The 115,343-nt window shown below is 39.4% G+C and carries 111 protein-coding genes, 2 tRNA genes, 1 pseudogene, 1 riboswitch and 3 other annotated features; of the genes and pseudogenes, 91 read left to right on the plus strand and 23 right to left on the minus strand.

Translation table 11 applies throughout. The features are described from left to right. The first annotated feature begins 176 nt into the window (after nucleotides 1-176). Nucleotides 177-281, plus strand: a riboswitch (TPP riboswitch). Nucleotides 282-423: 142 nt separating this feature from the next. From thiT to ACFO3P_RS18610, 7 genes are all read left to right on the plus strand, one after another. Continuing rightward, nucleotides 424-990, plus strand: coding sequence for an energy-coupled thiamine transporter ThiT (gene thiT / locus ACFO3P_RS18580; protein ID WP_374705718.1), 567 nt, complete (start codon nucleotides 424-426; stop codon nucleotides 988-990). A gap of 263 nt (nucleotides 991-1,253) precedes the next feature. Beyond that, nucleotides 1,254-1,946, plus strand: coding sequence for a response regulator transcription factor (locus ACFO3P_RS18585; protein WP_042534520.1), 693 nt, complete (start codon nucleotides 1,254-1,256; stop codon nucleotides 1,944-1,946). Beyond that, nucleotides 1,947-3,311 carry a two-component system histidine kinase PnpS gene (pnpS, locus tag ACFO3P_RS18590; RefSeq protein WP_042534518.1) on the plus strand — a complete coding sequence of 455 codons (1,365 nt, stop codon included), beginning with the start codon at nucleotides 1,947-1,949 and terminating at the stop codon, nucleotides 3,309-3,311. It begins immediately after the preceding gene. 421 nt (nucleotides 3,312-3,732) lie between these two features. Further along, a complete protein-coding gene (gene polA / locus ACFO3P_RS18595) occupies nucleotides 3,733-6,369 on the plus strand; it encodes a DNA polymerase I (protein ID WP_042534516.1) in 2,637 nt (878 codons plus the stop codon). Nucleotides 6,370-6,381: 12 nt separating this feature from the next. Next, entirely contained in the window at nucleotides 6,382-7,227 is an 846-nt protein-coding gene (gene mutM, locus ACFO3P_RS18600) for a DNA-formamidopyrimidine glycosylase (RefSeq protein ID WP_042534514.1), read from the plus strand. Next, a complete protein-coding gene (coaE, locus tag ACFO3P_RS18605; RefSeq protein WP_193064822.1) occupies nucleotides 7,224-7,826 on the plus strand; it encodes a dephospho-CoA kinase in 603 nt (200 codons plus the stop codon). The genes mutM and coaE overlap by 4 nt, the downstream gene beginning before the upstream one ends. A gap of 292 nt (nucleotides 7,827-8,118) precedes the next feature. Next, a complete protein-coding gene (locus ACFO3P_RS18610; protein ID WP_193064821.1) occupies nucleotides 8,119-9,150 on the plus strand; it encodes a glyceraldehyde-3-phosphate dehydrogenase in 1,032 nt (343 codons plus the stop codon). 112 nt (nucleotides 9,151-9,262) lie between these two features. On the opposite strand, the gene ACFO3P_RS18615 is transcribed toward ACFO3P_RS18610, so the two are convergent. Then, a complete protein-coding gene (locus tag ACFO3P_RS18615) occupies nucleotides 9,263-10,951 on the minus strand; it encodes a methyl-accepting chemotaxis protein (protein WP_193064820.1) in 1,689 nt (562 codons plus the stop codon). Between the two features lie 379 nt (nucleotides 10,952-11,330). Between ACFO3P_RS18615 and ACFO3P_RS18620 the strand changes: the two genes are divergently transcribed. From ACFO3P_RS18620 to ACFO3P_RS18675, 12 genes are all read left to right on the plus strand, one after another. Then, the gene (locus ACFO3P_RS18620; RefSeq protein ID WP_193064819.1) at nucleotides 11,331-11,714 is read left to right on the plus strand and encodes a cytosolic protein; all 384 of its coding nucleotides are present in this window, start codon (nucleotides 11,331-11,333) and stop codon (nucleotides 11,712-11,714) included. A 20-nt stretch (nucleotides 11,715-11,734) separates the two neighbouring features. Beyond that, nucleotides 11,735-12,208, plus strand: coding sequence for a transcriptional regulator NrdR (gene nrdR, locus ACFO3P_RS18625; protein ID WP_042534507.1), 474 nt, complete (start codon nucleotides 11,735-11,737; stop codon nucleotides 12,206-12,208). Nucleotides 12,209-12,226: 18 nt separating this feature from the next. Beyond that, a complete protein-coding gene (locus ACFO3P_RS18630) occupies nucleotides 12,227-13,558 on the plus strand; it encodes a replication initiation and membrane attachment family protein (RefSeq protein WP_193064818.1) in 1,332 nt (443 codons plus the stop codon). Nucleotides 13,559-13,579: 21 nt separating this feature from the next. Then, the gene (gene dnaI, locus ACFO3P_RS18635; protein WP_042534503.1) at nucleotides 13,580-14,509 is read left to right on the plus strand and encodes a primosomal protein DnaI; all 930 of its coding nucleotides are present in this window, start codon (nucleotides 13,580-13,582) and stop codon (nucleotides 14,507-14,509) included. Between the two features lie 486 nt (nucleotides 14,510-14,995). Further along, on the plus strand, nucleotides 14,996-15,835 hold the full coding sequence (gene ytxC, locus ACFO3P_RS18640; RefSeq protein ID WP_193064817.1) for a sporulation protein YtxC: 840 nt from the start codon (nucleotides 14,996-14,998) through the stop codon (nucleotides 15,833-15,835). 352 nt (nucleotides 15,836-16,187) lie between these two features. Continuing rightward, the gene (thrS, locus tag ACFO3P_RS18645) at nucleotides 16,188-18,122 is read left to right on the plus strand and encodes a threonine--tRNA ligase (RefSeq protein ID WP_042534500.1); all 1,935 of its coding nucleotides are present in this window, start codon (nucleotides 16,188-16,190) and stop codon (nucleotides 18,120-18,122) included. A gap of 311 nt (nucleotides 18,123-18,433) precedes the next feature. After that, nucleotides 18,434-18,565: a sequence feature (ribosomal protein L20 leader region), on the plus strand. 65 nt (nucleotides 18,566-18,630) lie between these two features. Next, complete coding sequence (gene infC / locus ACFO3P_RS18650; RefSeq protein ID WP_042534499.1) at nucleotides 18,631-19,137, plus strand: translation initiation factor IF-3; 507 nt, start codon at nucleotides 18,631-18,633, stop codon at nucleotides 19,135-19,137. Nucleotides 19,138-19,169: 32 nt separating this feature from the next. Then, entirely contained in the window at nucleotides 19,170-19,364 is a 195-nt protein-coding gene (gene rpmI, locus ACFO3P_RS18655; protein WP_042534497.1) for a 50S ribosomal protein L35, read from the plus strand. A 39-nt stretch (nucleotides 19,365-19,403) separates the two neighbouring features. Next, complete coding sequence (gene rplT / locus ACFO3P_RS18660) at nucleotides 19,404-19,760, plus strand: 50S ribosomal protein L20 (protein WP_042534495.1); 357 nt, start codon at nucleotides 19,404-19,406, stop codon at nucleotides 19,758-19,760. A gap of 135 nt (nucleotides 19,761-19,895) precedes the next feature. Next, nucleotides 19,896-20,171: a DUF1294 domain-containing protein gene (locus ACFO3P_RS18665; protein ID WP_042534493.1), complete on the plus strand. Its 276-nt coding sequence runs from the start codon at nucleotides 19,896-19,898 to the stop codon at nucleotides 20,169-20,171. Nucleotides 20,172-20,305: 134 nt separating this feature from the next. After that, a complete protein-coding gene (locus tag ACFO3P_RS18670; RefSeq protein ID WP_042534491.1) occupies nucleotides 20,306-20,944 on the plus strand; it encodes a TVP38/TMEM64 family protein in 639 nt (212 codons plus the stop codon). A 55-nt stretch (nucleotides 20,945-20,999) separates the two neighbouring features. Continuing rightward, nucleotides 21,000-21,299 carry a TIGR04104 family putative zinc finger protein gene (locus ACFO3P_RS18675; protein ID WP_052485083.1) on the plus strand — a complete coding sequence of 100 codons (300 nt, stop codon included), beginning with the start codon at nucleotides 21,000-21,002 and terminating at the stop codon, nucleotides 21,297-21,299. 27 nt (nucleotides 21,300-21,326) lie between these two features. Here ACFO3P_RS18675 and ACFO3P_RS18680 read toward each other — a convergent pair whose 3' ends face one another. Next, nucleotides 21,327-21,725 (minus strand): sigma-w pathway protein ysdB, encoded by a 399-nt coding sequence (locus ACFO3P_RS18680; protein WP_193064816.1) that lies wholly within the window; start codon nucleotides 21,723-21,725, stop codon nucleotides 21,327-21,329. Between the two features lie 224 nt (nucleotides 21,726-21,949). Here ACFO3P_RS18680 and ACFO3P_RS18685 point away from each other — a divergent pair, with 224 nt between their 5' ends. The 5 genes from ACFO3P_RS18685 to ACFO3P_RS18705 all read left to right on the plus strand — a co-directional run bounded on the left by ACFO3P_RS18685 (nucleotide 21,950) and on the right by ACFO3P_RS18705 (nucleotide 26,170). Beyond that, complete coding sequence (locus ACFO3P_RS18685; RefSeq protein ID WP_193064815.1) at nucleotides 21,950-22,657, plus strand: MBL fold metallo-hydrolase; 708 nt, start codon at nucleotides 21,950-21,952, stop codon at nucleotides 22,655-22,657. After that, nucleotides 22,654-23,235, plus strand: a complete 582-nt coding sequence (locus ACFO3P_RS18690) for a TetR/AcrR family transcriptional regulator (protein WP_193064814.1) — start codon at nucleotides 22,654-22,656, stop codon at nucleotides 23,233-23,235. Before ACFO3P_RS18685 ends, ACFO3P_RS18690 begins: the two co-directional genes overlap by 4 nt. A gap of 60 nt (nucleotides 23,236-23,295) precedes the next feature. Beyond that, nucleotides 23,296-23,787, plus strand: a complete 492-nt coding sequence (locus tag ACFO3P_RS18695; protein WP_042534483.1) for a dUTP diphosphatase — start codon at nucleotides 23,296-23,298, stop codon at nucleotides 23,785-23,787. Between the two features lie 157 nt (nucleotides 23,788-23,944). Next, nucleotides 23,945-25,030 carry a M42 family metallopeptidase gene (locus ACFO3P_RS18700; RefSeq protein WP_193064813.1) on the plus strand — a complete coding sequence of 362 codons (1,086 nt, stop codon included), beginning with the start codon at nucleotides 23,945-23,947 and terminating at the stop codon, nucleotides 25,028-25,030. Between the two features lie 156 nt (nucleotides 25,031-25,186). Next, nucleotides 25,187-26,170 (plus strand): ring-cleaving dioxygenase, encoded by a 984-nt coding sequence (locus ACFO3P_RS18705; protein ID WP_289584823.1) that lies wholly within the window; start codon nucleotides 25,187-25,189, stop codon nucleotides 26,168-26,170. 91 nt (nucleotides 26,171-26,261) lie between these two features. On the opposite strand, the gene ACFO3P_RS18710 is transcribed toward ACFO3P_RS18705, so the two are convergent. The 6 genes from ACFO3P_RS18710 to sspI all read right to left on the minus strand — a co-directional run bounded on the left by ACFO3P_RS18710 (nucleotide 26,262) and on the right by sspI (nucleotide 33,044). Then, entirely contained in the window at nucleotides 26,262-26,897 is a 636-nt protein-coding gene (locus ACFO3P_RS18710; protein WP_226895115.1) for a lytic transglycosylase domain-containing protein, read from the minus strand. A 146-nt stretch (nucleotides 26,898-27,043) separates the two neighbouring features. After that, on the minus strand, nucleotides 27,044-27,718 hold the full coding sequence (locus ACFO3P_RS18715; RefSeq protein WP_193064810.1) for an ABC transporter ATP-binding protein: 675 nt from the start codon (nucleotides 27,716-27,718) through the stop codon (nucleotides 27,044-27,046). Then, nucleotides 27,702-28,847, minus strand: coding sequence for an ABC transporter permease (locus ACFO3P_RS18720; RefSeq protein WP_042534476.1), 1,146 nt, complete (start codon nucleotides 28,845-28,847; stop codon nucleotides 27,702-27,704). Before ACFO3P_RS18720 ends, ACFO3P_RS18715 begins: the two co-directional genes overlap by 17 nt. Beyond that, the gene (locus ACFO3P_RS18725) at nucleotides 28,844-30,073 is read right to left on the minus strand and encodes an ABC transporter permease (protein WP_306432727.1); all 1,230 of its coding nucleotides are present in this window, start codon (nucleotides 30,071-30,073) and stop codon (nucleotides 28,844-28,846) included. The genes ACFO3P_RS18720 and ACFO3P_RS18725 overlap by 4 nt, the downstream gene beginning before the upstream one ends. Nucleotides 30,074-30,114: 41 nt before the next feature. After that, the gene (locus tag ACFO3P_RS18730) at nucleotides 30,115-31,713 is read right to left on the minus strand and encodes a DUF6583 family protein (protein ID WP_193064809.1); all 1,599 of its coding nucleotides are present in this window, start codon (nucleotides 31,711-31,713) and stop codon (nucleotides 30,115-30,117) included. Nucleotides 31,714-32,825: 1,112 nt separating this feature from the next. Next, nucleotides 32,826-33,044: a small acid-soluble spore protein SspI gene (sspI, locus tag ACFO3P_RS18735; RefSeq protein WP_042534468.1), complete on the minus strand. Its 219-nt coding sequence runs from the start codon at nucleotides 33,042-33,044 to the stop codon at nucleotides 32,826-32,828. A 93-nt stretch (nucleotides 33,045-33,137) separates the two neighbouring features. On the opposite strand from sspI, the gene ACFO3P_RS18740 reads away from it, so the two are divergent. The 3 genes from ACFO3P_RS18740 (at nucleotide 33,138) to pheT (ending at nucleotide 37,769) form a co-directional block, all read left to right on the plus strand. Beyond that, on the plus strand, nucleotides 33,138-33,884 hold the full coding sequence (locus tag ACFO3P_RS18740) for a TrmH family RNA methyltransferase (RefSeq protein ID WP_306432728.1): 747 nt from the start codon (nucleotides 33,138-33,140) through the stop codon (nucleotides 33,882-33,884). Between the two features lie 400 nt (nucleotides 33,885-34,284). Continuing rightward, on the plus strand, nucleotides 34,285-35,319 hold the full coding sequence (gene pheS, locus ACFO3P_RS18745; RefSeq protein ID WP_379542577.1) for a phenylalanine--tRNA ligase subunit alpha: 1,035 nt from the start codon (nucleotides 34,285-34,287) through the stop codon (nucleotides 35,317-35,319). A gap of 20 nt (nucleotides 35,320-35,339) precedes the next feature. Further along, nucleotides 35,340-37,769 (plus strand): phenylalanine--tRNA ligase subunit beta, encoded by a 2,430-nt coding sequence (gene pheT, locus ACFO3P_RS18750; protein WP_379542578.1) that lies wholly within the window; start codon nucleotides 35,340-35,342, stop codon nucleotides 37,767-37,769. Nucleotides 37,770-37,840: 71 nt separating this feature from the next. On the opposite strand, the gene ung is transcribed toward pheT, so the two are convergent. Both ung and rnhC read right to left on the minus strand, forming a co-directional pair. Further along, complete coding sequence (gene ung, locus ACFO3P_RS18755) at nucleotides 37,841-38,533, minus strand: uracil-DNA glycosylase (RefSeq protein ID WP_379542579.1); 693 nt, start codon at nucleotides 38,531-38,533, stop codon at nucleotides 37,841-37,843. Nucleotides 38,534-38,546: 13 nt separating this feature from the next. Beyond that, nucleotides 38,547-39,467 (minus strand): ribonuclease HIII, encoded by a 921-nt coding sequence (rnhC, locus tag ACFO3P_RS18760; RefSeq protein ID WP_379542580.1) that lies wholly within the window; start codon nucleotides 39,465-39,467, stop codon nucleotides 38,547-38,549. A gap of 128 nt (nucleotides 39,468-39,595) precedes the next feature. Here rnhC and zapA point away from each other — a divergent pair, with 128 nt between their 5' ends. The 12 genes from zapA to uvrC all read left to right on the plus strand — a co-directional run bounded on the left by zapA (nucleotide 39,596) and on the right by uvrC (nucleotide 52,996). After that, nucleotides 39,596-39,856: a cell division protein ZapA gene (zapA, locus tag ACFO3P_RS18765; protein WP_379542581.1), complete on the plus strand. Its 261-nt coding sequence runs from the start codon at nucleotides 39,596-39,598 to the stop codon at nucleotides 39,854-39,856. A gap of 5 nt (nucleotides 39,857-39,861) precedes the next feature. Then, nucleotides 39,862-40,413, plus strand: a complete 552-nt coding sequence (locus ACFO3P_RS18770; protein ID WP_379542582.1) for a CvpA family protein — start codon at nucleotides 39,862-39,864, stop codon at nucleotides 40,411-40,413. Between the two features lie 253 nt (nucleotides 40,414-40,666). Continuing rightward, nucleotides 40,667-42,379 (plus strand): DNA polymerase/3'-5' exonuclease PolX, encoded by a 1,713-nt coding sequence (gene polX, locus ACFO3P_RS18775; RefSeq protein WP_379542583.1) that lies wholly within the window; start codon nucleotides 40,667-40,669, stop codon nucleotides 42,377-42,379. A gap of 71 nt (nucleotides 42,380-42,450) precedes the next feature. Then, nucleotides 42,451-44,796, plus strand: coding sequence for an endonuclease MutS2 (locus tag ACFO3P_RS18780; RefSeq protein WP_379542585.1), 2,346 nt, complete (start codon nucleotides 42,451-42,453; stop codon nucleotides 44,794-44,796). Nucleotides 44,797-44,887: 91 nt separating this feature from the next. Then, nucleotides 44,888-45,298 carry a DUF350 domain-containing protein gene (locus ACFO3P_RS18785; RefSeq protein WP_042534446.1) on the plus strand — a complete coding sequence of 137 codons (411 nt, stop codon included), beginning with the start codon at nucleotides 44,888-44,890 and terminating at the stop codon, nucleotides 45,296-45,298. A 170-nt stretch (nucleotides 45,299-45,468) separates the two neighbouring features. After that, nucleotides 45,469-47,172 carry a long-chain-fatty-acid--CoA ligase gene (locus tag ACFO3P_RS18790; protein WP_379542586.1) on the plus strand — a complete coding sequence of 568 codons (1,704 nt, stop codon included), beginning with the start codon at nucleotides 45,469-45,471 and terminating at the stop codon, nucleotides 47,170-47,172. Nucleotides 47,173-47,294: 122 nt separating this feature from the next. Continuing rightward, the gene (locus ACFO3P_RS18795; protein ID WP_339177552.1) at nucleotides 47,295-47,879 is read left to right on the plus strand and encodes a TetR/AcrR family transcriptional regulator; all 585 of its coding nucleotides are present in this window, start codon (nucleotides 47,295-47,297) and stop codon (nucleotides 47,877-47,879) included. A 34-nt stretch (nucleotides 47,880-47,913) separates the two neighbouring features. Beyond that, a complete protein-coding gene (locus tag ACFO3P_RS18800; protein WP_379542587.1) occupies nucleotides 47,914-48,687 on the plus strand; it encodes an enoyl-CoA hydratase in 774 nt (257 codons plus the stop codon). 102 nt (nucleotides 48,688-48,789) lie between these two features. Further along, nucleotides 48,790-49,563 carry an electron transfer flavoprotein subunit beta/FixA family protein gene (locus ACFO3P_RS18805; RefSeq protein ID WP_193062345.1) on the plus strand — a complete coding sequence of 258 codons (774 nt, stop codon included), beginning with the start codon at nucleotides 48,790-48,792 and terminating at the stop codon, nucleotides 49,561-49,563. Nucleotides 49,564-49,612: 49 nt separating this feature from the next. Further along, entirely contained in the window at nucleotides 49,613-50,587 is a 975-nt protein-coding gene (locus ACFO3P_RS18810; protein ID WP_289584819.1) for an electron transfer flavoprotein subunit alpha/FixB family protein, read from the plus strand. Nucleotides 50,588-50,741: 154 nt separating this feature from the next. Further along, the gene (gene trxA, locus ACFO3P_RS18815) at nucleotides 50,742-51,056 is read left to right on the plus strand and encodes a thioredoxin (protein ID WP_042534434.1); all 315 of its coding nucleotides are present in this window, start codon (nucleotides 50,742-50,744) and stop codon (nucleotides 51,054-51,056) included. A gap of 134 nt (nucleotides 51,057-51,190) precedes the next feature. Beyond that, complete coding sequence (uvrC, locus tag ACFO3P_RS18820; RefSeq protein WP_193062343.1) at nucleotides 51,191-52,996, plus strand: excinuclease ABC subunit UvrC; 1,806 nt, start codon at nucleotides 51,191-51,193, stop codon at nucleotides 52,994-52,996. Nucleotides 52,997-53,030: 34 nt separating this feature from the next. On the opposite strand, the gene ACFO3P_RS18825 is transcribed toward uvrC, so the two are convergent. Next, nucleotides 53,031-53,474 carry a DUF2507 domain-containing protein gene (locus ACFO3P_RS18825; protein ID WP_244882405.1) on the minus strand — a complete coding sequence of 148 codons (444 nt, stop codon included), beginning with the start codon at nucleotides 53,472-53,474 and terminating at the stop codon, nucleotides 53,031-53,033. An 887-nt stretch (nucleotides 53,475-54,361) separates the two neighbouring features. Between ACFO3P_RS18825 and ACFO3P_RS18830 the strand changes: the two genes are divergently transcribed. From ACFO3P_RS18830 to ACFO3P_RS18845, 4 genes are all read left to right on the plus strand, one after another. Then, the gene (locus ACFO3P_RS18830; RefSeq protein WP_042534431.1) at nucleotides 54,362-54,982 is read left to right on the plus strand and encodes a succinate dehydrogenase cytochrome b558 subunit; all 621 of its coding nucleotides are present in this window, start codon (nucleotides 54,362-54,364) and stop codon (nucleotides 54,980-54,982) included. Nucleotides 54,983-55,017: 35 nt separating this feature from the next. Further along, nucleotides 55,018-56,766: a succinate dehydrogenase flavoprotein subunit gene (gene sdhA / locus ACFO3P_RS18835; protein WP_042534430.1), complete on the plus strand. Its 1,749-nt coding sequence runs from the start codon at nucleotides 55,018-55,020 to the stop codon at nucleotides 56,764-56,766. A gap of 15 nt (nucleotides 56,767-56,781) precedes the next feature. After that, on the plus strand, nucleotides 56,782-57,546 hold the full coding sequence (gene sdhB, locus ACFO3P_RS18840; RefSeq protein ID WP_042534429.1) for a succinate dehydrogenase iron-sulfur subunit: 765 nt from the start codon (nucleotides 56,782-56,784) through the stop codon (nucleotides 57,544-57,546). 132 nt (nucleotides 57,547-57,678) lie between these two features. After that, a complete protein-coding gene (locus ACFO3P_RS18845; protein ID WP_042534428.1) occupies nucleotides 57,679-58,119 on the plus strand; it encodes an acyl-CoA thioesterase in 441 nt (146 codons plus the stop codon). Nucleotides 58,120-58,329: 210 nt separating this feature from the next. Here the strand turns inward: ACFO3P_RS18845 and ACFO3P_RS18850 are convergent, their stop codons facing one another. Both ACFO3P_RS18850 and ACFO3P_RS18855 read right to left on the minus strand, forming a co-directional pair. After that, entirely contained in the window at nucleotides 58,330-58,707 is a 378-nt protein-coding gene (locus ACFO3P_RS18850) for a PH domain-containing protein (RefSeq protein WP_193062402.1), read from the minus strand. A gap of 24 nt (nucleotides 58,708-58,731) precedes the next feature. Further along, nucleotides 58,732-59,121 (minus strand): helix-turn-helix domain-containing protein, encoded by a 390-nt coding sequence (locus ACFO3P_RS18855; RefSeq protein ID WP_193062341.1) that lies wholly within the window; start codon nucleotides 59,119-59,121, stop codon nucleotides 58,732-58,734. 429 nt (nucleotides 59,122-59,550) lie between these two features. On the opposite strand from ACFO3P_RS18855, the gene ACFO3P_RS18860 reads away from it, so the two are divergent. Continuing rightward, nucleotides 59,551-60,375, plus strand: a complete 825-nt coding sequence (locus ACFO3P_RS18860; protein ID WP_052485081.1) for an Ltp family lipoprotein — start codon at nucleotides 59,551-59,553, stop codon at nucleotides 60,373-60,375. A gap of 361 nt (nucleotides 60,376-60,736) precedes the next feature. On the opposite strand, the gene ACFO3P_RS18865 is transcribed toward ACFO3P_RS18860, so the two are convergent. After that, nucleotides 60,737-60,961 (minus strand): helix-turn-helix domain-containing protein, encoded by a 225-nt coding sequence (locus ACFO3P_RS18865; RefSeq protein ID WP_040981732.1) that lies wholly within the window; start codon nucleotides 60,959-60,961, stop codon nucleotides 60,737-60,739. A 308-nt stretch (nucleotides 60,962-61,269) separates the two neighbouring features. On the opposite strand from ACFO3P_RS18865, the gene ACFO3P_RS18870 reads away from it, so the two are divergent. The 14 genes and pseudogenes from ACFO3P_RS18870 to yihA all read left to right on the plus strand — a co-directional run bounded on the left by ACFO3P_RS18870 (nucleotide 61,270) and on the right by yihA (nucleotide 74,130). Then, on the plus strand, nucleotides 61,270-61,686 hold the full coding sequence (locus ACFO3P_RS18870) for a MarR family winged helix-turn-helix transcriptional regulator (RefSeq protein WP_175297093.1): 417 nt from the start codon (nucleotides 61,270-61,272) through the stop codon (nucleotides 61,684-61,686). A 25-nt stretch (nucleotides 61,687-61,711) separates the two neighbouring features. Then, the gene (gene racE / locus ACFO3P_RS18875) at nucleotides 61,712-62,527 is read left to right on the plus strand and encodes a glutamate racemase (RefSeq protein WP_042534426.1); all 816 of its coding nucleotides are present in this window, start codon (nucleotides 61,712-61,714) and stop codon (nucleotides 62,525-62,527) included. 272 nt (nucleotides 62,528-62,799) lie between these two features. After that, a complete protein-coding gene (locus tag ACFO3P_RS18880; RefSeq protein WP_042534425.1) occupies nucleotides 62,800-63,873 on the plus strand; it encodes a GerMN domain-containing protein in 1,074 nt (357 codons plus the stop codon). 169 nt (nucleotides 63,874-64,042) lie between these two features. Further along, a complete protein-coding gene (rph, locus tag ACFO3P_RS18885) occupies nucleotides 64,043-64,789 on the plus strand; it encodes a ribonuclease PH (protein WP_042534424.1) in 747 nt (248 codons plus the stop codon). Between the two features lie 19 nt (nucleotides 64,790-64,808). Then, a complete protein-coding gene (locus tag ACFO3P_RS18890) occupies nucleotides 64,809-65,402 on the plus strand; it encodes an XTP/dITP diphosphatase (RefSeq protein WP_042534423.1) in 594 nt (197 codons plus the stop codon). Nucleotides 65,403-65,423: 21 nt separating this feature from the next. After that, entirely contained in the window at nucleotides 65,424-65,933 is a 510-nt protein-coding gene (locus ACFO3P_RS18895; protein ID WP_042534422.1) for a metallophosphoesterase, read from the plus strand. A gap of 280 nt (nucleotides 65,934-66,213) precedes the next feature. Next, nucleotides 66,214-66,287: transfer RNA gene (locus ACFO3P_RS18900), tRNA-Gly, on the plus strand. Nucleotides 66,288-66,291: 4 nt separating this feature from the next. Beyond that, nucleotides 66,292-66,365 (plus strand) — tRNA-Arg (locus ACFO3P_RS18905). Between the two features lie 401 nt (nucleotides 66,366-66,766). Further along, nucleotides 66,767-67,741 carry a tetratricopeptide repeat protein gene (locus ACFO3P_RS18910; protein WP_193062339.1) on the plus strand — a complete coding sequence of 325 codons (975 nt, stop codon included), beginning with the start codon at nucleotides 66,767-66,769 and terminating at the stop codon, nucleotides 67,739-67,741. 122 nt (nucleotides 67,742-67,863) lie between these two features. Continuing rightward, entirely contained in the window at nucleotides 67,864-69,150 is a 1,287-nt protein-coding gene (tig, locus tag ACFO3P_RS18915; protein WP_042534420.1) for a trigger factor, read from the plus strand. Nucleotides 69,151-69,479: 329 nt separating this feature from the next. Next, nucleotides 69,480-69,638: a ClpX C4-type zinc finger protein gene (locus tag ACFO3P_RS18920; RefSeq protein ID WP_139089140.1), complete on the plus strand. Its 159-nt coding sequence runs from the start codon at nucleotides 69,480-69,482 to the stop codon at nucleotides 69,636-69,638. Further along, nucleotides 69,638-70,915 (plus strand): ATP-dependent protease ATP-binding subunit ClpX, encoded by a 1,278-nt coding sequence (gene clpX / locus ACFO3P_RS18925; RefSeq protein ID WP_042534419.1) that lies wholly within the window; start codon nucleotides 69,638-69,640, stop codon nucleotides 70,913-70,915. The genes ACFO3P_RS18920 and clpX overlap by 1 nt, the downstream gene beginning before the upstream one ends. Before the next feature lie 292 nt (nucleotides 70,916-71,207). Beyond that, nucleotides 71,208-73,544 (plus strand): annotated as a pseudogene (lon, locus tag ACFO3P_RS18930) (endopeptidase La). Further along, nucleotides 73,534-74,130, plus strand: coding sequence for a ribosome biogenesis GTP-binding protein YihA/YsxC (gene yihA, locus ACFO3P_RS18935; RefSeq protein ID WP_042534417.1), 597 nt, complete (start codon nucleotides 73,534-73,536; stop codon nucleotides 74,128-74,130). The pseudogene lon and the gene yihA overlap by 11 nt, the downstream one beginning before the upstream one ends. Before the next feature lie 81 nt (nucleotides 74,131-74,211). Here the strand turns inward: yihA and ACFO3P_RS18940 are convergent, their stop codons facing one another. Next, nucleotides 74,212-74,691, minus strand: coding sequence for a LiaF transmembrane domain-containing protein (locus tag ACFO3P_RS18940; RefSeq protein WP_193062335.1), 480 nt, complete (start codon nucleotides 74,689-74,691; stop codon nucleotides 74,212-74,214). 337 nt (nucleotides 74,692-75,028) lie between these two features. On the opposite strand from ACFO3P_RS18940, the gene hemA reads away from it, so the two are divergent. From hemA to ysxE, 9 genes are all read left to right on the plus strand, one after another. Then, entirely contained in the window at nucleotides 75,029-76,402 is a 1,374-nt protein-coding gene (gene hemA / locus ACFO3P_RS18945; RefSeq protein ID WP_193062333.1) for a glutamyl-tRNA reductase, read from the plus strand. Between the two features lie 474 nt (nucleotides 76,403-76,876). After that, nucleotides 76,877-77,803: a hydroxymethylbilane synthase gene (gene hemC / locus ACFO3P_RS18950; RefSeq protein WP_193062331.1), complete on the plus strand. Its 927-nt coding sequence runs from the start codon at nucleotides 76,877-76,879 to the stop codon at nucleotides 77,801-77,803. Nucleotides 77,804-77,805: 2 nt separating this feature from the next. Further along, nucleotides 77,806-78,573, plus strand: a complete 768-nt coding sequence (locus ACFO3P_RS18955) for a uroporphyrinogen-III synthase (protein ID WP_193062329.1) — start codon at nucleotides 77,806-77,808, stop codon at nucleotides 78,571-78,573. Further along, entirely contained in the window at nucleotides 78,566-79,549 is a 984-nt protein-coding gene (gene hemB, locus ACFO3P_RS18960) for a porphobilinogen synthase (RefSeq protein ID WP_042534412.1), read from the plus strand. Before ACFO3P_RS18955 ends, hemB begins: the two co-directional genes overlap by 8 nt. Before the next feature lie 12 nt (nucleotides 79,550-79,561). Then, entirely contained in the window at nucleotides 79,562-80,848 is a 1,287-nt protein-coding gene (hemL, locus tag ACFO3P_RS18965) for a glutamate-1-semialdehyde 2,1-aminomutase (protein ID WP_193062327.1), read from the plus strand. 307 nt (nucleotides 80,849-81,155) lie between these two features. Beyond that, complete coding sequence (locus tag ACFO3P_RS18970) at nucleotides 81,156-81,464, plus strand: hypothetical protein (protein ID WP_354005214.1); 309 nt, start codon at nucleotides 81,156-81,158, stop codon at nucleotides 81,462-81,464. After that, on the plus strand, nucleotides 81,427-81,681 hold the full coding sequence (locus ACFO3P_RS18975) for a GNAT family N-acetyltransferase (RefSeq protein WP_354005213.1): 255 nt from the start codon (nucleotides 81,427-81,429) through the stop codon (nucleotides 81,679-81,681). The genes ACFO3P_RS18970 and ACFO3P_RS18975 overlap by 38 nt, the downstream gene beginning before the upstream one ends. 149 nt (nucleotides 81,682-81,830) lie before the next feature. Next, nucleotides 81,831-83,078: a stage VI sporulation protein D gene (gene spoVID / locus ACFO3P_RS18980; RefSeq protein WP_289584818.1), complete on the plus strand. Its 1,248-nt coding sequence runs from the start codon at nucleotides 81,831-81,833 to the stop codon at nucleotides 83,076-83,078. 154 nt (nucleotides 83,079-83,232) lie between these two features. Continuing rightward, nucleotides 83,233-84,231: a spore coat protein YsxE gene (ysxE, locus tag ACFO3P_RS18985; RefSeq protein ID WP_193062323.1), complete on the plus strand. Its 999-nt coding sequence runs from the start codon at nucleotides 83,233-83,235 to the stop codon at nucleotides 84,229-84,231. Here the strand turns inward: ysxE and ACFO3P_RS18990 are convergent. Next, the gene (locus tag ACFO3P_RS18990) at nucleotides 84,228-84,416 is read right to left on the minus strand and encodes a hypothetical protein (protein ID WP_193062321.1); all 189 of its coding nucleotides are present in this window, start codon (nucleotides 84,414-84,416) and stop codon (nucleotides 84,228-84,230) included. The two genes, ysxE and ACFO3P_RS18990, sit on opposite strands and share 4 nt — an antisense overlap. A 206-nt stretch (nucleotides 84,417-84,622) precedes the next feature. Beyond that, nucleotides 84,623-84,868, plus strand: a binding site (T-box leader). A gap of 53 nt (nucleotides 84,869-84,921) precedes the next feature. Between ACFO3P_RS18990 and ACFO3P_RS18995 the strand changes: the two genes are divergently transcribed. Beyond that, nucleotides 84,922-87,567 (plus strand): valine--tRNA ligase, encoded by a 2,646-nt coding sequence (locus tag ACFO3P_RS18995; protein ID WP_193062319.1) that lies wholly within the window; start codon nucleotides 84,922-84,924, stop codon nucleotides 87,565-87,567. 24 nt (nucleotides 87,568-87,591) lie between these two features. Here the strand turns inward: ACFO3P_RS18995 and ACFO3P_RS19000 are convergent, their stop codons facing one another. Beyond that, on the minus strand, nucleotides 87,592-88,440 hold the full coding sequence (locus ACFO3P_RS19000; protein WP_256704754.1) for an ATP-grasp domain-containing protein: 849 nt from the start codon (nucleotides 88,438-88,440) through the stop codon (nucleotides 87,592-87,594). Then, on the minus strand, nucleotides 88,437-89,333 hold the full coding sequence (locus ACFO3P_RS19005; RefSeq protein ID WP_042534400.1) for a RimK family alpha-L-glutamate ligase: 897 nt from the start codon (nucleotides 89,331-89,333) through the stop codon (nucleotides 88,437-88,439). The genes ACFO3P_RS19000 and ACFO3P_RS19005 overlap by 4 nt, the downstream gene beginning before the upstream one ends. Before the next feature lie 205 nt (nucleotides 89,334-89,538). On the opposite strand from ACFO3P_RS19005, the gene ACFO3P_RS19010 reads away from it, so the two are divergent. The 8 genes from ACFO3P_RS19010 to minD all read left to right on the plus strand — a co-directional run bounded on the left by ACFO3P_RS19010 (nucleotide 89,539) and on the right by minD (nucleotide 97,147). Next, nucleotides 89,539-90,795, plus strand: coding sequence for a bifunctional folylpolyglutamate synthase/dihydrofolate synthase (locus ACFO3P_RS19010; RefSeq protein ID WP_289584817.1), 1,257 nt, complete (start codon nucleotides 89,539-89,541; stop codon nucleotides 90,793-90,795). 117 nt (nucleotides 90,796-90,912) lie between these two features. Further along, on the plus strand, nucleotides 90,913-91,773 hold the full coding sequence (locus ACFO3P_RS19015) for an SPOR domain-containing protein (protein WP_042534396.1): 861 nt from the start codon (nucleotides 90,913-90,915) through the stop codon (nucleotides 91,771-91,773). A gap of 352 nt (nucleotides 91,774-92,125) precedes the next feature. Next, nucleotides 92,126-92,812, plus strand: coding sequence for a RadC family protein (radC, locus tag ACFO3P_RS19020; protein WP_084612981.1), 687 nt, complete (start codon nucleotides 92,126-92,128; stop codon nucleotides 92,810-92,812). A gap of 292 nt (nucleotides 92,813-93,104) precedes the next feature. Then, nucleotides 93,105-94,142, plus strand: coding sequence for a rod shape-determining protein (locus tag ACFO3P_RS19025; protein ID WP_289584816.1), 1,038 nt, complete (start codon nucleotides 93,105-93,107; stop codon nucleotides 94,140-94,142). A 15-nt stretch (nucleotides 94,143-94,157) separates the two neighbouring features. Next, on the plus strand, nucleotides 94,158-95,039 hold the full coding sequence (mreC, locus tag ACFO3P_RS19030) for a rod shape-determining protein MreC (protein ID WP_042534393.1): 882 nt from the start codon (nucleotides 94,158-94,160) through the stop codon (nucleotides 95,037-95,039). Beyond that, complete coding sequence (gene mreD, locus ACFO3P_RS19035) at nucleotides 95,036-95,560, plus strand: rod shape-determining protein MreD (protein ID WP_042534391.1); 525 nt, start codon at nucleotides 95,036-95,038, stop codon at nucleotides 95,558-95,560. Before mreC ends, mreD begins: the two co-directional genes overlap by 4 nt. A 113-nt stretch (nucleotides 95,561-95,673) precedes the next feature. Then, complete coding sequence (gene minC / locus ACFO3P_RS19040; protein ID WP_042536291.1) at nucleotides 95,674-96,360, plus strand: septum site-determining protein MinC; 687 nt, start codon at nucleotides 95,674-95,676, stop codon at nucleotides 96,358-96,360. Beyond that, nucleotides 96,353-97,147, plus strand: a complete 795-nt coding sequence (minD, locus tag ACFO3P_RS19045) for a septum site-determining protein MinD (protein WP_042534389.1) — start codon at nucleotides 96,353-96,355, stop codon at nucleotides 97,145-97,147. Before minC ends, minD begins: the two co-directional genes overlap by 8 nt. A 56-nt stretch (nucleotides 97,148-97,203) precedes the next feature. On the opposite strand, the gene ACFO3P_RS19050 is transcribed toward minD, so the two are convergent. Further along, nucleotides 97,204-98,070, minus strand: coding sequence for a M50 family metallopeptidase (locus ACFO3P_RS19050; RefSeq protein WP_052485080.1), 867 nt, complete (start codon nucleotides 98,068-98,070; stop codon nucleotides 97,204-97,206). Continuing rightward, on the minus strand, nucleotides 98,054-98,842 hold the full coding sequence (locus tag ACFO3P_RS19055; protein ID WP_042534387.1) for a M23 family metallopeptidase: 789 nt from the start codon (nucleotides 98,840-98,842) through the stop codon (nucleotides 98,054-98,056). Before ACFO3P_RS19055 ends, ACFO3P_RS19050 begins: the two co-directional genes overlap by 17 nt. 299 nt (nucleotides 98,843-99,141) lie before the next feature. Continuing rightward, nucleotides 99,142-99,216 (plus strand) — a sequence feature (ribosomal protein L21 leader region). A gap of 15 nt (nucleotides 99,217-99,231) precedes the next feature. Between ACFO3P_RS19055 and rplU the strand changes: the two genes are divergently transcribed. The 6 genes from rplU (at nucleotide 99,232) to pheA (ending at nucleotide 103,203) form a co-directional block, all read left to right on the plus strand. Continuing rightward, nucleotides 99,232-99,540, plus strand: a complete 309-nt coding sequence (gene rplU / locus ACFO3P_RS19060) for a 50S ribosomal protein L21 (RefSeq protein WP_042534385.1) — start codon at nucleotides 99,232-99,234, stop codon at nucleotides 99,538-99,540. Nucleotides 99,541-99,556: 16 nt separating this feature from the next. After that, nucleotides 99,557-99,886 carry a ribosomal-processing cysteine protease Prp gene (locus tag ACFO3P_RS19065; RefSeq protein ID WP_289584815.1) on the plus strand — a complete coding sequence of 110 codons (330 nt, stop codon included), beginning with the start codon at nucleotides 99,557-99,559 and terminating at the stop codon, nucleotides 99,884-99,886. A 14-nt stretch (nucleotides 99,887-99,900) separates the two neighbouring features. Then, nucleotides 99,901-100,191, plus strand: coding sequence for a 50S ribosomal protein L27 (rpmA, locus tag ACFO3P_RS19070; RefSeq protein ID WP_042534381.1), 291 nt, complete (start codon nucleotides 99,901-99,903; stop codon nucleotides 100,189-100,191). Between the two features lie 158 nt (nucleotides 100,192-100,349). Continuing rightward, the gene (locus ACFO3P_RS19075; protein ID WP_289584814.1) at nucleotides 100,350-100,883 is read left to right on the plus strand and encodes a Spo0B domain-containing protein; all 534 of its coding nucleotides are present in this window, start codon (nucleotides 100,350-100,352) and stop codon (nucleotides 100,881-100,883) included. Nucleotides 100,884-100,885: 2 nt separating this feature from the next. Further along, entirely contained in the window at nucleotides 100,886-102,166 is a 1,281-nt protein-coding gene (obgE, locus tag ACFO3P_RS19080; protein ID WP_256704753.1) for a GTPase ObgE, read from the plus strand. A gap of 182 nt (nucleotides 102,167-102,348) precedes the next feature. Further along, nucleotides 102,349-103,203 carry a prephenate dehydratase gene (gene pheA / locus ACFO3P_RS19085; RefSeq protein ID WP_042534376.1) on the plus strand — a complete coding sequence of 285 codons (855 nt, stop codon included), beginning with the start codon at nucleotides 102,349-102,351 and terminating at the stop codon, nucleotides 103,201-103,203. Nucleotides 103,204-103,354: 151 nt separating this feature from the next. On the opposite strand, the gene ACFO3P_RS19090 is transcribed toward pheA, so the two are convergent. After that, nucleotides 103,355-104,977, minus strand: coding sequence for a BCCT family transporter (locus ACFO3P_RS19090; protein WP_042534374.1), 1,623 nt, complete (start codon nucleotides 104,975-104,977; stop codon nucleotides 103,355-103,357). A gap of 572 nt (nucleotides 104,978-105,549) precedes the next feature. Continuing rightward, nucleotides 105,550-107,172, minus strand: a complete 1,623-nt coding sequence (locus ACFO3P_RS19095) for a BCCT family transporter (protein WP_256704752.1) — start codon at nucleotides 107,170-107,172, stop codon at nucleotides 105,550-105,552. A 481-nt stretch (nucleotides 107,173-107,653) separates the two neighbouring features. Here ACFO3P_RS19095 and safA point away from each other — a divergent pair, with 481 nt between their 5' ends. The 9 genes from safA (at nucleotide 107,654) to yajC (ending at nucleotide 114,843) form a co-directional block, all read left to right on the plus strand. After that, nucleotides 107,654-108,895 carry a SafA/ExsA family spore coat assembly protein gene (gene safA / locus ACFO3P_RS19100; protein ID WP_256704751.1) on the plus strand — a complete coding sequence of 414 codons (1,242 nt, stop codon included), beginning with the start codon at nucleotides 107,654-107,656 and terminating at the stop codon, nucleotides 108,893-108,895. Between the two features lie 69 nt (nucleotides 108,896-108,964). Beyond that, nucleotides 108,965-109,465 carry a YhcN/YlaJ family sporulation lipoprotein gene (locus ACFO3P_RS19105; RefSeq protein ID WP_256704750.1) on the plus strand — a complete coding sequence of 167 codons (501 nt, stop codon included), beginning with the start codon at nucleotides 108,965-108,967 and terminating at the stop codon, nucleotides 109,463-109,465. Between the two features lie 84 nt (nucleotides 109,466-109,549). Then, entirely contained in the window at nucleotides 109,550-110,281 is a 732-nt protein-coding gene (locus ACFO3P_RS19110) for a YebC/PmpR family DNA-binding transcriptional regulator (RefSeq protein WP_042534369.1), read from the plus strand. A gap of 192 nt (nucleotides 110,282-110,473) precedes the next feature. Then, nucleotides 110,474-111,085 (plus strand): Holliday junction branch migration protein RuvA, encoded by a 612-nt coding sequence (gene ruvA, locus ACFO3P_RS19115; protein ID WP_042534367.1) that lies wholly within the window; start codon nucleotides 110,474-110,476, stop codon nucleotides 111,083-111,085. An 18-nt stretch (nucleotides 111,086-111,103) separates the two neighbouring features. Next, nucleotides 111,104-112,111 (plus strand): Holliday junction branch migration DNA helicase RuvB, encoded by a 1,008-nt coding sequence (ruvB, locus tag ACFO3P_RS19120; protein ID WP_042534365.1) that lies wholly within the window; start codon nucleotides 111,104-111,106, stop codon nucleotides 112,109-112,111. After that, nucleotides 112,111-112,302, plus strand: coding sequence for a DUF2905 domain-containing protein (locus ACFO3P_RS19125; RefSeq protein WP_042534363.1), 192 nt, complete (start codon nucleotides 112,111-112,113; stop codon nucleotides 112,300-112,302). Before ruvB ends, ACFO3P_RS19125 begins: the two co-directional genes overlap by 1 nt. 33 nt (nucleotides 112,303-112,335) lie before the next feature. Then, complete coding sequence (gene queA / locus ACFO3P_RS19130) at nucleotides 112,336-113,364, plus strand: tRNA preQ1(34) S-adenosylmethionine ribosyltransferase-isomerase QueA (RefSeq protein WP_379542597.1); 1,029 nt, start codon at nucleotides 112,336-112,338, stop codon at nucleotides 113,362-113,364. Between the two features lie 59 nt (nucleotides 113,365-113,423). Then, a complete protein-coding gene (gene tgt / locus ACFO3P_RS19135) occupies nucleotides 113,424-114,563 on the plus strand; it encodes a tRNA guanosine(34) transglycosylase Tgt (RefSeq protein ID WP_042534359.1) in 1,140 nt (379 codons plus the stop codon). Nucleotides 114,564-114,579: 16 nt separating this feature from the next. Continuing rightward, nucleotides 114,580-114,843 carry a preprotein translocase subunit YajC gene (yajC, locus tag ACFO3P_RS19140; protein ID WP_042534357.1) on the plus strand — a complete coding sequence of 88 codons (264 nt, stop codon included), beginning with the start codon at nucleotides 114,580-114,582 and terminating at the stop codon, nucleotides 114,841-114,843. 65 nt (nucleotides 114,844-114,908) lie between these two features. Here the strand turns inward: yajC and ACFO3P_RS19145 are convergent, their stop codons facing one another. Then, entirely contained in the window at nucleotides 114,909-115,292 is a 384-nt protein-coding gene (locus ACFO3P_RS19145) for a TIGR04086 family membrane protein (RefSeq protein WP_042534355.1), read from the minus strand. Between the last annotated feature and the right edge of the window lie 51 nt (nucleotides 115,293-115,343).

Here is a 115,343-nt window from a genome sequence, read left to right on the forward strand (position 1 = left end):
CACCAAGGGGAACAAGCGATAGCGCGTTAGTCTAGGCAAGTGTACATTTTGATAAGACCTGAAATATTGGTGGGAAAACTATGTCGAGAAAAACTTGACACATACAAAATAACAGGGGCTATTGCGGTTTTTTAGAAAGTGATTTATACTAAGCCTATACAAAAAAGTGAATATAAAAAGCCTGCAAGGGGAGCCTTTGGCTGAGAGTGGACATTTTCTATGTTCTGACCCTTTGAACCTGTCAGTTAGCGCTGGCGTAGGGATTGTGGACTTTTTGATGGATATAAAAGCAATGTGTGAGTGGAGTTTAAGGTATTCTCTTAAAATGTATTTTTAAAGAATACCGCCATCAAGAAGACTCCCTTGGCATTGCTTTTTTGTTGTCTAAAAAAAGATTGTTCGATGTAAATGGGGGAGAGACGATTGAAGAATAAAACATTATTTTTAGTAGAAGTAGCTATTTTTACGGCACTTGCATTACTGCTGGACATTTTACCGTTAGGATTTAAGCTTTGGCCGCAAGGAGGCTCCGTTTCTTTTGCAATGATTCCTGTCTTCATTGTAGCCTTTCGCTGGGGTCTGAAAGGAGGTTTGTTGTCCGGTTTCCTTTGGGGAATATTACAGGTGGCAACTGGTACAGCTTATATCCTGCATCCCGTACAGGGAATCATTGAGTATGGATTAGCTTTTACGGTAGTAGGGCTTGCCGGAGTGTTTTCGAAGCAGGTTATCGAAAGCATGAAAAACAAGCGGGTAAAGAAATCCTTTGTCTATATATCCGTAGGTGTATTTCTGGGATCAGCTGCTCGTTTTATTTGTCATTATATTGCCGGAATGGTTTTCTTTGGTTCAGCCGTCGAAGGACAGCCGGCGTGGCTTTATTCATTAATATATAATTCATCCTATATGGTTCCATCCTTTATTTTAAGTCTTGTTATTGTGTTCCTCCTGTTTTATAAACAGCCGAGAACATTAGTTGGAAAAGTATAACAAAAGAAAACTCCCTCACACAAAAACCTGTAGCACATCTTGCTTCAGGTTTTTCTTAAACCATTATTTTTATTTGGATAGTTTTGTTAAGTTTTATTAACATTTACTTATGGAATAGGCGTTGAACGTGAATAATGGTAGAATAAAGAAAATAAAATATATAAAGATACATTCTCACATCTTCATTTAACAAAAAAAGGGAGCTTTAAAAGAAGGAATTTTTGTCTAAGAGAACGTATATATGAATAAGGGGGATTTTCTAAGTGGGAAAACAGATTCTAATTGTGGATGACGAGCAATCGATTGTTACTTTATTAAAATATAATATGGAAAATGCCGGATTCACAACAGAGGTAGCATACGATGGAGAAGAAGCCTATCAAAAAGCTGCTGCAGATAACTATGAGTTAATTATCTTAGATGTAATGCTTCCAAAACTGGATGGAATAGAAGTATGCCGGAAGTTAAGAAAGAATGATATTGATACACCGATATTAATGCTCACCGCAAAAGATGAAGAAATAGACAAAATCCTCGGTCTGGAGCTTGGCGCAGATGACTATCTGACAAAGCCGTTCAGCCCGAAAGAAGTCATTGCCCGCGTGAAAGCAATTATCAGAAGAACACAGCGTCCGCTCGAGAATCATTATCAAGCGCTACGGATAAAGGATTTAACGATTTACCCGGAACGTTATGAAGCAGAAATGAAAGAAGAATTGATTACTTTCACACGAAAAGAGTTTGAACTGTTGTACTATTTGGCTAAACATAAGGGAAAGGTCATCTCCAGAGATCAATTACTCAGCAGTGTGTGGGATTATGATTTTGTTGGAGATACGAGAATTGTAGATGTTCATGTGAGTCATCTGCGGGACAAAATTGAACCTGATTCCAAAAAGCCTGTTTATATTAAAACAGTCCGCGGATTAGGTTATAAATTGGAGGAGCCGGTTTAAATGCAAATATTATTTTCGAAACCCTTGTTTCCTAATATACTAGGTATCACGATTGTCCTGGTTTTATCGGGCTGGTTAATGGTACAAGCTCAAGGAAACTGGATATTTATCGCAGCAATTATTTTAGTGGAATTTTTAGTGATTTCCATTATATTTATGCAATTCTACAATAAATACACAAGACCGCTTAATAAAGCTTCAAAAACAGTAAATGAAATGATTAAAGGAAATTATTCTGCCCGTTTTAATAACAGTAATAGTGAAGAAATGGAGCAGTTAAGCAAAAATATCAATAAATTAGCACGAAATATGAATGAAATTACGATTCAGGAACAAATGCATGCCGAGCAATTAACTTCTATTATTGATAATATGAAAAACGGGCTTGCGCTGATTGATGAAAAAGGATACGTTCATCTGGTGAATCGAGGGTTTACGGAAATGTTTCAAGGAAAAGAGAAACAATACCGCGGTCATCTATATTATGAAGTATTTGAAAACGAGGCAATGCACGACGTTGTCCAAAAAACATTTCTGTATGAAGAGCCTGTCAAAGAACAATTTAAAAATAAGCGCGGTCTGACTAAAAACTATATGGAAGTGATTGCAGCTCCTATTTTTAATGAGCATAATATGATTAAGGGTGCTGTCCTGGTTATATATGATATTACGGAATTAAAGCGTTTAGAAAAAATGCGCAAAGATTTTGTTGCCAATGTTTCTCACGAGCTGCGTACACCAATAACTTCTATCCGGGGATTTGCGGAAACGCTAAAGGAAAAACAGCATGATGAAAAAGCAGCAGAAGAATTTATTGATATTATTTTTAAGGAAAGCCATCGATTACAGTTGCTTATAGAGGATCTGCTCGAGCTTTCCCGTTTAGAAAGAGAAGATTTTCAACTTCAAAAAGCAGATTTTAATGTCAAACAGATGATTGATGCGGTTTTGCCGTCTTTAGAACAAAAAGCAGAGAAAAAAGAGTTGCATTTTACGACATCTATTCCAGCTGATATTCATATGTATGCAGATGCAGAAAAATTGAAACAGGTTATTATCAACCTTGCAGACAATGCAATTAATTATACGTCATCAGACGGAAGCGTTAGTCTAAACGTCTCTGAAAAGAATAATCGAGTGTTGTTTTCAATCGAAGATACAGGAATCGGGATTGAAAAAAAGGCTATCCCAAGAGTATTTGAACGATTTTACAGAATGGATAAGGACAGAAGCCGGAATACTGGAGGAACAGGACTTGGACTTGCAATTGTGAAGCATATTGTAGAGGTTCATCAAGGGGAGATTGTTGTAGAAAGCGAAGTGAATAAAGGAACTGCTATTCACGTTTATATTCCGAAAGATTAAGTCATCACTAGCGTTATAGTGATGGCTTTTTTTCTGCGGGGGGCTTCCCTCCGTGCTTTCCCACGATGGACAGGGCGTCCTAGAGTCGGCCGTTGGTCAAAGGACGTGACCGTTCTTAGCTGGCCAGGAGTCTCCATGATTCTCCTTCGCTGATTAGTCTTATTGCTATCTACTAGTATTAAATATAATTTTTATAAAATTCATTAACCTGACCACATTGCTGCTCTTTATCTTCCCACCGAAGACCATTGCGCTTTTGGTTCTGAAAGATATCGATGTCATATAGAGACGAGTTTAACTGGTTATGCGATGTGTACAGATTGGAAAAACTATGTAATAAGAACGTGTGCATTATGAAGTTTTCCCCAAACATGATAAAATGAAGTTACTTAAACAGTTGATAGATAAAGGAGACGGAATTATGACCAAAAAGCTAATTCTAATGGATGGCAACAGTATTATTTATCGTGCTTTTTTTGCTCTGCCATTATTGAATAACGAAAAAGGCGTCTATACGAATGCCGTTTACGGATTTACTACGATGCTGCTCCGTATTTTAGAGGAAGAGAAGCCAACGCATATGCTCGTGGCCTTCGATGCAGGGAAAACAACATTTCGCCATCAAACCTATAAAGAGTATAAAGGAGGACGCCAAAAAACACCTTCAGAGCTTTCTGAACAATTTCCAGTCTTAAAAGAGCTGCTGGATGCTTTTGACATCAGGCATTACCAGTTAGATCAGTATGAAGCAGATGATATCATTGGCACATTATCAAAACAGGCAGATGATAAAGACTGGGAAGTAACCGTTATTTCTGGCGACAAGGATTTACTGCAGCTTGTTTCGGATCACGTGACGGTCAGTGTAACCAAAAAAGGAATCAGTGAAATTGAAAAATATACACCGTCTTATCTTCTTGAGAAAATGCAGGTAACGCCTGAACAGATTACTGATTTAAAAGGACTGATGGGAGACAGTTCAGACAATATCCCGGGAGTGCCGGGTGTCGGTGAAAAAACAGCAACGAAGCTGTTAACACAATTTCATACGTTAGAGAAGGTTTACGAGAATCTGGACGATGTAAGCGGGAAAAAGCTTAAAGAAAATTTAACAAACCACCAAGATGATGCGCTAATGAGTAAAGATTTAGCAACAATCAATCGGGACTCGCCCATCGAGGTTAGTCTGGATGATGTTATTTATGAAGGCTACTCTGCCGCTTCCGTCCGTCAAATGTTTATGGATTTAGGCTTCCAATCTCTGTTGACGCGTCTTGCCGGCTCCGACGAAACGGAAGAAGAGGCGATAGAGCATAAAGAGATTCAATATGACATAGTGGAAGAAATAACGGAAGATCTATTTTCAGAGGAAGATGTACTCGTAATAGAGATGTTGGGTGAAAATTATCATACAGCTCAAATAGAAGGTATTGGCATTGTCAACGCCGATAAAAAAAGCTTCATACCTACTTCGGTTGCGATGGACTCGCCTATTTTCAAAAAATGGGCAGAGGACCCTCAGAAAAAGAAAATTGTATTTGATGCTAAGCGGACAAAAGTTGCCTTATTACGGAACGATATACAAATAGAAGGCATAGTGTTTGATGCGCTGCTTGCTTCTTATTTAATCAATCCTGCTGAAAACAGTCATGATATACCTGCTATTGCAAGCAGAAAAGGAAAATATGACGTATCCTTTGATGAAGAGGTTTATGGAAAAGGCGCAAAACAAAAGGTTCCGGAAGAAGCAATTCTCAGTGAGCATGTGATCCGGAAAACCAATGTACTGCTTGAATTATATCCGGCGATGGAGAAGGAATTAGAGGATAATGAACAGGCGAAATTATTAAAGGAATTAGAAATGCCGCTTGCTTTGATTCTTGCTGAGATGGAGCATCAGGGTGTTTTAGTAGATGTGGACCGGCTGAAAGAAATGGGAGACGATTTAAAAGAAAGGCTCAGCAATTTAGAAAAAGAAGTATATGAATTAGCTGGCAAGGAATTTAATCTGAACTCACCGAAGCAGCTCGGGCCGGTGTTATTTGAAGATTTAGGGCTTCCTGTAATCAAGAAGACGAAGACTGGTTACTCTACGGCAGCAGATGTTTTGGAACAGCTGGCAGATCAGCACGAAATAATTCCTAAATTACTTTTGTACCGTCAGTTAGGGAAGCTGCAATCAACCTATATTGAAGGCTTGCAAAAGGTGGTCCGTAAAGATACGCATAAGATTCATACACGCTTTAATCAGGCTTTAACACAGACAGGCAGATTGAGCTCAGTTGATCCCAATTTGCAAAATATCCCTATCCGTCTGGAGGAAGGCAGAAAGATACGGCAGGCGTTCGTCCCATCTCGAGAAGGCTGGAAAATGTTTGCTGCTGATTATTCGCAAATCGAATTACGGGTACTTGCCCATATTGCAGGGGATGAGAAATTGATTGCTGCCTTTAAAAATGATTTAGATATTCATACACAGACAGCAATGGATGTATTTCATGTCGAGAGAGACGAAGTCACCTCGGGTATGCGCCGGCAGGCAAAGGCTGTCAACTTTGGGATTGTATATGGAATCAGTGATTATGGACTATCCCAGAACTTAGGGATTACTCGGAAAGAAGCGAAACAATTCATCGAACGGTATTTTAAGAGCTATCCAAGCGTTAAAGAATATATGGATGACATTGTTGTTGAAGCAAAGCAAAAAGGCTATGTATCCACACTGATGAACCGTCGCCGTTACTTGCCTGATATTACGAGCAGGAACTTTAATGTACGCAGTTTTGCGGAAAGAACAGCGATGAATACACCTATTCAGGGAAGTGCAGCGGATGTAATCAAAAAAGCAATGATTGATTTAGACCATCGAATGAAACAAGAAAAACTGCAGGCCAAGCTTTTATTACAGGTCCATGATGAATTGATATTAGAAGCACCGGAAGACGAGATTGAAATCTTAAAGGAAATCGTTCCAGAAATGATGGAAAAAACGGTTGACATTTCTGTTCCGCTCAAGGTCGATTATTCTTATGGAGAAAGCTGGTTTGACGCGAAGTAAGGGGAAGGGAAAATGCCGGAATTACCAGAAGTAGAAACCATTAAAGAGACGTTAAAATTGCTTGTTCAAGGAAAGACGATTGAAAAAGCAGATGTTCTTTGGGCAAATATAATAAAACAGCCGGATGATGCGGAGATATTCAAGCATCTGCTGGAAGGACAAACCTTTCAACAAATAAAAAGAAAAGGGAAGTTTCTGCTTTTTTATCTAGATGAATATGTGCTTGTATCCCATTTACGAATGGAAGGAAAATATCGGTTGCATCAGCCGGGAGAAGAGATAGAAAAGCATACGCATGTTGTCTTCCATTTAAAGAATGGAGAGACATTGCGTTATAACGATGTTCGTAAGTTTGGAACCATGCATTTATTGGCCAAAGGGAGTGAATTCACGCAGGCTCCTTTAGCTGCGCTTGGCCCCGAGCCGTTTGAAGAAGCATTTACGACGGATTATTTTTACGAAAAGCTGAAAAAATCCTCCCGGTTTATTAAAACGGCGCTTTTGGACCAAAATCTGGTCACGGGGCTTGGAAATATTTATGTTGACGAGACGTTATTCCGTTCCGGGATCCACCCGTTAACAAAATGCAATGAACTGACAAAAAAAGAAGCGTCTGTTATTCGTTCTGCAGCCATTGAAACTCTTCAAGAAGCTGTGAAAGCTGGTGGTACGACCATCCGAAGCTACGTAGACAGCCAAGGGAATATGGGAATGTTTCAACAGGTTTTATATGTTTACGGTCAAGATAAGAAGCCATGTAAAACCTGTGGGGAAGAAATTATAAAAATGAAGGTTGGCGGACGGGGAACGCACCTATGTCTTCATTGCCAGCCGCAAAAAAAGGTGAATGTTTTATGAGTTTAGTGATTGGATTGACCGGAGGCATTGCCAGCGGGAAAAGCACGGTAGCGAAAATGTTTACAGCATTAGATATCCCGGTAATCGATGCGGATGTGATAGCGAGAGAAGTCGTGGAGCCTGGAGAAGCATCTTATAAAAAGATTATCGAGGTATTTGGCAAAGACATAGTAGGCGCAGATGGGTCGATTGATCGCCCGAAGCTGGGATCTATTATTTTTTCAAATGAAGAAAAAAGAGAACAATTAAACCAAATTGTTCACCCGGCTGTCCGCCAACGGATGCTGGCGAAAAAAGAAACGTACACAGAGCAGGGAGAAAAATGCATTGTGCTGGATATGCCGCTGCTGTTTGAAGGCAAGCTGGCTTCTTTAGCGGATAAAACAGTCGTCGTGTTTGTAGATGAAGCAACACAGTTAGAGCGTTTAATGGAAAGAAATCAGCTTCGTGAACAGGAAGCAATGGACCGGATTAAATCACAGATGCCATTAGCAGAAAAGGCAAAGCTTGCTGATGAAGTAATTGATAATAATCATTCCGTGGAAGAAAGCAAGAAGCAATTATTTGATTTGCTGAAAAAATGGGAAGTAATGGAATAGGTGAGTGAAAAGACACTATCTGAACGGTAATTTACACCGTTCAGATAGTGTTTTTTTATATCAGAAAAAGAAATGCTGAAAATGGTTCTGGAAAAAAGAAGAAAAAAAATCTTTGTCATGGTCAAAATATGTATCCCCCTGTTTAAATGGACATCCATCTGTTCCTTACAAAGGATATTCAAAAAATGTGTGAAACATTTTAATATTTAATGACACACTTTCTCTTATATGTGTTATACTAATTACAACAAAAGATAAAAAGTATAACATTTTCGGGAGGAAGATAGTGCTTATGGAAAAAACGCGTATTGCAATTACAGGTTTTGGTCGAATTGGTAGAATGGTTTTTCGTCAAGCAATGGAAGAGGAGCATTTAGAAGTTGTTGCCATTAATGCGAGCTATCCTTCAGAAACGCTTGCTCACTTAATTAAATATGATAGTGTCCATGGTCCTTTTAATGGAGAAGTGCAAGCGCTGCCGAATAAATTGATTGTTAACCGGAAGGAAGTTCTTTTGGTGAATTTCAGAGAACCGGAAAAATTACCATGGGAAGACCTTGAAATTGACGTTGTTATCGAAGCAACTGGCAAATTTAACACAAAAGAGGCAGCTGGGCGTCATCTGCAGGCTGGAGCAAAAAAAGTAGTCATCACCGCTCCTGGAAAAGAAGTGGATAAGACAATTGTTATTGGTGTAAATGAAAATGATTACAATCCAGAATTAGATGATGTTATCTCGAATGCATCTTGTACAACCAATTGTTTAGCTCCTGTGGTTAAAGTAATTGATGACCACTTTACGATAAAGAACGGATTAATGACGACTGTTCATGCATATACAAATGATCAAAAGAATATTGATAATCCGCATAAAGATTTACGCCGGGCAAGAAGCTGCACGCAGTCTATCATTCCGACAACGACCGGGGCTGCTAAAGCGCTTGCAGAAGTGCTGCCTCAGACGAAAGGTAAATTACATGGAATGGCATTGCGTGTACCAACACCTAATGTATCATTGGTAGATTTAGTAATTGATATTGAAGAAGATGTTACGATAGAAGAAGTGAATGCTTTATTCAAACAAGCATCAGAAGGAAGTATGCGTGGGATTATTCAATATTCGGATGAACCTCTGGTTTCTATTGATTATACTACAAGCACTTATTCTGCAACCATTGATGGGCTCTCCACGATGGTGATGGATAATAATAAATTAAAGATTATTGCTTGGTATGATAATGAATGGGGCTACTCTAAACGTGTTGTCGATTTAGTCAGCTATGTAGGTTATAGACTGGAACAGAAAGTGCGTTTAACATCATAGAACGATATAAAAGGGAAGCGGGTTTCTATATCAGCTTCCTTTTTCCCGAAAAGAGATTCTTATAACAGCAGAAAAACATCCGCTTGAGCGTTTATGCGGATGTTTTTCTGTCTTATACTTTAAATTTCTGTGTCTCCTCCTGCAATCCTTGAGCAGTTTCACTTAAGGAGGTGGCGACATGGGCAACTTCATTCATCGTTGCAGATTGTTCTTCCATTGAAGCGGCAATCGTGTCAATATTGCCAGACATGACCTGTGATCCGGTTGAAATTTCTGTAACGGAGGCAGAAACTTGTTCTGCGCTTGCTGAAAGCTCCTGTGAGGTTGCTGAAACCTCCTGGATTTCGTGTGTCATTCCTTGGACAGCAGTCACAATCGCTTCAAAAGATGTTCCGGCCTCAGTAATAACCTCTACTCCTTTTTGAACAGCAGGTAAAGCAGTTTGCATGGCTTTCTCCACATTTTCTGTATCATTTTTGATTTCTGTGGTTAACAGACTAATAGAGCTGGCTGATTTTTTGGATTGCTCAGCTAGCTTGCGTACTTCATCTGCTACAACTGAAAAACCTTTTCCTTGTTCACCTGCACGGGCTGCCTCAATCGCTGCATTTAATGCTAATAGATTGGTTTGATCTGTGATATCAGTAATGACCTTCGTAATATTTTCAATTTCTTCGGTTTGTTTTGCCAGTTTCAGCACAAGATCATTGACAGAAGAAGCAGATTCATTTATGTGATTCATTTGCTGCTGAGCGTCCCCGATAACCAATGTTCCATTTTGTGCGGCTTCACTTGTTTCGCTGGAAGAAGCATGAAGTGACTGCGCAGCTTCAGCAATTCGCTGAACACCCTGAGCGGTTTCTCCCATTGCAATGGAGCTTTCATTTGCGGCGTGTGCTGCAGTTTGAGAAGTTTCCGCAGTCTCCGCAGCCTGCTTCGTCACTTCTTCCGTTGTTGCAGATGCTTCTTCAGCGCTTGCTGAAAGCTCTTCGGATGATGCACCCAGCTGTTCCGCATTGTGTTGAATACGCATAATTAAGTCCCGGGTATTATTTTTAGAAGCATTGAAAATTGCAGCCAGCTGACCTAGTTCATCTTTAGATTTAACAGCTATATCCTCTGCAGATAGATCACCATCACCAAATTTCCTTGCAACATCCATGACACTTACTAATGGGGCTGTGATAGAACGGCGAACATAGAACATTAAACCAATACCAATGAGTATACTTGCACCCAGAACAACGAATGAAATAACCTGGGCAGTAACAATGGCAGAGCTTATTTCGCTATCGATATTATCCATTTGTCCAGTTTGATAGATTTCCATTTCTTCAGCTGCATCAAGCATAGCAGTGTTGATATCCTGTACAGTTGTATTGACGATTTCTGTCGCCTCTTCGATATTCCCATTTTCCACATCAGCTATAATATCTGGCATTGCCTCATTGAAATCATTATTCGGGGCATTAGCCTGATCCCAATATGATCTCATTTCCTCAGATGCTAAATAGCCTTGTAATTCATCTAAATTGCCGTCAAGGTCTGCAGCGACAGCTATAAGATTCTCTCTATGGATATCTTCCTCCGGTTCTAAAATCATTGAACGGGTATGGAGCGCCTGCATCGCAACATCATAGCGGATATTTTCAATTAACATAAGCTGCTCCAGGCGTGAATCCATTGCCTCCCCTACATCATTTTCAATGTTTTTCAAATTCATGATGCTGCTTCCAACAGAAACAGCCAATAAAACAATTAATACAGTAAAAGATAAATTCAATTTCTTTCCTACACTCATTAAAACATACTCCTTCTTTTTTAAAATGACATCTTTATGGATAATGGCTTTCTTAATTACTTTATCGGTTGTTGTTGAACAATATGTAATAAGTCTTTATGACTATTTCATGAGAATAATACCAAGAAATTTAAACGGGTTTATGTTCTATAAATGTCTTTTTAATGTGCTTATATTAAATCCGCAGTTTACTCTATTTTGGGAAAGTAGTTTAAATGTACAAATCATGTTAAAATAATATATACGTATATGTATGTATTTATATGTTTAAAAGAATTGGAAGATACGGTAGAATAAATACGCTGCAATGCTGTTTACAGAGAAAAGAGATGCTTGTAGAATAGTTTTTTATAGCGATGAATATAGGATGTGTATGTTTATGTCAATAGGGTATAAAATGAAACGTTTTTTTAGTAATCATGCAGAAACAAGTGATCATCATATAGATGCAAGCTTAAAAACCAGATATTATAAAGCGAGTAAGAATACTGTTATTCAGGAACTAGAGACGTATTTTAATGGAAGCTCTGACTTTTCGATTCATGCCAGCTCGGAGCAGCATGGGGAGATTAGTGCTGTCAGTAAACGAGGTAAAAAAGTTTTCATTATTGCTACAGTCATTATGGTCCGGCCGTATTATACAGCGCTTGACTTTTCAGTGACTACAGAAACACCTCTCCAGATAGATTTAGGTTACAGTAATAAAATCATAAAAAGAATGTATCAGCATGTGAATGAACAATTACCATTAATAGAAGGGTAAATGAAGAAGGAGTGAACGAAATGCGTTGTTCTAACTGCAATAATAAAAATACGAAAGTGTTAGATTCTCGTCCAATTGAAGAGGGAGCAGCTATACGCAGACGCCGGGAATGTGAGAAGTGCGGATTTCGTTTTACCACTTTTGAACGGATTGAAGAAGTACCACTCATTGTTGTGAAAAAAGATGGCATGCGTCAGGAGTTTTCAAGGGAAAAACTTACCAGAGGGATTATCAGAGCTTGTGAGAAACGCCCTGTGGCGATAGATACGATAGAAAATATTGCTTTAGATGTAGAAAAGAAATTACGGAATGAAGGGAACTCAGAGGTTTCCAGTCATAATGTAGGCGAAATGGTGATGGAAAGACTTGCTGAGGTGGATGAAGTATCTTATGTCAGGTTTGCTTCTGTCTATCGTCAATTTAAGGATATAACTGTTTTCTTGGATGAGTTGAAAGAAATTATCAAGACAGATAAACAAACACAGGAAGAATAAAATAAAGGATGGGTTGAAATGAATGTAATCGGAAAAATCCTTCCTATTGATGGGTACCATGTTGTTATGGATGAACAGCCTTTCATTGATTTTAATGCATCATTGACGCATTTTTATCAGCCGTTGATTGGGATTCAGGCAATTTCGTTATACTATACATTATTTTATGAGGTAGATTATGCGCAAAAAGTGCAGACACATCATACATTAATGACATATTTGAATTTAACGCTGGATAATATTTACCGTGCACGTATAAAATTGGAAGCTATCGGGTTATTAAAGACCTATAAACGAAGAGAGGACAACAGAGATTATTATACTTATAGTGTGCAGCGTCCTTATTCCCCCAATCAATTTTTGGGAGAACCTATGCTGTCCCAGCTATTATTACATCATATAGGAGAACAGAAATATAATGAGCTTTATGCTCGTTATGTAAAGGACAGCATCGCTTATGGGGAAGAGGTAACAGCTGATTTTAATGAAGTGTTTGATACGATTACACCTTCTTCGTCTGCTGTTCTGAATATGGAAAATGAAAAAGAAAATAGAGAAACGGATTTAATGGATTTTTCATGGATAGAACAGTCGCTTCGTCAGCGGTTTATTCCGGCTGAAAAAGTTTTACATTCTGTAAATAAAAAACTCATTTATCAGATGAAGGTATTATATGATGCAGAAAGTATAGAAATAGAAAAAGCACTTTTATGGGCACTTGATGAAGATAACCAATTGAATCAGGAAGAATTTAAATCTGCTTGCCATGATATGTTTATCTCCCGTAATAATGGACAGGCTATCCGTTTAAACGAAAAAATGGCAGCTGTTGATACGCAAGTTTCTATGAAGCAGCCTGCGACAAAAGAAGAGCAGCTGATTCACGAGCTGGAGAACATATCACCAAAGCAGTTATTGGAGGATTTATCTGACGGAAACCATGCTTCGGAGCAGGATATTAAAGTAGTCCGGGAAGTGATGACTAAACAGGGGCTGCCAGCTCCTGTCATGAATGTACTGATTCATTATGTTCTGCTGCAATCCAATATGAAGCTGTCTAAAGCGTATATGGAAACCATTGCTGGCCATTGGTCAAGAGTTGGATTGAAAACAGCAAAAGATGCCATGAACTTTGCTAAACAAGAACAGGAAAAATATAAATCATCCAAAAGTAAACCAAGGAAAAGTAATAATTATAATTATAATAACAACTATAAAAAAGAAGTTGTTCCGGACTGGTTTAATAACCGGAAAAAGACACCATCAAAAAATACAACAGACAGCAATATAAGCGAACAAGAGCAGCAGGAAATTGAAGCTAAGCTGCAAAAATATTTAAATGAAAGCTGAGATGAAAAGGAGGGATAATAGGTGAAACCGATACAATCCGAATTAAAAGCATGGATGGACAAAAATGAGAACTTCAAAACCAATTACACTAGAATAAAAAATGAAATTCTAAGTGATCCCTCTGTTAAAGCATTTTTGCGTGACCATCCGGAACTGACTGACCACGATATTGAAAAGAATTTAATGCGGCTCTATGAATATAAATCACAATCGAAACAATGTGACCGTTGTGCATCTTTCGGAGAGTGCCAGAATTTGATGCAGGGTTACTCTCCGGTATTAAGTATGGATAAAAATGAAATTAGACTGAGCTATGAAAAATGTCATTCACGTATTCAGGTTGAGGAACAGGAAGCACAACAGAAGCTTTTTCAGAGCCTTTATATGCCGAAGGAGATTTTAGAAGCAAAAATGTCAGAAGTGATCCAAGATAAGTCAAGAATTTCAGCTATTGGTGAGATTATCAGCTTTTTAGAAGAAGCAAAAAGCGGGCTGCCGAAAAAAGGATTGTATCTTCATGGATCATTTGGAATTGGAAAAACCTATTTGCTCGGCGCGATAGCAAATGAGCTGAAAAAGAGAAATTACTCTACTACCTTGATTTACATGCCAGAGTTTGTCCGGGAAATAAAAGGTTCCTTTAAAGATGATTCATTTAACGAAAAGATAGATTTCTTTAAGAAAGCGGATGTGTTAATGTTAGATGATATTGGAGCGGAATTGCAATCTGCCTGGTTTCGGGATGAAGTGTTGGGCTCCGTACTGCAATACCGGATGATGGAAGGCTTGCCTGTCTTTTTCTCCTCCAATTTTGATTTGAATGAACTGGAGAAAGAATTGGCAAGCACCAGAAACGGTGTGGAAGAAGTGAAAGCCGGCCGGATTATTGAGCGGATTAAGCAGGTTAGCAGCGTGGTAAAAATGTCCGGTAAAAATAGAAGAGACGAATAACGATTTGAACACACATGATTCACAATCTGCCTTCATAAAAAAAGATTTCCGCTCAGATACGGAAATCTTTTTTTATGAACAGGAAACGTAGGTAAAAAGCTAGAGGGTTTCATGGGGGAGTAAACCTAACAATATTGTCAGGTTAATGAATTTTATTAAATTTGATATAGATAGTAATAAAACCTGTCTAGCGGAGGAAAAACACGTAGACTCCTATGGGAAAGCGTAGTGTTTTTCCGTAGCGGCCGCACTAACCTGACAACATTGGTAATCCTGAACCCCAGAAATATACACCGTTTTCCGCAGCCCCCAAGCTCATTTCCTTTAAAGAAAACTTGCTGACTGGCAGGGTTATCAAACATGGTTTGGTTTCAACTTTTCTTATACTACATGACTTTCATTTGCTAGTCTGACTAGTTTACGCATTTTTATATAACCTTGTCCATATAATTGTAACAGTTTGTAAGTGGATGAGGGTGATATGTATTGTTGGAACTGTATTTTGAATCGGATAAAGAAGTAACGGTTTTTCGTAATCAGTTGACTCCATATAAAAAGCAGATCAGAGTACATCAACAAACAAATGCCTGGAGCAGCAGATTAAGGCTGGAAGGTGATTTAACAGAGAAGGAGTTCATCCATGTGATAAGCTCCGTGATGGCAGAGGTTTTTATAGAAGAGCATCTTTCTGACATCATTATTGGTAAGATTACCGATAATTATTATTTTTCAGATCCGGATGAAATCAACCGTATTTATGATTTTTCTATGTGGATTTTGTTTGAAACAGATTCAGACAATCAGTATTTGCGAGAACATGTGAATACTATAAAGCTTTTGCAGGATATTTTTTTTCGTCATTTAAAAGAACATAAAAGCATTCATTTTAGTGCAATATTGCATTTTCGGCTTGCTTCCTTTTTAGAATTTGTCCACGAATGTGTCGGGAAAGCAATTGAAGAATTTAAACGGGAAGAGGATCATCAGGCATTTATAGATATGCTCCGTCATTATATCGAGAAAAAAGATCCCTGTGTTGATTTGGTTTATATCGAACAGGGAGAGAATTTTATTTTTTATAATGATAAAGGAGAAGTAATTTCTAAAGATATGCTGCGTATGTGGATGTTTCAAGCACCGTTATATGCATTGGGCCTGCATGAAAATGAATTTAATTTAAGTCCGCTTATTGCCATGTCGCCAGCAAAAATAAAAGTGTATGGAAATGATCCGGACGATCCGAAAATCATGACAATAACAAATATCTTTCAAGAAAGGGTGGAATTTGAAACGGAAGGAACTTCTATCCTGTCTCGCGGAGAATAATCCATTGGACTTGCTTTTCAAACCTGAAAGGAATATAATACGAATAGAGTTTGAAAATAAGCTGCTGAGATGAGGACAACATTATTTCCTGATTACGTACTCAGAGAGGGAAGTCATTTGGCTGCAAGCTTCCTTTCGTGAAGAAATAATTACCGCCTCGGAGCATTGCTGCTGAAACGATTGAAAGTAGGCAGTAACGTCCTATCTGCGTTAAAGATCAATGAAGCTGAGGATAAGAGGATTCGTTTATCTTCAGGAATTTGGGTGGAACCACGGCATAAAACGCTCGTCCCTTTGCATAGCGCAAAGAGATAGAGCGTTTTTTTACATTTGATAAAGGAGTTCGATGAACATGGCTGATTTAACAATTATTTTTCCAGATGGAGCTGAAAAAGCCTTTCCGGAGGGAACAACAGGAGAAGATATTGCTGCTTCTATTTCTTCAGGTTTAAAAAAGCAGGCACTTGCAGTTAAATTGGATGGAGAGCCTGTAGATTTACGCCGTCCTCTTCCAAAGGGCGGAAAAATTGAAATTATTACGTATCGTGACCAAGAAGGCTTGGAAATAGCACGTCACTCTACAGCCCATTTATTAGCGCAAGCTGTAAAACGCTTGTACCCTAATGTGCAATTAGGTGTCGGTCCAGTGATTGAGGAAGGCTTCTACTATGATATTGATATGGAGCATACCTTAACTCCGGAGGACCTTCCGAAAATAGAAAAAGAAATGAAACGGATCGTGGACGAGAACTTAGAAATAACTCGTGTAGAAGTATCTCGTGATGAAGCAAAAGCCCGCTTTGCAGAAATTGGTGATGACTTAAAATTAGAATTGCTGGATGCAATCCCTGAAGATGAAACAGTAACCATATACGAACAAGGGGAGTTCTTTGATTTATGCAGAGGAGTGCATGTTCCTTCTACCAGTAAAATCAAAGCATTTAAATTATTAAGTATTTCTGGCGCTTATTGGCGTGGAGACAGTAATAATAAACAGCTGCAGCGTATTTATGGAACCGAATTTGAGAAAAAATCACAATTAGAGGAATATCTGCAAATTTTGGAAGAGCGTAAAGAAAGAGATCATCGGAAGCTTGGGAAAGAGCTTGGTATTTTCACCGTGTCGCAAAAAGTAGGACAGGGTCTGCCATTATGGCTGCCAAAAGGAGCAACTATTCGTCGTAACGTGGAGCGTTATATCGTTGATTTAGAAGAACGCTTAGGTTATGACCATGTGTATACACCTGTTCTTGGTAATGTAGAGTTGTATAAAACAAGCGGACATTGGGACCATTATCAGGAGGATATGTTCCCGACTATGGAAATGGATAATGAAGAGCTTGTATTGCGTCCAATGAACTGTCCGCATCATATGATGGTTTTCAAAAATCAACTATGGAGCTACCGTAACCTGCCTGTCCGTATAGCAGAGTTAGGAACCATGCATCGTCATGAGATGAGCGGGGCGCTTGCCGGTCTGCAGCGTGTCCGGGCAATGACATTAAATGATGCGCATATTTTTGCTCGCCCGGATCAGTTAAAAGAAGAATTTATCCGCGTGGTAGAACTGGTTCAGCGTGTTTACAAAGACTTTGGAATCGATGACTATTATTTCCGTCTTTCCTATCGTGACCCAGAAGATAAGGAAAAATATGTAGATAATGATGCCATGTGGGATAAAGCGCAGGCAATGCTGAAGGAAACCATGGAAGATATGAACTTGGAATATGTAGAAGCAGAAGGAGAAGCTGCTTTCTATGGTCCGAAGCTGGATGTGCAGGTGAAAACAGCATTAGGAAAAGATGAAACATTATCTACAGTGCAATTGGACTTTCACTTGCCAGAACGTTTTGACTTAACGTATATCGGAGAAGACGGAAAAGAACATCGTCCCGTTGTTATTCACCGTGGTGTTGTTTCTACGATGGAACGCTTTGTTGCATTTCTTATTGAAGAGTACAAAGGGGCTTTTCCTACTTGGCTTGCTCCCGTACAAGCAAAAATCATTCCGGTATCTTTGCAGGCGCATCTTGATTTCGCTAAAGAGGTGGAGGATAAATTACGCCAGGAAGGTGTCCGTGTTGAATTAGACAGCCGTGATGAGAAGCTGGGCTATAAAATACGTGAAGCACAGACACAAAAAGTTCCATTTGCCCTTGTTCTGGGAGATAAGGAATTGGAAGCAAACAGTGTGAACTATCGCCGTTACGGTGAACAAGATACAGAAACACTTCCGTTTGATCAATTTGTTGATTTTATCAAGGAAGAAATTAATCAGAAGAAATAAGCAGTAATCATGATTTTTAAAAGGGAAAAGCTATTTTCATATTAAATATGAAAATAGCTTTTTTGTGGAATAAGAAAGTATAAGCGGAGATCGCTTCGGCGAGGACAACGATGTTTTAAAGACCAAGCGGTATTCTTGGTTTTTCTTGTGAGAGAGCATTTCCACGTTAACCGTCTTACTTCTATTTTGCTAAAAACATTGACACTTCAAAATAACCGTGCTATGATTCAATAGTTGTTTAAAACAAAAGGATACAGTCCTTGACAAAAAAACGATAAAATGCTATATTATAAAAGTTAATGATATGATCTAACGACAAGCAGAAGCACCCGCTTCTCACCTGTTTGACGTCCCTGGAGGATAGTTGACTGGTTCATCACGATTCATGTTTACGAATGAGGAGATGTGTGGGTGCAAGTATGTACCGACACTTTTTTTATGTATTGAAATGACTTGTCCAGATAGATCAGTAACAAAATTTCGGAGGTGGCTGGCTATTAGCAAGGATATGAATGTTAACGAAAAAATTCGTGCAAGAGAAGTTCGTCTCATTGATTCAAATGGGGATCAGCTTGGAGTAAAATCTCGTAACGAAGCATTAGATATTGCTCAGAAACGAAACCTTGATCTAGTATTAGTTGCTCCAAACGCAAAACCACCGGTATGTCGTATTATGGATTTCGGGAAGTATCGTTTTGAGCAGCAGAAGAAAGAGAAGGAAGCTCGCAAGAAGCAAAAGGTTATTAATGTGAAGGAAGTGCGTTTTACTCCTGGAATTGGTGACCATGACTTTGAAACGAAGCTTAAAAATGCACGTAAGTTCTTGGAAAAAGGGGATAAAGTTAAAGCTGCGGTTCGTTTCCGCGGTCGTGCGATTACCCATAAAGAACTAGGGAAAGAAGTACTGGACCGTTTCGCTGAAGAAGTGAAGGATCTCGGAACAGTAGAAACAAAACCGAAAATGGAAGGCCGTAATATGTTTATGATGGTCGCTCCATTGAATGAAAAAAAATAAGCTTTTTATTGCAATGACTGGAGGAAAAAATCATGCCTAAAATGAAAACTCATAAAGGTTCAGCAAAACGTTTCAAAAAAACTGGATCTGGAAAAGTAAAAAGATCTCATGCATACACTAGCCATATGTTTGCACACAAATCTCAGAAGCAAAAACGTAAATTACGTAAGAGTACTTTAGTTTCTTCTGGGGACTATCAACGCATTAAACAAATGCTGCCAAAATAATAAATTTAGATATGTAATTGAATACAGGAGGGATTTCTTATGCCACGTGTTAAAGGTGGAACAGTTACGCGTCGTCGTCGTAAACGCGTCTTAAAATTAGCAAAAGGTTATTACGGTTCGAAACGAACTCTATTTAAAACAGCAAAACAACAGGTTATCAAATCAGGTCAATATGCTTATCGTGACCGCAGACAGAAAAAACGTGATTTCCGTAAACTTTGGATTTCTCGTATTAACGCTGCTGCTCGTTTAAACGATATGAGCTACAGCAAATTAATGCACGGTTTGAAGCTTGCTGGTATCGATATTAATCGTAAAATGCTATCTGATTTAGCTATTAATGACGAACAAGCATTTTCTCAATTAGTATCTCAAGCAAAAGAAGCTTTAAAATAATAGGAAGAATGAGAGATCGCATCCAAATTGGATAGCGATCTTTTTTTATCTTTCGAACCAAGGCGCTCAGTGTTGCAGGAAACAGAGACTTTCTTTATGATGAAAAGGTATCATTCATGAAAACAGGAGGAAGAAATGGAAAACATATCATCATGGCTTCTATATATACTTATTGCGAATACGATTGGGTTTTATTTGATGTTTAAAGATAAACAAAAGGCAAAGCAGCGAGCATATCGAATTCCTGAACGGACCTTTTGGCTGCTGGCTATTTTAGGAGGAAGTGCCGGTGTATATATTGGCATGCAGACTTTCCGGCATAAAACAAAGCATAAGAGCTTTACTATTGGTATTCCGGTATTAATCGCGATTAATATAATCAGCTTTATTAGCCTGACTGTCTATTTCTAGGGGGGGGAGTGTTTCATTTTAATGGAGCATTTTTTTAATAGAAAAACCAGCGTAATTCTTTTATCATACACAGCTCGTCTTGAAACATATATATAAATAGAAATTAAACCAGCTTCCTCAGAGGAGGGGTAGCCATGGAATACGTTGGGAATTATTTGCTGGTGATTGTTGAGATGGGAGGCGTGCTTTCTCCGCTGCTGTTTATTATTCTTCATCTCATTCGGCCCATGTTATTCTTACCAGTTGTGTTTATTTGTATTTCTGGCGGTATCTTATTTGGTCCAATTGCAGGAAGTGTTTATTCTATTATCGGGATAACAATGGCGAGTTTGCTTTTTTATATCATGGCAGGCTGGATGCCGAAATCTATTGATAAACTCATTATTTTGAAGCAGCGGTTACTTGGCAAGCATACAGAAATGACAACCGCTCAGATTACGCTGTTACGCCTTGTTCCATTTATTCATTTTCACTTATTATCTTTATGCTTGATTGAAACGAATCAAACCTTTAAAGGATATATAAAATCTTCCTTTATCTCAAACATACCTCTGGCAATTGTCTACACAAGCATCGGCGGTTGGATCTCTCAGCTTTCTCCGGTATATATCGCTGCATTTATCATCGCCTTACTCCCATCCCTGTACCTGTTAAGGAGAAAAGAGATTATTATTAAATGGCAGGAGTTTTTTGCTTCGCCAACGTCGGGTACGGAGCATCGGCATCATGGATTATCAAAACCTCTTACACCAAGTAAAACAACCAGTTCTTGAGCATAAGAGCTGGTTGTTTTAAAATAAAAGTAAGAAAAAGGGGTTAATAGAGGTGATGTATGATATAGAACTCCCGTCGTGCTGGAATTGTGAGCATGAATTTAAACTTCGTGAGCTTGTCTGGAGCTGGAGAATGCGCTGTCCAAGCTGTAAAAAGAAGCAATTTTTAACAAAAGAAAGCCGGTTTAATACATTACTTTTCAGTCCGATTCTAATGATTGTTATTTTCATCATGAATGTATGGAACTTTTCTTGGGTGATTATTATTCCAGTAAGCTTTTGTTTATTCCTTATTTTTATGTTAATTATCCCTTATTTTTACCGTTTTACCGACAAAGAAGCTCCTTTTGTATAGAAAAATAACCAGTCCTGTCCGGGCTGGTTAGTCTTTTGTAATCTCCGTTATAATCAACTCATTAATCGGATGCTTCCACGTAATGGAAGCGTGCGGATAGTGAATTAATATTTCCTGCTCCAGAAAATACAAATCCTCTCTCGTCAATCCCCGAAGCTCTAATGGATTTTTAACGGTAACATGAATATCCACGACTTCAAAAGCATCTTCGGTGGTCCCTAAGTATTTTTCACCGATAAAAAGGCAGCCTTTATAAGTTAATTGGAAATTTTTCTTATTGTTATTTTGTTCATCTAATAAATAAAAACCCTGATTTTCCCGAGAAAGACGCAGCTTTCGCTCAGGATTTTTTAAGTATTGAATCCATGTATAAATTAATAGTGCAATTGCAATCACTAATAATATTCGAAAGAGAATGATGGCCATAATTATCTACTCCTTAGAACGTCCTGTTACCCCTTCATACGGATGAGATTCAAAAAAGTTTCAGAGAAATATTATTTTATTAAAAAAATGTTGAAATTTAATATTTCCTGCCTTTCCTGATTGTCATACTGGGATCTTCTCTGATTTTAAATCCTTATATTATTTTATTGACTTAAACTAATTCGATTAGTTATAATGTTAATAACATTAGTTGAGGTGATTAAATGATAATTAAACGATATCATAATTTATATCAAATTACTTTTCTGCCGTATCTTTTTCCAATTAACTGCTTTGTTGTAGAGCAGGAAGCAGATTTAATCTGTATCGATATGGGAGTGGGGAAGTTTGCTGATACGGTAAAAGAAATGGTTCATCAAACTGGAAAGCCATTGAATACATTAATTTTGACCCATGCACACGGAGATCATGTAAACGGGATACCCTATTTTAAAAAAGTCTTTCCTGAAGTACTGGTGGGAATTTCAAAAAGAGACAGTTATTTATTAAAAAAAGATTTTCGCTTGCAGGAAGACGAGCCGGATAAACCTGTAAAGGGAGGCTTTCCTAAAAACATTATCCCGATTGATTTTACTTTTGAAAGCGGAGAATTCATTGATTCTTTGGAGGTAATTTCGAGTCCGGGGCACACTCCGGGAGCTGTATCTTTTTTTGAACCGCAGCATCGAATGCTTATTGCCGGAGATGCATTCCAAACAAGGGGAGGCCTTGCTGTTTCCGGGGTCTTAAAGTGGCAGTTTCCTTTTCCTAAAATAGCAACTTGGGACAGGAAAATGGCTGTAGAGAGTGCAAAAAAATTACTGGATTTAAATCCCGAATTACTTGCAGTAGGACATGGTAATATGCTCGTCTATCCAAAGGAGCAGATGAAAAAAGCGATAAAAGTTGCAGAAAGAGGCATGGAAAAATGAGAAAAAAGATAACCCAGGAAAGAATCATTGATGCAACGCTAGAAATTGTGGAAGAGAAGGGAATAGCCGGTGTAACCATAAAAAATACAGCCATACAATTAGGCATCAAGCCGCCATCCCTATATAATCATGTGGAAAATTTAGAAGACCTATTAGATATAGCAGCTAATAAGAGTATGCGGAATTTGTATGAGAAACTACTCACAGCCAGTATTGGATTGGAAAAGAAAGAAGCGCTGTGGGCGATTGCGCAGGAGTATCGAAATTTTGCAAAAAACAATCCGGGGCAATATGAATTAGCGCAAAAAGTGAATGTTTGGAATAGCGAGGAAACGAAACAAATATCTGAGCAGATTGTAGCTATCTTTCTAAAAATACTGCAAAAATATACGTTATCCGAAGAGGAAGCGATTCATTTTATTCGGGTATTACGAAGCTATCTGCATGGGTTTACGCTGTTAGAGATAAATGAAGGATTTGGGCTTCCGCAGGAGCTGGAAAAAAGCTTTACAATCGGATTGGAACTGGTTTTGACAAATTTGGAAAGCCGTTCAAATCAAGATGGTCAATGGGAATAAAAAGATTTTCTAAAAGGTCTGTGATAAAATGGAAGAGAACATGGAAGAGGAGGCGTTACGTTGGATTGGAATCAGCTATTTGATATGCAGAAGCAACTAGATACATATATTGAAAATAATCATGATTTGTCAAATGTAAATTTATTTCGTGAAAAGCATCTTGCCTTGCTGGTAGAGCTTGGAGAGCTTGCAAATGAGACAAGATGCTTTAAATTTTGGAGTACCAAACCAAGAAATAGCGGGCAGGTTATTTTAGAAGAATACGTAGATGTTCTGCATTTTTTAATGTCCATTGGTATAGAAAAGGATCTTATTTATCAACCAGCGGATAAAACACAATTGGAAGAGGACATTACCGAATCAGAATGTTTTTATCACGTATATGAGAAGGCGATTACCTACCGGGAAAACCCGGTAAATGAAAATTATCAGCAGCTGTTCAGCTGGAGTCTGCGATTAGGAAATCAGCTTGGGTTTACGGATGAGGATATCCAGCAGGCTTATTGGGAGAAAAATAAAATTAATTATGAGCGTCAGGATCAAGGTTATTAAATCTTTTCCATACGTTGGGGAAGAGTAAGCTTATAGCAAATGATTGAAAGCGGCGAGTCCTCGTGTTGTATTTGTTGTTGATGAATGCAAAACAAAGGAAATTTGAAGCTTTATTACACCAGGCAAGCCAATTTTCTTTAAAGGAGAGATTTTGAATATGGCAAAATTAGACAACACCTTAACAATGCTTAAAGATTTAACGGACGCAAAGGGAATACCAGGAAATGAAAAAGAAGTGCGTGACGTATTTGAAAGCTATATCAAGCCCTTTGCGGATGAGCTGACAACAGACAATTTAGGCAGTGCCATCGCAGTGAAAACCGGAGATGAAAATGGACCGAAAATTATGGTTGCAGGGCATTTGGACGAAATTGGCCTGATGGTTACACGCATTGATGAAAATGGCTTTTTATATTTCCAGACAGCTGGCGGCTGGTGGAATCAGGTTATGCTGGCACAGCGCGTAACGATTATGGGTTCGGATGGAGATGTGACAGGGGTTATCGGTTCCAAGCCTCCGCATGTACTTAGTCCGGAAGCCAGAAAGAAACCATATGAAATAAAAGATATGTTTATCGACATTGGTGCTACTAGTAAAGAAGAAGCAGAATCGTTCGGTGTAAAACCTGGAGATTCGATTGTTCCTTATTTTGAATTTACCCAATTAAAAAATGAAAAATTATTGATGGCAAAAGCTTGGGACAACCGTATCGGTTTAGCAATTGCCATTGATGTATTAAGGGCATTAAAAGATGAAGCACATCCTAATACCGTCTATGGAGTCGGTACGATTCAAGAAGAGGTCGGTCTGCGCGGGGCAAAAACATCCGCCCATCTGATCCAGCCGGATATTGGTTTCGGTGTCGACGTCGGCATTGCAGGAGACACACCGGGGATTGCGAAACAAGAAGCGGACAGCAAGCTTGGCGAAGGACCGCAAATTGTGCTGTATGATGCTTCCATGATTTCACATAAAGGACTTCGTGATTTGGTTGTGGATACAGCAGAGGAGAATAATATTCCTTACCAATTTACCTCGATGTCTGGCGGAGGTACAGATTCAGGCTCCATCCACTTAACGGGCAATGGTGTTCCATCTCTGTCTGTTACAGTAGCAACCCGCTATATTCATTCCCATGCAGGGATTCTTCATCGGGATGACTATGAAAATGCGGTGAAATTGCTGACAGCTGTCATAAAGAAATTAGACCGGGAAACGGTAGATGCTTTAATTAAAGCTTAATAATGATAAAAAAATCGTGCCTTTAATCAATTTAAAAGGTACGATTTTTTATCAAAGAGGGTGCTATAAGATGCCCATTATTGACAGATAGAAAAAGCTATGGTAAATTATATTTAATTAAAAAATATTTAATTAAATATAAAAGGAGTTTTTCCAATGAATCCAATCCGTGGAATGCACCACGTTACAGCAATTACAAGCAGCGCAGAAAAAAACTATGAGTTTTTCACTTATGTACTCGGTATGCGATTAGTAAAGAAAACAGTCAATCAAGACGATATCCAAACGTATCACTTATTCTTTGCGGACGATGAAGGCAGCGCCGGAACAGATATGACATTTTTTGACTTTTCAGGTATCCCGAAAGGTTCTCATGGAACAAATGAAATCTATAAAACATCTTTACGTGTTCCAAGTGATGCGGCGCTCGAATACTGGGTGAAACGTTTTGATCGCCTGGGAATTGCACATACAGGAATCAAACAGCAATTTGATGTAAAAACATTATCCTTCGCTGATTTTGATGATCAACAATATCAGCTCGTTTCAGATGAGAATAATAATGGAAGAGCATCCGGTACACCATGGAAAAATGGCCCAATACCAATAGAATTTGGAATTACTGGACTTGGCCCTGTTGTGGTACGTGTGGCAGATTTCAACTTTTTCAAGCAAGTGCTGGAAAAAGTATTTATGTACAAGGAGATTGCAGACGAGGGAGCATTCCATCTATTTGAAGTGGACGAAGGAGGAAACGGCGCCCGAATCATTGTAGAGCATAATGAAGAATTGCCTCCTGCAAGACAGGGCTATGGTACCGTGCATCACGCCGCATTATGTGTGGACGAACGGGAAGATTTAGATACATGGCAGCAAAGAATAGAGCAATTTGGTTTTAATACTTCGGGATTTGTGGAACGCTTCTATTTTGGTTCCCTATATACGCCAGTTGCGCCGCAGGTATTATTTGAAATAGCCACAGCCGGTCCTGGTTTTATGGAGGATGAGCCGTATGAAACAGTGGGAGAGAAATTAGCCTTGCCGCCATTTCTTGAGCCGCAGCGTGAACAGATTGAAAGTCAGGTAAGAGAAATCGATACGGTCCGCAGTACAAAAACCATTGAAAAAGAATATGAATAAAATAAAAAGATTCGTTTATCTATCCATTGATAAACGAATCTTTTTTTGTACAATTTAAGAAATATATCTTAAATTAACGTTAAATCTATTTTTAAGAACGGTATGTACCCATTACTTTAGATACATAAGCTGTTGTTTCCTTAAACGGCGGAATACCCTGATGTTTATCTACGTTGCCCGGTCCGGCGTTATACGCAGCCAAAGCTAATTCTATATTTCCGTTATACCGGTTAAGCATCTGACTTAAGTATTTTGTGCCGCCTTCAATATTTTGGCGGGGATCATACGAATTCGTAACACCTAAACCTGAAGCTGTTCCCGGCATTAATTGCATTAAACCTTGCGCGCCGGCATGGCTTCTGGCGTTCGGATTAAAATTAGATTCCTGCTGAATAACAGCATTGATTAATCGTTCACTTACATTATATTTGTTTGCCATTTCCTGAACGATACCTTGATAATTTGATGCCTTCCCACTGACAGGCTGACTTGCAGCTGGCTGTGCAGAAGAAGCCATTTGTGCCATAGGAGAAGAAACAACTTCAGGATTTTGAATATTCGATCCAAAATCCTGTGCTGTTCGTTCTTCTGCCTCCCGGATTCGTTCTAAAAGCAGCTGCTGAAAAGACTTTCCGCCGAAGCCTGTATTTTCTTCCACATTTCCTGCTTCTGGAGCAGAACCTAGCATGCCTAAAGGGTTTGTAAGTTGATTCGTATTGATTTCCATTCGCATTCACCGTCCGTATTTTACTGAAAAATAGATTCTTTATCCTGCGTAATCACGATATAAAATGAATAATTATTACTAAAAATTTTTAGTTTCACGCACATTAACTAATTCTATTTTATCTGTTTTACAATTTTTAAGCAATATTATATAGAAATTATTTTCATGTTTGTTTCTCGCAATAAATTTTCGTAGAATGGATCATTTCCAATACACACGACAGCGTCACAGATACTTTGAATTTCATCCATATCATGAGAGGTATACATAATCATTTTATGGTCAACCGTCGCTCTTTGTTTCAGATAACCAGCTATTTCTTTTTTGGACCGTAAATCAATACCCACGGTCGGCTCATCCAGCAGCAGCAATTCCGGATTATGGATCAGACTGATAGCCATGTTTAATTTACGTTTCATTCCGCCGGATAATGTATGAACAGGTTCATTCCATTTAAATAGCTCCATATCCTCGCAAAGCTTTTTTAATTCTTCTTTTGAGCGATGGACCCATGAAAGTTTTTCGAAAAACATCATGTTTTCCTTCACAGTCATGTCTTCCCACAAAGCAATATCTTGAGGGACAAATCCTACAATTCTGCGAAGCTGTTTTCGATTTTTTCCGTATGTCCATTCACCTAAACGTATACTGCCTGAATTTGCTTTTGAAATTGTTGCTAAAATACGGAGCAGAGAGGACTTTCCCGCGCCATTTTCTCCAACCAAACCGATGATTTCGCCGGATTCTACCTGGAAGGATACATTTTCAAGCACCTTCTTTTTTCCGAATGATTTAGATACTTTTTCAATTTCCAGCTGCATTGCCAAAAACTCCTTTCACATACCAGACGATGAGACAAATTGGTGCAATAAATGTCCAGCCGCTCCATATCTCTTCATAAACAATCTGTCTTAACGGGTTTGCATATGCAACCCAAGGGAAATGTTTATAAACCCCATCCATGGGTAATATAATTCCGCTGATGATTATCGTTACTAAAATAATCAAAACAGCAGTTATATAATAGGGGAGCAGCTTTTTAAAAGCTAATCCTGTCAAAAAAACAAGCATACAAACCGTTACACGAAAACTGACTAGATAAACTAATTGCGATATACTAAAGCCTTCGTCATATAAAATATGGAAAATGCCCCATGTCAGCATATCTAATACAAATAACCCCATACTGTAAAGAAGGAGGTTGGACAGCAAATAGGTTGGAAAAGAAAAACGATTAAATATGAAACGGATGCGGGTTGTTGCATTTTTTTCTTTTATCAGCCAATCAAATAAAAAGAAGGTAGATAAAAGTGAAAAAACGGACCATAAGCCCCATGGGTTTTGGAATAAAGAAAACCCTTCATCGGTTTCAGTGTCTTCTCCAAGCAAAGTGAAATTAGTGAAAATCAGATTCTCACTTTCTTCAATAGAATAAATTTCATTCATTATTTCATCAAAAGAGAGAATGGATGAACTGTTTAAAGCCTCCCCTAAATCCATAATGGTATATGCTGTTTTGGCTTTTCCGCTATCCTCTTGAACAAAGGAAGCAATCATTTCTACAACCGGTGTATAACCCATAGATAAATCTGTCTGGTAACTTGTAATCAGCCGGTTGCGCTGACCAGCCTGAATAGCATCTTCATATCCTTCTTCAATAATAAATGCACTATCCAGCTCATGCGTCGCTACCATTTGTCTTGCTTCTGTTTCATTCTCTATGTCTACTACACGAATGAGATCGGAGGAATCGAGCTTTTCTCTTAACTGCATTGCCATCTCTGTTTCTTCCTCCAGTATAACTCCAACTGGAATCGAGCTTTGGTTTTGAATAAGCTCTGTACCAGAAAGAAGCAGCCAGGTGAAAAGGATAGGTGAGATTGCCCAAAATAATATAGATACAAGCTGCTTTTTCAAATGCAGCCAACGTGTCGTCAGAATATCCATCATATGCTTCTGCGCTCCTTCCAGCTTAAAAGTCCCAGCAGTATAAATAACAAAACTCCAATTAGCAGAAGGCTGGAAGTATATTCGGCATAATGTCTCCCGTTAAGTACAATTTCCTGAAGCCAGTAAAGACTGTTATAAGCATAAGAGTAGGGAAGATAATCCTGAACTCCTAATGGAAAGTATAGCGTCGGAATCAGTGCGCCGCTAAATATTATCAAAATGGATGTAAATAATATCTGTGTGAGCAGTCTTAATTTTAAAGAAGAAATAAGCACTTCAAAAATGGCCAAACAGATAATAAACCCAACTTGATACAAAATAATAAGTATGAAAGAGCGAACAATATTTTCTTGATTCAGCTCTATATTTAAAAAAGAAAGTAATGCCCAAAAGGACAGACAGGCTAACATAAGGGAGAGTACGAGCGTAACCATTATCTTAGCGAGCATTTGCCTGAGCTGTGTAGCTCCATACAAACGAATACGCTGACTAATCAATGCCGGATTTTCTTTTGTGAAAAAATAATATAACGAAAAGAGCCAGAGACTGCTGATAATAAACCAGCCTCCCAAGCTAAAATAAGCAACAGGGGAGGAACTTGCCTGATTGGACAAGGTTCGTTCCCTTATGACCTGGTCTCTGCCGACAGTATACATTAAAAACTCTTGGAACTGCTCGAAAACAAAGTCATTTCTTTCTTCATCGTCCATTTCAAATTGTTTTGCATAATAATTGATTGCCAGAATATTAGCTTGCGAGGAACGAATGTGACGGACAACGCTCTGCAGCGTTTCATTCATCATGTAGCTTTCCAGCAGCTGTTTTTTATTGCCGACGATGGGAACTTCCACAGAGTATCCTTGATATAAATCCTGAATAAAGCCTTCCGGAAAAGCGATATATGTACTTAAATTGTTTAATTCAATCTGTTCAATAGCTTCTTCCTCGGATAATTGATTGACTTCTAAAAAATCAATAAAGCCTGAGGACTGTTCTAATAATTGCACCATCATTTCTGTTTCTGTTGAATTATCTAAATCAACTAAACCTAATTGGATGGCTTCATTTTCATCCTGGGAAAAAAAACTGACAACAATCACCATCATAAGCCCCGCCAACGCAAGCGGAAATATGAAAAGAAGAGGAAGTGAATACCACTTCCTCTTAAGCTGCCGTATATGATTTTTGATAAAAAGCCCAGTTTGCTTTAGAAAAATCATGATCATGCACACTCTTTTCTTTCTAATTCAGTCTTTCAAATGCTGGCTTAGAGGCCAAACTGCATTAACCATTGTTCAAGCTGACTGCTGAAGTCACCTTCGAAGTATTGCTGCAGTTCTTCGGCAGACATGGCGCCGAGGTCAACGACATTTGATGTATCAACACCTTCTACCGCATCGATAACTGCACCTTCAGAATTAATGTCCATGGAAACATTTTCAACATATCCAGGGAAATCTAATGCAATATTATTGTTTGAGCTCATTTGGTCGCCATCGTAGGTAGAGTCACCAGTCCAGCCAAGATTTATTGTTTCATTTTCTACTGTGAATTGCAGTTGACGGTCAAAATCACGAGTAGACCCATCTAACGATTCATCGCCAGTATACGTACCAGCGAATTCAACTGGCATGTAGCCATCGTCAAATGAAAAGCTAAAGTTAGCATTATCTGTTACAGAGTCTCCAGTTCCTTGGAAATCTCCATTGAACGCCATCGTTACATCTTCAGATCCATCGCCCATTGTTAATGTATGGTCAAAATAAATCTGATCATCATTAAATAATTGGCCGCCGGATAAATTGAAAGTAACAGGATCTTCGTTTTCAGGTGCTAGACTGATAGAGAAGTCGCGTTGGACAACTTTATCATCAGATACCCAAAGTGTAGATTGGACGCCATCAGGGAATTGGAAGTTTTCTACTGCTTCAATGCCTTGATCCATGGCGCTGTCAAATTCTCCTAATACTTCATCAATCTGCTGTTGGAAGACTTCGGGGTCTTCTAATGGAGTGCTTCCAGCTCTTTCAAGCTGATTGCTTAAAATTTCCTGAAACTGTTCGTCACCTTTCATTTTTTCTAAAACAGAAGTGATTAGAGATTTAAATTGATCTTCAGAAAGATTCATCGTGATTTTCTCAGCGCTGATTGAATCACCATTTACTTCTACGTCTTCATTTTCACTTTCAAATGCATCGTCTGGAAGCTCATCATAAATGAACATGACATATTCATCCTGAAGGTATTCTTTCTCTTCATCTGTTAATAGCTGACCATCATTTTCAAACATCAGCTCTTCAATTCCTAGTTGCTCATTGCCTGTGAATGTGTAAGGATCTATTTCAGCCAATACACTGCCGATATCCTCATCAGAAATCTTAAGTACTTCTTCCAGGAAAGGAAGTTCTGCATACACATCAGAGCCTTCTACATAACCTGCCAGCCCATCGAAGTTCATGCCAGCAACATTTACGGATAATTCCGTAGAAGCCTGATTGTTTTCCATATCTGTCTCTGAATGGAATGCAAGCTCAGCGTTTGAAAGCATCGCTGCAATTTGCGGGTCTATATAGCCTTGATTTTCAAGTCCTTCCAGGTTTAAACCGAGGCTCACGTTTTGGGAAACAGGATTTTCCATGGATTGTTCATACCAATTATATTCATCCTCATATCGTGTTTCCATAAAATCTTGCAGTTGTTCAATTGAATTTTTCTCAGCTTGGAAATAGGTTGCTTTAGGTGTAGATGTTGTTAGGAAAAATGCAGCTGCACCACCGCCGGCGAGGACGATTACAGCAATAATAATAGCAATAATTCCTTTTGAAATTCCTTTTTTCTTTGGTTGTTCCTCATTATTTTCTACCAAAGTTCATGCTCCTTTCTTGAAACTATATTTGCGCAATTTGCACAATTTAGAATGGTCAATAAAAGCTCGGCGTATGTAGTTTAGCCAGGCTGCTGTATCTTTTTCATACTATAAATTATATTCATCAGCTGAGAATTAGAATCAAAAATTTATACGATGAAAAATGACCCTAACCTGTTATAACATTAAAGAAATAAGTAGTCAATCGGTTTCAAGCCTTGGTTCTTAAGACTAAATATCGACTGAGCTTGATTTCCTATTCCCTAAATAGGATAAAAATAAACAGGCTGGAAGCAGTTTTTGTCAAAACATGCTGTCTTTTATTCTACTATTTTCTACGGAACGAAACAGGAAAAGGTTTCAAAGTTTGCTAAATTTGTCGAATTATATGTTTTAAAAATCAAGTGGTGTTCTTGTTTTTTCTCGAAAAAACAAGAAAGTATATAAAAAATGCTGAATATATCCGCTCCAATGGGTTTCATTGAGGGAGTAATCTTCAATGTTGTCAGGTTCATGCGACCGCTACGACGGGTTATGGTGGGGTGAATAATCGCAACCCCAGAAAAACACTACGCTTTCCATAGGCCCCGAGCTCATCTCCTTTAAAGAAGACTTGCTGATTGGCAAGCCGTCAGGCGCAGACAGAAGCATAGTCGCACTTATGCCCTGCGGGTAGAAAAAAAGAAGTACGCTTTTTTTCTGCGGTGTCTTCCCACTGGGACTGCGATTACTCGTCCCACCGAAAACCATTGCGATTACTCGCCCCATCAAAACCGTCACTAGAATTTGCGTTATTTCCTTGTAAAATAGCAAATAAAACATAATTCCACTTAGATGGGAGCGGATGTTGTCGACTCCTGCGTGAAAAGCAACAGGTAGACCTGAGCAGGAAGCGGTTTTCTTACCGTGCGGCTGAACGTTGCTCGCGGAAATCGACTTCCCACAGCGGACATCTCTTTGGCAAGAACACCGATATTTTAAAGACCAAGCGGTATTATTGGTTTTTCTTAATGGATTAAAATTTTTGAAACATCCTAAAAAGCATGCCGGCTTCTCATTCAGAGAGCGGCATGCTTTTTAGGATGACATAATAAAGATATAACTGATGTCAATTAGGATAAATCGCTTTGAATTCCATCCTCTAAGGAAGATATCATTTCCTGTTTTTTACTTTCATCTGAATGATTCCAAATCAATTCAAAAAGAACCCCGAGACCAGGAAGCATTTTTTCTTCTCCATTATTAATGGCATCCACAATGGTTGCTTCTAATTGTTCTTGATTATTATTTGATATGTTAGCGTAAATTGCTTTACGGATATTTAAATCCATTCCTGTTCACTCCTTTAATTGTGATATTAAAAGTAGTTTGACCATAAGTTGTGAATTTATGTATGATGTAGTTAGAATTTAAAATTGGATAGGATGAATAAAGTGATTACATCTGTGAAGAATGAGAAAATAAAGGGTTTAAAAAAGCTGCACCAAAGAAAATATAGAAAGCAAATGAATGCATTCTTGGTTGAAGGGGAGCATTTAATAGAAGAAGCGCTGACGAGCGATTGGGAAGTAAAGGAGCTTATTGTTTCCGAAGAGGTTGCTGTGCCGGATATGGCAAAGCATCTTCCTGTTACTGAGGTCACCAAACAGGTGTTTAAAGAACTTTCTTTTACTGCTTCGCCTCAAGGGATGATGGCTGTCGTTGAAATAAAGAAAGAAGAAGCAGTGAACGGAGAGGTAGTTGTTTTATTGGATGCAGTCCAAGACCCGGGGAATGCAGGGACAATCATACGTACTGCGGACGCTGCGGGTGCAGATGGAATTATCCTTGGCAGCGGTTGTGTCGATTTGTATAATGATAAAGTGATTCGTGCCACACAAGGGTCCATTTTCCATTTACCAATTATACATGCTGATCTGGAAGAGAAGCTGTTGCGGCTGAAAGAAGCTGATTACCGTGTTTGGGCTACAGCATTAGAAAAAGCGGAGAATTACAAAGATCTCCCAATCCCGCAAAAAACAGCGCTTATTTTTGGGAATGAAGGAGCCGGCGTAAAGGAATCCTTGTTGGAAAAAGCGGATGAACGGGTAACCATTCCCATCCTCGGAAAGGCAGAATCATTAAATGTCAGCATCGCAGCAGGCGTGTTGCTATATTATTTAAAGAATTAACCTTGCAATGCAGCGATAATTTTTCTATAATAACTGTAATACATCATAAAGTAAATGATACGTTCTTTTGTTATGAAAAGAACAAACAACTAAACGCAATGAAAGAGCAAGTAACTGCCTGTATAAATGATTTAGGGAGGAGATGCCTTGACTGGAAGCATTTCTATCATGTCGGCAATTACGTTTCACTCTGGAGCGGACACTTGGACCATATCAAAATGTAAAGGTGATTCGGACGCCATCCGTTATGAGGCAAGAGTTGGATTGGATAGGTTTATCCAGTCAACAAGGGTGGTACCGCGACCATATAGCTTCGTCCCTTTTTTGGGAGACGGGGCTTTTTTATGTTTAAAAAAGTCCATCAAACACAGGAAATGATTAAAAGGAGGTATTTCGGACGATGAAAGAAGAATTGCAGGCGATAGAGCAGGAGGCTCTCGCAGCTATTGAAAAGGCAGAAAACAGCCAGGCTGTACAGGAGATGAAAGTGAAATACTTAGGGAAAAAAGGTTCTCTGACGACCGTTCTTCGCGGTATGGGAAAGTTATCGAAGGAAGAACGTCCGGTTATCGGCGAGCTTGCTAATAATGTTCGGGAATCCATTACAGAGGCATTGGATGCTAAAACAGAAAAATTAGAAAGAGAAGCTTTAAATGAGCAGCTGGAAACAGAAACCATCGATGTGACACTGCCTGGAAATCCGGTTCATGTCGGCGGCAGACATTTATTAACGAGCATTATGGAAGAAATTGAGGATTTGTTTATCGGCATGGGCTATGAAGTAAAAGAAGGACCCGAGGTAGAAACAGATTACTACAATTTTGAGAAATTAAATTTACCGAAAAACCATCCGGCGCGAGATATGCAGGACACCTTCTTTATAACAAATGAATTGCTTTTGCGTACACAGACCTCACCTGTGCAGGCACGTACGATGGAAGCATGTCAAGGAAAGCGCCCAATCAAGATGATTTGCCCGGGCAAGGTGTATCGCCGGGATACGGATGATGCGACACATTCTCATCAATTCAGACAAATCGAAGGGTTAGTAGTAGATAAAAATATTACCCTGAGTGATTTAAAAGGTACATTAGATGTGTTTGCGAAAAAAATGTTCGGGAACGACCGCGAAATCCGCTTGCGTCCATCTTTCTTCCCGTTTACAGAACCATCTGTCGAAATGGATGTATCCTGTAAGGTTTGTAATGGAAAAGGATGCTCGGTTTGTAAGCATACCGGCTGGATTGAAATCCTGGGCGGCGGAATGGTCCATCCGCGTGTATTAGAAATGAGCGGTTATGATTCCGCTGTTTACAGCGGGTTTGCATTCGGAATGGGACAGGAGCGCATTGCGATGCTGAAATACGGTGTGAACGATATTCGTCATTTCTACACCAATGATGTCCGTTTCTTATCACAATATCATCAAGCGTAAGAGAAGAAGGAGGAGAGTACATGCTTGTTTCTTATAATTGGTTACGAAACTATGTCAATTTAGATCATGTAACACCAGAAGAATTAGCGGAAAAAATAACACGATCCGGGATTGAAGTAGAGGGAGTGGAATATCTGGCTCCTGCTGTCGAAAATATTGTCGTGGGATATGTGAAATCCTGTGAGAAGCATCCGGATGCAGATAAATTAAATCTTTGTCAAGTAGACGTCGGGGAAGAATCCCTGCAAATCGTCTGCGGGGCGCCGAATGTTGGAGAGGGTCAGAAGGTTGCTGTTGCAAAACCTGGGGCCAAGCTTCCAAATGGGATGAAAATCAAAAAAGTTAAGCTGCGCGGAGTGGAATCAAATGGGATGATTTGTTCCCTGCAGGAGCTCGGATTGGATGAAAAATACATTCCTTCCGACGTCGCAGAAGGAATTTTTGTTTTTCCAGAAGATGCAGAGGTTGGCACACCTGTACAGGAGCTGTTAAATCTAGATGATGCGGTGTTAGATTTAGATGTTTTAGCGAACCGTCCGGATGCATTAAGCATGCTTGGTGTAGCGTATGATGTAGCAGCTGTTTTAGATCAGCCAATCCATTTACCAGATGAAAACCTGAATGCAGATGAATCTATCCAAGCTAAGGATTATATTGATGTGAAAATTGATTCCATTGAAAATAACCCATATTACGGAGCATTTGTTATAAGAGATGTGGAAATTAAGCCGGCGCCACTATGGATGCGGAATTATTTAATGGCATCTGGTATCCGTCCGATTAACAATGTTGTAGATATTACCAACTTTGTATTATTAGAGTACGGACAGCCGTTACACGCGTTTGACTATGACCGGTTTGGCTCCAAAGAGGTCGTTATCCGGCAAGGAAAAGAAAACGAGACCATGGTTACCTTAGATGATCAGGAACGTCAATTAAATGAGAAGAATCTTGTTATTACGAATGGCAAAGAACCGGTTGCTTTAGCTGGTGTCATGGGAGGCGCTGATTCTGAGGTGACGGATGAAACCACGAATATCCTGCTGGAGGCTGCTTATTTTGATGCTGCTTCTGTTCGCCATACGGTTAAGCAAACAGGCCTGCGCAGTGAATCCAGCACGCGTTTTGAAAAAGGGGTTGACCCAAATCGTGTGAAACGCGCCGGTATCCGGGCATGCAGTCTGCTTCAAAAATATGCTGGCGGAAAAGTAGCAGCTGGTGTTGTAGAAGTAGATGAATTGGATAAATCGGAGAAGTCTGTGACCATTACAACTTCGAAAGTGAACCAGCGATTAGGAATGGAGTTAGATGAAAAAGACGTGACCTCTGTCCTTGCACGGCTGCAATTTGAATTCAGCAAAAATGGAGAAGAAATTGTTGTTCAAGTTCCAACGCGCCGTCTGGATATATCTATTTTTGAAGATATTTTAGAAGAAGTTATTCGTATTTATGGTTATGATCATCTGCCATATACGATTCCGCAAGGCTGGGTACAGGCAGGAGGATTAACAGATGTCCAATTGCTGCAGCGGGAAATCAAAAATTACTTATCCAGCGCCGGATTGATGGAAACATTAACCTACTCCTTAACAAATAAACAGGATGCATCGCGATTCCTGACACCTGATATGGAGGAAGGGACTGCTAATACAGTCGGTTTAGCAATGCCGATGAGTGAGGAGCACAGCCATCTCCGCTTAAGTCTTATTCCAGAAATGCTTCGCGTACTCCGGCATAATGTAGCGAGAACACAAACAGATTTAGCGTATTACGAGATTGGAAAAGTTTTTATTTCTGAAGAAGAGCAGATAACCAAACAGCCAATTGAGAATTTGCATGTTGCAGGCGCGTTGACTGGTTTATGGCATAATCACCCCTGGCAGCAAGAGAAGAAACCGGTTGATTTTTATGTAGCAAAAGGAATCGTGGAAGGCTTATTCGCACATTTAGAATTAGATGTTACCTTTGCGCAGACTAAAATGGAAGACATGCATCCGGGACGTTGTGCAGAAATCAGATTAAATGGTACAGGTATCGGCTATGTCGGCCAAGTTCATCCGCTTGTTGCCAAAGATTTTGATGTGAAGGAAACCTATGTTTTTGAAATAAATCTGGAATCTGTATTTTCTGTACATCAAGCAACACCTTCCTTTACGGATATTCCGCGTTATCCATCTGTAACAAGAGATATCGCCTTTATTCTGGATAATGATGTTCCTGCTGGAGAGGTTCAGGCAGTGATTAAGGAATCAGGAGCTCCGTTAGTAAAAGAAGTCTCTATATTTGATGTATATCAGGGAGAGCATATGGAAGAAGGCAAAAAATCTGTAGCCTATCGTCTTCTGTATCAGGACCCAAGCCGTACGTTGAAAGATGATGAAGTGGAGACATCTTACCAAGCGGTTGTTGAAAAAGTAAATAATCAATTTGGATCGTATGTCCGTTCCTGATCAAGATATGAAAAGCCGCTGGCACAGATTTTGAAGCTGTGCCAGCGGCTTTTAGCATAAATAGACTTGATTCATTTAACGGGGTTCACCGTCAAAGAAAGCTGCCAATTAATAGGAGTCAGATTTTCCTGTTTTAAAATAGTGTTTGTTTTTGAAAAGTGACGGCATCCAAAAAAACCGCGGTGGGCAGATAATGGACTGGGATGCGGCGCTTTTAAAATGTAATGCTTATCGGTATCAATCAATTCTATCTTCTTTTGTGCTGCTGCGCCCCATAATAAGAAGACAACCGGATGATCCTTCTGATTTAAAGCAGCAATTACTTGATTCGTGAATCGCTCCCAGCCTTGATTTTTATGAGAATGTGCTTGATGTGCCCGAACGGTTAGGACATTGTTAAGAAGGAGCACCCCTTGATCAGCCCATTCTTTCAGATAACCATGGGAGGGAATCTTAAAATCAACATCAGCTGCGAGCTCCTGATACATATTTTTTAAGGAAGGGGGCACTGGCACGCCAGGCTGTACGGAAAAGCTGAGGCCATGTGCCTGGTTAGGACCGTGATAAGGGTCCTGACCTAAAATAACAACCTTCACTTCCTGGAAATCTGTGAAATGCAGCGCATTAAAAATATCGTACATATCCGGATAAATCGAGTTAGAATCGTATTCTGTTTTTAGAAATTTCCGCAAGTGCTTATAATAGTCTTTTTGAAATTCTTGCTCTAAAACTTGTCCCCAATCGTTTTTTAAAGGTATATTCATTGTAGCACCTCATTTAGTGTAAATATTTCTTTGCTTTATTTGTATTGGCAAAATGAAGCTTAGCAACATGTCCCAGCTGCTGTTCGCCATGAGCTTTTATATAATTGGCTGCTGCCTTATCCACTTTACCGGACGCGCCTTTTGGTAAGGTAATGCCTGCTTCTTGGGATAATTTATCCATTGCTGTTACGAACCGGGCTCTGGCTAAAATAGAAGCAGCAGCAACATTAATTGAATGGCTTTCTGCTTTTGTAATAAAAGTAGTTTTCTCATGAAGCTTTAATGCTTCTGATTGCAGATAGCGTTTGTAAACGGCAGGCTCACAAAATTGATCAATGACGATTCCATCATAATCTGTACCATCTAATTTTTTAATTAATTTGTCAATGGCATGATGATGCAGCATTGCTTTCATCTTCCCCTGCGACCAGCCTTTAAACTGCAGGCGATTGTATTTCTCATTCTCCAGTTTAAGGATGGTATATGAAATAGGAAGCTGTATGATCTCTTGTGCAATACGGTGGATGGCGTCATCTTTTAAGTGTTTGGAGTCTTCCACACCCAGCTGCTTTAATTGAACTTGCTGCGCTTTGTCTGCAAAAACCGCAGCAACGGTTATCGGTCCAAAATAGTCGCCGGTTCCTGACTCATCGGATCCTATATGACTTTTTTGAAAAATAGTTGTGTCCATACTTGAAGAGGGCTTCGCTTTAGCTGCTTGTGTCGAAGCAGATGAATCCTTCCATTGGGTGCTTTCCTCTTCTGGCTGGCTGCCCTGAAAGAGGACTTTCCCAGAATGATATGCTGTGATGACAGCATAAGGTGTTTTTGCCCGGAAAACAGCGCCCTGCGGTGTTTTTTGTAAGTAAGTATGATAATGCTTTTTCATTTGTTTGATTTTATCAGCAGATGTTGTTAATACTTCTTGGCCCAAAGCTTCATTCCTCCAATCATCGGATACCTAAGACTATAGCAAATATAACGGGATTTTGAAATACTTCTTTTTACGCAAAGTTCATGTTAATATATACTAGAATCAACGTTACACAGGAGGAAGCCAAAATGACAGATAATGAAAAACAACGCGTAACAGTTGAAATATACAATCGGACATACCATGTTATCGGAACGGAAACAGAACGCCATGTTCAATTAGTGGCCAATTTAGTTGATCAAAAAATGAATGAAATCCATGATGCAAATAAACAATTAGATACAGCCAGCTTAGCAGTATTAACAGCTGTGAATACAATGAACGATTATTTAAAACTAAAAGAGGATTATGCAACACTTTTAGGTTCATTACGAAAGAAAGAGGACTAACAAACATGATTAACTTAATTATAATTATTCTTCTATTATTTGGGATTATGATGGGATTAAAAAGAGGATTTGTCCTTCAGCTATTTCATTTAACAGGGTTTATTGTTGCTTTTATTGTAGCAGTAATGTACTATAATCCGGTTGCAGAAAGACTCTCCTTGTATATTCCTTATCCAGACCTCTCAGGTGATGGAGCCTGGTCAGCGTTTTTAGAAAACCTGCCAGTGGAATCAGCATTTTATAATGCGATTTCCTTTGCGCTTATCTTTTTTGCAGTGAAATTTATTCTGCAGATTATTGCTTCTATGCTGGATTTTGTGGCGGCAATTCCCATCATCAGCTTTATCAATAAAATTTTAGGAGCCGCGCTGGGGTTTGTTGAGATTTATCTCATCAGCTTCATTATTTTATATATCCTGGCGTTAACGCCTGTTGGCGGGGTGCAGGAAGCAATCCAAGGATCCTCTCTGGCAATGCGGATTATTGAACAGACACCATATTTCTCAGATCGTATTTTTGAATTATGGTTTAACTTGACAGAATCTCTGGCCAAATAATATAACAGGTCATTATCAGGTATAGAAAGCAAAACTGACTCAAACTAACATGGATAGCTTGAGTCAGTTTTATCACGGCATGAGTGTCCGTAATTCGCCCTAACTATATATGGAACAATTATTTTAATATGTATGGGCGAAAACGGTCACTTCATCTCCTGATTAACTTAACTAACCTTCCGTGGAAAAGGAAAAATCTCCACGGAAGGAAGTTTCGTTTTATGTAAATAGTGACAGAATAGGGTGAAAGAAAATGAATAAGAAAGATATCATTCGTTTGCTGGAGAATATAGCTGTTTATATGGAGCTGAAGGGAGAAAATCCATTTAAAATAAGCGCTTATCGAAAGGCTGCGCAAGCGATTGAAACGGATGACCGCAGCTTAAATGAGATAGATGACTTTACAAAGATGAAAGGGATTGGAAAAGGAACTGCAGCAGTAATTACCGAGTTTATGGAAGCTGGACATTCAGAAACCCTAGCGGAATTGGAGAAAGAAGTACCGGCCGGGCTTGTACCGTTATTAGATTTGCCAGGTTTAGGCGGGAAAAAATTATCCAAGCTCTATCAGGAGCTGGGCGTCATAGATGCGGAAACGTTAAAAGAAGCTTGTCTGTCTGGAAAGGTAGAAGAGTTACCTGGATTTGGAAAAAAATCTGTAGAGAAAATCGTTGCAGCAATCGAGGATGCGGGGAAGAGACCGGAACGGCTTCCGGTAGCAATGATGCTTCCTATTGCTGAGAAGATAGAAGCTTACCTGGAGGATATTCCGGGTATTATCCGTTATTCTCAGGCAGGGAGCATCCGGCGTATGCGTGAAACCGTAAAGGATCTTGATTTTATCATTGCTACAGATGAAGCAGGTGAGGTAAAAGAAGCTTTAGTCGCGCTGCCTTCTGTCAAAAATGTTATTGCGAGCGGAGATACAAAGGTTTCTATTACTTTAGAGGAAGCATATGATATCAATGTTGATTTTCGTATGGTTTCTGACGGGGAATTTGCTTCTACTTTACATCACTTTACCGGTTCAAAGGATCATAATGTAGCTATGCGGCAATTGGCAAAGTCGCGCGGTGAAAAAATCAGTGAATACGGTGTAGAGGTGGAAGAAACAGGAGAGACGCTCCAGTTTGAAACGGAAGAAGCCTTTTTTAATCATTTTGGTCTGCATTTTATTCCTCCGGAGGTTCGTGAAAATACAGGAGAAGTAGACATGTTTACAGAGGAACAGAAATTAATCCAGCTATCCGATATTCGCGGAGATTTGCATATGCATACCACCTGGAGTGATGGAGCACAGTCTTTAGACGAAATGGCTGAAAAGGTAAAAAGTATGGGATATTCCTATATGGCGATTACAGACCACTCTAAATACTTGCGCGTAGCAAATGGATTAAATGAAGAACGCCTTCGTAAGCAGCGTCAGGAAATTAATGCATTAAATGAAAGGTACGCTGATTTCCATATCTTTTCGGGTGTGGAAATGGATATCCTGCCAGATGGCAGCTTAGATTTTGAGGACGACTTTCTTAAGGAAATGGACTTTGTTATCGGTGCGATACATTCCAGTTTTCAACAATCGGAAGAGGAAATCATGCACAGGCTGACTAACGCCTTAGAAAATCCATATGTTTCGATTATTGCTCACCCGACAGGAAGACTAATCGGAAGAAGAGATGGATATAAAGTGAATCTGGAAAAATTGATTGAAAAAGCAAAAGAAACAAATACCGCATTAGAAATCAATGCTAATCCCAATCGCTTAGATTTATCCCATGAATGGGCTAAAAAAGCGCAGGAAGCAGGCGTAAATCTTGTCATTGATACGGATGCGCACAACTATCAGATGCTTGAGCATATGCAATATGGCGTAGCTACAGCCCGAAAAGGATGGGTTAAACCGTCCACGGTAATTAACACATGGACAAAAGAAGAATTAGCCGCATTCTTTAACCAGGGAAAATAAGTGCGTCATTGTTTTTATGCAGAAACTGGCACAAAGCATAGATTTTAATTTTTAATAAAAGAGGGGTTAAAATGAACGAACGTGTATTAAAAACGCTTGAATTTCACCGCCTTGTTGAAAAGGTTCGTGATCAAGCAGAAACCTCTATAGGAAAGGATTTAGCATCTAAATTACGACCAAAGTCGACGCTTGATGAAGTAGAGGAGTTACAAGCGCAGACTGATGAAGCTGTTCAAATTTTCCGGCTGAATAAAGTGATTCCTTTAGGAGGTATATCTGATATACGACCGAGTGTGAAACGCAGTGCAATAGGGAGCATTCTTTCGGCAGATGAGGTTTTATGCATTGGGGATACGTTATATGGAGGCAGACAGGCCAAAAGTTTTTTAGAACAGGTCGAGGATGTAGAAATACCAATTCTTCAATCTGCCGCAGCAAATATTATCGCTATCCGGGATTTGGAACAGCATATTAACAGCTGTATTGATGATCATGGTCAAATAATGGATGGTGCTTCATCAGCTTTACGTTCTATACGCAGTTCTATCCGCACGTATGAAAGCAGTGTCCGCAGCAAGTTAGAAAGCTATACACGCTCTAACAGTAAAATGCTTTCTGATGCGATTATCACGATTCGGAATGATCGTTATGTTTTGCCGGTAAGACAGGAATACCGGGCTGCCATTGGCGGAATTGTCCATGATCAGTCATCATCCGGTCAGACATTATTTATGGAGCCAAAAGCGGTAGTGGATATGAATAATAAATTACAGGATTTATTTTCTAAAGAAAAACAAGAAATAGAACGGATTTTAAAGGAACTCAGCGGGCACATCGCTTCCTATGAACAAGAGCTTTTAAATAATGTCTATTGGCTTTCGGAAATTGATTTTATCAGCGCCCGGGGAAAACTTGCTCAAAAAATGCATGCGGTAAGACCTAAAATGAATATACATGGTTATATAAAGATGCAGCAGGCAAGACACCCATATATTCCAGATGATCAAGTTGTTCCAAATGATGTGGAAATGGGCCAGGACTATCAGGCAATAGTTATTACAGGACCAAATACAGGCGGAAAGACGGTTACCTTGAAAATGGTTGGGCTTTGTACATTGATGGCTCAATCGGGTTTACAGGTACCCGCACTCGATGGCTGTGAAATGCCGATATTTGATGAGGTTTTCGCTGATATTGGTGATGAACAGTCGATTGAACAAAACTTGAGTACCTTTTCCTCGCATATGACAAACATTGTAGAAATTATGAAGCATGTCACGGATCAGTCGCTGGTCTTATTTGATGAATTAGGCTCAGGTACAGATCCGCAAGAAGGCGCTGCTTTAGCAATGTCCATTCTCGATGAGGTGCTTTCCAAAAATGCAAGTGTCATTGCGACAACGCATTACCCGGAACTAAAAGCTTATGGATATAATCGCACGCAGGTAGTCAATGCTTCTGTGGAGTTTAATGTAGAAACCTTGCGTCCGACCTACCGGTTATTAATTGGCGTTCCAGGCCGAAGTAATGCATTTGACATTTCGAAGCGGTTAGGACTTGACGGAAATATCATTCATCAAGCGAAGCAGCTGATTGGTATGGATTCTCATCAAGTAGAAAATATGATTGCTTCCTTAGAACAATCCCATACAGAGGCAGAGCGAGATTATGAAAAAGCGCATCAGGTACTGGAAGAGAGTGAAAAACTGCATCAAGAATTAACAAAAGCAATGAACCGATGGGAAGATAAGAAGCAAAAGATTTATGAAAAAACGGAAGAGAAGGCTGAAAAAGCGTTGCTGAAAGCGCGTCAGGAAGCAGAAGAAATTGTGCAGATGATGCGCAATATGAAAGACCAGTCTGGCATGAAGGAACATGAATGGATCGAAGCCAGAAAGATGCTTGACGAGGCAATGCCGAATCTAAGCAGGGATAAATCAGCAGTCCAGCCTGAGAAGAAAAAAGAGCAGAGTGAATTGAAGCCGGGAGACGAGATTAAGCTGCTCACCGTAAATCAGCTTGGCGAGGTTGTTGAAAAGGTTAATGACAGGGAATATATGGTGCAGGTCGGGATTATGAAAGTAAAAGTAAAACGGTCTGATTTAGAGCTTGTCAAGAAGAAGAAAAAGAAGCAGGCTGAGCCAGTGGCCACAGTTAGAGGCAATAACCAGCATGTGAAAACAGAGTTAGATTTACGTGGCGAACGTTATGAGGACGCGATGCACAAGCTGGAGAAGTATGTGGATGATGTATTGCTGGCCGGCTACGCACAAGCATCTATTATTCATGGGAAAGGGACTGGCGCCTTGCGAAAGGGTGTTCAGGAATTTGTGAAGCGGCATCCGCATATCAAAGGCTCAAGGTCAGGTGAAGCAGGTGAAGGCGGAAGCGGCGTTACAGTTATTCGCTTTGAATAAGTAATCGAATTAAATGTTTTGTAAGATCGGAAAAAGGGATGGATTTAATATTGGCAACAAATCCCTTTTTCCAAATGAAGGAGCGAGAAAAATGGAAGGCTTTTGGGAAAATATTTTAGTAATCACTGCAGCGAGGTATAGTGTATTTATTTTATCCACTCTGCTCTTTTTAGCAATTGCTGAACTGGTAACCTCCTATAAAAACTGGGAGGAAATAAAAAAAGGGAATCTGGCCGTTGCGATGGCTACCGGAGGAAAGCTATTCGGCATAGCCATGATTTTCAGATTCTCTATTGAGCATAACGATAGTTTAATGGTATCGATGGGGTGGGGGATTTTTGGTTTTGTATTATTAATAGCAGGATATTTATTTTTTGAATTTTTAACTCCATTTATGAAAGTGGATGAAGAAATCGGCAACGGCAATAAGGCTGTCGGCTTTATCTCGATGGTCATCTCTGTCGGGTTAGCCTATGTTATCGGAGCAAGCATCGTTGGTTAGGAGGGCAATGAGTGATATTTGAACGTTTAGCAAAAATATTAATGGCAGTTGGAATTATTTTTTTCATCGTAGGATTGGTTTATTTATTTCTCTAAATATTAGATAATATTTTCAAAGTTAGCAATTAACCGTTATAATAGGTATAGACTAAATTGAAGGAGGAATGATTTATGTTGGAAAAAAGGGCTTGGCATGATCGCTACCCTGAGGATTTACCTAAAACACTGGAATATGATAAGTGCGCTCTGTATCAATATTTAATTGATGCGGCGAAGCAACACGGAGAAAAGAAAGCGCTTTATTTTATGGGTAAGGAGATGACATATAAAGAGTTGTATAAAGAGGCGAAAAAAACAGCGAATTATTTGCAATCTATCGGAATCAGAAAAGGAGACAGGGTTGCTATTTTTTTGCCAAATACTCCTCAATCGGTCATTAGCTACTATGGTATCCTGATGGCAGGAGCAATAGCTGTTCCAACAAATCCGCTTTATACAGAAAGAGAATTGATTTTTCAAATGAATGATGCGCAGGCTAGAGCAATTATTTGTTTAGATATTTTACTTCCGCGTGTAAACAGCGCCCGTTCACATACGACATTAGAGCATGTTATTGTAACCGGCATCAAGGATTATCTTCCTTTCCCTAAAAATATGATTTATCCATTTATACAGAAGCGAGAATACAATTTGGTGGTGAAGGTAGAGCCCAGCAATGATACCCATGTATGGAAAAAGATGATGGAGCACTCGGTTGCTGATTATTTAGAATCCCCGATTAATCCGGAAGAAGACCTTGCACTTTTACAATATACCGGCGGGACAACAGGCAGTCCTAAAGGAGTAATGCTGACGCATTATAATTTAAGTGCCAATGTGCAAATGTGTGAAACATGGCTTTCGCGCAGCGAAGAACAAAAAGGTCAGGATGTGGTTCTAGGTATTCTTCCATTCTTCCATGTATACGGTATGACAGCTGTGATGAACTTTGCGATAAAAAAAGCCTCCAAGATTATTCTGATACCAAAATTTGATGCGGGTGACTTATTAAAAGTAATAGATAAACAGAAACCTAATCTTTTTCCAGGCGCCCCAACAATTTATATCGGTCTGTTAAACCATCCGGAATTAGAGAAATATGATTTATCCTCTATAGATGCGTGTATTAGCGGGTCAGCCCCATTGCCAGTTGAGATTCAGGAGCGCTTTGAAAGAATTACCGGTGGAAAGCTGGTTGAAGGATATGGATTAACAGAAACTTCCCCTGTAACACATGCAAATTTTGTATATGCTGAACGTATTAACGGCAGTATCGGCGTCCCTTGGCCGGATACAGATGCTAAAATTGTTCAAATGGGTGAAACGGGATTAGAAGAAGTTCCGGTTGGAGAAATCGGCGAAATCGCTGTAAAAGGACCGCAAGTAATGAAAGGGTATTGGAATAATGAAGAAGAGACGGCGAGTACCCTGAAAGATGGCTGGCTGTTGACCGGCGATTTAGGATATGTTGATGAATCCGGGTTTTTCTATGTCGTGGACAGAAAGAAGGATATGATTATTGCAGGCGGTTTTAACATTTATCCAAGAGAAATCGAAGAGGTTTTGTATGAGCATGAAGCTATCCAGGAAGCGGTAGCAGCAGGTATACCGGATCCATACAGAGGAGAGACTGTAAAGGCTTATATTGTGTTGAAAGAGGGAGCGGCTCTTACGGAAGAAGAGTTAAATGAATATGCAAGAAAACATCTCGCAAGCTACAAAGTCCCGAGAATTTATGAATTCCGTGATGAATTGCCAAAAACAGCAGTCGGGAAAATCTTAAGAAGAAAACTGATTGACGAAGAGAAACAGAAACAAGAAGCAGCATCTGTTTGAGCCTCGTGCTCTTTTTTTCTTTTCCAAAGCAGCTTTTCATTGACATTAAACTTCAAGAATTGTATATTAAAAATATGAATGACCATTCACTCATTTTTAATTATGTAATCAAGGAGTAAATCATGAATAATCAAAAACCAAAATATCATCAAATTATTGAAGCTGCTGTAAAAGTAATTGCCGAAAATGGATACCATGGGTCACAGGTCTCCAAAATAGCAAAGGAAGCGAATGTTGCTGACGGTACCATTTATTTATACTTTAAGAACAAAGAACATATTCTTGTTTCTTTATTCGAAGTGAAAATGGGAGAATTTATCGATCAAATAGCAAAAGCAATCGAAGAAAATGATTCTGCTTCTAATCAGCTGTATACCTTAATAAAAATGCATTTCACGCAGCTGTCTTCAGATTATTATTTAGCTATTGTGACCCAGCTGGAGTTAAGACAATCAAATATTTCTTTAAGACTGCAGATTAATCAAGTTTTGAAGCCTTACTTAACCGTGATTGACGGTATTATTCAAAAAGGAATGGAGCAGCAGCATTTTAGAGAGGATTTGAATATTCCTCTAGTCAGGCAAATGATTTTCGGTACACTTGATGAGATTGTTACGAATTGGGTGATGAAGGAACAGAAATATCATCTTGTTGACATGGCGCCTGAGATTCATAGAATGCTCGTCAGTGCTTTAGCTTCTAAATAAGCAGATAATGAAATATAAAAAAGAGGTGATTGATTTGTCCGTTTTGGAATTAAAAGTAGAGGAGAAGGTTGCTTATTTAACAATCAAAAGCCCTCCTGCTAATGCATTATCTTCTAAGCTGATCGCAAAATTAGATGAACTGTTAACACAGATTGAACAAGAAGGGGAAGCCAAAGTGGTTGTCCTGCAGGGAGAAGGCAAGTTTTTCTCAGCTGGGGCAGATATTAAAGAATTTACCGCTCTTCAAGAGGCATCAGAGTATGAAACTTTAGCTAAGAATGGCCAGAACATTTTTAACAGGATAGAGCATTTTCCGCTTCCTGTTATTGCATCCATGCATGGCGCTGCATTAGGCGGAGGATTAGAGCTCGCAATGGCTTGTCATATAAGGTATGCAACGGCTGATGCCAGAATAGGGCTTCCAGAGATGAATTTAGGCATTATTCCTGGTTTTGCCGGTACACAGCGTTTGCCGCGATATATAGGTAATGCCAGAGCATATGAGATGATTTTAACCGGAGAACCGATTTCCGGAAGGCAGGCGGAAGAATGGGGGCTTGTTAACCGGATTGTGGAAGAAGATGAACTGGAAAATGAAGTTCGTCAATTAGCCGGAAAAATTGCTGCTAAAAGCAAGCCTGGAATCAACCGGATTATGCAATTGATTCCTTATGCAAATACAAGCCAATTTGCAGATGGAGCTGACAGGGAAGCGAGCTTGTTTGGTGAAATTTTCGGGTCATATGATGCGAAAGAAGGTGTGAGCGCTTTTAAAGAAAAAAGAGCAGCAAACTTTCAGGATAAATAGATTTTCTGGCGGTTCCCAAATTACTCGAATGATAAGAGGATGAAGTATTATTGACTGCTTTTTAAACATACATTCTAGTTTGTGACAAGGAGGAAAAAGAATATGAATATTTATGTATTATTGAAAAAAACGTTTGATACAGAGGAAAAAATTGCTGTTCAAAATGGGAAAATTGAAGATGATGGTGCAGAATTCATCATTAATCCTTATGATGAATATGCAGTAGAGGAAGCGATTGTACAAAGAGATAAGCATGGCGGAGAGGTCACAGTGGTTACCATTGGTGACGAAGACTCTGAGAAGCAGCTTCGGACAGCTCTTGCTATGGGAGCGGACAAAGCAGTTCTAATTAATACAGAAGAAGATTTGGAAGAAGGCGACCAGTTTACAACTGCCAAAATTTTAGAAGCATTTTTTGAAGACAAGGAAGCTGATTTGATTTTGGCAGGGAATGTTGCTATTGATGAAGCAAGCGGTCAGGTCGGTCCGAGACTTGCCGAGCTTTTGGGAATATCCTGCGTTACAACGATAATGAGCCTGTCTATCGATGGGGATACTGCTTCGATAGAAAAAGACGTTGAAGGAGATGTTGAAATCATCGAAACCAGCCTTCCTGTACTAGTTACTTGTCAACAAGGCTTAAATGACCCGCGTTACCCTTCACTGCCGGGAATTATGAAAGCGAAGAAAAAACCGCTTGAAGAATTAGAAATCGATGATCTGGACCTAGATGAGGATGACGTAGAAGCAAAAACGAAAACAATCGATATTTATCTTCCGCCTGAAAAAGAAGCAGGTAAAGTGTTAGAGGGAGAGGTAGCGGATCAGGTGAAGGAATTGGTATCTTTATTGAAAAATGACAAAAAGGTACTTTAAGAGAAAGTTTGTATGATAATGCAGCTGATAGTGAAAGGGGATAATAATAATGAGCGATAAATTACTAGTGATTGGTGAAGTAAGAGATAATGATATAAGAAATGTTTCCTTTGAGGCAATTGCAGCGGCGAAGCAAATTGATGCGGATGCTGAAATTGTGGGTGTTTTATTCAGTGATAGTGATTTAACCAGTGCAGGTGAAGAACTAATTGCTTATGGGGCGGATAGTGTTGTTACAGTCACGCACGACAATTTGAAAACGTATACATCAGAAGGGTATGGACAGGCGGTTTTAGAAATTATCGATGAATTATCTCCAAAAGGAATTGTCATGGGGCATACCTCTATTGGAAAAGACCTGACACCAAAGGTTGCAAGCAGGCTGTCAGCAGGACTTATCTCTGACGTAGTAGACATTGAAAAAAATGGCGATGACAATGTATTTATTCGTCCTATCTATTCTGGAAAAGCATTTGAAAAGAAGACATTTGCAGATGATTTTATATTTGTAACGATTCGCCCGAATAATATAGCTGCTCTTGAAAAAGATGCTTCAAGATCTGGCGAAGTAAATACCAAGGATATAGATATTAAAGATTTACGTACCATTGTGAAGGATGTTGTCCGAAAAACCTCGGAGGGGGTTGACCTCTCAGAAGCAAATGTTATTGTAGCAGGCGGAAGAGGAGTGAAAAGTGCAGAGGGATTTAAATCGCTTTACGAGCTTGCAGATGTACTGGGAGGTGCTGTAGGTGCATCCAGAGGTGCCTGTGATGCTGACTATTGTGATTATGCGCTGCAAATTGGGCAGACCGGAAAAGTGGTAACTCCTGATTTATATATTGCGGTAGGTATTTCCGGTGCAATTCAGCATTTAGCCGGAATGTCTAATTCCAAAGTAATTGTTGCTATAAATAAAGATGCTGAATCAAATATCTTTAATATTGCTGACTATGGAATTGTTGGTGATTTATTTGAAGTCATCCCGCTGCTTATTGAAGAAATTAAAAAAGTAAAGGCATAAAGGAAATAAAAGGTCTGTGAGAAATGCTGAGACACAGGCCTTTTGAAAGTAATTTTAATCAATTCAAGCAAACTATTAGGAAGTATACTTATACGATGATATACTCATACTAAGCTTATGATAAGCTGCATGATGTTTTAAGGAGGTAAAAATAATGGCAATTAAACATGTAACGGATCAAAACTTTACAGACGAGACATCAAAAGGTCTTGTACTTGCAGACTTTTGGGCTCCATGGTGTGGACCTTGTAAAATGATTGCTCCTGTTTTAGAAGAAATTGATGGAGAAATGGAAGAAAAAGTACAGATCGTCAAATTAGATGTGGATGAAAACCAGGAAACAGCTGGGAAATTTGGTGTAATGAGTATACCGACACTTCTTTTATTCAAAGATGGAGAAGTGGTAGACCAGGTTATTGGTTTCCAACCTAAAGAGGCATTAACAGATTTAATTAATAAACATGCCTGATAAAGTCACGTTTTCGTTCTGTGGTGATACCTTATCACAGAACGGATTCTTTGATTTCTATTAGAAAAAAGAGAATCCCTTTGTCATCAAGCAGATGAAAAGGGATTTTCTGATGTATAAAGGGCTGGTTATAGATGAAAGAAGCAATTGAAAAAAAGTTGGCTATTCTTCCAATGCAGCCTGGCTGTTATTTAATGAAGGATAAGCATGGGACAATTATTTATGTAGGAAAATCTAAAAAGTTAAGAAATCGCGTTCGTTCTTATTTTCGCGGGGCGAATGACAGGAAAACGCAGCGTTTAGTCCAGGATATTGCAGATTTTGAATATATGGTTACGTCATCAGAGATTGAAGCACTTATTTTAGAAATGAATTTAATAAAAAAATATGATCCTAAATATAATGTAATGCTGAAGGATGATAAATCGTATCCTTATTTGAAGATTACATCTGAGCGGCACCCGAGGTTAATTGTCACAAGACAGTTAAAAAAAGATAAAGGAAAATATTTTGGTCCTTATCCTAACGTGATTGCGGCAAGGGAAACCAAAAAGCTTTTAGACCGAATCTATCCGCTCAGGAAATGTAATAATCCTCCCGGCAGACCGTGTCTTTATTATCATATGGGGCAATGCTTAGCCTGTGGTAAAAATCCGCCTTCTAAAGAAACGTATCAGCAAATTGTTCAAGAGATAACCTCCTTTTTACATGGTGGGTTTAAGGATATTCGCAACCGTTTGACAAGAGAAATGACAGAAGCAAGTGAAGTGCTGAATTTTGAAAGAGCAAAAGAACTTCGAGACACTATCCAATACATCGATGCAACGATGGAACAGCAAAAAATGGCTGCTAATGATTTAGTGAACAGGGATGTTTTTGGTTACAGCTATGATAAAGGCTGGATGTGTGTACAGGTTTTCTTTATCCGGCAAGGAAAGCTGATAGAACGCGATGTCAGTATATTCCCATTTTATGATAATGCGGAAGAAGCAATCGTCAGTTTTATTGCACGATTTTATTTGCAGGAAAACCATCTGAAGCCAAAGCAGGTATTAGTTCCGATAGGCATTGATGATGAGATATTGGAAAAATTACTTGAAGTCAATGTCCATACACCGCTTCGTGGCAGAAAAAAAGAAATGGTAGAATTAGCTGAAAAAAATGCAAAAATCGCTTTGAACGAGAAATTTCAATTAATTGAGCAGGATGAGGAAAGAACCTACCAAGCAATGGAGGATTTAGGAGATTACTTAAATATAGAGACACCTCGCCGGATTGAAGCGTTTGATAATTCGAATATTCAAGGAACAGATCCTGTATCGGCAATGATTGTTTTTGAGGATGGAAAACCGAATAAAAAAGAATATCGCAAATATAAAATCAAAGATGTCAAGGGACCAGATGATTATGAAACCATGCGGGAAGTAATACGCAGACGTTATACAAGAGTACTTCGCGAGGAGCTTCCTTTACCTGATTTAATTATTGTTGACGGGGGAAAAGGCCAGATGACATCAGCATCAGATGTGCTGGAAAATGAACTTGGTTTAAGTATTCCGCTTGCTGGACTTGCTAAGGATGACCGGCATAAAACCAGCGAATTATTATATGGGGAACCTCCAGAGGTCATTCCGTTAAAACGCCAATCGCAGGCCTTTTATTTAGTGCAGCGGATACAGGATGAGGTGCACCGCTTTGCCATTACCTTCCACAGGCAATTAAGAGGAAAAGGATTGTTTCAATCCGAGCTTGACCGTATCCCGGGGGTTGGAGAGAAGCGGCGCAAGCTTTTATTGACGCATTTTAAATCAGTAGAAGAAATTAAAAATGCCTCTTTAGAAGATATGCGTAAAATTGGCATACCCAAAAATATAGCTACAGAGGTTATCGGACATTTAAAGAAGCAGGAAGCAGAACAAAACGATCGTGAAATCGAATAAGTTTCGCGATCGTTTTGTTCAGTTTTAAAGATTATTAATCCTGTATATAAACCGTAAATTCAACTTGTTTCAGGCGACGGTGAACAGATTCAAGGCATTCACAATCTACGTCTTCCAGCTGCTGCAGCGCCTCTGCTATTATTCCGGCTTCTAAACGGAAATCGGTCTCCATATTTGATTTTAATTTCGCAACAATTGTATCGGATAGAAGGTAAAAGGTTTTTACGTTCTTTTTATCTTTTACTAAATCCAGGGTCCCTAAACCCATTTTTTCAAAAAATAAACTTAAATCTTCCAGACTGCTGAACTCAAATTTCCGTGCCAGATTTCTGCCTAAAAAATAAAGAAGTGTATCTTTTTCTTCCCCAAAAAGCTCCGGCAGACCAATATAGCGTAAAATATCATATCCCGCGCCGTCACTATATAATTGCTCTAACTCAGTTACATCTAATTTTTGATTGCTGCCATACTTTGACACTATTTTCATCCTTTCCTTCACGTCTCGCTCGTGTTACATGTCTATGGTTATTATGTATTGTTGTCTGTTGATTAGCAAGTATAGGAACTAGATAATTTAACTTTACTTGCGTGTTCATACAGGTCTCAGCCTGAGCAGGAAAAGGGGACTCCTTCACCGCCTGTCGTCCGGTCATTCGGTTATTTTTCCTGTCAGCTATATTTCGAGATTTTTGAACACTGCCATTAAATTAATAGATTATCCAAGAGATTAACATCATCTGGAACCGCAAACGAAGTTAAATATCTCTATTATAATAACATTCTCTGCGACTTTTCTAAATCTTTTTCTTGGTTTTCGTATGGTTTTGTTTCATTTTGATGTAAAAACGGCGATTATCTTATAGAATGATGCAATAATATAATTCAATTTCTCATGTAATAGACTCAACTATAGCACCTAAGAATAAGCATATATATCTTGTTGTTTCAGGATTATCAAGTTCTTCTTTATTGTGCTTGCTTTTTAGTTAAATCTGCTTTTTTGAACTAATGATAGTGCATAGCTCCGCTCCGTCCCCATGGAAAACAAAACAGTCCGCCGCAGCGGTATTTTACACTCCACCTTCTATTCTTTGTCAAGGGTGTTTTCGAAGGAACGGCCAACTCCTGTTTCTATGGAAATGAAGTTTCTTTTTAAGGTGCGAAAGTTGAGTAATAGAGATTTTAATAAATACTTTTCATTTTCTTAAAGAAGCCGGTCGGGAATTCTTGACGCTTTACAATGTAAGAAGTACAATAATAGATGTTATTGGCTGTACTATAAAAATAAATATTTACAATTTTGTAAAGCGCTTTATTTTTATAGTATACATATTATAGGGATTACGTTTCAAAAGGGGGGTAAACATGGCAGAACAACGTGAGTTCTTCTTTAGAAGACTACATTCGCTGCTGGGAGTTGTGCCGATTGGTATTTTCCTAGTACAACATTTATTTATCAATCATCTTGCTGTGTATGGAGAAGAAGTATTTAATACAGCAGCTGGTATTATGCACGAATTACCATTTGTATTGCTGCTGGAGACATTAGTAATCTATCTACCAATTTTGTTCCATGCGATTCTGGGTGTTTATATTGTTTTTACATCTAGATACAGTACACGACGTTATGGATTCTTCCGTAACTGGATGTTCGCACTACAGCGGGTTACTGGAATTATCCTTGTTATCTTCATTGCATGGCACGTATTTGAAACACGCGTTCAGCTTGCTTTAGGAAATGTGGATATCAACTATAGCTTGATGGAAGGCATCCTTTCCAGCACGCCGATGTTTTGGTTCTATGTGGTAGGGGTTCTTTCGGCTGTATTCCACTTCGCAAATGGATTGTGGAGCTTCATGGTAACATGGGGTATTACACAAACACCGAAATCACAGCGCATTTCTACGTATGTGTGTCTGATTGTATTTTTAGCAGTCGGCTATCTAGGTATAAGATCATTACTTGCATTCGCATATGGTGTATAAATAGTAATGGAATGAAAGAAGGAGTGAGCTAACGAATGAGTAAAAAAGTTGCTGTAGTCGGCGGCGGTCTGGCCGGTTTGATGGCTACGATCAAAGCCGCTGAAGCAGGAGTAAATGTAGATTTATTTTCTATCGTACCTGTAAAACGTTCTCACTCTGTATGTGCACAGGGCGGTATCAATGGAGCTGTTAATACAAAGGGAGAAGGGGATTCTCCAGATTTGCATTTTGATGATACAGTTTACGGCGGAGACTTTCTCGCCAATCAGCCGCAGGTAAAAGCAATGTGTGATGCTGCACCAGGTATTATACATATGTTTGACCGTATGGGAGTCATGTTTAACCGTACGCCGGAAGGGCTATTAGATTTCCGACGTTTTGGCGGTACGCAGATGCACCGTACAGCATATGCAGGGGCAACGACAGGACAACAATTATTATATGCATTAGATGAGCAGGTTCGCCGTTATGAGGTGGAAGGACTGGTCACTAAATTTGAAGGCTGGGAATTCCTTGAAGCGGTTATTGATGAAAACGGTGTAGGAAAAGGAATTGTGGCTCAAGATGTGAAAACACATGAAATTAGAGCATTTCGTTCAGATGCAACCATCTTTGCAACTGGAGGACCTGGTATCATTTTCGGGAAATCAACAAATTCCATGATCAATACAGGCTCTGCAGCAAGTAAGCTTTATTTGCAAGGTGCAAAATATGCAAATGGAGAATTTATCCAAATCCATCCGACTGCTATTCCGGGAGATGATAAACTAAGATTAATGAGTGAATCAGCTCGTGGGGAAGGCGGACGAGTTTGGACGTATAAAGATGGAGAACCTTGGTACTTCCTTGAAGAAAAATATCCGGCATATGGTAACCTTGTTCCTCGTGATATCGCAACACGTGAAATTTTTGATGTTTGCGTAAACCAAAAACTTGGTATCAATGGGGAAAACATGGTTTACCTTGATTTATCGCATAAAGATCCAAAAGAGCTTGATGTAAAACTCGGCGGAATTATTGAGATTTATGAGAAATTTGTCGGTGAAGATCCTCGTAAAGTGCCGATGAAAATCTTCCCTGCAGTTCACTATTCCATGGGTGGATTATGGGTTGATGAGAAGCAAATGACAAGCATTCCTGGAATTTTTGCTGCTGGTGAATGTGATTATTCACAGCATGGCGGAAATCGCCTGGGTGCGAATTCCCTGTTATCCGCAATCTATGGCGGTATGGTGGCAGGTCCAAATGCTATTGAATATATTGATGGGCTGGAGGAGCATGTGGAAGAGCTTCCGGATGAACTCTATCAATCTCGTGAAGAAGCAGAACAAAGCGATTTTGAAAAGCTGATGAATATGCAGGGAACAGAAAATGCATATCAAATCCATAAAGAGCTTGGAGACTGGATGACAGATAACGTAACAGTGGTACGTGAAAATGAAAAGCTGTTAAAAACGGATGAGAAAATCGTCGAATTGATGGAGCGCTGGGAAAATATCAATATTAATGATACGACCCGCTGGAGCAACCAAGGAGTTATGTTCACCCGTCAATTAAAGCATATGCTTCAATTAGCACGAGTGATTACCATTGGTGCATATAACCGGAACGAAAGCCGCGGAGCACATTATAAACCGGAGTTTCCGGAAAGAAATGATGAGGAATGGTTAAAAACAACTGTTGCTGAATACAATGCGGAAAAGAATGAGCCTGTATTTAGTTATGAAGATGTAGATATTTCCTTGATTCCCCCTCGGAAACGAGATTATACAACAAAACATTAGAAAGGAGTAAACGAAATGGCTGAACAAAGTAAAGTTACCTTTATTATAACTAGACAAGACGGTCCGGACGCTGCTCCTTATGAGGAAACGTTTGAGATACCTTATAGACAGAATATGAATGTTATTTCTGCTTTAATGGAAATCCGAAAAAATCCTGTAAACAGCAAAGGAGAGCAAACCACACCAGTCATGTGGGACATGAACTGCTTAGAGGAGGTTTGCGGCGCTTGTTCAATGGTTATTAATGGAACAGCAAGGCAGTCCTGTGCGGCATTGGTTGATCAGCTGGAGCAGCCTATCCGTTTAGAGCCGATGGCCACATTCGATGTTGTCCGTGACCTTATCGTCGACCGTGATCGCATGTTTGAAGCTTTAAAACAAGTAAAAGCATGGATTCCAATCGACGGTACGCATGATTTAGGTCCTGGACCGCGCATGCCGGAGAATAAACGCCAATGGGCATATGAGCTGTCTAAATGTATGACATGCGGTGTTTGTCTGGAAGCTTGTCCGAACGTAAATGACAGTTCCAATTTCATTGGTCCTGCTGCTATTTCCCAAGCACGTTTATTTAACGCGCATCCAACTGGTGAAATGAATGCCAGTGACCGTTTAAACGGTTTAATGGAAGACGGCGGAATTGACGGCTGCGGAAATTCTCAAAACTGTGTACAAGTTTGTCCAAAAGGAATTCCTCTGACAACTTCTATCGCAGCAATGAACCGCGCGACCAATATCCAAGCATTTAAAAACTTCTTTGGAAGCGACACAGCACTTTAATAGGTGATGGATAACAAGCGAAAAACCCTAACCACTAATCCGGTCAGGGTTTTTCTTCAACTGAAAATGAAAACGTTTTAATTAAAAGATAGAGATTGATATAAAATTGTACAAGAGAGAGGAAAAAGTTGTATGCCCCGTATTCCTTATATTGAAGATTTTTCGGCATGGGAGAAAGATTTTTCTTTCTATATCCCTATATCTGTCCGATTTTCTGAAACAGATATGTATGGTCATGTGAATAATGTTTCCCCATTTATTTATTTTGAAGAAGCGCGTATTGCCTATTTAAACAGTATCGGTTTTTTATCAAAGGATATGCGTCAAAAAGACGGAATTATTGTTGCTGATTTGCAATGTAATTATCTGAAGGAGCTCTATTTTGGCGATGATATTCGTGTTTATGTAAAAACAGCATCTGTCGGCAATACTTCTTTTGATATTCACTATAAGGTGATGAGAGAAGAGGAGGCCATCCTGACAGCTCGAGGAAGGCTAGTTTATATTGATACAGAAAAGAAAGCCCCAAAAAAGCTGTCTGATGCATTAAAGCAGAAGCTGCTGGAGACATGATCTATATTAATCGCGTTCAAACTAGATGGACACGAAGAGAATGAATAGCCAGGCTGAACGTCTAAATAGAAAAAGCTGGATGGATGATAGTTTTTTATCGTCCATCCAGCTTGCGCATTATTTAGCTCTTCTGTTTTCGCTGCTTTCAAAGAGCTTTCTTAGTTTTTAATTCCTTTCTTCTAGTTAGTAGCTAATTTTTTCTAAATGAATTTAAACTACTACTGAAGCAAGAACTTTTTGAATATCATAAATATTAGTGTCTTTCTTAAATGTTTTAGAAACAAGCGGATTGACTCCGCCTGAAATCCATATTTTAAGTTCCGCATCCATATCAAAATGTCCGGCAGTCTCCACGCTGAAATGGGAGATGCTTTTATACAGTATGGAATGATATTCTGTTTTCTTGCCGGTTAAACCTTGTTTGTCAACCAAAATCAGACGTTTATTGGTGAAAATAAATAAATCACGAATAACTTTAAAAGCTGCGCTTACTTCTTCCCCTTCAATAAATAATTGCTCGTATTCTTTCATGATTTCCTTTTCATCTACGTTTGAAGCATTTCCCATTAAACCATCTAAAATTCCCATCATTTCGTCCCCCAGTTTTATAGTTTATTTATTATACTTTTGTTTCTTCATAGCCATATCTGTAATGTATGTAAAATATTTCTCTAATTCTTTCATTTCATCCGGGCCCATTGCCTCCCATCGATCAATCTCGTGGAATCTCGAACACTCCACCCTATATTCTTTAATCAAACGACTGATTTCCGAGATTGGATTGAATTCATTTTCTAAATTTCTATTATCTGTCCTGCCTAGCAGGTAGTCCACACTTACTTCGAAATAGTCAGCTAATTTAACTACTAAATTATAATCTGGTGTTCTTGTTCCTTTTTCATAAGCAGTATATGCAGGGCGAGTGACACCAATAATAATTGATATTTCTTGTTGGGTATTTTTCTTTTCATTCCTTAATGCTGCTAATCTTTGATTAAGCATTTATTTTTATCCTCCCTATAACTATATTTTACAGTAACAATGTGTTACTTGAAATGGAATGTAACAAATAGCGACTATTCATATAAAAATCTATAAAAAAGTAACAATATGAAACTGTAATCAATTGTAACCTTAATAAGGGAGACGTGAAAAACTAAAAAAGTCAAAATACATTTCTTGAAAGCCTGTAGCAGCAAATTTAGATGTTGGATAGGAATAGAAAAGAAATGGTTTAATAAATAGGTGAGATATTCTCTGGAGCTAAAGAAAAATGAAAAAGAAATGCAGAATAAGGAAAGGATATTCCTATTCATATGTAATTTAATTAATTTAAGAAAATTTTTTAGTTATAAAAAAGATAAATACTATCTATTACTATTTGATTATATATGGTAAAATTTACTTATTACATATACAGGGGTGATCAATATGTCAAAAGAAAGAAAGCGTGTTTTGAAAAAATGGCAGTTTTTTCTAATCGCGATAATCGCAGCCGCAGCAATTTTAAGCGGTTGCGGGGATGAAGGAGAGGCAGCAGAAGAACCGGATCAAGATGAAATGAATAATGAGGAGGAGACTAAAGAAGCAGAGGAAGAAGCTGCCGAGGAGGAAGAGTCTGAAGAAGCAGAAGAACTTGCTGAAGCGGAGGAGCTTGAAGAAACGGAAGAAATAGAGGAAGAAACGGTTGAAGCGGAGGAGCCTGAAGAAGCAGAGGAGAATCCGGCTGAAGTGGAGGAATCCGAAGAGGCAGAAGAGGATCTGGCTGAAGTGATAGAACCGGAAGAAGTTGAAGAAGAACTTGTTGAAGAGGAAGCATCTGGAGAAAGCTTCTCTCAACAAAATGCAGTGAGCGCAGCTGGCGATTATTTAAATTTTACAGCTTTTTCAGAAAGCGGTTTGATAGAACAACTGGAATTTGAAGGATTTACAAATGAAGAAGCTGTTTATGCAGTCAATCAATTGGATGCAGATTGGCAAGAACAAGCAGTTTTATCGGCAGAGGATTATATAGCATTTACTAGCTTTTCAGAAAGCGGCTTGGTAGAACAGCTGGAATTTGAAGGATTCAGCAATGAACATGCGGTGAATGCAGTCAGTCAATTAGATGTAAATTGGCAGGAGCAAGCAGTATTAACAGCAGAAGATTATTTGTCTTATTCCAGTTTTTCCAAAAGCGGCTTGATTGATCAGCTCGTGTTTGAAGGGTTCAGCAATGAGCATGCTACGTATGCTGCAGAGCAAGTAGGCTTTTAAAAAGATAAATAGTATAAAAGTCACCCTGAAAATAGGGTGGCTTTTTCTTATATAAAATCTGAAGGGGCAGATTTATTATGCGGCGAGCATTTGATTGTTAAACCTTTCATTACTTTTAAAAATAAAAAGTCTGAGCTCTTTTTTCAAAGCTCAGACTAAAAAGCACCTTCATATAGCCTTAGTTTATACCTGTAAGGAATGACGATAAAGTATACGATTGTATGGTGAGTCCTGCCGTAGCATCTCACCACTGAATGCATGTATTGATTTGAGTTCAAAACAAAAATAGAATAAAAAAGAAAATAAATGTATTTTGATCTCGAACGACATGCTGGTGTATCATTTTTTCTTTTTTGTGTGTTTACAGTTTTAATTCGCCCATGCGAAGCAATTCAACAACAGCCTGTGAACGGCCTTTTACCCCCAGTTTTTGCATCGCGTTTGAAATGTGGTTCCTCACAGTTTTTTCTGAGATGAATAGCTCTTGGGCAATCTCTTTTGTTGTTTTATCTTGTACCAATAGTTCAAACACTTCTTTCTCGCGTTTGGTCAGCAGCTGCTTCGGTTTATACCCATTATCCTTCAAATGTTACCCCCTCCTTGCTTTATAGAACTGCATCATGAAGGGAAATTATTTAGTCGATATAGCTTATGAAGGCTGAAACAAAAGAGTGCGTACATTTTTAAAGGTATTTGCCTTGGACGGCTTTAAAAAAGTTTTCAAGAAGCGATTTTTAGTTTACTATGTAATACAAGCAGCAAGAAAATGACTTCATAACCATTGCTATTTAATTAGTGTTAAAATACCAGGAGCAATTCTTACTTTTAGGGGGTATCAATGTGGAAAAAAATAAAGAATTGGAAAAGAATAAAGATGTAGAAGCAGTGAATAAAATGGAAAAACAATTAAGGTATATTTCTGGCATGATTAAACAAAATGGCAGGAAAATATTACATCATTATCCGATTACTTCGCCGCAGTTTATTGCCTTGCAGTGGCTGCTGGAAGAAGGAGATTTGACCGTTGGCGAATTGTCGAACCGTATTAGCCATGCATTTAGTACGACGACAGACTTAGTTGACCGTTTAGAGAAAAATGAATTAGTAGAGCGTGTCCGCGATACAAATGACCGGCGCGTGGTGCGCATCCATCTTCTGGAAAAAGGGAAGCATATTATTGAAGAAGTAATCCAAAAACGTCAGGAATATTTGCAGGATGTTTTATCTTCATTTTCAGATGAGCAGAAAGAAACGTTGAATGATTTGTTAGGCTTTTTGCATGATGAAATGAAGCAAGTTAATGAGAAGTAGCAATAGCAAAAAGGGAGAGAGCGCTTTGGAACAGCCAATTGGTGTAATAGATTCAGGAGTGGGCGGGTTAACGGTTGTTCATGAACTAATGAGACAGCTGCCTAAAGAGCCGCTTATTTACTTAGGAGATACAGAAAGATGCCCATACGGACCGAGAACGAAAGAAGAGGTAAAACAATTCACATGGGAAATGGTCCGTTTTTTACTTAAAAAAAATATAAAAATGCTTGTGATTGCTTGTAATACGGCAACCGCATTTACAATAGAAGAGTTACAAGAAAAATTGGATATTCCGGTTATTGGCGTTATCAAGCCTGGCGCGAGGGCTGCAATCAAATCTACGGAGAATAATTATATCGGTGTAATTGGAACAGAAGGAACGGTGCAGAGCGGTGCATATAGTTATGCACTACGTCAAATCAAGTCTGATATTGAGGTTATTTCTTTAGCTTGCCCTGCTTTTGTTCCGATGGTGGAAAAAGGGATCCTGGACGGGCCGGAAGCAAAACAAGTAGTGGAAACAACCCTGGTGCCTATTTTAGAGCATGATCAAATGGATACATTGATTTTAGGCTGTACGCATTATCCACTATTAAAGGATACTATTCAAGCGGTGGCAGGAGAGAAAATTACTGTTATTTCTTCCAGTGAAGAAACGGCAAGAGAGACGAGTACAACATTAGATATTCATCAAATTGCGAATGGCGATGACCCGATGCCGCCCCATGAATTTTATGCGACAGGAGATTTGAATATTTTTATCGAAATCACACAGAAGATTTTTAAAGATAGTAATTTTGGTGTGCTGACAATTAAACATGCAGATTTGCGTCATGTTTAATCTCAGTAGCTTTAACTCCTATGCAGATGAGAGTGAATCTTTGCATAGGAGTTTTTTCTCACAGCTGCATATTAACCTGACAACATTGCTGCGATTATTCGCTCCATCGTAAAGAGCCATGCGTCGAAACCTCCACTGATTAAAGTTTCAGTTTATGTGGTCTTTTTTCAGATATAAAATGAAACTTCCTTTATAAACTATCTAAATCATGGTCTATTTCTCGGGGTGGGCTCGTATGATTAATAGTACAAACCATCTTGGGAGGTAGTTGCATGAGTAAAATGATAATCCGATTAATCGTGGCTTTTGGAATATTAGTCTTGTTGGCAGGATGTTTTAAAGGAGAACAGTCATCAAAAGAGGTGGATCCTCCGCAAAATGCAGAAGCAGTAAATGGGGAAGAAACAGCAGATGATGAAGCAGCAAACGAGGAAGATGCTGCAGCTCCTCCTGAGGAAGCAGAAGATACGGTTTCTAGAGAGTTGTATTTAATTGATTCAAACGGGATGGTTGCCTCACAAATGATTGAGCTTCCAATTCCTGAAACAAATCAAGTGGCGCAGCAAGTTATTGAATATATGGTTAAAGGCGGTCCAATCACTCCAATGCTGCCAAACGGCTTCCAAGCTGTGCTTCCGGAGGATACAGAAGTCCTTGGCATTGATCTTCAAGAAGACGGTACAATTGTCGTAGATTTATCCGGAGAATTTTCCGATTATGAAGCAGCATCTGAGCTTCCTATTTTAGAAGCTGTTACACACACGCTGACACAATTTGAGAATGTTAATAAGGTCAAGCTTCGGGTGGATGGAGTCGATTTAAAGGAAATGCCAGTAAATGGTACACCGATCAATAATGGTTATACACGGGCAAAGGGAATCAATTTGACCAATAATGATACATTAGACTATTTTAACAGTAGTCCAGTTACCATGTTTTATCCGGTAGAACAGGAAAATAACCGTTATTATGTTCCTGTTACGCAATATGTCGAGATGGATGATGAAAATGATTTAACAGGCGTTGTGAATGAACTGGTAGACGGTCCAGGTTATCAAAATCATGTTGTGAATGTTTTTAGCCCGGAAGCAGCCTTGACAGCAGATCCGGTTATAGAGGAAGGAGTTGTCCATCTGACATTTAATGAAGGTATCCTGATGGATTCCGAGCAAAATATTATCTCAGATGAAGTGATGGAGACTATGGTCAGAACGTTAACGCAGCGGCCAAACATCGATGCGGTAAATGTTCAGGTTGAAAATGTGGATGAAGTATTTAATGAAAATGGAGAGCCTTATTCTGCACCGGTGTCAGCAGATATATATACTCCAAGTGAAGAATTATAAAAGGATTGCAATGTGCGATGAAGCATCTGGAGAGCAGTTTACCTGTTCTTGAGGTGCTTTTTTCTTTGAACGGATAATTTGAAGATACATACTTCTTTTAACAGCATTCTCATGTTTCTTTTTTCGAAAATATGATAAGCTATGTAATGTGAAATAAGGAGGAAAATAGATGGAAAGACAGGATAATCGAAAACCAAATGAATTGCGGCCGATAAAAATAACACCGGGCTATATTACACATCCGGAGGGGTCTGTATTAATTGAAATGGGCCAGACAAAGGTTATTTGTAATGCGAGTATTGAAGATAGAGTGCCGCCATTTATGAGAGGCCAGGGAAAAGGATGGATTACAGCGGAATATGCAATGCTGCCGCGTGCAACAGAGCAGCGTAATATTCGTGAATCTTCTAAAGGAAAAGTGAGCGGCAGAACGATGGAGATTCAACGTTTGATTGGACGAGCACTACGTTCAGTTGTTGACCTTTCCAAAATCGGGGAACGGACCATCTGGATTGATTGTGATGTTATTCAAGCGGATGGCGGAACTAGAACAGCTTCCATTACAGGTGCTTATGTCGCTATGGCAATTGCACTTCATCAGCTTGTTGAAAAGAAAGTGCTGAAGGAGCTTCCTTTAACTGATTTCTTAGCGGCAATTTCAGTTGGTGTATTGCCTGAGGGATGTGAGGTACTTGATCTGAATTATCAGGAAGACAGTACAGCGGATGTCGATATGAATATTGTGATGACTGGTAAAGGGGAATTTGTAGAACTGCAGGGAACTGGAGAAGAAGCTACATTTAGTCCAAAGCAATTACAAGCGATGCTCGGTTTAGGTGAGCAAGGTATTCAGGAATTGATCAGCCAGCAGAAAGAAACGCTTGGCTCTATTGCAGATTTGGTTAACCAAGACTGATTTCATTGGGGGAGATACCATGAAGAAGATTATTATTGCAACAAAAAATAAAGGAAAAGTAAAAGAATTTAGAGATTTCTTTGCTCCTCATCATATTGAGGTAGTTTCCCTGCTTGATTTAGACGAGGACATTCCAGATATTGAGGAGACAGGGGAGAGCTTTGTAGAAAATGCAGCTATCAAAGCGGAGCAAATTTCTAATCGTTTCCAAAAGACAGTGCTGGCTGATGATTCAGGGCTGGTTATTGACAGTTTAGAAGGAAGACCCGGAGTGTATTCCGCCCGTTATGCCGGCGAACCGACAGATGATCAAGCGAATATTGATAAGGTTCTGGAGGAAATGAAGGAAATTCCTGAAGGCGAACGCGGAGCCCGCTTTGTCTGTGTCTTAGCAATTGCTCAGCCTGGTCAGGAGCCGTTGTTTGTAACTGGGTATTGTGAAGGTCATATTCAAACGGAACAGAGTGGAGAAAATGGTTTCGGCTACGATCCTATTTTTGTACCGGAGGGTTATGAAAAAACAATGGCAGAGCTGGATCCGGCTGAAAAAAATCAAATCAGCCATCGGAAAATAGCGATGAATCAATTGGAACAAAATATACATTTGCTCTAAGGAATAAAGAGGAGGAGTATAATGACAAGCGTACTGATTACAAGTGACAGTCACGGGTTGACGAAAGAACTGGAAGAAATGACGGAAAAGCATGCTGCAGATTTATACATCCATTGCGGTGATTCGGAGCTGGATTTTGATGCGGCAGAGTTGAGCGCTTTTTATAAAGTTGGAGGAAATTGTGATTTTGATTCGCTTTATCCAGAACAAGAAATGTTAGATTTAAATGGTCTTCGTTTCTTTGTAACGCATGGTCATCTTCACCAAGTGAAAGGAAGCTTGACCAACCTATCCTATGCAGCAGAAGAGTATGCTGCAAATGTCGTATGCTTTGGTCATACCCATATTGCCGGTGCTCAAAAAATGGGGAATCAATTATTTATCAATCCAGGGAGTATTCGTATGCCTAGAAATCGTGTGGAAAAAACATACGCTGTTTTAAGCTGGGAAAATACAGATGAAGTGCAGGTAGACTTCTACACTTTAAAAGATGGAAAAATAGAAGATATGAGCTATCGTACTTCTTTGTAAAACGAAACTTCATACATTGATAATGTTATGGACGACTCTCCGTGATAAATAAGATAAAAGCAGTTCATATTTTTCTGAAAAGAGAATGTGAACTGCTTTTATTGCTTTCACTAGAGAATTTTCAAGCTGTTTTTCCCTTGTGTACCGAGGGTTTTCGTCATTTTTATGAAGCCGAGAAATAAAAATTAAAAATCTGTTGACAAAAACTTCTATCCCACATATAATATTACTTGTCCGTTAAAAACGGTGCACATCATTTCATACATAAAACACGGTAATTGCGGGTGTAGTTTAATGGTAAAACCTCAGCCTTCCAAGCTGATGACGAGGGTTCGATTCCCTTCACCCGCTCCATCATGTCCCAGTAGCTCAGCAGGATAGAGCAACAGCCTTCTAAGCTGTGGGTCGCAGGTTCGAATCCTGCCTGGGACGTAAACAGTTTAAAAAGCTCAAAACCTCAATTAATAAGGTTTTGAGCTTTTTTGGTTTCTAGAAAAAGATAATTGGCTCTATATTAAAAACTGGGCTTGCAGGGATATGAATAAATTCAGTTAAGAAAGAAACTAGCTGACGTTATTTTTCGGGTGCAGCAGCTTACATCTATATCACGAATGATTTATAATGCATAGATTTTGATGAAGTGCCTAAAATGAATTTAACTATCTTTTTGCAAATTAATATAGACCCGCTGCTTTTTTAAGGGTAACATGATAATGAGACAGGAAGGTTAAACCTGCTGCAGATATAATCTGAAAAAAATAGTTTAAATAGTGTAGGATAGGGTATAACAGATTTGAAGAAAATTTTTGGAAACCCAGAATAGAGGTGAACAAATGAAAGATAGTGCTAAAGTGATATTATTTCCGAATACGAAAAAACAATTGGAAGAAGAAGGTTTGCATGCATTAAAGGAAAAAAGGTACAAAGAGGCATTAGATAAATTAAATAGTCTGATTGCATATCATGAAGGAAGCCATGAAATATACATTGGTAAATTAATGTGTTTGATGGAATTAGGAAAGTATAAGGATGCAGAGCAGCTCAGTGAAGAACTGCTGGCCAGAAAAGACGCACATTATTATCATTACTTCCATATTTATTTAACCATTCTTTTTCAAACAAGCCAGTATCAGCATTTGATGGATTTGTTAGAAATAGAATTTGAGCATAATATGATTCCTGACATGCTTCAAGAGCCTTTTCAGCAGTTATATGAAATGAGCGGCAATATGAAGATTGGGATCGATGAAGATAATGCCGTCAGTTTTATGAAAGAACTTAAGGAAGCTGTAAGGGATGATGATTATCTGAAGCAATGGAATATCATTGATAACCTTCGGCGGATACAGGCAAATCCGGAGGAAGAAAATATCAGACTGCTTGAAAATCCTCAAGTGCATCCTGTTATTAAAACTGCTTTATTAGAATGGTTCAAAGAAACAGGCATAGAAAGATCTGTCTACATACATAAATTTGAGGCAATGATGGTTACTCAGCCGACGGAATTGATCCAGATATCTGAAGAGAAAAGCTATATAGCTATAACGGAAGAATTAGAAAAAAGGGCAGAAGCCAATCCATCTCTATTAAATTTGATTGAGCAGCTTGTATATCGATACTTTTACGTGACTTATCCATTTACACCGAAAGAGAGTGATATGTTTTCTTTTGCAGAAGCCGTCTATATTCTTGGAAATGACTATTTACAGCTGGATTTGCAGCTGGACGAATTGAATGAAACTGCCCAATCATGGATAGAGTCTATAAAAATTTGTAACTCGCTTTATTTAAGTATCATTGAAGAGTAGGTAGTAAAATGCTTGAAACACAAAAGATATGTGTTATAATGAGGTGGTTGTAAATTAGGAAAAATGATTGATCAAATGAATAATGAAATGCAATGATAGATTTGATTTTGGAGGGAATAATAATGACAACAAAATGGGAAAAACAAGAAGGTAATAAAGGAGTATTAACGTTTGAAGTATCTGTTGAAGACTTTGATCAAGCGTTAGACCAAGCGTTCAAAAAGGTATCGAAGGATGTTCAGATTCCTGGTTTCCGTAAAGGGAAAATTCCACGCAGTATTTTTGAAAAACGCTTTGGCGTAGAATCTCTATATCAGGACGCAGTAGATATTGTACTTCCTAGTGCTTATTCTAAAGCAGTTGATGAAGCTGAGATTTTCCCAATTGCACAGCCTTCTATCGACATTGATCAGATTGAAAAAGGACAACCGCTTGTTTTCACTGCGGAAGTAGAAGTGAAACCAGAGGTGAAACTTGGTGAATATAAAGGTTTAGAAGTGGAAGAAAAATCTGTAGAAGTAACTGATGAAGATGTAGAACAGGAAATCGAAAATCTTCGTGAACGCCAAGCAGAATTAGTTGTAAAAGAAGATAGCGAAATCGAAGACGGCGATACTGCTGTTATCGATTTTGAAGGATTCAAAGATGGCGTTGCTTTTGAAGGCGGACAAGGTGAAAATCATTCACTGGAAATTGGTTCCGGACAATTTATCCCTGGCTTTGAAGAACAATTGATTGGTAAAAAAGCTGGTGATGAAACAGAAGTAGAAATCACTTTCCCTGAAGAGTACCATGCGGAAGATTTAGCTGGTCAGGACGCAGTCTTTAAAGTGAAAATTCATGAAGTAAAAGCAAAAGAATTACCAGAACTGGATGATGAATTTGCAAAAGATGTTGATGAAGAAGTAGAAACACTTGATGAATTGAAAGCAAAAAAACGTGAAGAACTGGAAACAAACAAAAAACAACAAGCTGAAAATGAACAGCGTGAAGAATTACTTCAACAAGCTTCAGATAATATCGAGGTAGAGATTCCAGAAGCAATGGTAGACACAGAAGTAAATCAGATGGTTCGCGAATTTGAACAACAGCTTCAAATGCAAGGCATGACATTAGAAATGTACAGCCAATTCTCAGGACAAGATGAGAATGCTTTGAAAGAACAAATGCGTGAAGATGCTGAAAAGCGTGTAAAAACTAACTTGACGTTAGAAGCAATTGCTGAAGCTGAAAATCTTGAAGCTACAGAAGAGGATATCGATGCAGAGCTTGAAAAAATGGGCTCTATGTACGGAGTTGAGAAAGAACAGCTTCTACAAATGCTTGGCGGTTCCACAGAAACATTAGAAAATGATTTAAAAATGCGTGCTGCAATTGAATTCTTAGCTGAAAACAGCAAAACAAAATAATTTTTATAAACAAGTGAAAAAAGAGGATAAATAAGACAAGGTGCGCCGAGAGACGTGCCTTGTCTTTCCTGTTAATTAGGACAGTGTCGAATAAACGAAGATTTTGTCAAAAGCGGTATTTGTTCCAGGATATAAAGTATACTATACAGATGGAATTGCAAATAGTTGACATTTAAAAGAATTGATTCATACTGTATAGACACACTTATCATAGGATTATCTTTAGAAAATATAAAAAGTATATTGTTTTGTATTTCTATTTGTATCTGATATGATGAATTATAAAGCTGACTGCTAATCCGATACGGCACATGTAGGAGTGAATGAATATGTTGAATTTAGAAGCCGGGATGGGACAATCAAATTGCTCTTTTTGTGGGAAGAACGAAAAAGAAGTTCAGAAATTAGTAGCTGGCCCTGGCGTTTATATATGTAACGAATGTGTTAGGAAAGTCTCAGAGATTGTTGAGGAAGGCGGCGAAAAGTAATGTTTAAATTTAATGAAGAAAAAGGACAATTAAAATGTTCTTTTTGTGGCAAAGGCCAAGAACAAGTACGAAAGCTGGTAGCTGGTCCCGGTGTTTATATATGTGATGAATGTATTGAATTATGCACAGAAATTGTTGAGGAAGAGCTTGGCACCGAGGAAGGCATGGAAATGAATGAGATTCCAAAGCCAAAAGAAATCTGTGATACACTTGATGATTACGTAATTGGTCAAGATAAAGCCAAAAGAAATCTTTCTGTAGCAGTATATAACCATTACAAACGTGTTAATTCCGGCATGCATAATGGGGATGTAGAAATCTCTAAAAGTAATATTGCCATGATTGGGCCTACAGGAAGCGGTAAAACACTCTTAGCTCAAACATTAGCAAGAATTATTAATGTACCATTTGCAATGGCTGATGCAACATCATTAACAGAAGCAGGATATGTAGGAGAGGATGTAGAAAATATTCTTCTCAAACTGATCCAAGCTGCTGATTATGATGTAGAAAAAGCAGAAAAAGGAATCATTTATATTGATGAGATTGACAAAGTAGCAAGAAAATCTGAAAATCCATCGATTACAAGAGATGTTTCCGGAGAAGGCGTACAGCAGGCGCTTCTAAAAATCTTAGAAGGAACAGTAGCAAGCGTACCTCCTCAAGGTGGAAGGAAGCATCCGCATCAAGAATTTATCCAAATCGATACAACCAATATTTTATTTATTGTCGGCGGTGCATTTGACGGTATTGATCAAGTAATCAAGCGTCGTATAGGTAAAAAAGTAATTGGTTTTGGTGCAAATGAAGAGCAGGAAGAATTGGATACAGCACAATTGCTGTCTAAAGTTCTTCCGGAAGATTTATTACGCTATGGTTTAATCCCAGAATTTATTGGACGTATTCCGGTAATTGGCAGTCTTACTCCGCTGGATGAAGATGCCCTGATTGAAATTTTGACTAAACCAAAGAATGCACTTGTTAAACAGTATCAAAAGCTGTTTGAAATTGATAATGTCGAGCTTGAATTTGAACAGGATGCGCTTATCGAAATTGCTAAGAAAGCTATTGAACGGAAGACTGGTGCACGCGGACTTCGTTCTATCATAGAAGGAATCATTGTAGATGTTATGTTCGACCTTCCTTCTAGAGAAGACGTAGAAAAATGCATCATTACAAAGGACACTGTTATCCAGGAAGATGGAAGTCCAAAACTTGTTTTCCAGGACGGTACCGTTCAAGAAGGAAATGAGAAGTTACCAAAGGAAAGTGCATAAGCATAAACGGGTGAGGAATGCAGATTCTGGTCAGAATCTGCATTCTTCCTCTTTTCTGCTGGTATAGGACGTGCTTTCAGTAAAATCTTCTTTTATCACGATGCCCGATTGGCGAAACTCCTGATGAATAAATGTTTCTTTTTATAAAATGACTATAATAATCATAGATACCTGAATACTTGTTTATAATAAAAGAAGGTATGATGGTGTTTACATTTTGTTGATTTTTTTTTACACTTAGAAAGAGCCTTACAGAGAAAATACATAAAAAATGAAAATAGGGGGTGAATGTATGACAGCAAACTATTTAAAAATGCCGCTGCTGCCTCTGCGGGGGTTGATTGTGTTTCCGTCGATGGTATTACACCTTGATGTAGGAAGGGATAAGTCTATTGCTTCTTTGGAACAAGCTATGTTAGCTGATCAATACATATTTTTAGCTTCACAGAAAAAAATGAATTCAGATGATCCGAGTTCTGCTGACATCTACAATATTGGAACCGTTGCAAAAATTAAACAGATTACGAAGCTGCCGAATGGAACACAACGAGTACTTGTAGAAGGGTTCTATCGGGCGGAGGTTATTCGTTATCTGGAAGAAGAAGAAAACTTTATTGTAGAGGCAGAAGAAAAAGAGGAGATTGTTGGAGACAGCTATGAAACTGAAGCTTTAATGCGTACGCTGCTTGAACAATTCCAACAGTACATAAAGGTTTCACGTAAATTAACGGATGAAACATTTGAAACCGTTGGCGATATTGATCATCCGGGCCGCTTAGCGGATATGATTACCTCACATCTTTCTTTAAAGCTGGATGACAAGCAGGAGATATTAGAATGCTTTGATGTCACGGAAAGAATACATAAGCTTCTGGATATTATTGCGGATGAGCGGAAGATTTTATCCATTGAAAAGAAAATCGGTCAAAAGATTAAAACTTCCATGGAAAAAACTCAGAAAGAATATTATTTAAGAGAGCAATTAAAGGTGATACAAAAAGAATTGGGAGACCGTGACGGCAGAACTGGCGAATTGGAACAGCTCAGAACAAAAATTGAACAGTCTGATATGCCTGAAAGAATTACCACCGTTGCGATGAAGGAATTAGGACGTTACGAAAAGGTCCCGCAGTCATCTGCTGAAAGCTCTGTCATCCGAAATTATATTGAGTGGCTTGTTGCGCTTCCATGGCAAACCAAAACAGAAGATAATATTCAAATGAAGAAAGCTGAAAAAGTGTTAAATGCAGATCACTATGGATTAGAAAAGGTGAAGGAACGCATTTTAGAATACTTAGCTGTTCAAAAGCTTACTAATACGATAAAGGGGCCGATTTTATGTCTGGTCGGACCGCCTGGAGTCGGGAAGACTTCTCTAGCGAAGTCGATTGCCAACGCAATCGACCGGAATTTTGTCCGTATTTCTTTAGGCGGCATTCGGGATGAAGCGGAAATTCGCGGACATCGCCGAACTTATATCGGCGCCATGCCGGGAAGAATTATGCAAGGAATGCGGCGGGCTGAAACGGTTAATCCGGTATTTTTATTAGATGAAATTGAGAAAATGTCCAATGATTTTCGGGGCGATCCTTCTTCAGCTATGCTGGAGGTACTGGATCCAGAACAAAATCATAACTTTAGTGATCATTACATTTAAGAGACCTATGATTTATCTAATGTATTGTTTATTGCTACTGCAAATAACATCAACAGTATTCCAGAGCCGTTATTGGATCGGATGGAATTAATCTCTATCCCGGGGTATACAGAGGTTGAAAAGCTGCATATCGCGAAACGTCACCTTATACCAAAACAAATTAAAGAAAATGGACTGACTAAAAGTAAAATACAAATTCGTGAGTCTTCTATCATGAAATTAATCCGCACATATACGAGGGAGGCAGGCGTCCGCGGTTTAGAAAGACAAATTGCGACGCTTTGCCGGAAAGCGGCTAAAGAGCTTGTCTCTGATGAAAGCAAGGACAGGATTATTATAACCGATCGCATTGTAGAAGAATATCTGGGCAAGCCGGCATACCGATATGGATTGATTGAAGAGGAAAATCAGGTTGGAGCGGCAACAGGGCTTGCATATACAACAGCTGGCGGAGATATTTTATCGATAGAGGTAACGCATTATCCGGGGAAAGGGAGCCTAAAGCTGACTGGTAAACTTGGCGGCGTTATGCAGGAATCGGCGCAAGCTGCGTTTAGCTATGTGCGTTCTCGTACAGAACAGTTGAATATAGAACCCGATTTTTATGAAAAATACGATATTCATATCCATGTTCCTGCCGGCGCAACACCTAAAGATGGTCCGTCAGCCGGAATTACCATTGCAACAGCCCTCGTATCTTCCTTGACAGGGCGTCCTATCAAAAAAGAAGTAGGAATGACCGGTGAAATTACACTTCGCGGGCGTGTCTTGCCTATTGGCGGATTAAAAGAAAAAGCATTAAGTGCACATCGCGCCGGATTGACGACGATTATTCTTCCGGAAGATAATGAAAAAGATATAGAAGACATTCCAGAAAGTGTCCGTGAGGGGCTTCAGTTTATCCCGGTGAAGCATTTAGATGAAGTCTTAGAAATCGCGTTGGTAAAGGAGGATGAACCTAATGAAAGTTAATCAAGCAGAAATTGTAATCAGTGCTGTCAGTGAGAAGCAATATCCGCAGGAGCAATATCCTGAGTTTGCGCTGGCTGGCCGTTCAAATGTCGGGAAATCTTCCTTAATCAACAAGCTGATTAACCGGAAAAACTTGGCAAGGACTTCTTCCAAGCCGGGAAAAACGCAAACGTTAAATTTCTATCTGATTAATGAATCCCTTTATTTTGTCGATGTTCCGGGTTATGGATACGCACAGGTATCTAAGAAGGAGCGGGCAAAATGGGGCGGCATGATGGAAGAGTATTTTAAAAATAGAGAACCGCTTCGGGCTGTTATTTTAATTACTGATTTACGTCATGAACCGACGACTGATGATGTTCAGATGTATGATTATTTGAAGTTTTTTGAGCTTCCGGTCATCGTGATCGGAACAAAGCTGGATAAAATCCCCAAAACAAAGAAGGACAAGCATATTAAACGATCTAAGAAGGTTTTAGAAATAGATCCAGATGATATTTTTATTCCATTTTCCGCAGAAACCGGCGAAGGCAAAGATGCGGTCTGGGGAGCGATAAAATCTTTCATCGCGGAGGAGCGTCCGTAAAACTTCCGCCTTAGTGACGTTTTGTTATAAGTGAAGATAAAATAAGGATACAGCCAGGAAATTTAATTCCTGACTGTATCCTTATTTGCGTTTGAGCATAAACATACCTAAGAGAATAAGCAGAACTGGCCAAAAACGTTCTAAGAGCGAAACAATCGGCTCAAGCCAGCTGGTGTATATAGAAAGCTGTTCCGAAAAAAGAAATAGCAAGCCTAACAAAATAGAGAAAAGGCCTAAGAAAAATCCTTTTTTTGTTTTGGTATAACGGATAATAAAGGCAAGTCCTATAATAATGAAATAAACAGACCAATCATCTATCCAAAAAGAATAATGCTTTACCCCGTGAAGATGAATGCCGATTCCAAAAAGTAAGGTGCCTATAAATAAATTTTGGTACGTTTTTGTTGTATAGCTATGAATAATAATGCCAATTCCAATTACAATCAGGAAAGATTGCCATGAATATAGGTCAACAAAAAATGGAATTCGGAGCTCCCGCAGTAAAAGAAAAATACCGATTCCAATACATAGATAAGCCAGCAGTGAATGCTTTCTTTTCATAGAAATTCCTCCCAAATGTCTCTGTTTTAATACTGTAGATGATTATACTGGATGTAACAGACAGTCTCTTAAAAAGCAAGTACATCCTTTAAAAAAGTGAGTTCCTTGCTATAATGGGTCAGTTATGTTACATTACAGTCGGAATAAGTTGTTGCAGCGGTCGTTTTTATTTAGCTGGAATGAATCATTTTATCATACATATCCTTATGTTACGTACAAATTGTTTCAGATTCTGTTCACATTTTAGCACGAAAAGCATTTCATGACATGTTATAATGATTATTAGATAATAATCATAAAAAGTTTTGAATCATTTAATCATAATGGGGGTAGTACGGTGCATATTTTAAAGGTTGGGTTTAATTACAAAACAACCCCTGTAGAAATTAGGGAAAAGTTTACGTTTAATGAAGAAAAATTGTCAGAAGCAATGATTGCATTGAAGGAACAGAAGAGTATTCTGGAAGATGTGATTGTTTCAACATGTAATCGGACGGAAGTATACGCAGTTGTTGATCAGCTTCATACTGGCAGATACTATATTAAACAATTTTTAGCAGATTGGTTTGGAGAAGAGAAAGAAACCTTTTCGACATACTTGCAGATTACGGAGGACGATGGTGCAATGGAGCATCTGTTTCGCGTGACAACCGGACTCGATTCCATGGTTCTTGGCGAAACACAGATTCTTGGCCAGCTAAAACAAGCTTTTTCAAAAGGACAACTGGCAAATACAACAGGTACCATTTTTAATGAACTGTTCAAACAAGCTATTACATTCGGGAAACGGATGCATAAAGAGACAGGGATCGGTGAACATGCTGTCTCCATCAGCTATGCAGCTGTGGAATTAGCAAAAGAAAAGTTTGGAGATTTGAGTAATAAGCATGTAGCTATTTTAGGCGCTGGCAAAATGGGCGAATTGGCAGCGAAAAACATTCAAGGCGCTGGAGTAAAGGATATCACTGTCATTAACCGCACACAGGAGAAAGCAAAAATGATGGCAGAGAAATTTGAAGCTAAGTTTGCTGGGATGGATGAACTATCCGCTGTATTAGAAGAAGCGGATATTTTGATCAGCTCTACCGGTTCAGAATCTGTTGTCTTATCGAAAGAAGATATTGAAAAGGTGCAGAGTAAACGGCAGGATAAAGAATTATTCTTAGTAGATATTGCGGTTCCCCGGGATATCGATCCGGAAATTGCTGAAGTAAATCAGGTTGCTTTATTTGATATCGATCACCTGCAGCATATTGTAGATGAGCATCTGGAGTCACGAAAAGCAGCAGCAGAACAAATTGAAATATCCTTAGAGGAAGAAATTGTTCAATTCAAGGAATGGATGAAAACATTAGGAGTTATTCCGGTTATATCTGCTTTGAGACAAAAAGCGTTATCTATTCAAACGGAAACAATGAAAAGTATTGAACGGAAAATTCCAAGTCTGACGGATCGTGAGAAAAAAGTGCTTAATAAGCACACGAAAAGTATTATCAATCAGTTACTGAAAGAGCCGATTACGCAGGCGAAAGAATTGGCCGGCGCAGAGCAGGCAGATGAGGCATTGCAATTATTTATTGATATTTTTGGAATTGAGAATGAGGTAAGAGAAGAATTTGCGAAACAGTTGAAAAAGAATGATGCATTCACTAAATTTACGCAAGAGGAAGCCTCCTCATTCAAGGTTATTGAACGAGTAACCACTGCCTAAGCAGGATGGATTCACCCTGTTTACATCATTCACATCCAACCAGAAGGTCATTTCATTTACTTTCTGGTTGCTTTTTATTGTAGAAGAGGTTGTTCAAAAGTCACCAAATGATAAGAGGCGAATTCTGTAGTTGACGTGTGTTTTACGATGGGACTGGGACAGCGATTACCAATGTTGTCAGGTTAATGAATTTTCTTAAATTCAATACAAATAACAATAAAACTATCTAGCGTAGTGTTTTTCCGTAGCGGTAGCACAAACCTGACAACATTGAGACCTGCGATTACTCGGTCTATTAAAACCGTTGCTGCGATTACTCGCCCCATCGAAAACCTTTGTGGACAACACAGAAGTCACCACATCCTGTGGAAGCCCGTTCGTAAAACACACGTCGCCTTGTTCTTCTTGCTTCTAGATTTGGCAACTTTTGAACACGTATTAGAATAAACCCGGAAAAATCGAGGAGGAGACATCATGCGAAAAATAATTGTTGGTTCGAGAAAAAGTAATTTAGCAATGACACAAACGAAATGGGTTATTGATCAGCTGAAAAAAGCTGGTGTAGAAAATGAATTTGAGATAAAAAAGATTGTTACAAAAGGAGATCAAATCCTTGATGTAACTTTATCAAAAGTTGGCGGAAAAGGTCTTTTTGTAAAAGAAATTGAAAAAGCAATGTTTGACAAGGAGATTGACTTTGCTGTTCACAGCATGAAGGATATGCCTTCTTCTCTTCCTGAAGGACTGGAGATTTCCTCTATTCCGGACAGAGAAGACCATCGCGATGCCTATATTGCGAAAAATAATATTAAATTAGCAGACCTTAAAGAAGGCTCGATTGTCGGCACAAGCAGCTTACGCAGAGGGGCACAAATTCTTGCTGCCAGACCGGATTTAGAGATTAAATGGATTCGAGGTAATGTGGAAACACGAATTCGAAAACTAAATGAAGAAGACTACGATGCAATTATTTTGGCTGTATCCGGATTAAAGCGAGTCGGTTTAAGTGAGGATCTGATTACAGAATACCTGGATCCGGAAATCTGTGTACCTGCTGTAGGACAGGGTTCTCTTGCAATTGAAAGCCGTGCAGAGGATACAGAATTAAAAGAAATCGTCCGAAAGATTCATAATGAATATACCGCCAAAACGGTACTGGCGGAACGTACTTTTCTGCATTTATTGGAGGGAGGCTGTCAAGTTCCTATTGGCGGCTATGCTTATTTAGATGGCGAAGAAATTGTATTAACTGCTTTAGTAGGTACGCCCGATGGACAAACGATTTTGAAGGAAGTTGTCCGCGGTAACGACTCTGTACAAGTTGGTAAGCAGGCAGCAGAAATATTAATGAATCAGGGAGCTAAAGATATCGTTGACCGTGTCAAAGAGGAGATGGAATAATCATGGGTAAGCCGCTTCACGGGGAGCGCATATTGATTACGAGAGAAGAGACAAAAGCTGCTGAGATGGCGGGAAAAGTCACAAAGCTGGGTGGAAGTCCGGTCATCGTCCCAATGATTAAAATAAATTTTCTAAAACAGTTTGAAGATACTTCTGTACTGGAACGTCTCTCGGATTTCAGCTGGGTATTTATAACAAGTGCCAACGGGGTGGAGGGTTTTTTTCAGCTGCTCCGTAAACAGCAGATAAAACTGCCACAAGAATTGAAGATAGGGATCGTCGGGAAGAAAACAGAAGAAGTATTGCATCGATATGGTTATACTGCTTCTTTTGTTCCAGAAACCTTTGATGCCCAGGCGATGGCAGAAGCGTTTATTTCTTTTTACACATTGAATAAGCCAGTGCTGCTGATACGGGGAAATTTATCAAGGCCGACGCTTCCAGAAAAACTGAAAGAAGCACAGATTGCTTATGAGACTTTGGAAGTATATGAGACAACGTATTGTATGGAATCCAAACAAAAGTTGAATCAAGTGCTTTCCGCCGTGGATTATATCACGTTTACAAGTCCATCAACAGCAGAAGCGTTTGTGCAATTGGCAGAATATATACCAAAAAATGCAACATATATTTGTATCGGTAATACGACGGAAGAAAAGGCGAGGGAATTAGGAATTTCTGATGTATATACGTCAACGCCTTATACCGCAGATGCGATGTTGGATTTAATTTCAACGATTGCAAATGAAAGGAAGATAAATCATGAGTGAATTTACATTTGACAGACATCGGCGTTTGCGTTCATCTGTTTCGATGCGCGCACTCGTTCAAGAAACACACCTACGGGCAACGGATTTTATTTATCCGATATTTGTTATTGAAGGAGAAGACATCCGAAATGAGGTTTCTTCCATGCCGGGAGTTTTCCAGGTTTCTTTTGATCATTTATTGAAGGAAGTGGAGGAAGCATATCAATTAGGAATTCGTTCACTTATTTTGTTTGGTGTGGTAGAAGAAAAGGACGAAATCGGCTCTGAGGCTTTTCATGATCATGGAATTATTCAGGAAGCCACAAGAATCGTGAAACAAGCGTATCCAGAAATGCTTGTAGTCGCAGATACCTGTTTATGCGAATACACGTCGCATGGACATTGTGGCGTAATTGAAAATGGAGATGTAGCCAATGATGCTTCTCTGGAGCTGTTAGCTAAAACAGCTGTATCTCAGGCAAAGGCAGGTGCCGATATTATTGCTCCTTCCAATATGATGGACGGATTCGTAACCGTCATCCGCCATGCTTTGGATGAAGCCGGTTTTCATCATATTCCGATTATGTCCTATGCGGTGAAATATGCTTCCGCTTATTACGGACCTTTCCGTGATGCAGCAGACAGTACACCTCAATTTGGAGACAGGAAAACATATCAGATGAACCCTGCTAACCGTTTAGAGGCAATCCGTGAAGCGAAATCGGATATTAAAGAAGGCGCTGATTTCTTAATTGTAAAACCAAGCCTGTCTTATATGGATATTATGCGTGAGGTGAAAGACAATTTTGACGTGCCCGTCGTTGCGTATAACGTGAGCGGGGAGTATTCCATGATTAAAGCAGCTGCTTTAAATGGCTGGATTGATGAGAAAAAATTAGTGACAGAAACCCTGCTATCAATGAAACGTGCAGGCGCAGACTTAATTATTACCTATTTTGCAAAAGATGTGGCAAAATGGTTGCAAGAAGATAAATAAGGGAGGAAGAGCATGGTAAACACAAGGTCAGTAGATGCTTATAAAGAAGCGGTTGATTTAATGCCCGGCGGAGTGAATTCTCCGGTACGTGCATTTAAATCAGTGGGATTGGATCCGATTTTTATGGAAGAAGGAAAAGGCTCTAAAATTACCGATATTGATGGCAACACGTATATTGACTACGTATTAAGCTGGGGTCCGTTGATTTTAGGACATGCTGATGAGCGTGTAACGGAAAGCTTAAAGGAAGTTGTTGAAAAAGGGACAAGCTTTGGAGCGCCTTCATTGTTAGAAAATCAGCTTGCAAAGCTTGTTATCGATCGTGTCCCATCCATTGAAATGGTGCGAATGGTCAATTCCGGAACAGAAGCAACGATGAGTGCAATTCGTCTGGCGCGCGGCTACACCAACCGGGATTTGATTATTAAATTTGAAGGAAGCTATCACGGTCACGGGGACTCCCTGCTGATTAAGGCAGGTTCCGGTGTCGCAACACTTGGCCTTCCAGACAGCCCTGGAGTACCAGAGAATATCGCGAAGAATACAATCACTGTTCCTTATAATGATGTCGATAGTCTGAAGCTTGCTTTTGAGCATTATGGTGACAAAATTGCAGCGGTAATTATGGAGCCTGTATGTGGAAATATGGGAGTCGTGCCTCCAAAAGAAGGTTTCTTACAAGCTGTTCGCGACATTACGGAGCAAAATGGCTCACTTCTTATCTTTGATGAGGTAATGTCTGGTTTCCGTGTCGACTACTACAGCGCGCAGGGACATTTTGATGTTACTCCGGATTTGACTTGTCTTGGTAAAGTTATTGGCGGCGGTCTGCCTGTCGGCGCGTACGGCGGAAAACGTGAAATTATTGAGCAGATTGCACCGACTGGTCCGATTTATCAAGCCGGTACATTATCCGGTAACCCCTTAGCTATGACAGCGGGCTATGAATCGTTAGCGTCCTTGTCAGAAGCGTCCTATGAAGAAATTAATAAAAAAGTGGACCGTCTTACAGAAGGATTCCGCCAGGCGGCAGATAAATATGATATACCGCTTCATATTAATCGTGCCGGTTCAATGGTCGGTGTATTCTTCACAGATCAGGAAGTTGTCGATTTTGAAACGGCGCAATCCTCTAATTTAGACTACTTTGCGCAATATTACCGTGCGATGATTGAAGAAGGCGTATTTTTGCCGCCATCTCAATTTGAAGGATTATTCTTATCTACTGCACATACAGATGAGGATATTGAAAAGACAATTGCAGCAGTGCATACTGCTTTTTCTAAGATTGAAAAGTAATTATAAAAAGATTAGTAAAAGAGAAATCCAAGTGGGTTTCTCTTTTTTTAGGAATAAGAGGGAAGTCGACTCATGCGGGAAAAGCAACAGGTAGACCTGAGCAGGAAGCGGTTTTCTTACCGTGCGGCTAAGCCGTTGCCCGCGGAAAGCGACTTCCTGAGACTGCGATTACTCGCCCCATCGAAAACCGTCGTAGCGGACATCTGCTCGGCAAGAATACCAGTATTTTAAAGACCAAGTGATTTTCTTGGTTTTTCTTACTGACAGGATATTACTTTCACAAAATTTCAGGCGGGGTGATCATACAATGATGCTGTTTCAAAATAATAAGCTAACCGTTCGTGAATTAGCAAAAGAGGATAATTATTTACTGGCAAAGTGGCTTTCTGATCCGGCAGTTCTTCAATTTTACGATGGGAGAGATAATCCATTTGATTTAGAAAAAGTGAATGAAAAATTTTATCCGCTTCAAGACAATGTAGTCCGATGTATCATAGCTTTTGATAGTTTAGAAATCGGTTACATTCAATATTATCTATTAAATATAAATACGAGAAAAAAATACGGTTATTTATGGAATGGATCAATTTATAGGAGAAACGCAATACTGGGATAGAGGTATTGGCAGCCTCCTGATCAAGTCGATGGTTGCTTATTTAATTAACAAGAAACGCATAAATAAAGTCGTCATGGATCCTCAAGCCTGGAATAAAAGAGCGATTCGCTGTTACGAGAAAAGTGGTTTTAAGAAAATAAAATTACTTCCTTGCCATGAACTGCATGAGGGGGAATATCGGGATTGCTGGTTAATGGAATACCGGGAAACAGAGTGATTTTTGAAGGGCATTTAACATAAACGATACCCCGGCTTTTCTTGTTTGCTTTAAACCAATCTTCCTCCTTAGCATATTCCGCGGTTTCTTATCATATAAATGATAACGAATGATTCGCATCTGGACTGTTTGCGAGAGGAGGAATACATTTGTCAGTAGATTCTAATTCATTTATTTTTGAACTGGAAGAATCACTGTTTTTTGAAAAAGGACAGGAAGTAGAAGAACTCAGGGGAATTTCCATTGAACCAGAAATAACAATCGAATCATTAGATAACTATATTTCTATCCATGGCAATCTTGAGCTGCAGGGAGAATATCAAAAAGTAAATGGTGAAGAAGAAGGAGAAGAGATTTTTGACTTTGATCAAATTCAAGCTAAGCGTTATGTCGAAAGTATTAGAGAGGTAAATGGACTGTATGTATTCACCCATAAATTTCCTGTAGATATATCTGTGCCGCCTCATCGGGTGAATAAAATAGAAGATGTCACGGTGCAAATTGAATCCTTTGATTATGATTTATTAGGTGCAGATAGTTTAAAAATTACTGCTGCGGTTGAGATTCAAGGGATTTTACAGGATGAAGCATATCGTCCGTCAGAAGAAAATTGGGAAACAGCAGAAGCGGATCAAGAACAGGTAGGAGACACATTTTCCTTTGAAATAGAACTTCCGGAAGAAGCATTGACCCGCAATGAACAAACGATCTCGGAAGATCAGAAAAAATTAGAAGAATTGCTAGCGTTGGAAGAAGAAATAAAACCGGAAGTTGAGCCGATATTAGAAGAAAGCCATTCGGAAGAAGCATTAATTCGTAATGAGCAAACGATATCGAAAGATCAGAAAAAAATGGAAGAACTATTAACATTGCAAGAAAGCCATTCAGAAGAGGAGCCAGAAGATGACCCGGATCGATGGAAAGTAAAGTCACAGCCTCTTTCTGAATATTTTGAGTCTCTTTCGAAAGGAAAGGCTTCAGAGGATGATTCAGAAGAAGAAGAGCAGGTGGAAGAGGTATTAGAAGCTGAGGAAGATATGGAGATGACAGAGGAGAAACCAGGCTGGGATGTCGCTGATGAATCCGAGGTGATTGATTATATAGAAGATACCTTCTATCCAGATACACCCAGGGAGGAAGAAATACTGGTGGCTGAAGAAACGAAAAAAGAGGGGGAACGAACAGAAAGCGAATCGTTACTATCTCAGATTTTCCGTGAAGCAGACGAGAATCATTATGCCAAAATGCGTCTGTGCATTGTTCAGGAGAATGACACAATCGATACCATAGCAGAACGGTTTGCAATCAGCCCGCTGCAATTAATCAAGCATAACCAATTAGAAGAAGAATTGGAAGTAAATGAAGGACAGCTGCTTTATATTCCATCTAAACAATAAATAAAGACTCTGCACAAATAATGAATGAGATTATTTGTGCCGGAGTTTTACATAATCTATGTTTTTAATTATTTTATACAGGTTAATATTCAGATGTAATGCAGATTTGATATACACGAGCAATTCCGAGTTTACAAATAAGGGGTGACATGTAGTGAATATATGGAAGAAGGTCCTGGAAGCATATCATATCTATCCCGTCAGTATCGAAAAACAGACAGAGCGTGTTGTAAAAGTATTTGACGGTATGCAGGAATATGCTTTGAAGCGCAGTTTTTTAACAGAACAGACGATGGAGAATTGGCAGCATGTCTACCGTATTGCTCGTGAAAAAAATGTGACAGAGATTTTACCTGTGTATTTAACCCGGGACAATGCATTTTTTCATAAGGAGGAAAACTTTTACTATTATTTAACACCTTGGATTGACTCTCCGGAGGTCACAGATTCCGCGTATAACATTGAGCGAACAATGCAGACACTTGCACAGATTCATAAAAAGACAAGGCAGACCAGCCGTATTAAATCCGATCGTCTTAAAGAATCATTTCAAGGATTTTCGAGCTTTTGCAAGCAATCCTTAGATCAGCTCCATGTTCGCGTCACCGATTATGAAAGCCGAAAATATATGTCACCGTTTGAACTGCTTTATTGCACGCATTATAAGGGTGTTTGCCATGCTGTAGGGCTGCTGCAAGATAAACTGTATCAAATCTATGGAGAGGAAGAAACGGAGATTTTATGGTCTTCCAGCTTATGTCATCAACGAGTCGATGATACGCATTCAAAGGGAGGCTATTTAATTAATTGGGAATCAGGTGGTTTTGAACATCCGGCACGTGATTTATCCCATTATTTCCGAGGATTGACAGGCGCTTATAACCAGCCTGAAGAAACGATACAGCAAGCATTTACCGTCTATCAAAAAACAAATCATCTGACTGTAAAGGAAATGCATCTTGTTTCTGTCTATTTACTAAATCCATCATTCTATTTAAGTGTACTCAAGAATTATACAGACCGCCGCACAAAGAAATCGATGGTTAATCAGGTCAAAGAGCTGCAGCAGCAATTCCGTCGTTTAGAATTTGGGATGAATTGGGTGGAGTTTATACAAGAAACATATGAGTCCAAGGAAGAACAGCCAGACTAAATCCATTGCAGATAAAAAGCTACCACTAGACCAATTAGGAGTCCAAGTAATAAAATATCAAGTGTTGTTGGTATTAAAAGCGTCCGGATAAGCTGGAAAATCATAATTGGTGTACACACGGTTTCCGCAACAAAAATACATTTTCTAGCCCATGGCGGGAGCCGGTAACGATAGAAACGAGACATCTTTTTTCACCTCCTGTTTGTTTGATAAAGATAAACTTTAGAAATTTGATATATTATGTTATGTATAAATGCTTGAAAGGTGTGTCAATAATATAGATACACTTTTTTTAATGAACCGGGAACAAGCCTATTTATCGGTAAATATATGAAAATCTAGTTGACGTTCTCAGAAGGAAACGATAAAATAAATGTTACGAAGAAAACATACGAACACGTGGAAGAGAAGTAGTAAAGAAAAAACGCTCTTAGAGAGGGAAATCCTGTGCTGAAAATTTCCTGGGAAGGTTGTTCTTGAAGTCGTCTCTGATGTAGAATCTTTGAAAAATGGAGTAGGAGATTCCGGTTGTCAGCCGATATTCATGACCATAAGTGTGCTTCAATCAGGCTGCAACAGCTTTTATTGATCAGCAAACAAAGGTGGTACCACGGAAATATACCTTTTCGTCCTTTATGTATAAGGATGAAAAGGTTTTTTTAGTTGAATGAATGAAGGAGGTTTTTTAACATGTCAGATAAACAAAATCAGCTTCCTCCTAAATATAATCCACAAGAAGTGGAAGCAGGAAGATATCAATTTTGGTTAGATGGGAAGTTTTTTGAAGCAAAAGATGATCCGAAGAAGGAGCCGTATTCCATTGTGATTCCGCCGCCAAATGTAACAGGACGATTGCATTTAGGGCATGCATGGGATACCACGATGCAGGATACAATCACACGTATGAAGCGTATGCAGGGCTATGATGTATTATGGCTTCCTGGAATGGATCATGCGGGGATTGCTACCCAGGCGAAGGTAGAAGCAAAATTAAAAGAATTGGGAACCAGCCGCTATGAGCTTGGACGGGAGAAATTTCTTGAAAAATCCTGGGAGTGGAAAGAGGAATATGCAAGCTTTATCCGCTCGCAGTGGGAGAAGCTTGGACTTGGATTAGACTATTCCCGGGAACGTTTCACGTTAGATGAAGGTTTGTCTAAAGCTGTTCGGGAGGTATTTGTCCGTCTTTACGAAAAAGGATTGATTTATCGCGGCGAATATATTATTAACTGGGATCCCTCCACGAAAACAGCTCTTTCTGATATTGAGGTGATTTATGAAGAGATTCCAGGGAAATTTTATCATATGCGCTACCCGATAAAGGATAGTGATGAAACAATTGAGATTGCGACAACCCGGCCGGAAACTATGCTCGGTGATACGGCGGTTGCGGTGCATCCAAAAGATGAACGCTATCAGCATTTAATCGGAAAAACGGTTATCCTGCCGATTGTAGGAAGAGAAATGCAAATTGTTGCAGATGATTATGTAGATATGGAGCTTGGCTCCGGAGCAGTTAAAATTACACCTGCTCATGATCCGAATGACTTTGAGATTGGGAACCGTCATAATCTAGAGCGTGTGCTTGTGATGAACGAAGATGGCACCATGAATGAAAATGCAGGGAAGTATCAGGGATTAGACCGTTTTGAATGCCGGAAGCAGCTGGTTAAAGACCTGCAAGAGCAGGGTGTGCTCTTTGAAATCGAAGAACGTCCGCATCAGGTCGGGCATTCGGAGAGAAGCGGTGCAGTGGTAGAGCCTTACTTATCTACACAATGGTTTGTAAAAATGGAGCCGTTGGCAGAATCAGCTTTGAAGATGCAGGATTCTGACGCGGAAAAAGTCAACTTTGTACCAGAGCGATTTGAAAAAACATATTTCAACTGGATGGATAATATCCGTGACTGGTGTATTTCCAGACAATTATGGTGGGGGCACCGGATTCCGGCCTGGTACCATAAAGTAACAGGTGAAATTTATGTAGGTAAAGAAACGCCGGAGGATGTTGAAAACTGGGAGCAGGATGAGGATGTATTGGATACATGGTTCTCATCTGCCTTATGGCCGTTCTCTACCATGGGCTGGCCGAATGAAGAATCCGCTGATTTGAAACGTTATTTCCCTACCAATGTTTTGGTAACAGGCTATGATATTATTTTCTTCTGGGTATCCCGGATGATTTTCCAATCAAAGGAATTTATGAATGAACGTCCATTTGAGGATACATTGCTGCATGGCTTAATTCGTGATGCTGAAGGAAGAAAAATGAGTAAATCCCTGGGGAACGGTGTAGACCCGATGGATGTCATTGATAAATACGGTGCCGATTCGCTGCGTTATTTCTTAATGACTGGTTCTACACCTGGTCAGGACCTGCGTTTTCATTGGGAACGAATCGAGTCTACCTGGAATTTTGCCAATAAAGTATGGAATGCCTCCCGTTTTTCTCTGATGAATATGGAAGGGTTCCAGTATGAGGATATTGATTTAACAGGGGACTTAACGGTTGCAGACAGATGGATTTTATCCCGATTGAATGAAACAATTGACCATGTAACGAGAAATGCAGATAAATATGAATTTGGCGAAGCAGGAAGATATCTCTACAACTTTATTTGGGATGAATTCTGTGATTGGTACATTGAAATGGCTAAGCTGGCGCTGTATGGTGAAGATGAAGCCAAGAAAAATACAACCCGTTCTGTATTGGCACATGTATTAGACCAGACGATGCGTATGCTGCATCCGTTTATGCCTTTTATTACAGAGGAGATCTGGCAGCAGCTTCCGCATGAAGGAGCATCTATTACAGTCAGCGAATGGCCAAAAGTAAATCCGGCATTTGATGATAAAAAAGCAGTTTCTGAAATGCAGCGCTTAGTTGCTATTATCAAATCTGTACGTAACAGCCGGGCAGAGGTAGATACACCGATGTCTAAGCAAATTGAGATACTTATCTCCGCAGAAAATGAAGAGCTTGTGCAGGAATTAGAAAAGAATCGGGAGTATTTAGAGCGTTTCTGTAACCCGAGCTCTCTGCAAATTGCAGAAGATATTGCAGCACCGGACAAAGCGATGACCTCTGTTGTGACAGGTGCAGAAATCTTCCTTCCTTTAGAAGGCCTGATTGACTTTGATAAAGAAATCGCACGTTTGGAAAACGAACTCGCTAAATGGAACAAAGAAGTAGAAAGAGTGCAGAAAAAGCTCTCTAACCAAGGCTTTATCAGCAAAGCACCAGAATCCTTAGTGGAAGAAGAAAAACAAAAAGAAAAAGATTATCTGGATAAACAGGCGAAAGTAAAAGCCCGTTTAGCAGAATTAAAACAGTAATTAAAAATGCTATGAGACAATTTCTCATAGCATTTTTTCTTTTATATACGTTACATATTCTTCTAATATATTGATATCGCTGAGTTTGCTCAACGTACGCGAACCAACGGCGTCTTCAATTTCATTAAATATAAATTCTCCATTTTCCGTGAACATAAAATCAATACCGGCAAGGCCGAAATCATAAGCATTTATAATTGTTTGAACGATACTTTTTTCTGTTTCATTTAACGTATACAGAGATGCTGTTCCGCCAAGAGAGTAGTTTGCTCGAAAATCGTTTAAGTTCTCACGTAAAACAGCTGCTATAATCCTTGTACCAATCACGAACACGCGTAAATCCTTGCCCGGCTGAATATGTTGAGAAGACTGAAGTACATAGTCTTCGGTCAGGCTCTGGCGGTATGCTTCCCATTCTTTTTGGCTATGAAGCATCGCAACCTGCTTTCCTCCTTTCCCATTAGCTGTTTTGGCAACAAAAGGGAAGTTAAAAGGCAAGGAGGGAGGGGCCATCTTTCCGGGGAAAAAATAGGTTTCCGGAACAGGAATACCTAGTTGCTGGATAGCGAGATAGCCATATGCTTTATGATTAAATGTTTCTGAGATTATAGAGTGATTAAATACGGTAATTCCCATTTGTTCTAATTGTTTATTGAGCAGAGGTTCCATTGTCCGGATAACTGCGAAATCTGCACAGATTTCTTCTCCATTCGCATAGATAACCTGTTTATTTTGATTTATGCCAATCGATAGATCTTCCCTGATCAATAATCTGAGATAGATGGATTGCTTTTTAGCTTCATCTATAAACCAGTCGATATAGCTTTTATTTCTTATTGAATCTGCTTTCGTATATATCAGCCATCCATTCATCGGGAAAGCTCCTTTTTTATATAAGTTATCATGTAATCAGCGGCGTTGACGCCCGTACACTCATAAAGATTGCGGATATGTGCATTCGCATTTATTTCACAAATCAGCAGTTCACTGTCTTGGCCAAACAATAAATCGACACCGGCAAAATCAGCTCCAATGGCTTTAGCTGCTGCTACAGCCAGCTTTTCTGTATTCTCATTAAGGGGAAAGGGCAGCATTTTGCCTCCATTAGTTACATTTGCCCGAAAATCTACTTCGTTTTGCCGTTCCACAGCAGTTATCGCTTTGTCACCAACTACCTGAACGCGAATATCCCTGCCTCTGCTTTCCTCTATATAACGCTGAAATACGAAGGGGCGCTCGCCAATATTCGAGATAATATCTGTTAAGCTCTGTTGATTGTCGATTAAATGAACCTGTTCACCAAAGGAGCCATATGCTTCTTTCACAATCAGCGGAAATCCAAAATGATTGATTATTTCCTGGATATAGTCGGATGGCAGATTATCTGCATGATATTTTTTAGGAGCAATAACCGTTTCCGGAATAGGAAGCTGATTTCTCATGAGCATTTGATAGGTGTAGATTTTATCGTCGCTGATTTCGATAGCAAGTGAACTATTAAAGACACGAACCCCCAACTGCTCCAGCTGTCTTGCCAGATAAATATCCTTGTCGATAAAAAAAGCAAAATCAGGCAGTTTATTATGGTTTGGTATAGGTGACACCGTTCCATTTTTCGGGCATAATAAAGTTAAAACCGCATCATTTTTTAAACAAATGGTTTTCATTTTTTGTTTTGCAGCGGCTTCTTCAATCATAGTTGCATAATCGATAAATTTATCCGTTGCGATACTTCCATTAATAATAATCCAGCCAGTATAATTCAAAGTTGTACATCCTTTCTGCTAAAGGGTGAAAATTTAGCTATTGGTCAATTTCTCCTGATAACCTTAAGGCAGTCACTGAGGAGATGAAGCGGCCACTTCCCTGTATAAAAAAATTTTTAGCTGTATGTAATATAGCAGGGAAAAGCACAGACGCTTATGCTGTGATAATTAGTATACGATGAAATAGATAAAGGAGGAAAGAAAGATGCGTACGAACATCCATGAATTTTTTGAAAAACGTCAGAAGCTTGGTGTACAGCCTGGACTAGACCGGATAGAAGCATTATTAGAAGCTTTAGATCATCCGGAGAAGAAGTTTACTTCGGTCCACATTGCCGGTACAAACGGAAAAGGGTCCACAGGAGCTTTTTTGCAGGCTGCTTTAAGAGCAAATCGTTATCGGATTGGAACCTTTACATCACCGAGTTTAAACGGTTTAACCGGGTTTATCCTTTACAACGGGGAATTTATTTCAGAAGATGTATTTGCAGAGTTGTTTGAGGAAATAGAACCGGTCATTGAACAAATGGATCGAGAAGGCAAACCGCCAAGCCATTTTGAAATTATGACAGCAATGGCATTTTTATATTTCTCCAGAAATGTTGATATAGCTATTATTGAAGCTGGTATGGGCGGAAGAGACGATACGACCAATGTGATACAACCAGTTTTATCCATTATTACCACGGTTTCCAAGGACCATACTGCTTTTTTGGGAGATACACTTGTGGAAATCGCAGCGCATAAAGCTGGAATTATAAAACCTCATACTCCGATTATAACAGGGGTAGAGGGAGAGGCACTCACTCCAATTGTTAATGAAGCAAATAAAAATAGAGCAGTATTATATCGTTTTGGGATGGACTTTACGATGGAAAATATCCAGATAGATGAATTTGAATGGAAAAACCTTGGCTCACGTTACCGAGTAAAGCTTCGGACAATTGGATTACATCAGCATCATAATGCTTCCGTAGCGATACAGGCGTTAAAAGTGTTAAAAAATCGATTCGGTCATCTGGATATGCACACGTCCATCGAAGCAATCCAAAAAGTGACCATCCCCGGCAGAATGGAAAAGATTCATGATAACCCGTTTATTCTAGTAGATGGTGCTCATAACGAAGCAGGAGTAAGAGCTTTTATTAAAACTGTGAGAGCTATTTATCCAAGAAGAAAAGTACATGTACTGTTTGCAGCTTTTAAAGATAAGGATATAGAAGAAATGCAGCGTCTGCTGGCAGATGTCTTTCCAAACTTATATATAACATCGTTTGATCATCCCCGGGCAGCTGCCCTAACCGATTATCCGCTGCAAGATAAGGGAGAGCAGGTCGAGGACTGGCAGGCATGGATGAAAGAAAAAATAAAAACGTCAATGGCACCGATCCTGATAACAGGTTCCTTTCATTTTGTTGATTATATCCGTTCTTTTGTGAAGTCACTTGAAGCGTCTGAATAGAGGGAGGATTATTAAGAAAATTGTAGAACGATTATAATAGATAGTGTCATGATTCGCCTTACTTTTTACAAGGGCTGTGCTAGAGTGAAACAAAACTGGCACTGGAGGGCTGGATGAATGACAAAACATAAACTGCATAGAATAAAAGATACGAAAGGTACTTGGACATACAAAGTCCATACATCCTCCAAAGATGATAGTGCAGAAAGAACATCGGCAGCAACGCTGGAGAACGAACCAGAAGAAACAGACATCACCACGCTGACAGCCGTTAAAGGCACGAATAAGGGAAAATTAAAAAGAAATCCTGTATGGAAAACAATCCTGATTAGTGGGGGAAGTGCTGTGCTTGTCGGTACCTTGATTGGTTTTTTAATTTTCCGGATGTTTCTGCAGGTTGATACACCGACAAGTGCTGAAAATCCATCCCAAACAACCCCAGCGGTAACGCCGGCAGAAAAAGAAGAAGCCAGTCCAGATGTTATTGCTGTCACACTCGCTTCGTTAGAAACCTATATCCTTCAAGCAGGTGTTTTTTCAGATCAAGAAAATGCTGACCCATTAATCGCCAGCTTGAAGAATTTAAATATTCCATCTGTATTTTTTGACAGGGATGGGGAGTTTTATCTAATGGCAGGAGTTGCATCGTCAGAGGATGCTGCACAGGCTCTTGCTGCATCCCTTTCCGATAATCAAGCAGAGCTTTATGTGAAGGCATGGGGAACGCAGACAAAGGACATAGAAATGACCGAAGCAGAAAGGGAATGGATCACAGCGTTTCAAGCTTTTTTTGAGGAGCAGCTTCAGCAGACAGAGTCCAATCAGCCGATTCCTGAGGAAGAGATAGCTGCTCTAGTGGACAAGGCTCCTGCAGAGACTGTGGCGATTGATGAATTATTAAGCAGCATAACCGAAATGCAAGGAGAGCCTTCTTTTTACCAATTGTTGACCTGGATGAAAATCTATGACGAATTATAGGGAGCAGACGTTATAAAACCCTTAGAAAGCTGGATTGAGATGCCCGCTTTCTAAGGGTTTTATAATGAACTGCTGATTTTACATAAAATTTATTTTTATAGTAGTACAAGGTTATCAAAACAACAATTTTTTATTAGAAAACAACGATTATTACTAGATAATTCTTATTGAAAATGGATAATTGTCAAGTTGTAGGAAAAGTGTGTTCTCGCTATGATATAAAGGAAACTTCATTCAGCGAAAGTTTTATCTCCGTTGAAGAAGGAACAAAGGCTAAGTTTACGCCGTCTCTGGGACATTTGTGACCAACAGCCAGTTGAACTGCAATAAATAAACGAAAGGCGGGATACCCGTGGCAAAACCAATTTTTATACGAGATTTACCTACAGAAGACAGACCGAGGGAGCGTTTGTTAAAGCATGGAGCGGATAAGTTGAGCAATCAGGAAATACTTTCTATTCTAATCGGCAGCGGCTCTAAAAATGAACCTGTCCAATTACTAGCAGACCGTATTTTGATGCATTTTGAAGGAATTAAACTGCTAAGAGATGCCACCGTGGAAGAATTGACAGCGATTAAAGGGATTGGAACGGCAAAAAGTTTAAATATACTGGCTGCCATTGAGCTTGGAAAGCGAATCAGCAGCTATAAGCCGGTGGATGCCTATGTAATCCGCTCTCCAGAAGACGGCGCGAATTACGTTATGGAAGAGATGCGTAATTTATCACAGGAGCATTTTGTAGCGCTTTTTTTAAATACTAAAAATCAAATCATTCACCGGCAGACTATCTTTATCGGTTCGTTGAATGCTTCTATCGTCCACCCCCGTGAGCTGTTCCGGGAAGCTGTAAAACGGTCAGCCGCCTCCATACTAGTTTGCCATAACCACCCCTCCGGAGATCCAACCCCCTCACAAGAAGATATTCTTGTTACAAAGCGTCTTGTCGAATCTGGAGATATCATTGGAATAAAGGTTATTGATCATTTAGTTATTGGGAATGAGTGTTTTGTTTCATTAAAACAAAAAGGATACTTATAAATACTATCTATTTTAGCGTTTTTTTCGTATAATTATATTTGGAATTAATTTTCAGCGCCATTTTTCGGAAAATATAAAAGTGGCGCTTCTTAGAATTGTATAAAGTATCACTCCATTCTGCAGGGCGGTTCTTTTCATCCCCTGCAAACGAAGCTTTACTGCGAAAGGAATACATTCTAGAGTGCTGATATAAAACGAAATTGCCTTCCAAGGGAATTTTACGGATGGCTATCCGTGATAGAGGAACAGCTAAAAATTAATATTTGATGGAAGAACGGAAAGGATGAAATTTATGGGGATATTTAACTTTTCACAGGATTTAGGAATTGATTTAGGAACAGCAAATACATTGGTTTATGTAAAAGGTAAAGGAGTTATTGTCCGAGAGCCTTCTGTTGTAGCTAAAAATTTGGAGACTGGGGCCGTCGAGGCTGTTGGAAGTGATGCAAGAATGATGATTGGGCGTACACCCGGAAATATTTCTGTTGTCCGCCCGATGAAGGATGGGGTAATTGCAGATTACGATACTACTTCCATCATGATGAACTACTATATGAAAAAAGCAATGAAGAAACGTTCTCTTTTTGCTAAGAAACCTAATGTAATGATTTGTGTTCCATCTGGCATCACCATGGTGGAGGAACGGGCAGTTATTGATGCAACGAAGCAAGCCGGTGCGAAAGAAGCCTATCCGATTGCAGAGCCCTTTGCAGCGGCAATTGGAGCAGGGCTTCCTGTCTGGGAACCGACAGGAAGTATGATCGTTGATATCGGCGGAGGAACGACGGAAATCGCTGTTATTTCATTGGGAGGAATTGTAACGAGCAGCTCCATTCGAATTGCAGGAGATGATATGGATGAAGCGATTATCTCTTACATAAGAAAAAAATATAACCTAATGATTGGAGAAAGATCCGCTGAATCGATTAAAATGGATATAGCAGCAGCGAAAAAAGGCATTGTTGGAGAAGAACGGGATATTAGAGGGCGTGATTTGTTGACGGGATTGCCAAAAACAATTACAGTTACATCGGAAGAAATTTCTGGAGCTTTGGATGATAATATTGATGCAATTGTGAATGCTGTCAAAACAACATTGGAAAAAACGCCGCCAGAATTATCGGCTGATATCATGGATAGAGGAATCGTCTTATCCGGAGGCGGTGCTCTATTAGAAAATCTGGATAAAGTCATTAGTGATGAAACGAAAATTCCTGCATTTGTTACAGAGGAACCATTGGAAAGCGTGGCAATTGGAACTGGAAAATCACTAGATTACATCGAACAATTCCGTTCAGCTCCGAGTGTGTCTTCACGCGCGTTAAATTAATAAGTAGGTGTTTGTATGAATTTTTTTCGAAGCAAGAAATTATTTATAATCCTTATCGGATTTATTGTACTCGTCGTATTAATAGGATATTCTCTAAACAATCGCGGACATTTAAACGTTGGTGAAAAGATTGTCAGTGATGCCGTGGGGTGGGTGCAGAATGTTGCACAGGCTCCAGTAACGTTTGTCACTGATATTGCTTCCAATATCAGTGATTTCAAGACAACATATGAAGAGAACCAGGTATTAAGGGAGCAGCTTTCTCAACAAAAAAGTGTAGCCTATGACCTGCAAAATCTGGAAGAAGAAAATGAAGAGCTGCGTTCCATGATTGATATGACGGAAACAGCTCGAGACTATGAACCAATCTATGCAACAGTGATTGCCCGTTCGCCGGAGCAATGGGTTAATCAGGTAACCATTAATCGCGGAGAGAATGACGGGGTACAGGAAAATATGGTTGTGCGTACAGCTGAAGGAATGATTGGAAAAGTGCTTCATACATCAGGGGGTACGGCCACGGTACAATTACTGACAGGTTTTGACGAGTTCAACCGTGTTTCTGCAACTGTATTGAGAGAAGACGACAGTGATATTTTTGGAATGATAGAAGGGTTCGATGAAGAGACAGAGATGCTCTTATTCCGCATTATTGAAGAATCGGATACAGATATCGAGGAAGGAGATACCGTATATTCCTCAGAACTTGGCGGAGAGTTTCCTGCTGGCATAACCATTGGTGAAGTAAATGAAGTAGTTGCCGACCAATATGGATTGACCAGAATCGCAATGGTCGAACCGGCGGCGGATTTATTTGACATCCGCAATGTTATTGTTGTGAACCGTTCTATTGACCAGCCGGAAGACGATGTTGAAGAAGGGGATGACGAGTCTTGACTAGACGTGTGATATTCCCTTTGATTCTGTTCGTCGTCATGGTACTCAGCGGCGTGGCTTTAGAGCTTTTACCTCAACAGTTATTAATGGGTACATATATGATTGTGCCGCACTGGCTGTTTATTATGCTCATTTACATTGCCATATTCTACGACCGTAATGATACTTATTATGCTGTTTTATATGCACTTATTTTTGGATTGCTTTTTGATATTGTGTATACAGGTATTTTAGGTGTTTATATGTTTTCTTATGCACTGGTAATTTACATTGTCCGCGGTTTAAAGAAAATGCTGCAAGGTAACTTTTATGTGCTGTTAATCCTTTCCGCTTTTGGAATAGCTTTGGCTGATCTAAGTGTCTATACGGTTTTCACTGTGATTGGATTAGCAGATATGCCGATAGAAGTATACTTATTGAATCGATTAGTGCCTACTATTCTTTTGAATCTTTTATTCCTGGTATTAATCTATCCGCTAATAATAAAACCGATACGGAAATGGGGAAGAGAATTAACCTGATCTGACCGTTTGAAATAAATCTGTTCAAACGTATATTTATGAAAGAGCGGCGGACTCTGCTCAGTCAGTAATCTGCTTTTATGCTGGCTGTAGAAAAAAGAGGTGAATATATCGTGCAAGAAACCAAACCGACCATCACGATTAAAGGGACAAGAGATGGTTTGATTTTATTTATAGATGAAAATTCTTCTTTTGAAGAAATTGTCCAAGATTTAATCAAAAAGCTTGATGAAAGCAGCCCGAAAAAAGAGGAACCTGTAGTTTCTGTAAAAGTAAAACTCGGACACCGTTATTTAACCGAGGAACAGCGCAATCAATTAAAGAAAATTATTGAAGAGAAGAATCGTTTCCAGATTGAAGCAATGGAATCCGAAGTTATACCAATCAAAGATGCAAAAACTTGGCTGGATCAGAGTAAATTAAAAGTAGTTAACCAGATTGTCCGATCTGGACAAGTTCTTGAAACAGAAGGCGATTTGCTGCTGATTGGTGATGTGAACCCTGGAGGCAGAGTAAGAGCCAGAGGAAACATCTATATCATGGGGAACTTATTAGGAATTGCACATGCTGGCACAGAAGGGGACCAAGAAGCTTTTATAGCTGCTTCTTATATGAAACCGGCACAGCTTCGAATTGCAGAATATATCAGTCGGGCACCTGATTATGAAGCAGATGGAGTATACATGGAATGCGGAATCATTGATCCGGATCAGAACAAGATTGTAATTGATTCTATCAAAATACTTTCTAAACAGAGAAAGGTGATTAGCGCATTTGAGAGGAGAATGAATAATGGGTGAAGCGATTGTAATTACATCCGGGAAAGGTGGAGTTGGTAAAACAACGACAACTGCAAATATTGGGACATCTTTAGCATTAATGGATAAAAAAGTTTGTTTAATCGATACAGATATCGGCCTTCGTAATCTCGATGTAATTATGGGGCTGGAAAATCGTATTATTTATGATATTGTTGACGTTATTCAGGGGCGCTGTAAGCTGCAGCAGGCTTTAATCAAAGATAAACGTTTTGATTACCTTTCTTTACTTCCTGCCGCACAGACAAGCGATAAGTCATCTGTCACCACAGAGGGAATGAAAGAGATCGTGACAGAATTAAAGCAAGAATACGATTATATCATTATTGATTGTCCGGCAGGTATTGAACAAGGCTTTCAAAATGCCATTGCTGGTGCGGACAGAGCGATTGTAGTCACAACACCTGAAAATTCCAGTGTACGCGATGCAGATCGAATTATCGGATTGATTGAAAAAGAAGATATGATCGAACCGCCGAGACTCGTCATTAATCGAATCCGTAATCATATGATGCAGAATGGCGATATGCTCGATGTAGACGATATTGTTCAGCTCTTAGCAATTGATTTAATTGGGATTGTAGCGGATAGTGAAGAAATGATTAAAGCTTCTAATAAAGGAGAACCCATTGCGCTGCATCCAAATTTTAAATCCTCTATCAGCTATCGCAACATAGCCAGAAGGATTTTAGGCGAAACCGTTCCGCTTCAGTCGCTCGAGGAAGAAAAAAGTTTTATGCAAAAGGTAAAAGCATTCTTTAAAATATAATAATCTTATAAATAAAACATCCGCTGCGGAAGTACCGTGGCGGATGTTTTATTTATTCAGTAGCCAGTAAAAGCTTCTCCAATCGTTTTTCGATAAGGTCTCTCATTAAAATAGAAATCCAAGCATTCATTATCCTCCACAGAAATGCGTTCTCTATCAGGGTATTCAATATAAATAGTATGTTTTTTTTCACGATGAAACCGGGCTAATACATCCAAAAAGCTATCTTGAGGAGAGGCATAAATCGGTTGGATAGCACGTACAAAATGTCCGCTCTCATATCTCTTTAAAAGGAAACGGATAAATACATAAAAGCGATATTTCCATTCTTTTCGATTTTCATGTATTAAAAAGAGCCAAATAAGAAAACTGCTCAGTGTAAATGGAAAGAAAAGAAGCTGAGCGAGAATAATCAGGGCACAAATTACTAAAGAGCTGATGATAGTTACATAATACGCCTTTTTAAAGGTTAAGAAAGTAGTTAAAGCTAAGAAAACAAGTTTTCCGCCATCCAGCGGCCAAATAGGCAGCAAGTTAAATAAGAGGATGATTGTATTATAATAAAGAATTAATCCGTAGTAATAGTCTGGTATCATTCCAAAGGAAAATGCGCTATAAAGGAAGCCAAATATGAAAACTTGTACCATCGGACCTGCCAGTATAACAATTACTTCTTCACGGACGGGGCGAGTCCCGTGTTCATCTGTCTTCATGACGCCGCCGAAAGCCCAAAGAATAATAGCGGAAATTCGCCATTTAAAGGAAGAAGCAGCAATATAGTGCCCTAATTCGTGAAGAAAAACAAGGCTGAATATAATAGCAAGTTCAGTAAAAGAACCTGTTAAAAAGGAAATGACAAAGAATATCCAAAGAATCGGATGTAGATGAATAAGCTGTACGGAATTTTTAAGGCTGTTGATCAACCAGAATCACCTGCTCAGGATCAATATATTGGTTTTCTTGCTCAATTGCGAAAAAAACAGATGAACTTTCGCTTTCCATTTCCATTCCTGAGGTTCCCAGAACTTGCCCATTGGCAATATGCTGATATAAATGAACCTCGATGGAATCTAAAAAGCCATATTGTGTCGTGGTTCCATCTGCATGCTGAATCTTGACTGTTTTTTCTGTGGAACGGTCGTTGCCGGCAAACACAACAATACCTTCTTGGACAGCTGCTACATTTTCTTCTCCCTCCGGTTCAATATAGATGCCTTGCCCATTTTCATGGAAATGCTCTGAAATGATGCCGTTGACTGGAAGATACCCTGCATCGTTGGTTACTTCTTCTGAAACTGTACTCGGCCTGAATGACAGGGGAGCACCAAATGCATCAGAATACCATGCATTTACTTTTGCAAAAGGAAATTGATTCGTTAAAGTGGAAGTAAGCCACTCTTTAGGCTGTTGCATAAATGGCCTGTCTATTTCTGTAACGAATGCGGTCCCCAGAAACAGTGAAACGGACAAAAGAGCCTTCACAGCAATACTGGTAATACGGGAATTGTTCTCAGGACTTGCTGAATTTGTATGGCTGGCGGATATAGAAGGATAAAAACCGTGAGACTCTTCCATTTCCGGTAACGCGTTACTTTGCAGATAATCTTCTTGCTGGCTCCGATTTGTTCGATTTAATCCTTTTGCTTTTTGACGCATTTCAATGGCTTTGCGAATTCTTTTTAAGTTTTTATCCATACATCTCACAATCCTTTATAGCGTGGTGTGATTCATTATATGTGGAACAAGCTGTATATATGAGTAAATGGAAGAAAGATAAATGACAGACTGTGCAGGCTGAAGATGATTGATATTTATCCCTTTATCAACGGATATATCGCAGTGTAATTAAAGGTAAGGTTCTTGCAGAAGGATGCATTATTTTATATAATTTGAAAGACACTCCGTCTAAATGGACGAATATAAAGGTATTTTTTAAAAAAGGTTGACAATGAAACCTGTAAAATGATAAGATTTATCTGTTATGCAAAGTAGCACCCGTGCTACAACCGCGCAGAACAGGTTTTAAAACTGCTGTCTGCAGTACCTGAATGGCGAGTCTGAGTTTAAAGAGGAGGTGCATATAAATGTACGCAATTATTGAAACTGGTGGTAAGCAAGTTAAAGTAACTGAGGGACAAGAAATTTATGTAGAGAAAGTTACTGGTGAAGTGAATGACACGGTGACTTTTGAGAAAGTCCTATTCGTCGGCGGAGACGATGTGAAGGTTGGTGCTCCATATGTGGATGGCGCATCTGTAACAGCTAAGGTTGAAAAACATGGCCGTCAAAAGAAAATTGACGTTGTGAAGTTCAAGCCTAAAAAGAACTATCATCGTAAACAAGGTCATCGTCAACCATATACGAAACTTGTAATCGATAAAATCAGCTTATAAGGATCTGTTGTTCATAATGATTCAGGTAACGGTTTTTCAATCTGACAATCAGGTTACAGCATTTAAACTTACTGGACATGCAGAGAGTGGTCCTTATGGGTATGATCTTGTCTGTGCAGGAGTTTCAGCTGTGACATTTGGTGCTGTGAATGCAATTATGAAGCTATGTGAGACAGACCTCGATATTGATCAGGGAGCTGACGGCGGTTATCTTGCTGTGAAGCTTCCAACAAATATAAGCTCCGAAAAACTTGAAAAAATACAGTGGCTGATAAAAGGGATGATTGTCTCTTTAGAAACCATTGAAGAAAGTTATGGGGAGCATATTGAACTGAAATTTTCATAAGGAGGTGCATTTTCATGTTACGTCTTGATTTACAATTTTTCGCATCTAAAAAAGGTGTAGGTAGCTCAAAAAACGGTCGTGATTCAGAATCAAAACGACTTGGATCTAAACGTGCTGATGGACAGTTTGTAACTGGCGGTTCTATCCTTTATCGTCAACGCGGTACAAAAATTTATCCAGGTGAGAATGTTGGCCGCGGCGGGGATGACACGCTTTTTGCTAAAATCGATGGTGTTGTGAGATTCGAACGCTTCGGTAGAGATCGTAAAAAAGTCAGTGTTTATCCTGTAGCTAAAGAAGCATAATGCTCGGATAACAGTATAGTTAAGAAACGAACAAGACAGGCTGTCGAGATAATCTCTCGGCAGCCTTCTTTGATTTCTAAAGTATAGCCGGATTCTGCTGTTTACGACTTTTGATTTCCTCTGATTTCTGCTATACTCAATTTTAATGAGGTGAAGGAATGGACGAAAAGGAGACAGTTGGTTTAATCCAGAAGTATCGACATGATCTAATGAACCGATTACAAATTGTTTCCGGTTATTTGAGTATGGGAAAAGCAGATAAAGCAAAAAAGAATTTAGATGATGTAATCAAGTTTTATGAAGAGGAACGAAAACTGATGCGGTTGAATGCTGATGCATTTATGATCTGGGTATTGCGGTTTCAGGATAACTACCCTTCTTTTGCATTAACCTATCGTATAGATTTGCTGGAATCAATGGAAAAATCCATTGACGGGCAAAAGCTTCTCTCTGCTTGTGAAGCATTATTAGCTGTTTTATCAGATGCTGCAGAAGCGTTCCATGTGCACGAACTCTTTCTCAATATGAAAGAAAAAGAAACCCATTGGGAAATCGGGATGAACATAAATGATGTCGTACTTGAGAAAATAAATATGAATAACGTAGAAAAACAATATGGGATTTCTATGACGAATGAAAAAGAACAAACAAGCTTTAATTGGAAAATAGCAAAGGAAGAAAGAGGTGAATAGCCATGTTTGTTGATCAGGTAAGTGTCTATGTGAAAGCCGGAGACGGCGGTAATGGACTTGTTGCATACCGCAGGGAGAAATATGTTCCAAAAGGCGGCCCCGCAGGTGGAGATGGCGGTAATGGAGCGGATATCGTCTTTAAGGTAGATGAAGGTTTAAATACATTAATGGATTTTCGCTACAATCGTCATTTTAAAGGTAAACGCGGTGAAAACGGAATGAGTAAAACCCAGCACGGTAAAAATGCTGCTGCTTATGTGATTCCAGTACCACCCGGAACAACTGTAATCGATGAAGATACAGAAGAAGTAATAGCCGATTTAACAACTCACGAGCAAGAGGCTGTTATCGCAAAAGGCGGACGGGGAGGAAGAGGTAACACAAGGTTTGCCAGTCCGCGTAATCCAGCTCCCGATATGGCAGAAAACGGTGAACCGGGGCAGGAGCGTAATATTAAAGTAGAGCTGAAGCTGATTGCTGATGTGGGATTGGTCGGTTTTCCAAGTGTTGGAAAGTCTACATTATTGTCTGTCGTCAGTGCGGCTAAGCCAAAGGTTGCTGCTTATCATTTTACAACGATTGCTCCAAATCTGGGTGTTGTGGACACAGGAGACCAGCGCAGCTTTGTGATGGCCGATTTACCCGGTTTAATAGAGGGCGCCTCCCAGGGGGTTGGATTGGGCCATCAATTCCTGCGCCATGTGGAGCGTACAAGAGTTATTGTTCATGTGATTGATATGGCAGGGACAGAAGGACGCGACCCTTATGAAGACTATATTAAGATTAATGAAGAGCTGGCGGCGTATGATAAGAAGCTTTTAACAAGACCGCAAATCATCGCTGCCAATAAAATGGACATGCCGGGTTCAGAAGAGAATTTAGCAGGGTTCAAAGAAAACCTTGGGGAAGAAGTTCCGATATATAAAATTTCAGCTGTTACCAAGGATGGTCTGAGAGATTTATTATTTGCAGTGGCAGATAAGCTGGAAGAGATTCCAAAATATGAGCCAGAGATAGAGCAGGCGGATGAAACGGTTGTTTATCGTTACCAGAAGGAAGAGGATCCTTTCCATATCACAAGAGATCCGGATGGTGCATACGTACTCTATGGACATCGAATCGAAACATTATTTAAAATGACTGATTTCCAACATGATGAAGCTGTTCAGCGTTTTTCACGCCAATTAAGAGGAATGGGTGTAGATAAAGCGCTTCGTGAGCGCGGAGCACAAGACGGTGATACGGTTCGGCTGTTAGATTATGAATTTGATTTTATTGAATAGATTTTAATTTTCAGTTCCAAGCGCCAAAAACGAAGAAATAACACATGAGCCCCGGCGGAAAAACTTAGCAGCCTGCAAGCCTGCAGGTGCGGACAGATCAAAGTTAAACCGCTCTAAATGAACAGGGGCTCAAGTTTCGGCGTTGTTTAACAGGTGCTTTGCATTTTTCTATTTAGGAGGAAATGAAGTTGACGAGTATTGGTTATTTAGGCCCCAAAGGAACATTTACAAAATTAGCAGTAGATGCAACGTTTAATGGAGAACATAAAGAAGCTTTTAAAACAATCCCAGAATGTATCGATGCCGTAGATAAAGGAGAAATTGATATTGGAGTTGTTCCGTTAGAAAACGCTATTGAAGGAACTGTACAATTGACGGTGGATTATTTGATTCATCAAGTGCGGATCCCTGTAGTGGGAGAAATCGTTGTCCCGATTCAACAGCATTTATTGGTGCGCAGTGATATAGTTCAAAAAGAATCCGATATAGAAGAGGTGCATTCGCATAGTCATGCTATTGCTCAGTGCCATCAATATTTGCACCAGAATTTACATAATGCCAAAATTGCTTTTACTTCCTCAACGGGGAAAGCGGCTGAAATCGTAAGCAATTCTGATCAGCCCATTGCAGCTATCGGAAATCGGGCAGCAGCTTCAGAGTATGGCTTGGAAATAATGAAAGAAAATATTCATGATTATCCAAATAACCATACCCGATTCCTGGTCCTTTCTCACCAGCCGGAGAAGGTTAAAATCAAAAGCGAAGCCAAGGGTGATAAAACAACGCTTTTAATTACGCTGCCAAGTGACCAGGCAGGAGCACTGCATCAAATTCTTTCTGCCTTTGCGTGGCGTAAATTGAATTTATCTAAGATTGAGTCCAGGCCTACGAAAACAGGATTAGGCAATTATTTCTTTATTATTGATGTGAATCAAGCCTATGATGACGTTCTTCTTCCCGGTGTAAAGGCTGAACTGGAAGCATTAGGATGCCAGGTTACAATTTTGGGATCATATTCTGTTTATGATATCTTATAAGTTAAAAGTCCTGTCCCTATTTGAAGTTTAGAAGTGATAACAGCGATAATATAATATTTTAAAATAAAAGATAGGTAACAATTTGCAAACAGAATATAGGAGAACAAAAGAAAAAAGTGCTGAGTGATTACGCCCAGCACTTTTTTCTTGCTTATATACCTTTTGTATCGTCTTTTTGCTTTTCTCTGTACGTTTCTAATTTTTTCTCATATTCCTCTGGCGATGTTTCCAGATAAGTTTTCACCCGCTGTTTGTTCGGTGTAATCGTTAGCCCCAGGAATTTTCTTTCTTCATTAGCAATTTTGAAGAAGGATATAACCAGCAATATGACTACAATACTAAATGGCAGAGCAGCTGTTATCGCAGCTGATTGTAATGCGTCAAGACCAGTTTCTCCTCCCGCTAATAAAAGAATAAATGCAATAGCTGATAAGGAAACTCCCCAAACAATTTTCACTCTTCCAGGCGGTGTCAGAGACCCGAAGGAGGTTTGCATTCCTAAAACGAAAGTTGCCGAGTCGGCAGAGGTTATAAAGAATATGGATACAAGCAGAATCGCAATAATTGATAGTATCACGCCCATTGGAAGTTCGTTGAAAATTCCAAACAATTGTGTTTCGGGCGGCATATCAAATATATGTGGAGTACTTTGACCGATAGAGATGCCAGTGACTCCAAATACGCTGAACCATATAATACCTATTACTGTAGGAACCAGCAATACAGCAAGAATAAATTCACGTACTGTACGACCCTTGGAAACACGTGCAATGAAGATTCCCACAAACGGGCTCCAGCTCATCCACCAGCCCCAATAGTAAATCGTCCAGTCGGACATCCAATCACTTTTTTGCTGATTCAGCGGTGCGACATCTAAAGCATTATATACGAAATTTTGCAGATAGCCGCCAGTGCCGGAGGTCATAATATTCAAGATTAAAATAGTCGGTCCGACAATTAATATGATTAGAAATAAAATTCCGGCCAATACCATGTTTGCATTACTTAAATATTGGATTCCTTTGCTTAAACCGCTCCAAGCGCTGATTAAGAACAGCACTGTTACCACAGCTATAATAATTGCTTGTACGAATATGTTATTAGGTATACCGATTAAGTAGTTTAAACCGCCATTAATCTGCAAAGCACCTACACCAAGTGAGACGGCAACACCGATTACGGTTGCAAAAACTGCAAGAACGTCTACCACGGTGCCCAATGGTCCATCAACGCGATCGTGGAATATCGGGCGTAATGCTTTGGATAAAAGTCCAACTTCCCCTCTTCTAAATTGAGAATATGCGAGTGCCAATGCTACAACACCATATATAGCCCATGCATGGAAGCCATAGTGTAAGAAAGTAGAGCGCATCGATTCAAGCATCGCTTCGTTCGTCTCTGGATCCGCTGTTGGCGGAGCAAGATAATGCGAAACAGGCTCAGACGCACCATAGAACACTAACCCAATTCCCATCCCGGCACTAAATAACATAGCAAGCCAAGAAACGGTATTGAATTCTGGTTTATCTTTTGGTTTTCCTAACTTTAACGTTCCGATTGGACTGAAAATAAGAAAAATACAGAAGAAAACGAGGATGGTTGTAAGAATCATGTAATACCAGCCAAAATATTCTGTAATCCAATCTGATAAATTACCTGCAATGTTTCCAAATCCTTCTGGAAAAACTGCTCCAAGTATTACTAAAATGCCAATAACAATAGAGGCGTAAAGAAAAACGTTAGACATTTTTCTTTTTGATGAGTTTTTACTCATAATTTGCTCCTTCCCGTATTTAAAACAATCCTAAATACAAATTTGAATTTTGTATTTTATAGACTTTCATATCCTAACAAGGAACCATCATAAAATCAACTGCAATCTGGATAAAAATAAAGCGAAAGCCTTATTGTACAGCGGTAAGAATGGATTTTAAATTTTATTAAGCTTCTTGTTTCAGGATATCCCCTTATATCTATATACCTCTATAAGATAAAAGAAAACATTTTTATATCAAAATGCGCCTTCAACAGAATAAATGAACTGTCCAATGAAAAAAGAAAACCATTTTTAAGGTGCCTGTATGTTTGCAGGTTCTGTTCAGGCGGACAGCCCGGGATAAAATAAAACGGTACAAGAAAAAGCGCTGAGTTATTTTCTTCCCAGCACTTTTTAAGCATCTAATCAGTGTTCAAAAATCTTTCATAACAGAACCTGTCCCTAAGCATGCAACAGCACAGAGTCTGACGGAGAAGCAAGCTGAGAGGCGTCCACAGAATTTAATTTGTTTGCATACTTATTTACCACGGAGAACCGTCCGTAAAACTCCCGCTGAGTGAAGTTTTATTTTATATTCCTTTGGTATCGTCTTTTTTCTTTTCCCGGTATGTTTCTAAATTCTTTTCGTATTCCTCTGGGGAATTTTCCAGATATGTCTGCATTCTTTTTTTGTTAGGCGTTATAGATAAACCTAAAAATTTCCTTTCCTCGTTAGCAACTTTAAAGAAGGATATCACCAGCAATATAACCACGATGCTGAATGGCAAGGCAGCGGTTATTGCGGCGGACTGCAGTGCATCGAGGCCATTTTCTCCGCCTGCCAAAAGAAGGATATATCCAATGGCTGATAATGCAATCCCCCAAATAATTTTTATCTTCCTATCTGGAGTTAAAGACCCAAAGGATGTTTGCATCCCTAAAACGAAAGTTGCTGAATCCGCAGAAGTTATAAAGAATATGGTTACGAGCAGAATTGTAACAATGGATAAAATGGTGCCCAGCGGCATTTCATTGAAAACTGCAAATAATTGCGTTTCCGGGCCCATATTAAAGATTTGCGGAGCACTTTGGGCAATCGAAATACTTGTAACGCCAAATACACTGAACCATAAAATACTAATGATTGTAGGAACAAGCATTACAGCCAAAACAAATTCTCGAATTGACCGGCCTCTGGAAACACGGGCGATGAAGATGCCGACAAATGGACTCCAGCTCATCCACCAGCCCCAATAATAAAGCGTCCAGTCAGCCATCCATTCACGCTTTTGAGCATTTAGCGGCGCGACGTCTAAAGAATTATACAAAAGATTTTGCAGATAGGAGCCTGCTCCGCTTGTCATCATATTTAAGATTAGAATAGTTGGTCCAACAATTAATATAGTAAGAAAGATGATGCCGGCTAACACCATGTTTGCATTGCTCAAATATTGAAGCCCTTTATTTATTCCGCTCCAGGCGCTGATAAGGAATAGCACCGTTACAATAGCGATAATGATCCCCTGAACGATTGAGTTATTAGGCACACCGAACAGGTAGTTTAACCCGCCATTGATTTGTAAAGCTCCGACACCGAGCGATACGGCAACACCAATTACAGTTGCAAAAACGGCTAATACATCTACGACAGTGCCGAATATACCGTCCACACGATCATGGAATAATGGACGCAGGGCTTTAGATAATAGTCCGACCTCTCCTTTTCGAAACTGGGAATATGCGAGAGAAAGAGCAACTACGCCATATATCGCCCAGGCATGAAACCCATAATGTAAAAAAGTGGAGCGGATCGACTCAAGCATCGCGGCATTGGTTTCTGGATCTTCTGTAGGTGGAGCAATATAATGTGAAATTGGCTCAGAGGCACCATAGAACACTAATCCAATCCCCATCCCGGCACTGAATAACATGGCAAGCCAAGAAATTGTATTGAATTCTGGTTTATCTCTTGGCTTCCCTAATTTTAAAGTTCCTATAGGACTGAAAATAAGAAATAAACAGAAGAAAACAAGAATCGCAGTAAGAATCATGTAATACCAGCCAAAATAGTTCGTGATCCAGGAGGATACGTTTCCGGAAATTTGTCCGAATTGATTTGGAAATACTGCACCAAGTATCACTAAAATACCTACAACAATAGAGGCATAAATGAAAACATCAGATATTTTCCTTTTTTTAGAGGGGTTGCTCATAATTTTCTCCTTCCAGTATTTAAAAAATACCTACAATGATTTTTATTATTTTTTAGAATCCAGTTTCCTAAGCAAGCATAAAAAATAATCTCTGCCATGAACGACTCATCTCAGACGCTATAACATTTACGGCCAGCATGAAAACAGACTCCAGACTAAAACAAAACCTATGATTGGAGCGTGTCCAAATAAATACCCGACACAAGAAACGTTATTTAAACGATGCTTTCTCTGGTTAGTATGTACAAATCAGATTGAAACATTTATGGATATGGACACTATTTTGACAGGTCGTCTCTTCTGTGAGGAATATGAAATAAAAAATTTGGCATATTTCTTTATCAATATAAAATGCTGGATTGAAAGCTTGAAAATGAACAAGCATGTAACCATACATGTGCAACTTTTTTCTGTTTCATGCATATGCTGATATAGAGCATTAGCCCATTTCAATCATGAAAGGGAAAGGAGTTCGTTATTTTTGAAAATACACATTGTGCAGCTTGGAGATACGTTGTGGAAATTGGCTGAGAAGTATAATGCTTCTTTTGAGGAATTAAAAAAGGTAAATTCACATTTGGCTGACCCGGAGAAACTAATGCCTGGAATGAAGATCAAAATACCCGGATCAAAAAAAGCGGTACAAAAAAGTACATCTAAAAAAGAAGAGACAGCACCACTATCTAAGGAAGAAAAGAAATCCAAGAAAGAACAAATGACGCCGGTTTCCAAAGAAGAGACAAAAACAACCAAGAAAGAACAAAAAAAACCGGTGCAAAAAGAAGAAAAGAAAAAAGAAGAGCATCCTTATAAGCATAAAACACCGACACCAATTGCTGTTTTAAAAGAGGATGATCAAAAAGAAAAGAAAAAGGAACAATTTGAAGCAGTGATGCCCAAAATGCCTCAAATGCCACAGGCGCCTGCTATGCCTATTTTAGAAAAGGAAATGAAAACAGAAAAGAAACCAGCTAAAATGCCAAAGCCGCCGAAGCCTAAAGAACATAAGCAAGAAAAAACAGCACCAGCTAAAGAGCAGCAGCCGGCAAGTAAGACCGAACCGCAAACACAAGCGCCAGAACAGCAACAGCCTGTATTTGACTTTGATTCTTACCAGCAGCCGGCAGCGATGCCTTGTGAACCTATGCCGTTTTTACCGCAGATGATGCCAGTGTTTTATATACCTTGTCCGCCAATGCATCCGCCGGTACATCCGTATCACCCGTATCCTGTTCATCCGGGAATGCAGCAAGGATTTCCAATGATGCCGCCGACGGGAGACTGCGGCTGTGGAGGACAGCAACCACTACCGCCGATGCAAGGGAGCTTTGCCCCGATTCCGGCTGGTTTTAATGAATCACAGTTTGAAGCAGCTCCTCAGCAGTTTCAAGACATGATGCCTTATCAGCAGCAGCCGTCTGTAAATGAAGCAAGTCAGCAAACGCCGATGCCTGAGTCTTATCAGTCAGTAACGAACCGAGCATTGCATTCTAAACAACAGTCCGATAATGATAAACCGTTGTCTTCTAATAAAGCTAATCATCTGCCAACATCAGCATCATTTTTGGAGCAGCCGCAGGAACAGAGTCCGAAATTCTCTGAAAATCGACACTATTTTCAGCCTCATCAGACGCCGTTATCTAATTCACATGGAAATACATTCTATCCAAAGCCGCCATTTTTTCCGGAACAGCCTGACGATAAACATGATTCCAGCTCGTAAAAGTTTTGATAAAAAAGGTGTGAAAAATCCTTCCTTATCCATACTAAAGTATAAGGGAGGATTTTTATTATGTTTAAAATACAATATATAGTTTATGCAGTGTTCACCATGATAATATTAACAGGCTGTTCAGATACCGATACAGCTACAGAAAAAAATGCAGGCAATGACCAATCTGTTCAGCCAATTCATTATGAGGAAAACAGAAACCGAACAACCTCGGAGAATGATGCTGAAAAGCAAACAAAGGCCCCGTCATTAGAGAATTTTGACCGGGAAGAATCAGCTGCATTTCAAAAATTGGTCAGCGAGCATGTTGATGCAGAAGATGTTCGGGTTGTTACAGGAAGAGATCGAGTGGTTGTTGCTGTTCAAATGAAGAAAGGGACAGATCAGCGTGATTTTGAAGAAATAAGTGAGGAAATCGAACAAATTCTGGATACAGATAAACAGCTTTTTATCTATAATGATGTGGCAAAGTGGGAGCAAGTTAAAGATTTTTATGCACGTGATGAAGCAAACCAAATGGGAGAAGATATGGAACGTATGTTTGAAAATCTGTTCGAGTAGCTAAGGAAAAAAGACGGTTTTCCTTTTCTGATGGGACTTTTTTTGATATAGTAAAAAAAGAGTTTCGAGAGAGGAGTATGTCTAATGGCTGGACATTCCAAATGGAAAAATATACAGAAGAGAAAAAATGCACAGGATGCAAAAAAAGGTAAAATTTTTATGAGGCATGCGAAGGATATCTATCTTGCTGCGAAAAGCGGCGGCGGAGATATGGATACCAATGCTGCTTTAAGAACAGCTGTGGATAAAGCAAAGGCTGATAATATGCCTAATGATAATATAGAGCGAAATATAAAAAAAGCAACCGGCACGCTGGATGGCGCCACCTATGAGGAAATTACCTATGAAGGCTACGGCCCCGGCGGTGTTGCGGTTATTGTAAATGTGTTAACAGATAATAAAAACCGTACTGCGGCTGAAATCAGACACGCTTTTAAGAAAAATGGCGGAAATCTTGGTGAAAATGGAAGTGTATCTTTTATGTTTGATCGTAAAGGCTACATTGTCGTTGAAAATGAAGATGATACTATCGATGAAGATACGATGACTTTAGATGCACTGGAAGCCGGTGCAGAAGATGTCAGTATAGAGGATGGAGCTTATGAAATCTATACGAGCCCCGAGGATTACCAGGATGTTGTCTCTTATTTGGAGGAGCAGTCTTATAAGTTAGCTGATGCAGAAGTCACTTTCATTCCGCAAAATTATAATTCTTTATCTCCGGAAGATGAAGAGAAGATGATGAAGTTAGTGGATGCATTAGAAGAAAGTGAAGATGTTCAAGATGTTCATCATAATCTGGAGTCGAATGAATAAACTTCTATTTATCCTAAATAGAAGTTTATTCATTGATTCTGTTTAAAGAGGATGTTCAAAAAGTCCATAAAAAATGACACGGCGGGGAAAAGATTTTTTCCTATGAACACCTACGTTCTGGCACATTATTAGACGACCTGTTCTTATTTATTGGTCTTTATGAACACGCACTTAAAATAAAGGGAGCTCAATATGATTGCATATATAAAAGGAAAGCTTACGACGATAAAAGATAATGCTGTCATTGTGGATGTACATGGGATTGGGTATGAGCTGATTTGCCCCAATCCCTACGTATTTGAACCGGAAATGAATCAGCAAGTCCAAATACATACGCATCATCATGTCAGAGAAGATGCACAAATTTTATTCGGCTTTCGGAATACAGATGAGAAATATTTATTTACGAAGCTTATTTCAGTGTCAGGCATCGGTCCTAAGGGAGCTTTGGCGATTTTAGCCGGCGTGAATATTCAAGGCTTTATTGCGGCGGTTGAAAATGAAGATGAAAAATTTTTAACAACCTTTCCAGGGGTCGGAAAAAAAACAGCGCGCCAGATTATTTTAGACTTAAAAGGAAAGCTGGTTCATGATTTTGCAATAGAAAATACAGAGGAACAGACTTCCGGAGAAGCAGCAGGCACTAGCGGGCGTGAAATTGTGTCTGAAGCATTGGATGCCTTAAAATCATTAGGCTTTACCACAAGTGAGCTGAAAAAAATCACACCGCAGCTGAAATCAGATAAGACGCTCACGAATACAGACGAGGTTATTCGCAAAGCATTTAGTCTGTTAGCAAAATAATAGAAAGGAGTGTTCCTTTTGGATGAACGTATGATTGACGGAAACCTGCATGATGAGGATGTGTCGATAGAGCAAAGTTTAAGGCCGTTACAGCTAGAGGACTACATTGGTCAGCCAAAGGTAAAAGAAAATTTAAGTATTTTTATCCAAGCAGCTAAAATGCGTGAAGAGCCGCTGGATCATGTATTGCTGTTCGGGCCGCCGGGGTTAGGTAAAACGACACTGGCTTCTATTATTGCTAATGAGATGGGTGTGCAATTCAGGTCTACTTCTGGCCCGGCAATAGAGAGAGCCGGAGATTTAGCAGCAATTCTATCTTCTTTGGAGCCTGGAGATGTATTATTTATTGATGAAGTGCATCGTCTCCCGAGATCTGTGGAAGAAGTGCTTTATCCTGCTATGGAAGACTTCTTTATTGATATTGTAATTGGGAGCGGGCCAAGTGCGCGCAGTGTCCGGATTGATTTGCCGCCTTTTACACTGGTAGGAGCAACAACACGATCTGGGCTCTTGAGTGCGCCGCTGCGTGACCGGTTTGGTGTACTCAGCCGTCTGGAATACTATGATGTGGCGGATTTACGTCAAATTGTTATGCGTACAGCCGATATATTCCATATGACGATTTCAGAAGATGCGGCTATAGAGATTGCCCGCAGATCGAGGGGAACGCCGCGTATTGCAAACCGTTTATTAAAAAGAGTACGTGATATTTCACAGGTAAAAGGAGAAACAGAAATTAGCTTTGAAACGACCAGACAGGCTTTAAAAATGCTGCAGGTGGATGACGCCGGTTTGGATCATATTGATCATAAATTGTTAACGGAGATTATAGAAGGCTTTAATGGCGGGCCAGTCGGGCTGGATACCATTGCGGCAACGATTGGTGAAGAATCGCAGACGATTGAAGAAGTATATGAGCCGTATCTGCTTCAATTAGGTTTTATCCAGCGTACACCCAGAGGGAGAAAAGTAACACCCAAAGCCTATGAACATTTTGGAATACCAATGATAAATGGGGAAGAGTAATGGGTAAATTATTTATTATTGCTGGAATCGTGCTAATTATCATCGGCTTGATTTGGACCTTTATCGGGAGGCTGCCGGGTGATTTTACGTTTCAAAAAGGAAATATGACCTTTCATTTTCCGTTAATGACTTCTATTCTTGTTAGTGTCATATTAACGCTGATTTTATTTATTATCAGCAGATTTAGATAGGTTTTAATGATAAGAGGAAAGTAAGGGATGGACATGAATATTGAAGATTTTGATTTTGATCTGCCTGAAGAATTAATTGCGCAGACACCGCTGAAGGATCGGACTGCATCGAGGCTTTGTGTGCTGGATAAACAGACAGGCCGAATACAGCATCAGCATTTTTCAGATATAATAGATTACCTTCAAACTGGAGATTGCCTTGTTTTGAATGATACAAAGGTGTTGCCTGCCCGCCTGTATGGTGTAAAAGAAGATACAGGTGCGAAGCTGGAGGTTCTTTTACTGCATCAGGAAGAAGGCGACAGTTGGGAAGTGTTAGTAAAGCCGGCGAAAAAAGTAAAAAAAGGGACAGTCATTGATTTTGGAGATGGGCTGTTAAAGGCTGTTTGCACAGGCACGAAAGAACATGGCGGACGTACAGTCGAATTTTCTTACCAGGGTATTTTTTATGAAATATTAGATGAACTTGGAGAAATGCCATTGCCGCCATATATTAAGGAGCAGCTTTCTGAAAAAGACCGTTATCAGACGGTTTACGCAAAAGAAAAAGGATCTGCTGCTGCTCCGACTGCCGGTCTTCATTTTACCGATGCATTATTACAGCAGATAAGGGAAAAAGGCGTCCAGATTATTTTTATTACGCTTCATGTTGGTTTGGGGACATTTCGGCCGGTAAGTGTTGATTCTGTTGAAGAGCATACGATGCATAGTGAATTTTACCGTATGTCCGAAGAAGCGGCTGACGCTTTGAATCAAGCCAAAGCAGAGGGCAGAAGGATTATTTCAGTAGGAACCACCTCCACTCGGACACTGGAAACAATTGCCCGGGATTATGATGGTTCCTTTGCAGAAACGAGCGGCTGGACAGATATTTTTATTTATCCGCCATATCAATATCAGGCGATTGATGGATTAATTACAAATTTCCACCTTCCCAAATCAACACTTATTATGCTTGTAAGTGCTCTGGCCGGGAAAGATGAGGTGCTTCATGCATATCATGAGGCTGTAAAAGAACGTTATCGTTTCTTCAGTTTTGGAGATGCGATGCTAATTATCTAGCCTAACGAGGTATAAATACGTTATGATATGTTTAGGCTGAAGAAAAGGGAAGATAAATGATGACACCGATAACGTATGAATTAATAAAGACAGATAAACAGACAGGGGCAAGACTTGGCCGTGTCCATACACCGCATGGCTCGTTTGATACGCCTACTTTTATGCCGGTGGGGACACTAGCAACAGTAAAAACAATGAGTCCGGAAGAATTGCATTCGATGCAGGCAAATATTATCTTATCGAATACCTATCATTTATGGCTGCGCCCCGGAGAAGATATTATTGAAGAGGCTGGCGGCCTGCATAAGTTTATGAACTGGGATAAAGCCATTTTAACAGATTCAGGCGGTTTTCAAGTGTTCAGCTTAAGCGATATGCGTCAAATCGAAGAGAAAGGTGTACACTTCCGAAATCATTTAAATGGAGAGAAGCTGTTTCTTTCACCTGAAAAAGCAATGCATATTCAAAATGCATTGGGATCAGATATTATGATGGCATTTGATGAGTGTCCTCCGTATCCGGCGACCTATGATTATATGAAGTCATCTGTTGAACGGACCTCTCGATGGGCAGAGCGCTGCCTGGAGGCGCATAAGCGTCCGGATACCCAAGGTCTTTTTGGTATCGTTCAGGGCGGTGAATATGAAGAATTACGAAAACTAAGCGCTCAAGATTTAGTTTCTCTTGATTTTCCCGGCTATGCAATTGGCGGATTATCTGTTGGGGAGCCAAAAGATGTGATGAATCATGTCTTGGAATTTACTACACCTCTATTGCCGTCGAATAAGCCAAGATATTTAATGGGAGTCGGTTCCCCGGATGCACTGATAGATGGGGCGATTCGTGGCGTAGATATGTTTGATTGTGTTCTGCCGACCCGGATTGCCAGAAATGGAACGTGCATGACTTCAAACGGCCGATTAGTAGTTCGGAATGCGAAATATGCACGTGATTTTTCACCGATAGATGAGCATTGCGACTGTCATGTTTGTAAGAATTATACAAGAGCTTACATCCGACATTTAATAAAATGCAATGAAACATTCGGATTCCGACTTACGACTTATCATAACCTGCATTTTCTGTTAAAATTAATGGAGCAAGTCCGAACTGCTATAAAAGATGATCGACTTGGTGATTTCAAAGAGGAATTCTTTGAACAATATGGATTGAATCAAGAGAATCCAAAGAACTTTTAGGAAGGAGTTGGAACATATGGAAATGGTTACACCTATTTTATGGATCGTACTTATGTTTGCTATTTTTTATTTCTTACTTATTCGTCCGCAGCAAAAGCGTCAGAAGCAAGTAAGAGAAATGCAAGATAGCCTGCAAAAAGGTAATGAAATCATAACAATCGGTGGATTACATGCGAAAATCCATGCGATTGACGAAGGCACCATTGTGTTAATTACTGAAGAAGGTACAAAATTAACATATGACCGTTCAGCAATCAGAGAAGTAAAACAAAACGCATAATCAATGAAAAAAGCTAATGAGTAACATTCATTAGCTTTTTTTTATGGATTACTATCGTTTACGAATCAATTTTCTTCAGCCGGACTTGAAAAGTTAACCCCGATAATCCCGCCTAATATGGCTGCAATCAGATAAAACCCGTGATACATTGCTTGTGTCCATGTAAAACCCTGCTGGTAGCCGAGAAATTGCACCAGAAAAACAAATCCGGTAAATCCTAAACCAACCAGTACTCCTAAAAGCCAACCCTTTGCTTTTCCTTTTAAACCAGTAATTATTCCGCAGGTGAATAAAATAACCAGACCAATGACAAAGGTTGCCCATGATAAAGTTGATTCTGTCATGTCCACGAATTTTAATAACAAGCCCAATGCAAAGCTCGTGAGAAAAAGTAAAACGAATAATATAATCCAACCGTAGAGTAAGGATGTCCATTGAATTTTTACCATTGATTCATCTCCTCTGAGTTTGTCCCTTAATTAAATTTATGCCCGGACATT

This window comes from Oceanobacillus aidingensis, assembly GCF_042654105.1.
Classification (GTDB): Bacteria; Bacillota; Bacilli; order Bacillales; family Amphibacillaceae; genus Oceanobacillus; species Oceanobacillus oncorhynchi.

Excerpts from the sequence above, each read along its gene's own strand:
- pnpS (WP_042534518.1), top strand. The coding sequence starts at position 1,947 with ATGCAAATATTATTTTCGAAACCCTTGTTTCCTAATATACTAGGTATC.
- polA (WP_042534516.1), top strand. The coding sequence starts at position 3,733 with ATGACCAAAAAGCTAATTCTAATGGATGGCAACAGTATTATTTATCGT.
- mutM (WP_042534514.1), top strand. The coding sequence starts at position 6,382 with ATGCCGGAATTACCAGAAGTAGAAACCATTAAAGAGACGTTAAAATTG.
- coaE (WP_193064822.1), top strand. The coding sequence starts at position 7,224 with ATGAGTTTAGTGATTGGATTGACCGGAGGCATTGCCAGCGGGAAAAGC.
- ACFO3P_RS18610 (WP_193064821.1), top strand. The coding sequence starts at position 8,119 with ATGGAAAAAACGCGTATTGCAATTACAGGTTTTGGTCGAATTGGTAGA.
- ACFO3P_RS18615 (WP_193064820.1), bottom strand. The coding sequence starts at position 10,951 with ATGAGTGTAGGAAAGAAATTGAATTTATCTTTTACTGTATTAATTGTT.
- ACFO3P_RS18620 (WP_193064819.1), top strand. The coding sequence starts at position 11,331 with ATGTCAATAGGGTATAAAATGAAACGTTTTTTTAGTAATCATGCAGAA.
- nrdR (WP_042534507.1), top strand. The coding sequence starts at position 11,735 with ATGCGTTGTTCTAACTGCAATAATAAAAATACGAAAGTGTTAGATTCT.
- ACFO3P_RS18630 (WP_193064818.1), top strand. The coding sequence starts at position 12,227 with ATGAATGTAATCGGAAAAATCCTTCCTATTGATGGGTACCATGTTGTT.
- thrS (WP_042534500.1), top strand. The coding sequence starts at position 16,188 with ATGGCTGATTTAACAATTATTTTTCCAGATGGAGCTGAAAAAGCCTTT.
- infC (WP_042534499.1), top strand. The coding sequence starts at position 18,631 with ATGAATGTTAACGAAAAAATTCGTGCAAGAGAAGTTCGTCTCATTGAT.
- rpmI (WP_042534497.1), top strand. The coding sequence starts at position 19,170 with ATGCCTAAAATGAAAACTCATAAAGGTTCAGCAAAACGTTTCAAAAAA.
- rplT (WP_042534495.1), top strand. The coding sequence starts at position 19,404 with ATGCCACGTGTTAAAGGTGGAACAGTTACGCGTCGTCGTCGTAAACGC.
- ACFO3P_RS18665 (WP_042534493.1), top strand. The coding sequence starts at position 19,896 with ATGGAAAACATATCATCATGGCTTCTATATATACTTATTGCGAATACG.
- ACFO3P_RS18670 (WP_042534491.1), top strand. The coding sequence starts at position 20,306 with ATGGAATACGTTGGGAATTATTTGCTGGTGATTGTTGAGATGGGAGGC.
- ACFO3P_RS18675 (WP_052485083.1), top strand. The coding sequence starts at position 21,000 with ATGTATGATATAGAACTCCCGTCGTGCTGGAATTGTGAGCATGAATTT.
- ACFO3P_RS18680 (WP_193064816.1), bottom strand. The coding sequence starts at position 21,725 with ATGGCCATCATTCTCTTTCGAATATTATTAGTGATTGCAATTGCACTA.
- ACFO3P_RS18685 (WP_193064815.1), top strand. The coding sequence starts at position 21,950 with ATGATAATTAAACGATATCATAATTTATATCAAATTACTTTTCTGCCG.
- ACFO3P_RS18690 (WP_193064814.1), top strand. The coding sequence starts at position 22,654 with ATGAGAAAAAAGATAACCCAGGAAAGAATCATTGATGCAACGCTAGAA.
- ACFO3P_RS18700 (WP_193064813.1), top strand. The coding sequence starts at position 23,945 with ATGGCAAAATTAGACAACACCTTAACAATGCTTAAAGATTTAACGGAC.
- ACFO3P_RS18705 (WP_289584823.1), top strand. The coding sequence starts at position 25,187 with ATGAATCCAATCCGTGGAATGCACCACGTTACAGCAATTACAAGCAGC.
- ACFO3P_RS18710 (WP_226895115.1), bottom strand. The coding sequence starts at position 26,897 with ATGGAAATCAATACGAATCAACTTACAAACCCTTTAGGCATGCTAGGT.
- ACFO3P_RS18715 (WP_193064810.1), bottom strand. The coding sequence starts at position 27,718 with ATGCAGCTGGAAATTGAAAAAGTATCTAAATCATTCGGAAAAAAGAAG.
- ACFO3P_RS18720 (WP_042534476.1), bottom strand. The coding sequence starts at position 28,847 with ATGATGGATATTCTGACGACACGTTGGCTGCATTTGAAAAAGCAGCTT.
- ACFO3P_RS18725 (WP_306432727.1), bottom strand. The coding sequence starts at position 30,073 with ATGATCATGATTTTTCTAAAGCAAACTGGGCTTTTTATCAAAAATCAT.
- sspI (WP_042534468.1), bottom strand. The coding sequence starts at position 33,044 with ATGGATTTAAATATCCGTAAAGCAATTTACGCTAACATATCAAATAAT.
- ACFO3P_RS18740 (WP_306432728.1), top strand. The coding sequence starts at position 33,138 with ATGAATAAAGTGATTACATCTGTGAAGAATGAGAAAATAAAGGGTTTA.
- pheS (WP_379542577.1), top strand. The coding sequence starts at position 34,285 with ATGAAAGAAGAATTGCAGGCGATAGAGCAGGAGGCTCTCGCAGCTATT.
- pheT (WP_379542578.1), top strand. The coding sequence starts at position 35,340 with ATGCTTGTTTCTTATAATTGGTTACGAAACTATGTCAATTTAGATCAT.
- ung (WP_379542579.1), bottom strand. The coding sequence starts at position 38,533 with ATGAATATACCTTTAAAAAACGATTGGGGACAAGTTTTAGAGCAAGAA.
- zapA (WP_379542581.1), top strand. The coding sequence starts at position 39,596 with ATGACAGATAATGAAAAACAACGCGTAACAGTTGAAATATACAATCGG.
- ACFO3P_RS18770 (WP_379542582.1), top strand. The coding sequence starts at position 39,862 with ATGATTAACTTAATTATAATTATTCTTCTATTATTTGGGATTATGATG.
- polX (WP_379542583.1), top strand. The coding sequence starts at position 40,667 with ATGAATAAGAAAGATATCATTCGTTTGCTGGAGAATATAGCTGTTTAT.
- ACFO3P_RS18780 (WP_379542585.1), top strand. The coding sequence starts at position 42,451 with ATGAACGAACGTGTATTAAAAACGCTTGAATTTCACCGCCTTGTTGAA.
- ACFO3P_RS18785 (WP_042534446.1), top strand. The coding sequence starts at position 44,888 with ATGGAAGGCTTTTGGGAAAATATTTTAGTAATCACTGCAGCGAGGTAT.
- ACFO3P_RS18790 (WP_379542586.1), top strand. The coding sequence starts at position 45,469 with ATGTTGGAAAAAAGGGCTTGGCATGATCGCTACCCTGAGGATTTACCT.
- ACFO3P_RS18795 (WP_339177552.1), top strand. The coding sequence starts at position 47,295 with ATGAATAATCAAAAACCAAAATATCATCAAATTATTGAAGCTGCTGTA.
- ACFO3P_RS18805 (WP_193062345.1), top strand. The coding sequence starts at position 48,790 with ATGAATATTTATGTATTATTGAAAAAAACGTTTGATACAGAGGAAAAA.
- ACFO3P_RS18810 (WP_289584819.1), top strand. The coding sequence starts at position 49,613 with ATGAGCGATAAATTACTAGTGATTGGTGAAGTAAGAGATAATGATATA.
- trxA (WP_042534434.1), top strand. The coding sequence starts at position 50,742 with ATGGCAATTAAACATGTAACGGATCAAAACTTTACAGACGAGACATCA.
- uvrC (WP_193062343.1), top strand. The coding sequence starts at position 51,191 with ATGAAAGAAGCAATTGAAAAAAAGTTGGCTATTCTTCCAATGCAGCCT.
- ACFO3P_RS18830 (WP_042534431.1), top strand. The coding sequence starts at position 54,362 with ATGGCAGAACAACGTGAGTTCTTCTTTAGAAGACTACATTCGCTGCTG.
- sdhA (WP_042534430.1), top strand. The coding sequence starts at position 55,018 with ATGAGTAAAAAAGTTGCTGTAGTCGGCGGCGGTCTGGCCGGTTTGATG.
- sdhB (WP_042534429.1), top strand. The coding sequence starts at position 56,782 with ATGGCTGAACAAAGTAAAGTTACCTTTATTATAACTAGACAAGACGGT.
- ACFO3P_RS18845 (WP_042534428.1), top strand. The coding sequence starts at position 57,679 with ATGCCCCGTATTCCTTATATTGAAGATTTTTCGGCATGGGAGAAAGAT.
- ACFO3P_RS18850 (WP_193062402.1), bottom strand. The coding sequence starts at position 58,707 with ATGGGAATTTTAGATGGTTTAATGGGAAATGCTTCAAACGTAGATGAA.
- ACFO3P_RS18855 (WP_193062341.1), bottom strand. The coding sequence starts at position 59,121 with ATGCTTAATCAAAGATTAGCAGCATTAAGGAATGAAAAGAAAAATACC.
- ACFO3P_RS18860 (WP_052485081.1), top strand. The coding sequence starts at position 59,551 with ATGTCAAAAGAAAGAAAGCGTGTTTTGAAAAAATGGCAGTTTTTTCTA.
- ACFO3P_RS18870 (WP_175297093.1), top strand. The coding sequence starts at position 61,270 with ATGGAAAAACAATTAAGGTATATTTCTGGCATGATTAAACAAAATGGC.
- ACFO3P_RS18880 (WP_042534425.1), top strand. The coding sequence starts at position 62,800 with ATGAGTAAAATGATAATCCGATTAATCGTGGCTTTTGGAATATTAGTC.
- rph (WP_042534424.1), top strand. The coding sequence starts at position 64,043 with ATGGAAAGACAGGATAATCGAAAACCAAATGAATTGCGGCCGATAAAA.
- ACFO3P_RS18890 (WP_042534423.1), top strand. The coding sequence starts at position 64,809 with ATGAAGAAGATTATTATTGCAACAAAAAATAAAGGAAAAGTAAAAGAA.
- ACFO3P_RS18895 (WP_042534422.1), top strand. The coding sequence starts at position 65,424 with ATGACAAGCGTACTGATTACAAGTGACAGTCACGGGTTGACGAAAGAA.
- ACFO3P_RS18910 (WP_193062339.1), top strand. The coding sequence starts at position 66,767 with ATGAAAGATAGTGCTAAAGTGATATTATTTCCGAATACGAAAAAACAA.
- tig (WP_042534420.1), top strand. The coding sequence starts at position 67,864 with ATGACAACAAAATGGGAAAAACAAGAAGGTAATAAAGGAGTATTAACG.
- ACFO3P_RS18920 (WP_139089140.1), top strand. The coding sequence starts at position 69,480 with ATGTTGAATTTAGAAGCCGGGATGGGACAATCAAATTGCTCTTTTTGT.
- clpX (WP_042534419.1), top strand. The coding sequence starts at position 69,638 with ATGTTTAAATTTAATGAAGAAAAAGGACAATTAAAATGTTCTTTTTGT.
- yihA (WP_042534417.1), top strand. The coding sequence starts at position 73,534 with ATGAAAGTTAATCAAGCAGAAATTGTAATCAGTGCTGTCAGTGAGAAG.
- ACFO3P_RS18940 (WP_193062335.1), bottom strand. The coding sequence starts at position 74,691 with ATGAAAAGAAAGCATTCACTGCTGGCTTATCTATGTATTGGAATCGGT.
- hemC (WP_193062331.1), top strand. The coding sequence starts at position 76,877 with ATGCGAAAAATAATTGTTGGTTCGAGAAAAAGTAATTTAGCAATGACA.
- ACFO3P_RS18955 (WP_193062329.1), top strand. The coding sequence starts at position 77,806 with ATGGGTAAGCCGCTTCACGGGGAGCGCATATTGATTACGAGAGAAGAG.
- hemB (WP_042534412.1), top strand. The coding sequence starts at position 78,566 with ATGAGTGAATTTACATTTGACAGACATCGGCGTTTGCGTTCATCTGTT.
- hemL (WP_193062327.1), top strand. The coding sequence starts at position 79,562 with ATGGTAAACACAAGGTCAGTAGATGCTTATAAAGAAGCGGTTGATTTA.
- ACFO3P_RS18970 (WP_354005214.1), top strand. The coding sequence starts at position 81,156 with ATGATGCTGTTTCAAAATAATAAGCTAACCGTTCGTGAATTAGCAAAA.
- ACFO3P_RS18975 (WP_354005213.1), top strand. The coding sequence starts at position 81,427 with ATGGATCAATTTATAGGAGAAACGCAATACTGGGATAGAGGTATTGGC.
- ACFO3P_RS18990 (WP_193062321.1), bottom strand. The coding sequence starts at position 84,416 with ATGTCTCGTTTCTATCGTTACCGGCTCCCGCCATGGGCTAGAAAATGT.
- ACFO3P_RS18995 (WP_193062319.1), top strand. The coding sequence starts at position 84,922 with ATGTCAGATAAACAAAATCAGCTTCCTCCTAAATATAATCCACAAGAA.
- ACFO3P_RS19000 (WP_256704754.1), bottom strand. The coding sequence starts at position 88,440 with ATGAATGGATGGCTGATATATACGAAAGCAGATTCAATAAGAAATAAA.
- ACFO3P_RS19010 (WP_289584817.1), top strand. The coding sequence starts at position 89,539 with ATGCGTACGAACATCCATGAATTTTTTGAAAAACGTCAGAAGCTTGGT.
- ACFO3P_RS19015 (WP_042534396.1), top strand. The coding sequence starts at position 90,913 with ATGACAAAACATAAACTGCATAGAATAAAAGATACGAAAGGTACTTGG.
- ACFO3P_RS19025 (WP_289584816.1), top strand. The coding sequence starts at position 93,105 with ATGGGGATATTTAACTTTTCACAGGATTTAGGAATTGATTTAGGAACA.
- mreC (WP_042534393.1), top strand. The coding sequence starts at position 94,158 with ATGAATTTTTTTCGAAGCAAGAAATTATTTATAATCCTTATCGGATTT.
- minD (WP_042534389.1), top strand. The coding sequence starts at position 96,353 with ATGGGTGAAGCGATTGTAATTACATCCGGGAAAGGTGGAGTTGGTAAA.
- ACFO3P_RS19055 (WP_042534387.1), bottom strand. The coding sequence starts at position 98,842 with ATGGATAAAAACTTAAAAAGAATTCGCAAAGCCATTGAAATGCGTCAA.
- rplU (WP_042534385.1), top strand. The coding sequence starts at position 99,232 with ATGTACGCAATTATTGAAACTGGTGGTAAGCAAGTTAAAGTAACTGAG.
- ACFO3P_RS19065 (WP_289584815.1), top strand. The coding sequence starts at position 99,557 with ATGATTCAGGTAACGGTTTTTCAATCTGACAATCAGGTTACAGCATTT.
- rpmA (WP_042534381.1), top strand. The coding sequence starts at position 99,901 with ATGTTACGTCTTGATTTACAATTTTTCGCATCTAAAAAAGGTGTAGGT.
- ACFO3P_RS19075 (WP_289584814.1), top strand. The coding sequence starts at position 100,350 with ATGGACGAAAAGGAGACAGTTGGTTTAATCCAGAAGTATCGACATGAT.
- obgE (WP_256704753.1), top strand. The coding sequence starts at position 100,886 with ATGTTTGTTGATCAGGTAAGTGTCTATGTGAAAGCCGGAGACGGCGGT.
- pheA (WP_042534376.1), top strand. The coding sequence starts at position 102,349 with ATGAAGTTGACGAGTATTGGTTATTTAGGCCCCAAAGGAACATTTACA.
- ACFO3P_RS19090 (WP_042534374.1), bottom strand. The coding sequence starts at position 104,977 with ATGAGTAAAAACTCATCAAAAAGAAAAATGTCTAACGTTTTTCTTTAC.
- ACFO3P_RS19095 (WP_256704752.1), bottom strand. The coding sequence starts at position 107,172 with ATGAGCAACCCCTCTAAAAAAAGGAAAATATCTGATGTTTTCATTTAT.
- ACFO3P_RS19105 (WP_256704750.1), top strand. The coding sequence starts at position 108,965 with ATGTTTAAAATACAATATATAGTTTATGCAGTGTTCACCATGATAATA.
- ACFO3P_RS19110 (WP_042534369.1), top strand. The coding sequence starts at position 109,550 with ATGGCTGGACATTCCAAATGGAAAAATATACAGAAGAGAAAAAATGCA.
- ruvA (WP_042534367.1), top strand. The coding sequence starts at position 110,474 with ATGATTGCATATATAAAAGGAAAGCTTACGACGATAAAAGATAATGCT.
- ACFO3P_RS19125 (WP_042534363.1), top strand. The coding sequence starts at position 112,111 with ATGGGTAAATTATTTATTATTGCTGGAATCGTGCTAATTATCATCGGC.
- queA (WP_379542597.1), top strand. The coding sequence starts at position 112,336 with ATGAATATTGAAGATTTTGATTTTGATCTGCCTGAAGAATTAATTGCG.
- tgt (WP_042534359.1), top strand. The coding sequence starts at position 113,424 with ATGACACCGATAACGTATGAATTAATAAAGACAGATAAACAGACAGGG.
- yajC (WP_042534357.1), top strand. The coding sequence starts at position 114,580 with ATGGAAATGGTTACACCTATTTTATGGATCGTACTTATGTTTGCTATT.
- ACFO3P_RS19145 (WP_042534355.1), bottom strand. The coding sequence starts at position 115,292 with ATGGTAAAAATTCAATGGACATCCTTACTCTACGGTTGGATTATATTA.